General features: G+C 34.8%; 121 protein-coding genes and 1 riboswitch (1 of these 122 only partly in view). Of the genes, 105 read left to right on the forward strand and 16 right to left on the reverse strand.

Annotation, left to right across the window (positions count from 1 at the left end):
• From floA to recO, 8 genes are all read left to right on the forward strand, one after another.
• On the forward strand, positions 1-250 hold the final stretch of the coding sequence (gene floA, locus PYW36_RS05635) for a flotillin-like protein FloA (protein WP_037574047.1). Its footprint begins 749 nt before the window's first position; 250 of the gene's 999 nt are visible here — the last part of the coding sequence; its start codon lies off the left edge, out of view; its stop codon occupies positions 248-250.
• A gap of 12 nt (positions 251-262) precedes the next feature.
• Positions 263-880: a hypothetical protein gene (locus PYW36_RS05640; protein WP_037574045.1), complete on the forward strand. Its 618-nt coding sequence runs from the start codon at positions 263-265 to the stop codon at positions 878-880.
• Between the two features lie 346 nt (positions 881-1,226).
• Positions 1,227-2,174 (forward strand): PhoH family protein, encoded by a 948-nt coding sequence (locus PYW36_RS05645; protein ID WP_037574043.1) that lies wholly within the window; start codon positions 1,227-1,229, stop codon positions 2,172-2,174.
• Complete coding sequence (ybeY, locus tag PYW36_RS05650; RefSeq protein ID WP_037574040.1) at positions 2,174-2,638, forward strand: rRNA maturation RNase YbeY; 465 nt, start codon at positions 2,174-2,176, stop codon at positions 2,636-2,638. Before PYW36_RS05645 ends, ybeY begins: the two co-directional genes overlap by 1 nt.
• The gene (locus PYW36_RS05655) at positions 2,638-2,973 is read left to right on the forward strand and encodes a diacylglycerol kinase family protein (RefSeq protein WP_229717290.1); all 336 of its coding nucleotides are present in this window, start codon (positions 2,638-2,640) and stop codon (positions 2,971-2,973) included. The genes ybeY and PYW36_RS05655 overlap by 1 nt, the downstream gene beginning before the upstream one ends.
• Positions 2,974-2,987: 14 nt before the next feature.
• Positions 2,988-3,392 carry a cytidine deaminase gene (gene cdd, locus PYW36_RS05660; protein ID WP_037574034.1) on the forward strand — a complete coding sequence of 135 codons (405 nt, stop codon included), beginning with the start codon at positions 2,988-2,990 and terminating at the stop codon, positions 3,390-3,392.
• Position 3,393: 1 nt separating this feature from the next.
• Positions 3,394-4,290: a GTPase Era gene (gene era / locus PYW36_RS05665; protein WP_037574031.1), complete on the forward strand. Its 897-nt coding sequence runs from the start codon at positions 3,394-3,396 to the stop codon at positions 4,288-4,290.
• Between the two features lie 22 nt (positions 4,291-4,312).
• A complete protein-coding gene (recO, locus tag PYW36_RS05670) occupies positions 4,313-5,086 on the forward strand; it encodes a DNA repair protein RecO (protein ID WP_037574029.1) in 774 nt (257 codons plus the stop codon).
• A gap of 89 nt (positions 5,087-5,175) precedes the next feature.
• Here recO and PYW36_RS05675 read toward each other — a convergent pair whose 3' ends face one another.
• The gene (locus tag PYW36_RS05675) at positions 5,176-6,567 is read right to left on the reverse strand and encodes a glycine--tRNA ligase (RefSeq protein ID WP_037574027.1); all 1,392 of its coding nucleotides are present in this window, start codon (positions 6,565-6,567) and stop codon (positions 5,176-5,178) included.
• Between the two features lie 420 nt (positions 6,568-6,987).
• Here PYW36_RS05675 and ccpN point away from each other — a divergent pair, with 420 nt between their 5' ends.
• The 6 genes from ccpN to PYW36_RS05705 all read left to right on the forward strand — a co-directional run bounded on the left by ccpN (position 6,988) and on the right by PYW36_RS05705 (position 13,371).
• Positions 6,988-7,611, forward strand: coding sequence for a transcriptional regulator CcpN (ccpN, locus tag PYW36_RS05680; protein WP_103158618.1), 624 nt, complete (start codon positions 6,988-6,990; stop codon positions 7,609-7,611).
• A 15-nt stretch (positions 7,612-7,626) separates the two neighbouring features.
• Positions 7,627-8,451, forward strand: coding sequence for a pyruvate, water dikinase regulatory protein (locus PYW36_RS05685; protein ID WP_037574022.1), 825 nt, complete (start codon positions 7,627-7,629; stop codon positions 8,449-8,451).
• A 71-nt stretch (positions 8,452-8,522) separates the two neighbouring features.
• Positions 8,523-10,307, forward strand: a complete 1,785-nt coding sequence (dnaG, locus tag PYW36_RS05690; protein WP_037574019.1) for a DNA primase — start codon at positions 8,523-8,525, stop codon at positions 10,305-10,307.
• A 17-nt stretch (positions 10,308-10,324) separates the two neighbouring features.
• Positions 10,325-11,434, forward strand: coding sequence for an RNA polymerase sigma factor RpoD (gene rpoD / locus PYW36_RS05695; RefSeq protein ID WP_019165210.1), 1,110 nt, complete (start codon positions 10,325-10,327; stop codon positions 11,432-11,434).
• Positions 11,435-11,596: 162 nt separating this feature from the next.
• On the forward strand, positions 11,597-12,274 hold the full coding sequence (locus PYW36_RS05700) for a tRNA (adenine(22)-N(1))-methyltransferase (protein ID WP_037574016.1): 678 nt from the start codon (positions 11,597-11,599) through the stop codon (positions 12,272-12,274).
• A complete protein-coding gene (locus PYW36_RS05705; protein WP_037574012.1) occupies positions 12,271-13,371 on the forward strand; it encodes a Nif3-like dinuclear metal center hexameric protein in 1,101 nt (366 codons plus the stop codon). Before PYW36_RS05700 ends, PYW36_RS05705 begins: the two co-directional genes overlap by 4 nt.
• Positions 13,372-13,516: 145 nt before the next feature.
• Here the strand turns inward: PYW36_RS05705 and PYW36_RS05710 are convergent, their stop codons facing one another.
• Complete coding sequence (locus PYW36_RS05710; RefSeq protein WP_037574009.1) at positions 13,517-14,485, reverse strand: 4-hydroxy-3-methylbut-2-enyl diphosphate reductase; 969 nt, start codon at positions 14,483-14,485, stop codon at positions 13,517-13,519.
• A gap of 186 nt (positions 14,486-14,671) precedes the next feature.
• On the opposite strand from PYW36_RS05710, the gene PYW36_RS05715 reads away from it, so the two are divergent.
• From PYW36_RS05715 to PYW36_RS05735, 5 genes are all read left to right on the forward strand, one after another.
• Entirely contained in the window at positions 14,672-16,012 is a 1,341-nt protein-coding gene (locus tag PYW36_RS05715; RefSeq protein ID WP_037574006.1) for a DEAD/DEAH box helicase, read from the forward strand.
• Positions 16,013-16,025: 13 nt separating this feature from the next.
• Positions 16,026-16,916, forward strand: coding sequence for a deoxyribonuclease IV (locus tag PYW36_RS05720; protein ID WP_103158625.1), 891 nt, complete (start codon positions 16,026-16,028; stop codon positions 16,914-16,916).
• A 137-nt stretch (positions 16,917-17,053) separates the two neighbouring features.
• Entirely contained in the window at positions 17,054-17,824 is a 771-nt protein-coding gene (locus PYW36_RS05725) for a metal ABC transporter ATP-binding protein (protein WP_037574004.1), read from the forward strand.
• On the forward strand, positions 17,821-18,672 hold the full coding sequence (locus PYW36_RS05730) for a metal ABC transporter permease (RefSeq protein ID WP_037574001.1): 852 nt from the start codon (positions 17,821-17,823) through the stop codon (positions 18,670-18,672). The genes PYW36_RS05725 and PYW36_RS05730 overlap by 4 nt, the downstream gene beginning before the upstream one ends.
• Entirely contained in the window at positions 18,673-19,083 is a 411-nt protein-coding gene (locus tag PYW36_RS05735; protein WP_037573998.1) for a Fur family transcriptional regulator, read from the forward strand.
• A 32-nt stretch (positions 19,084-19,115) separates the two neighbouring features.
• On the opposite strand, the gene ispG is transcribed toward PYW36_RS05735, so the two are convergent.
• Positions 19,116-20,216, reverse strand: coding sequence for a flavodoxin-dependent (E)-4-hydroxy-3-methylbut-2-enyl-diphosphate synthase (gene ispG / locus PYW36_RS05740; RefSeq protein WP_037573940.1), 1,101 nt, complete (start codon positions 20,214-20,216; stop codon positions 19,116-19,118).
• Between the two features lie 328 nt (positions 20,217-20,544).
• Here ispG and PYW36_RS05745 point away from each other — a divergent pair, with 328 nt between their 5' ends.
• The 24 genes from PYW36_RS05745 to gcvPB all read left to right on the forward strand — a co-directional run bounded on the left by PYW36_RS05745 (position 20,545) and on the right by gcvPB (position 40,898).
• Positions 20,545-21,144: a superoxide dismutase gene (locus PYW36_RS05745; RefSeq protein WP_037573937.1), complete on the forward strand. Its 600-nt coding sequence runs from the start codon at positions 20,545-20,547 to the stop codon at positions 21,142-21,144.
• A gap of 225 nt (positions 21,145-21,369) precedes the next feature.
• Positions 21,370-23,406 carry a peptidoglycan D,D-transpeptidase FtsI family protein gene (locus PYW36_RS05750; protein WP_037573935.1) on the forward strand — a complete coding sequence of 679 codons (2,037 nt, stop codon included), beginning with the start codon at positions 21,370-21,372 and terminating at the stop codon, positions 23,404-23,406.
• 270 nt (positions 23,407-23,676) lie between these two features.
• A complete protein-coding gene (locus PYW36_RS05755) occupies positions 23,677-24,648 on the forward strand; it encodes a PstS family phosphate ABC transporter substrate-binding protein (RefSeq protein ID WP_103158617.1) in 972 nt (323 codons plus the stop codon).
• Positions 24,649-24,730: 82 nt separating this feature from the next.
• Positions 24,731-25,657 carry a phosphate ABC transporter permease subunit PstC gene (gene pstC / locus PYW36_RS05760; RefSeq protein WP_037573930.1) on the forward strand — a complete coding sequence of 309 codons (927 nt, stop codon included), beginning with the start codon at positions 24,731-24,733 and terminating at the stop codon, positions 25,655-25,657.
• Between the two features lies 1 nt (position 25,658).
• Positions 25,659-26,537 carry a phosphate ABC transporter permease PstA gene (gene pstA, locus PYW36_RS05765; protein ID WP_037573927.1) on the forward strand — a complete coding sequence of 293 codons (879 nt, stop codon included), beginning with the start codon at positions 25,659-25,661 and terminating at the stop codon, positions 26,535-26,537.
• Positions 26,538-26,570: 33 nt separating this feature from the next.
• On the forward strand, positions 26,571-27,443 hold the full coding sequence (pstB, locus tag PYW36_RS05770) for a phosphate ABC transporter ATP-binding protein PstB (protein ID WP_037573925.1): 873 nt from the start codon (positions 26,571-26,573) through the stop codon (positions 27,441-27,443).
• Positions 27,444-27,447: 4 nt separating this feature from the next.
• Complete coding sequence (gene phoU, locus PYW36_RS05775) at positions 27,448-28,095, forward strand: phosphate signaling complex protein PhoU (protein ID WP_037573922.1); 648 nt, start codon at positions 27,448-27,450, stop codon at positions 28,093-28,095.
• A gap of 55 nt (positions 28,096-28,150) precedes the next feature.
• Positions 28,151-28,315 (forward strand): 50S ribosomal protein L33, encoded by a 165-nt coding sequence (gene rpmG / locus PYW36_RS05780; protein ID WP_255201399.1) that lies wholly within the window; start codon positions 28,151-28,153, stop codon positions 28,313-28,315.
• Positions 28,316-28,510: 195 nt separating this feature from the next.
• Entirely contained in the window at positions 28,511-29,050 is a 540-nt protein-coding gene (locus PYW36_RS05785; protein ID WP_037573917.1) for a 5-formyltetrahydrofolate cyclo-ligase, read from the forward strand.
• Positions 29,051-29,067: 17 nt separating this feature from the next.
• The gene (locus PYW36_RS05790; RefSeq protein WP_037573914.1) at positions 29,068-30,507 is read left to right on the forward strand and encodes a rhomboid family intramembrane serine protease; all 1,440 of its coding nucleotides are present in this window, start codon (positions 29,068-29,070) and stop codon (positions 30,505-30,507) included.
• A gap of 1 nt (position 30,508) precedes the next feature.
• Positions 30,509-30,712, forward strand: coding sequence for a YqgQ family protein (locus tag PYW36_RS05795; RefSeq protein WP_037573910.1), 204 nt, complete (start codon positions 30,509-30,511; stop codon positions 30,710-30,712).
• Positions 30,709-31,695, forward strand: a complete 987-nt coding sequence (locus PYW36_RS05800; RefSeq protein ID WP_037573907.1) for an ROK family glucokinase — start codon at positions 30,709-30,711, stop codon at positions 31,693-31,695. Before PYW36_RS05795 ends, PYW36_RS05800 begins: the two co-directional genes overlap by 4 nt.
• Entirely contained in the window at positions 31,696-32,007 is a 312-nt protein-coding gene (locus PYW36_RS05805) for an MTH1187 family thiamine-binding protein (protein WP_037573905.1), read from the forward strand.
• Between the two features lie 13 nt (positions 32,008-32,020).
• Positions 32,021-32,644 (forward strand): MBL fold metallo-hydrolase, encoded by a 624-nt coding sequence (locus PYW36_RS05810; RefSeq protein WP_037573902.1) that lies wholly within the window; start codon positions 32,021-32,023, stop codon positions 32,642-32,644.
• 52 nt (positions 32,645-32,696) lie between these two features.
• Complete coding sequence (gene comGA, locus PYW36_RS05815; RefSeq protein ID WP_103158616.1) at positions 32,697-33,671, forward strand: competence type IV pilus ATPase ComGA; 975 nt, start codon at positions 32,697-32,699, stop codon at positions 33,669-33,671.
• A complete protein-coding gene (gene comGB / locus PYW36_RS05820) occupies positions 33,640-34,707 on the forward strand; it encodes a competence type IV pilus assembly protein ComGB (RefSeq protein WP_103158615.1) in 1,068 nt (355 codons plus the stop codon). The genes comGA and comGB overlap by 32 nt, the downstream gene beginning before the upstream one ends.
• Before the next feature lie 14 nt (positions 34,708-34,721).
• Positions 34,722-35,039 (forward strand): competence type IV pilus major pilin ComGC, encoded by a 318-nt coding sequence (gene comGC / locus PYW36_RS05825; RefSeq protein WP_037573894.1) that lies wholly within the window; start codon positions 34,722-34,724, stop codon positions 35,037-35,039.
• On the forward strand, positions 35,029-35,460 hold the full coding sequence (gene comGD / locus PYW36_RS05830) for a competence type IV pilus minor pilin ComGD (protein WP_051604961.1): 432 nt from the start codon (positions 35,029-35,031) through the stop codon (positions 35,458-35,460). Before comGC ends, comGD begins: the two co-directional genes overlap by 11 nt.
• A 104-nt stretch (positions 35,461-35,564) precedes the next feature.
• A complete protein-coding gene (locus PYW36_RS05835; RefSeq protein WP_133172104.1) occupies positions 35,565-35,747 on the forward strand; it encodes a hypothetical protein in 183 nt (60 codons plus the stop codon).
• A gap of 16 nt (positions 35,748-35,763) precedes the next feature.
• The gene (locus PYW36_RS05840) at positions 35,764-36,138 is read left to right on the forward strand and encodes a competence type IV pilus minor pilin ComGF (protein ID WP_107374195.1); all 375 of its coding nucleotides are present in this window, start codon (positions 35,764-35,766) and stop codon (positions 36,136-36,138) included.
• Positions 36,139-36,302: 164 nt separating this feature from the next.
• Entirely contained in the window at positions 36,303-36,827 is a 525-nt protein-coding gene (locus PYW36_RS05845) for a shikimate kinase (protein WP_103159095.1), read from the forward strand.
• Positions 36,814-36,907: riboswitch (glycine riboswitch) on the forward strand. It overlaps the preceding gene by 14 nt.
• Before the next feature lie 72 nt (positions 36,908-36,979).
• Positions 36,980-38,071: a glycine cleavage system aminomethyltransferase GcvT gene (gene gcvT / locus PYW36_RS05850; protein WP_103159094.1), complete on the forward strand. Its 1,092-nt coding sequence runs from the start codon at positions 36,980-36,982 to the stop codon at positions 38,069-38,071.
• A gap of 12 nt (positions 38,072-38,083) precedes the next feature.
• Positions 38,084-39,433, forward strand: a complete 1,350-nt coding sequence (gcvPA, locus tag PYW36_RS05855; protein ID WP_103159093.1) for an aminomethyl-transferring glycine dehydrogenase subunit GcvPA — start codon at positions 38,084-38,086, stop codon at positions 39,431-39,433.
• Positions 39,423-40,898, forward strand: a complete 1,476-nt coding sequence (gene gcvPB, locus PYW36_RS05860) for an aminomethyl-transferring glycine dehydrogenase subunit GcvPB (RefSeq protein WP_037573879.1) — start codon at positions 39,423-39,425, stop codon at positions 40,896-40,898. Before gcvPA ends, gcvPB begins: the two co-directional genes overlap by 11 nt.
• 156 nt (positions 40,899-41,054) lie before the next feature.
• Here gcvPB and PYW36_RS05865 read toward each other — a convergent pair whose 3' ends face one another.
• A complete protein-coding gene (locus tag PYW36_RS05865) occupies positions 41,055-41,441 on the reverse strand; it encodes a rhodanese-like domain-containing protein (protein ID WP_037573877.1) in 387 nt (128 codons plus the stop codon).
• Between the two features lie 147 nt (positions 41,442-41,588).
• On the opposite strand from PYW36_RS05865, the gene PYW36_RS05870 reads away from it, so the two are divergent.
• Positions 41,589-42,419 carry a lipoate--protein ligase family protein gene (locus PYW36_RS05870; protein WP_037573874.1) on the forward strand — a complete coding sequence of 277 codons (831 nt, stop codon included), beginning with the start codon at positions 41,589-41,591 and terminating at the stop codon, positions 42,417-42,419.
• A gap of 49 nt (positions 42,420-42,468) precedes the next feature.
• Here the strand turns inward: PYW36_RS05870 and PYW36_RS05875 are convergent, their stop codons facing one another.
• Entirely contained in the window at positions 42,469-42,693 is a 225-nt protein-coding gene (locus PYW36_RS05875) for an SA1362 family protein (protein WP_037573873.1), read from the reverse strand.
• Between the two features lie 11 nt (positions 42,694-42,704).
• The gene (locus tag PYW36_RS05880) at positions 42,705-43,307 is read right to left on the reverse strand and encodes a hypothetical protein (protein ID WP_037573870.1); all 603 of its coding nucleotides are present in this window, start codon (positions 43,305-43,307) and stop codon (positions 42,705-42,707) included.
• 91 nt (positions 43,308-43,398) lie between these two features.
• On the opposite strand from PYW36_RS05880, the gene PYW36_RS05885 reads away from it, so the two are divergent.
• The 20 genes from PYW36_RS05885 to PYW36_RS05980 all read left to right on the forward strand — a co-directional run bounded on the left by PYW36_RS05885 (position 43,399) and on the right by PYW36_RS05980 (position 62,797).
• Positions 43,399-44,460 carry a M24 family metallopeptidase gene (locus tag PYW36_RS05885; protein WP_103159092.1) on the forward strand — a complete coding sequence of 354 codons (1,062 nt, stop codon included), beginning with the start codon at positions 43,399-43,401 and terminating at the stop codon, positions 44,458-44,460.
• Positions 44,461-44,487: 27 nt separating this feature from the next.
• On the forward strand, positions 44,488-45,045 hold the full coding sequence (gene efp / locus PYW36_RS05890) for an elongation factor P (RefSeq protein ID WP_037573865.1): 558 nt from the start codon (positions 44,488-44,490) through the stop codon (positions 45,043-45,045).
• A 215-nt stretch (positions 45,046-45,260) separates the two neighbouring features.
• Positions 45,261-45,719: an acetyl-CoA carboxylase biotin carboxyl carrier protein gene (accB, locus tag PYW36_RS05895; protein ID WP_037573863.1), complete on the forward strand. Its 459-nt coding sequence runs from the start codon at positions 45,261-45,263 to the stop codon at positions 45,717-45,719.
• Between the two features lies 1 nt (position 45,720).
• On the forward strand, positions 45,721-47,076 hold the full coding sequence (accC, locus tag PYW36_RS05900; RefSeq protein WP_037573862.1) for an acetyl-CoA carboxylase biotin carboxylase subunit: 1,356 nt from the start codon (positions 45,721-45,723) through the stop codon (positions 47,074-47,076).
• 22 nt (positions 47,077-47,098) lie between these two features.
• Positions 47,099-47,473: an Asp23/Gls24 family envelope stress response protein gene (locus PYW36_RS05905; RefSeq protein WP_037573860.1), complete on the forward strand. Its 375-nt coding sequence runs from the start codon at positions 47,099-47,101 to the stop codon at positions 47,471-47,473.
• A gap of 21 nt (positions 47,474-47,494) precedes the next feature.
• Positions 47,495-47,887: a transcription antitermination factor NusB gene (nusB, locus tag PYW36_RS05910; RefSeq protein WP_037573858.1), complete on the forward strand. Its 393-nt coding sequence runs from the start codon at positions 47,495-47,497 to the stop codon at positions 47,885-47,887.
• An 8-nt stretch (positions 47,888-47,895) separates the two neighbouring features.
• Positions 47,896-49,242: an exodeoxyribonuclease VII large subunit gene (gene xseA / locus PYW36_RS05915; RefSeq protein WP_037573856.1), complete on the forward strand. Its 1,347-nt coding sequence runs from the start codon at positions 47,896-47,898 to the stop codon at positions 49,240-49,242.
• Entirely contained in the window at positions 49,226-49,450 is a 225-nt protein-coding gene (locus PYW36_RS05920; protein ID WP_037573854.1) for an exodeoxyribonuclease VII small subunit, read from the forward strand. Before xseA ends, PYW36_RS05920 begins: the two co-directional genes overlap by 17 nt.
• Complete coding sequence (locus tag PYW36_RS05925) at positions 49,428-50,312, forward strand: polyprenyl synthetase family protein (RefSeq protein WP_037573852.1); 885 nt, start codon at positions 49,428-49,430, stop codon at positions 50,310-50,312. Before PYW36_RS05920 ends, PYW36_RS05925 begins: the two co-directional genes overlap by 23 nt.
• 35 nt (positions 50,313-50,347) lie before the next feature.
• On the forward strand, positions 50,348-52,237 hold the full coding sequence (gene dxs / locus PYW36_RS05930; protein ID WP_037573851.1) for a 1-deoxy-D-xylulose-5-phosphate synthase: 1,890 nt from the start codon (positions 50,348-50,350) through the stop codon (positions 52,235-52,237).
• A gap of 201 nt (positions 52,238-52,438) precedes the next feature.
• Complete coding sequence (gene ahrC / locus PYW36_RS05935) at positions 52,439-52,891, forward strand: transcriptional regulator AhrC/ArgR (protein ID WP_037573850.1); 453 nt, start codon at positions 52,439-52,441, stop codon at positions 52,889-52,891.
• A gap of 12 nt (positions 52,892-52,903) precedes the next feature.
• Complete coding sequence (gene recN, locus PYW36_RS05940) at positions 52,904-54,577, forward strand: DNA repair protein RecN (protein ID WP_103159091.1); 1,674 nt, start codon at positions 52,904-52,906, stop codon at positions 54,575-54,577.
• A gap of 14 nt (positions 54,578-54,591) precedes the next feature.
• Complete coding sequence (locus tag PYW36_RS05945; RefSeq protein ID WP_422784794.1) at positions 54,592-55,488, forward strand: phosphate acyltransferase; 897 nt, start codon at positions 54,592-54,594, stop codon at positions 55,486-55,488.
• Between the two features lie 55 nt (positions 55,489-55,543).
• Entirely contained in the window at positions 55,544-56,602 is a 1,059-nt protein-coding gene (gene buk / locus PYW36_RS05950) for a butyrate kinase (protein WP_103159090.1), read from the forward strand.
• An 11-nt stretch (positions 56,603-56,613) separates the two neighbouring features.
• Positions 56,614-58,032 carry a dihydrolipoyl dehydrogenase gene (gene lpdA, locus PYW36_RS05955; RefSeq protein WP_103159089.1) on the forward strand — a complete coding sequence of 473 codons (1,419 nt, stop codon included), beginning with the start codon at positions 56,614-56,616 and terminating at the stop codon, positions 58,030-58,032.
• A gap of 22 nt (positions 58,033-58,054) precedes the next feature.
• Positions 58,055-59,053 (forward strand): thiamine pyrophosphate-dependent dehydrogenase E1 component subunit alpha, encoded by a 999-nt coding sequence (locus PYW36_RS05960; protein ID WP_037573846.1) that lies wholly within the window; start codon positions 58,055-58,057, stop codon positions 59,051-59,053.
• The gene (locus PYW36_RS05965) at positions 59,046-60,029 is read left to right on the forward strand and encodes an alpha-ketoacid dehydrogenase subunit beta (RefSeq protein WP_037573844.1); all 984 of its coding nucleotides are present in this window, start codon (positions 59,046-59,048) and stop codon (positions 60,027-60,029) included. Before PYW36_RS05960 ends, PYW36_RS05965 begins: the two co-directional genes overlap by 8 nt.
• 11 nt (positions 60,030-60,040) lie before the next feature.
• The gene (locus tag PYW36_RS05970; protein ID WP_103159088.1) at positions 60,041-61,306 is read left to right on the forward strand and encodes a dihydrolipoamide acetyltransferase family protein; all 1,266 of its coding nucleotides are present in this window, start codon (positions 60,041-60,043) and stop codon (positions 61,304-61,306) included.
• Positions 61,307-61,370: 64 nt separating this feature from the next.
• Positions 61,371-61,808 (forward strand): bacilliredoxin BrxB, encoded by a 438-nt coding sequence (brxB, locus tag PYW36_RS05975; protein ID WP_037573840.1) that lies wholly within the window; start codon positions 61,371-61,373, stop codon positions 61,806-61,808.
• 11 nt (positions 61,809-61,819) lie between these two features.
• Positions 61,820-62,797 carry an aromatic acid exporter family protein gene (locus PYW36_RS05980; protein ID WP_103159087.1) on the forward strand — a complete coding sequence of 326 codons (978 nt, stop codon included), beginning with the start codon at positions 61,820-61,822 and terminating at the stop codon, positions 62,795-62,797.
• Positions 62,798-62,848: 51 nt separating this feature from the next.
• On the opposite strand, the gene prli42 is transcribed toward PYW36_RS05980, so the two are convergent.
• Entirely contained in the window at positions 62,849-62,950 is a 102-nt protein-coding gene (gene prli42, locus PYW36_RS05985; protein WP_150130324.1) for a stressosome-associated protein Prli42, read from the reverse strand.
• A 177-nt stretch (positions 62,951-63,127) separates the two neighbouring features.
• Here prli42 and PYW36_RS05990 point away from each other — a divergent pair, with 177 nt between their 5' ends.
• Together PYW36_RS05990 and gndA are read left to right on the forward strand one after the other, a co-directional pair.
• Positions 63,128-64,240 (forward strand): tripeptidase T, encoded by a 1,113-nt coding sequence (locus tag PYW36_RS05990; protein ID WP_103159086.1) that lies wholly within the window; start codon positions 63,128-63,130, stop codon positions 64,238-64,240.
• 91 nt (positions 64,241-64,331) lie between these two features.
• Positions 64,332-65,735 (forward strand): NADP-dependent phosphogluconate dehydrogenase, encoded by a 1,404-nt coding sequence (gene gndA / locus PYW36_RS05995; RefSeq protein ID WP_037573834.1) that lies wholly within the window; start codon positions 64,332-64,334, stop codon positions 65,733-65,735.
• Between the two features lie 138 nt (positions 65,736-65,873).
• Here gndA and PYW36_RS06000 read toward each other — a convergent pair whose 3' ends face one another.
• Positions 65,874-66,731 carry an AraC family transcriptional regulator gene (locus tag PYW36_RS06000; RefSeq protein WP_037573832.1) on the reverse strand — a complete coding sequence of 286 codons (858 nt, stop codon included), beginning with the start codon at positions 66,729-66,731 and terminating at the stop codon, positions 65,874-65,876.
• Between the two features lie 103 nt (positions 66,732-66,834).
• On the reverse strand, positions 66,835-68,319 hold the full coding sequence (zwf, locus tag PYW36_RS06005; protein WP_037573831.1) for a glucose-6-phosphate dehydrogenase: 1,485 nt from the start codon (positions 68,317-68,319) through the stop codon (positions 66,835-66,837).
• A gap of 160 nt (positions 68,320-68,479) precedes the next feature.
• Between zwf and rnz the strand changes: the two genes are divergently transcribed.
• Positions 68,480-69,397, forward strand: coding sequence for a ribonuclease Z (gene rnz / locus PYW36_RS06010; protein WP_037573830.1), 918 nt, complete (start codon positions 68,480-68,482; stop codon positions 69,395-69,397).
• A gap of 88 nt (positions 69,398-69,485) precedes the next feature.
• Here rnz and proC read toward each other — a convergent pair whose 3' ends face one another.
• A complete protein-coding gene (proC, locus tag PYW36_RS06015) occupies positions 69,486-70,304 on the reverse strand; it encodes a pyrroline-5-carboxylate reductase (RefSeq protein WP_037573829.1) in 819 nt (272 codons plus the stop codon).
• Between the two features lie 328 nt (positions 70,305-70,632).
• On the reverse strand, positions 70,633-71,541 hold the full coding sequence (locus PYW36_RS06020) for an aldo/keto reductase (protein WP_103159479.1): 909 nt from the start codon (positions 71,539-71,541) through the stop codon (positions 70,633-70,635).
• 78 nt (positions 71,542-71,619) lie between these two features.
• Between PYW36_RS06020 and PYW36_RS06025 the strand changes: the two genes are divergently transcribed.
• The 3 genes from PYW36_RS06025 (at position 71,620) to xerD (ending at position 73,645) form a co-directional block, all read left to right on the forward strand.
• Entirely contained in the window at positions 71,620-72,162 is a 543-nt protein-coding gene (locus PYW36_RS06025; protein WP_103159478.1) for an NUDIX hydrolase, read from the forward strand.
• Positions 72,163-72,265: 103 nt separating this feature from the next.
• A complete protein-coding gene (fur, locus tag PYW36_RS06030; protein ID WP_103159477.1) occupies positions 72,266-72,718 on the forward strand; it encodes a ferric iron uptake transcriptional regulator in 453 nt (150 codons plus the stop codon).
• Between the two features lie 39 nt (positions 72,719-72,757).
• The gene (gene xerD / locus PYW36_RS06035; protein ID WP_103159476.1) at positions 72,758-73,645 is read left to right on the forward strand and encodes a site-specific tyrosine recombinase XerD; all 888 of its coding nucleotides are present in this window, start codon (positions 72,758-72,760) and stop codon (positions 73,643-73,645) included.
• A 21-nt stretch (positions 73,646-73,666) separates the two neighbouring features.
• On the opposite strand, the gene PYW36_RS06040 is transcribed toward xerD, so the two are convergent.
• Positions 73,667-74,179, reverse strand: a complete 513-nt coding sequence (locus tag PYW36_RS06040) for a DUF309 domain-containing protein (RefSeq protein ID WP_241955383.1) — start codon at positions 74,177-74,179, stop codon at positions 73,667-73,669.
• 86 nt (positions 74,180-74,265) lie between these two features.
• On the opposite strand from PYW36_RS06040, the gene PYW36_RS06045 reads away from it, so the two are divergent.
• From PYW36_RS06045 to PYW36_RS06070, 6 genes are all read left to right on the forward strand, one after another.
• The gene (locus PYW36_RS06045; protein WP_103159474.1) at positions 74,266-75,000 is read left to right on the forward strand and encodes a segregation and condensation protein A; all 735 of its coding nucleotides are present in this window, start codon (positions 74,266-74,268) and stop codon (positions 74,998-75,000) included.
• On the forward strand, positions 74,984-75,529 hold the full coding sequence (gene scpB, locus PYW36_RS06050; RefSeq protein ID WP_103159473.1) for an SMC-Scp complex subunit ScpB: 546 nt from the start codon (positions 74,984-74,986) through the stop codon (positions 75,527-75,529). The genes PYW36_RS06045 and scpB overlap by 17 nt, the downstream gene beginning before the upstream one ends.
• The gene (locus tag PYW36_RS06055) at positions 75,526-76,269 is read left to right on the forward strand and encodes a pseudouridine synthase (protein WP_037573811.1); all 744 of its coding nucleotides are present in this window, start codon (positions 75,526-75,528) and stop codon (positions 76,267-76,269) included. The genes scpB and PYW36_RS06055 overlap by 4 nt, the downstream gene beginning before the upstream one ends.
• Positions 76,270-76,440: 171 nt before the next feature.
• Positions 76,441-77,166 (forward strand): response regulator transcription factor, encoded by a 726-nt coding sequence (locus PYW36_RS06060; RefSeq protein WP_037573808.1) that lies wholly within the window; start codon positions 76,441-76,443, stop codon positions 77,164-77,166.
• Positions 77,150-78,883: an ATP-binding protein gene (locus tag PYW36_RS06065; protein ID WP_037573805.1), complete on the forward strand. Its 1,734-nt coding sequence runs from the start codon at positions 77,150-77,152 to the stop codon at positions 78,881-78,883. Before PYW36_RS06060 ends, PYW36_RS06065 begins: the two co-directional genes overlap by 17 nt.
• A gap of 327 nt (positions 78,884-79,210) precedes the next feature.
• A complete protein-coding gene (locus tag PYW36_RS06070) occupies positions 79,211-79,765 on the forward strand; it encodes an ECF transporter S component (protein WP_037573800.1) in 555 nt (184 codons plus the stop codon).
• Between the two features lie 73 nt (positions 79,766-79,838).
• On the opposite strand, the gene PYW36_RS06075 is transcribed toward PYW36_RS06070, so the two are convergent.
• The gene (locus PYW36_RS06075; RefSeq protein WP_037573797.1) at positions 79,839-80,087 is read right to left on the reverse strand and encodes a ferredoxin; all 249 of its coding nucleotides are present in this window, start codon (positions 80,085-80,087) and stop codon (positions 79,839-79,841) included.
• Positions 80,088-80,192: 105 nt separating this feature from the next.
• Here PYW36_RS06075 and PYW36_RS06080 point away from each other — a divergent pair, with 105 nt between their 5' ends.
• The 4 genes from PYW36_RS06080 (at position 80,193) to ypdA (ending at position 85,830) form a co-directional block, all read left to right on the forward strand.
• Positions 80,193-81,143, forward strand: coding sequence for a helix-turn-helix domain-containing protein (locus tag PYW36_RS06080; RefSeq protein ID WP_103159472.1), 951 nt, complete (start codon positions 80,193-80,195; stop codon positions 81,141-81,143).
• Positions 81,136-82,512 carry a RecQ family ATP-dependent DNA helicase gene (locus tag PYW36_RS06085; protein WP_103159471.1) on the forward strand — a complete coding sequence of 459 codons (1,377 nt, stop codon included), beginning with the start codon at positions 81,136-81,138 and terminating at the stop codon, positions 82,510-82,512. The genes PYW36_RS06080 and PYW36_RS06085 overlap by 8 nt, the downstream gene beginning before the upstream one ends.
• Before the next feature lie 181 nt (positions 82,513-82,693).
• A complete protein-coding gene (locus tag PYW36_RS06090) occupies positions 82,694-84,568 on the forward strand; it encodes a LysM peptidoglycan-binding domain-containing protein (protein WP_103159470.1) in 1,875 nt (624 codons plus the stop codon).
• A gap of 275 nt (positions 84,569-84,843) precedes the next feature.
• Positions 84,844-85,830 carry a bacillithiol disulfide reductase YpdA gene (gene ypdA / locus PYW36_RS06095; protein WP_103159469.1) on the forward strand — a complete coding sequence of 329 codons (987 nt, stop codon included), beginning with the start codon at positions 84,844-84,846 and terminating at the stop codon, positions 85,828-85,830.
• A gap of 174 nt (positions 85,831-86,004) precedes the next feature.
• Here the strand turns inward: ypdA and PYW36_RS06100 are convergent, their stop codons facing one another.
• Positions 86,005-86,973: an asparaginase gene (locus PYW36_RS06100; protein ID WP_103159468.1), complete on the reverse strand. Its 969-nt coding sequence runs from the start codon at positions 86,971-86,973 to the stop codon at positions 86,005-86,007.
• A gap of 72 nt (positions 86,974-87,045) precedes the next feature.
• Here PYW36_RS06100 and cmk point away from each other — a divergent pair, with 72 nt between their 5' ends.
• The 25 genes from cmk to PYW36_RS06225 all read left to right on the forward strand — a co-directional run bounded on the left by cmk (position 87,046) and on the right by PYW36_RS06225 (position 111,985).
• Positions 87,046-87,717, forward strand: coding sequence for a (d)CMP kinase (gene cmk, locus PYW36_RS06105; RefSeq protein WP_037573782.1), 672 nt, complete (start codon positions 87,046-87,048; stop codon positions 87,715-87,717).
• A 231-nt stretch (positions 87,718-87,948) separates the two neighbouring features.
• Positions 87,949-89,133 (forward strand): 30S ribosomal protein S1, encoded by a 1,185-nt coding sequence (rpsA, locus tag PYW36_RS06110; protein WP_037573779.1) that lies wholly within the window; start codon positions 87,949-87,951, stop codon positions 89,131-89,133.
• 308 nt (positions 89,134-89,441) lie between these two features.
• Positions 89,442-90,752 (forward strand): ribosome biogenesis GTPase Der, encoded by a 1,311-nt coding sequence (gene der / locus PYW36_RS06115; protein WP_037573775.1) that lies wholly within the window; start codon positions 89,442-89,444, stop codon positions 90,750-90,752.
• Positions 90,753-90,768: 16 nt separating this feature from the next.
• Positions 90,769-91,767 (forward strand): NAD(P)H-dependent glycerol-3-phosphate dehydrogenase, encoded by a 999-nt coding sequence (locus PYW36_RS06120; protein ID WP_037573772.1) that lies wholly within the window; start codon positions 90,769-90,771, stop codon positions 91,765-91,767.
• 287 nt (positions 91,768-92,054) lie between these two features.
• A complete protein-coding gene (locus tag PYW36_RS06125) occupies positions 92,055-92,327 on the forward strand; it encodes an HU family DNA-binding protein (protein WP_037564282.1) in 273 nt (90 codons plus the stop codon).
• A gap of 287 nt (positions 92,328-92,614) precedes the next feature.
• Positions 92,615-93,202, forward strand: a complete 588-nt coding sequence (locus PYW36_RS06130) for a heptaprenyl diphosphate synthase component 1 (protein ID WP_103159467.1) — start codon at positions 92,615-92,617, stop codon at positions 93,200-93,202.
• The gene (locus PYW36_RS06135; RefSeq protein ID WP_037573770.1) at positions 93,195-93,905 is read left to right on the forward strand and encodes a demethylmenaquinone methyltransferase; all 711 of its coding nucleotides are present in this window, start codon (positions 93,195-93,197) and stop codon (positions 93,903-93,905) included. The genes PYW36_RS06130 and PYW36_RS06135 overlap by 8 nt, the downstream gene beginning before the upstream one ends.
• Positions 93,906-93,920: 15 nt before the next feature.
• On the forward strand, positions 93,921-94,877 hold the full coding sequence (locus tag PYW36_RS06140; protein WP_103159466.1) for a polyprenyl synthetase family protein: 957 nt from the start codon (positions 93,921-93,923) through the stop codon (positions 94,875-94,877).
• Between the two features lie 81 nt (positions 94,878-94,958).
• The gene (gene ndk / locus PYW36_RS06145; protein ID WP_103159465.1) at positions 94,959-95,408 is read left to right on the forward strand and encodes a nucleoside-diphosphate kinase; all 450 of its coding nucleotides are present in this window, start codon (positions 94,959-94,961) and stop codon (positions 95,406-95,408) included.
• 217 nt (positions 95,409-95,625) lie between these two features.
• Positions 95,626-96,792: a chorismate synthase gene (aroC, locus tag PYW36_RS06150; protein ID WP_103159464.1), complete on the forward strand. Its 1,167-nt coding sequence runs from the start codon at positions 95,626-95,628 to the stop codon at positions 96,790-96,792.
• Between the two features lie 12 nt (positions 96,793-96,804).
• Positions 96,805-97,872, forward strand: a complete 1,068-nt coding sequence (gene aroB / locus PYW36_RS06155) for a 3-dehydroquinate synthase (RefSeq protein ID WP_107360472.1) — start codon at positions 96,805-96,807, stop codon at positions 97,870-97,872.
• Entirely contained in the window at positions 97,873-99,162 is a 1,290-nt protein-coding gene (aroA, locus tag PYW36_RS06160; protein ID WP_107360473.1) for a 3-phosphoshikimate 1-carboxyvinyltransferase, read from the forward strand. It abuts the gene before it with no gap.
• A 1-nt stretch (position 99,163) separates the two neighbouring features.
• A complete protein-coding gene (locus PYW36_RS06165) occupies positions 99,164-100,405 on the forward strand; it encodes a tetratricopeptide repeat protein (RefSeq protein WP_103159463.1) in 1,242 nt (413 codons plus the stop codon).
• A gap of 11 nt (positions 100,406-100,416) precedes the next feature.
• On the forward strand, positions 100,417-100,977 hold the full coding sequence (locus tag PYW36_RS06170; protein ID WP_103159462.1) for a YpiB family protein: 561 nt from the start codon (positions 100,417-100,419) through the stop codon (positions 100,975-100,977).
• A gap of 4 nt (positions 100,978-100,981) precedes the next feature.
• Positions 100,982-101,584 (forward strand): DUF1405 domain-containing protein, encoded by a 603-nt coding sequence (locus PYW36_RS06175; RefSeq protein WP_103159461.1) that lies wholly within the window; start codon positions 100,982-100,984, stop codon positions 101,582-101,584.
• Positions 101,585-101,620: 36 nt separating this feature from the next.
• Complete coding sequence (locus PYW36_RS06180) at positions 101,621-102,316, forward strand: zinc metallopeptidase (RefSeq protein ID WP_103159460.1); 696 nt, start codon at positions 101,621-101,623, stop codon at positions 102,314-102,316.
• Between the two features lie 145 nt (positions 102,317-102,461).
• Positions 102,462-102,782, forward strand: a complete 321-nt coding sequence (locus PYW36_RS06185; RefSeq protein WP_037573741.1) for a nucleotide pyrophosphohydrolase — start codon at positions 102,462-102,464, stop codon at positions 102,780-102,782.
• 16 nt (positions 102,783-102,798) lie between these two features.
• Positions 102,799-103,935 carry an N-acetyl-alpha-D-glucosaminyl L-malate synthase BshA gene (gene bshA / locus PYW36_RS06190; protein ID WP_103159459.1) on the forward strand — a complete coding sequence of 379 codons (1,137 nt, stop codon included), beginning with the start codon at positions 102,799-102,801 and terminating at the stop codon, positions 103,933-103,935.
• The gene (locus PYW36_RS06195) at positions 103,928-105,130 is read left to right on the forward strand and encodes a CCA tRNA nucleotidyltransferase (RefSeq protein ID WP_103159458.1); all 1,203 of its coding nucleotides are present in this window, start codon (positions 103,928-103,930) and stop codon (positions 105,128-105,130) included. Before bshA ends, PYW36_RS06195 begins: the two co-directional genes overlap by 8 nt.
• Positions 105,117-106,088, forward strand: coding sequence for a biotin--[acetyl-CoA-carboxylase] ligase (locus PYW36_RS06200; RefSeq protein WP_103159457.1), 972 nt, complete (start codon positions 105,117-105,119; stop codon positions 106,086-106,088). The genes PYW36_RS06195 and PYW36_RS06200 overlap by 14 nt, the downstream gene beginning before the upstream one ends.
• A gap of 19 nt (positions 106,089-106,107) precedes the next feature.
• Positions 106,108-108,792, forward strand: a complete 2,685-nt coding sequence (locus PYW36_RS06205; protein WP_037573728.1) for a helicase C-terminal domain-containing protein — start codon at positions 106,108-106,110, stop codon at positions 108,790-108,792.
• A gap of 94 nt (positions 108,793-108,886) precedes the next feature.
• Positions 108,887-110,179, forward strand: coding sequence for an asparagine--tRNA ligase (asnS, locus tag PYW36_RS06210; RefSeq protein WP_103159456.1), 1,293 nt, complete (start codon positions 108,887-108,889; stop codon positions 110,177-110,179).
• Positions 110,180-110,263: 84 nt separating this feature from the next.
• The gene (locus PYW36_RS06215; RefSeq protein ID WP_103159455.1) at positions 110,264-110,956 is read left to right on the forward strand and encodes a DnaD domain-containing protein; all 693 of its coding nucleotides are present in this window, start codon (positions 110,264-110,266) and stop codon (positions 110,954-110,956) included.
• Positions 110,946-111,620, forward strand: coding sequence for an endonuclease III (gene nth / locus PYW36_RS06220; protein WP_103159454.1), 675 nt, complete (start codon positions 110,946-110,948; stop codon positions 111,618-111,620). The genes PYW36_RS06215 and nth overlap by 11 nt, the downstream gene beginning before the upstream one ends.
• Positions 111,617-111,985: a YpoC family protein gene (locus tag PYW36_RS06225; protein WP_103159453.1), complete on the forward strand. Its 369-nt coding sequence runs from the start codon at positions 111,617-111,619 to the stop codon at positions 111,983-111,985. The genes nth and PYW36_RS06225 overlap by 4 nt, the downstream gene beginning before the upstream one ends.
• Before the next feature lie 115 nt (positions 111,986-112,100).
• Here PYW36_RS06225 and PYW36_RS06230 read toward each other — a convergent pair whose 3' ends face one another.
• Both PYW36_RS06230 and recU read right to left on the reverse strand, forming a co-directional pair.
• Positions 112,101-114,290: a transglycosylase domain-containing protein gene (locus PYW36_RS06230; protein WP_103159452.1), complete on the reverse strand. Its 2,190-nt coding sequence runs from the start codon at positions 114,288-114,290 to the stop codon at positions 112,101-112,103.
• Positions 114,287-114,913, reverse strand: a complete 627-nt coding sequence (recU, locus tag PYW36_RS06235) for a Holliday junction resolvase RecU (protein ID WP_103159451.1) — start codon at positions 114,911-114,913, stop codon at positions 114,287-114,289. The genes PYW36_RS06230 and recU overlap by 4 nt, the downstream gene beginning before the upstream one ends.
• Positions 114,914-115,343 lie beyond the last annotated feature (430 nt).

Consider the following 115,343-nt stretch of genomic DNA (forward strand, 5'->3'; position numbering starts at 1 on the left):
AAAAGCAGAAGAAAGACGTGCGATGGCTGTTGCTCAAGAACAAGAAATGAAAGCACGCGTTCAAGAAATGCATGCTAAAGTTGTTGAAGCAGAAGCGGAAGTTCCTCTTGCAATGGCAGAAGCATTACGTTCTGGAAATATCGGTGTCAAAGATTATTATAATTTAAAAAATATTGAAGCTGATACTGGCATGAGAGAAGCAATTAATAAGAGTTCACAAAACGCTAAAGAAAATCATAATGAACAGTAATGGGGTGAGGTTATGAGCATAGGATTGATTATTTTTATCATTAGCGTCATCGTAACAATCATTTCAGCGGTTAATGATAAAAGTCATGAAAAGCGCAAGCAAACGCCTCCACCACCTTCACAATCGAATCAATCCAAATCTTTTATGGAAAAAATTGAAAAAACTTTAAAAGAGATGGAAACTGAACTAGATAAAGAATTTGATGAAGTACCAAAAGCACCAAAAGAAAAAACAACACAGCCCAAACCTATCCAACATGATATCCCACGTTCCCCAACTGAAACACAACAAACACCAGAAGTTGCTCCAAGGCGCGCACAAAACTCGCGAAAAGATCAACAAGAGGTGCAAAAGGAATTATGGGAAACGTTACAGGGAGATATTACTTCATTAGACGAACAATTAAATCGAGAACGTCAAAAACAAATTAGTCATATTGAACGGCGAGCAAAAAGTATCATCGAAGATCAGTACCTTTCTCCAAGAGCAAAAAGAATCAAGCTAAAACAACTGTTAGCGAATTCAAGGAAGCGCCAACAAATGAAAGGTGATCTCACTTTTTCTGATAATGAAGTCGTTAATGGGATTATTTGGGCAGAGGTCATTGATAAACGGAAACAACTAAACTAACTCACTTTCAAATGAGATGAAGTAGGGGGAATAATGGTTGAATATAAGTTTTTTAGATAAACAATCTAACCCTCTATGTTATCTTAAAATAAAAAGGACTCAGATGATGAAAATTTGAGTCCTTTTCTTATGCTTAATTTAATTTGTAAATCGTAATATGTTTTATAAATGGAATTGCGTCTTCATTATTGCAACCTCATTTACATTCCTAAAGGTTCAGTTCAAATAGGTGCATTTAATTGTTTACTCCATGATATAATAAGAATAAACATGTTAGGTTAAGTATTGAATGCATTCAAACATGTTTGGTACATTAATCATACATTATCAGTAAAGGAGCAAGTATATGCCTGAAATGATTCAAATCGATGACATACATCAAGCTCAAGCGTTATTTGGAAATAATGATGAGTATATTCATTTAATAGAAGATGCTTTTGATGTTGTTATTCACGCAAGGGGTCAAGAAGTGGCTGTTCAAGGTCAACAATTAAACGAAGTCTCACAAGCAGAAGAAGTGCTAAAAAACTTATTAAAAGTAATTGAACAAGGGGCTTCAATTTCTGTCAAAGATGTACAAGCGGCTATAAAAATGGCTAAAAACGGAACGATTCAAAACCTTATTGATTTATACGAAGAGGAAATTGCACGAGATGCTCATGGGAAAATTATTCGTGCAAAAACCATGGGGCAAAGAATGTATATTCATGCTATTAAAAATCATGATCTCGTTTTCGGTATTGGCCCTGCAGGAACAGGGAAAACATTTCTAGCTGTTGTCTTCGCTGCAAAAGCTTTACGTGCAGGCCAAGTTAAGCGTATCGTTTTAACAAGACCTGCTGTTGAAGCGGGAGAATCATTAGGATTTTTACCCGGCGACTTAAAAGAGAAAGTTGACCCATACTTACGACCGCTTTATGATGGTTTGAATACTGTATTAGGTGCAGAGGCTACCGAAAGACTCATTGAAAAAGGCGTCATAGAGATTGCACCTTTAGCTTATATGAGGGGACGTACCCTTGAAGATGCATTTGTTATCCTTGATGAAGCTCAAAATACAACTCATGCACAAATGAAAATGTTTTTAACGCGCCTAGGATTCGGATCAAAAATGGTCGTCACTGGCGATAAAACACAAATTGACCTACCTAAAGGGATTAAAAGTGGTCTAATTGAAGCAGAAACAAGACTGCAATCTGTTAAAGGGTTAAGTATTCAATACTTAGATCAAGCAGATGTCGTTCGTCATCCATTAGTAGGCCGCATCATTTCAAGATATGAGGAGGAAGCTTGATGTTTACAATAGACTTTACAGATCATACTGGAGAAGTTCAAAACGAATGGTTTCAACATATTGAAGCACTTTTAACCTTTGCTAAAGAATTTGAACGAATTACAGATGATGCAGAATTATCAGTTTCATTTGTGAACAAAGAAGAAATCCAAGCGATTAATCGAGATTATCGTCAAAAAGATAAAGTGACGGATGTTATCTCCTTTGCTTTTGAGGAAGAGGAGCCTATTATTGAAGGCGTAGACATGCCACGCATACTAGGAGATATTATTATTTGTGCAGATGTCGCTGCAGAACAAGCTCAAGCCTATAACCATTCTTTTGAGAGAGAATTAGGCTTTTTAGCGCTTCATGGATTTTTACATTTACTCGGCTATGATCATATGACTGAAGCAGATGAAAAAGAAATGTTTCAACGACAAGATGATATTCTTAATAAATATGGGTTGACAAGAGATAAATGATAAAACGTTTTAAACCTGCCGTTGAGGGAGGTTTGACATTATTACGTAAAGACGCCAATTTTTTGATTCATATCGTCGCAGCAATTCTTGTCGTTATTTTAGGAGTTTATTTTGACGTATCAAAATTTGAATGGTTCTTTTTATTAATTGCTATTTTTAGTGTACTTATTACTGAGGCAATCAATACAGCAATCGAATATGCGGTGGATTTAACCACTGAAGATTATCACATTTGGGCAAAGTACGCCAAAGACATTGCTGCATTTAGTGTGTTACTCGCTTCAATATTTTCAATCATTATTGGTTTAATGATTTTTCTTCCAAGACTATTTTAAGGGCGTGATATTTTATGAGTTATACAGAACACCATTTCAACGAAGTAAGAAAAGCACAACAAAACGCGTATGCACCTTACAGTCAATTTAAAGTAGGGGCATATTTAAAAACAAAAGATGGACAAGCATTTTATGGCGCAAATGTGGAAAATGCGGCTTACCCATCGACAATCTGTGCTGAGCGTTCAGCACTTGTCTCTGCGATAGCACAAGGTTATCGTCCAGGAGACTTTGAATCTATCACTGTCACTGTTGATAGTCCAGAGGTTTCTTCACCTTGTGGTTCATGTCGACAAGTACTTAAAGAGTTGTGTGATGATGATATGCCCGTTTATATGACGAACCAGACAGGTAACATGAAAATGTTAACTGTTGCAGAATTATTACCATTAGGCTTTTCAGGAAAGGATTTAAAATAACATGAACGAATACAAGTCAGGATTTGTAACTATCATTGGTCGTCCAAATGTGGGTAAATCGACATTTGTTAACCGAGTTATCGGACATAAAATCGCTATAATGTCCGATAAAGCCCAGACTACACGTAATAAAATCCAAGGCGTGATGACAACAAATGATGCTCAAATCATATTTTTAGACACGCCAGGTATTCACAAACCTAAACATAAATTAGGCGATTATATGATGAAAGTTGCTAAAAACACACTGTCCGAAATTGATGCAGTCATGTTTATGGTCAATGTGAATGAAGATATCGGTCGTGGCGATGAATACATTATGGAAATGTTAAAAACAGTTAAAACACCAGTCTTCTTAGTTTTAAATAAGATAGATTTAGTGCATCCAGATGCTTTAATGCCAAAAATTGAAGCTTACCAAAATTATATGGATTTTACAGAGATTATTCCAATTTCTGCTCTCGAGGGTCTTAATATTGATCATTTTATCAGTGTTCTTAAAACTTATTTACCGGAAGGCCCTCAATATTATCCAGATGGTCAAATCTCTGATCACCCTGAACAGTTTGTTGTAAGTGAATTAATCCGTGAAAAAATTCTCGAAACAACGACTGAAGAAATACCACATTCTATTGGTGTTAATGTGGAAAGAATGATTCAAGAATCTGAAGATCGTGTCCGTGTAGAAGCCACTATTTACGTTGAAAGAGACTCGCAAAAAGGGATCGTGATTGGTAAAGGTGGAAAAAAACTTAAAACGATAGGACAAAGAGCGCGTAGAGATATTGAACATTTATTAGGCTCAAAAGTCTATTTAGATTTATGGGTAAAAGTACAAAAAGATTGGAGAAACAAATCTAGTTTTATTAAACAAATGGGATATGTTGAAGATGAATAATAGGAGTTAGGGTGGTGAAGGCATGCTCGTTAAACAAAAAGGCATCATTATTAAAGCAGTCGATTACGGAGAATCCGATCGTATCATCACGATTTTAAATGAGCATGGCGCCAAAATTCCAATCATGGTAAGGCGTGCCAAAAAAATTAAATCAGGATTTCAAGCCACAACTCAGCCGTTTGTAGAAGCACTGTTTATATTTAATAAATTTCGTGGGATGGGAACGTTAAACTCAATTGATGTAATTCATTTGAATTACAATATGAGAGTAGATATATTTACGAATAGTTATGCGAGTCTTTGTTTAGAAACGATTGAACGCTCAATGGAAAAAGATGAAGTCAATCAAGCAAATTATCATTTATTAACATTCGCAATTCAACGAATAAATAATGGTATATCACCGCAACTCATAGCGAACATTGTCATGTTAAAGTGTTTACCACGTTATGGGGTAACAATTGCACTTGACCATTGCGTGTTATCTCACTCAACTGAAGCCAAATATTTCTCAGCTTATAGTTTTAAATATAACGGTGTTCTCTCCGACCAAAAAAGACATCTAGATGAACACGCTTTACCCCTCTCAAATAAAACGATTTACATTACACATTTACTTCAAACGTTGCCTTTATCTAAAATTAATGAACTCCACGTTCATCAAAATATCATTGATGAAATGTCATCTTTTATACTCTTAATCTATAAAGAATATATAGGCATGTACTTTAAAAGCCAACGTCTCATTAACCAATTAAAAAGAACGCACATAGATGCTTCTTCCAACGACCATTAGTAAATTAAAATAGCCATCAAAATTTATTCTCAGATAAATTTTGATGGCTTCTAAATTATAGAAGGGTGCTATGTTTCAATTATCTCAATTTAGAATTTAACTTTTTCAGCTAAGAAGTCATTAAGTTCATTAATGGACATACGGACCTGTTCCATTGTGTCACGGTCACGTACAGTGACTTGATTATCTTCTAAAGAATCAAAATCAAATGTAATACAATATGGTGTACCAATTTCATCTTGACGGCGATAACGCTTACCAATCGATTGTGATTCGTCAAAGTCTACAACAAAGTCTTCGCTTAATTGTTCATACACTTTTAATGCTTCTTTTGATAATTTTTTACTCAAAGGTAATACCGCTGCTTTATATGGCGCTAAAGCTGGATGGAAATGTAATACTGTACGCGCATCCTTGCTTCCTTCAACACCTTCTTCTTCGTATGCATCACATAAGAATGCGAGTGTTACACGATCAGCACCTAATGATGGCTCAATACAGTATGGAATGTATTTTTCATTAGTTTCAGGATCGTGATATTTAAAGTCTTCACCTGAGTGTTCACTATGTTGTTTTAAGTCATAATCTGTACGACTTGCAATTCCCCATAGTTCTCCCCAACCAAATGGGAATTTATACTCAATATCCGTTGTTGCATTTGAATAGTGTGAAAGTTCGTCTTCGTCATGGTCACGTAAACGCGTATTATCTTTATTTAAACCTAAGTCCGTTAACCATTTTGCAGCATACTCTTTCCAATAAGATTGCCATTCAATTTCTGTACCTGGCTTACAGAAGAATTCTAGTTCCATTTGTTCGAACTCTCGTGTACGGAAAATAAAGTTACCTGGTGTAATCTCATTACGGAATGATTTACCGATTTGGCCGATACCAAAAGGTAACTTTTTACGCATAGAACGTTGAACATTTTTATAATTTACAAATATACCTTGTGCAGTTTCAGGACGTAAAAAGATTTCATTTGTTGAATCTTCAGTAACCCCTTGGAATGTTTTAAACATTAAATTAAATTGACGAATGTCTGTCCAATTTGCAGTGCCGCTCACCGGACAAGTAATACCTTCTTCATCAATAATGCGTTTCATTTCATCAAAACTAAGTCCGTCGGCAATAAAGTTTTCATCACCTTTTTCATTTAGCATGTAATCTTCAATAAGTTTATCGGCACGGTAACGAATCTTACTGTCTTTGTTATCAATCATAGGATCATTAAAGTTTCCTAAATGTCCAGAAGCTTCCCATGTTTTAGGGTTCATTAAAATAGCAGCATCTAAACCGACATTATATGGGGATTGGGTAATGAATTTTTTCCACCATGCTTTTTTAACATTGTTTTTCAACTCAACACCTAATGGGCCGTAATCCCAAGTATTAGCTAAGCCACCATAAATTTCACTACCAGGAAAAACAAAACCTCTATGTTTTGCGAGTTGAACAATTTGATCCATATTTTTTTCCATCATCAAACACTCCTTAAAAAATATAAAAAGCCCCAAGCCAAAGAAAATACTTTGCCTTGGGACGAATTAATATAGTTAATCCGCGGTTCCACCCAAATTAGTGTGTCCACTCACTTTTATTCAGATTAATCATTAAGCCATTTTAGTTGTTAAGCTTTCACTATCCTTAACTCGCTTTGATTTAATTTTAAAGTATAGTTAAAAGAATCGCAAGCAAAACATAATTGTCTAGTGGTAGATAAACCGTTATAATATTAAATGTATGTTTTTATGAAAGTCGTATTGATAACTTACTGATTTGTATACTTCATCAAATCAAAACGTTGCATATGAAAATAAATATGATGCTAGTATCTCAAAGGAGGCATTTCTGCTATTTAATTAGCATAACCAGAGGGTTTTAAATGAGCAGAGATCAATATAGAACTGAGTAAACGTCAACAACAAATTGTAGATATTGTAAAAAATTCTGGTCCTATTACAGGTGAAAAAATAGCCGATCAGCTCAATTTAACTCGAGCGACTTTAAGACCTGATTTAGCAATTTTAACCATGGCAGGTTATTTAGAAGCGAGACCGAGGGTAGGATATTTTTATTCAGGAAAATCCAGCTCTCAACTACTTACTGAACAACTTAAACATTATATCGTAAAAGATTATCAGTCTCATCCTGTCATTTTAAAAAGCGATGTCACTGTATATGATGCAATTTGTGCCATTTTTATAGAAGATGTGGGAACATTATTTATTGTAAACGAAGAAAATGATTTAGTAGGAGTGTGCTCAAGAAAAGATTTGTTACGGGCTTCGATGGCAGGTCAAGACATTCATAATATGCCTGTACAAATCATTATGACGAGAATGCCTAATATCGTCTTATTAGAAGAAAATGATCTTTTATTGTATGCCGCCCGACAAATGATTTCTAAAGAAATTGATTCCATTCCAATAGTTAGATCTAAAGGAGATGGCAAATATGCTGTGACAGGTCGTATTTCAAAAACAACTATTACAAAATTGTTTGTGTCTTTATTTGATCAATAGGAGGTTCAACGACTTATGACGAAAGTGAAAATTATCATTGCTTCAGACTCCGTAGGTGAAACAGCGGAACTTGTCGCAAAAGCCTGTATATCCCAGTTTAAAAACGTGGAAAGTAAGGCAGATGTTATTCGATACCCATATATTGAAACCAAACAAAACATTGATGAAATTATCCAATTGGCTAAAGAAAACAATGCTATGATTATTTATACATTGGTTCGTCCAGATATAAGAGATTATATGGCGACGCTAATCATTGAAAATAGTTTGAAATCTGTTGATATCATGGGCCCAATTATGAGCATGATGGAAGAAACGTTTCAACAACAACCGATTAACGAACCAGGTATCGTTCACAAATTAGATGAAGATTATTTTAAAAAGATTGAAGCAATGGAATTTGCGGTGAAATATGACGATGGCAAAGATCCAAAAGGCTTACCTAAGGCAGATATTGTACTTATAGGTGTTTCCAGAACATCAAAAACGCCTATTTCACAATATTTAGCGCATAAACGATATAAAGTTATGAATGTACCTATCGTCCCAGAAGTGAATCCACCGGAAATGTTGTTTGAAATCGATCCTAAAAAGTGTATCGCCTTAAAAATTACAGCTGAAAAATTAAATGCGATTCGTAAAGAACGCTTAAAACAGTTAGGTCTTTCAGATTCCGCACGTTATGCTACAGATACAAGAATTGAGGAAGAATTAGAATACTTTAATAAAATTGTAGAAAAAATCGGGTGTCCTGTACTAGATGTTTCCAATAAAGCTATTGAAGAAACAGCAAACAATATTATTCAAATTATTGAGCATAATAATTTCTTTTCAAACTAAATTAGAATATAATTAAAAGACTGCCATAAACTGAATTATCGCTATTCATAAAACGATTAAGGTGATATATTTTGAGAATTCCACAATCTACCATTGATCAAATTAAAGAAAATACAGATATATTAGATGTCGTGAGTGAATACGTCAAACTTGAAAAAAGAGGGCGCAATTATATTGGGTTGTGTCCTTTTCATGATGAAAAAACACCATCTTTTACAGTCTCAGAGGACAAGCAAATTTGTCATTGTTTTGGTTGCAAAAAGGGCGGTAATATTTTTCAATTTATCCAAGAAATTGAAAACGTGTCTTTTACTGATGCAGTAAAACAGCTAGGTGACCGAATTAACATTAAAGTCGATGTAGGAGATGAAACGTCCCACCAACAAGTGGCGTCTGATGATTTACAAATGATTCAAATGCATGAAGCACTTGTGGATTATTATCATTATATTCTTACGAAAACTGTAGAAGGTGAAAAAGCACTAAATTATTTATATGAACGCGGCTTCACTGACGACATGATTAAAGAAAGAAAGATTGGCTTATCTCCAGATTCATCTCATTTCGCGACTGATTTGTTCGAAAAAAAAGGTTTTGAGTTACATCTCGCTTATGAAGCAGGCATATTATCTAGAAATGAAACAAATTTTACGTATTATGATCGTTTTAGAGATCGTATCATGTTTCCATTAGCCAATGCGCAAGGGCGAATAGTGGGGTATTCAGGACGTACGTATAAAAATCAAGAACCTAAGTACTTAAATAGTCCTGAATCGCCCATTTTCCAAAAACGTAAACTTCTTTATAATTTGGATCGCGCGCGTAAAGCGATTCGTTCAAATGATGAAATGATTCTATTAGAAGGTTTTATGGATGTCATTAAAGCGAGTGACGCAGGTTTACTAAACGTTGTGGCAAGTATGGGGACGCAACTATCAGATGAACATATACATTTTATAAAAAAATTGTGTAATCATGTCACACTTCTATTTGATGGAGATAACGCCGGTACGCTAGCGACTTTGAAAACAGGTCAAGCATTATTAGAACAAAAAATTGATGTATTCGTCGTTCAATTACCTAAAAATATGGATCCAGATGAATATATCGTAAAACATGGCAAACAATCCTTCTTAGATTTTGTAAATACAGAAAAGAAAGCATTTGTACTATACAAACTACTACTCAATCAAGAACAAATAGAAAGCAATGATTTGGCTTATGAGAAGTATTACAAGTCATTTATTACAGATGCTAGTTTAATACAATCGCAAATTATTAAACAAAAAGTGATTCAAGATGCATCGGGATTGTTTAAAATTTCTTCAGATAGTCTAAATAATGAAGTAGAAAAGGTTTTGCCTAAATCTTCTCAATCTTCATCATTTGTGCAACCCACCCAAAAACAATCCGTTCGTTTAAATAAAAATGCGGTTGCTGAAAGAGCCGTTTTAAAACATTTCATAAATGATAAAGATGTTTTTTTAAGTTTTTATAAAAATATTGAAGAAACTGACTTTACAAATGAGTATTTTAAACGTATATTTAATGTTTTACGAGACTTTTATTCAAGTCATGAACAATTTGAAATAAGTGAGTGTATTACCTATATTAATCAGAATGACATTAAAGAAGCGTTGATATATTTAGTAGATTATCCGCTTAACCATGAACCATATGAGAATGAAATGAATGATTATATACGTGTAATGACCGAACATAGACACTCAGACTCTCTTGAATCACTTCATGAGAAATTACGAGAAGCAACACGTAATAAAGATTTAGAATCTCAGAAATATTATTTAGAGATGATAGTGAATAAAAACAGAAATAGATTGAAGCGTCAAGATTAATATCGGGAGGCCTTTGTATGTCAGATAATCAGGTAAAAGTAATCAAAAAAGAGACCATCGATCCGACTTTAACGTTAGAAGATGTTAAAAAACAACTTATTGAAAAAGGGAAAAAAGAAGGTCACCTTAGTCATGAAGAAGTTGCAGACAAATTGCAAAACTTCGATATGGATTCAGATCAAATGGATGAATTTTTCGATATGATTAACGATAACGATATTCAACTTGTCAACGAAAAAGACAGTTCTGACACAGATGATAAATTGAATCCTAATGATTTAAGTGCGCCTCCAGGTGTAAAAATAAATGACCCTGTACGTATGTATTTGAAAGAAATTGGGCGTGTAGATTTATTAAGTGCACAAGAAGAAATTGAACTTGCCAAAAGAATTGAACAAGGGGATGAAGTGGCAAAAGCCCGTCTAGCTGAAGCGAATTTACGTCTGGTTGTAAGTATTGCGAAACGTTATGTTGGCCGAGGTATGCTTTTCCTTGACCTTATTCAAGAAGGGAATATGGGTCTTATTAAAGCAGTTGAAAAGTTCGATTTTAGTAAAGGATTCAAATTCTCTACGTATGCGACATGGTGGATTAGACAAGCCATTACACGAGCCATTGCAGACCAAGCGCGTACAATTCGAATTCCCGTACACATGGTTGAAACAATTAATAAATTAATTCGTGTACAACGTCAACTATTACAAGACTTAGGTCGTGACCCTGCACCTGAAGAAATTGGTGAAGAAATGGACTTACCACCAGAAAAAGTACGTGAAATTCTTAAAATCGCACAAGAACCTGTTTCTCTTGAAACACCGATTGGTGAAGAGGATGATAGTCATTTAGGTGACTTTATTGAGGACCAAGAAGCTCAGAGTCCTTCTGACCACGCGGCTTATGAGTTATTAAAAGAACAACTGGAGGACGTATTAGATACCTTAACTGATAGAGAAGAGAACGTTTTACGTCTTCGTTTCGGATTAGATGATGGTAGAACACGTACACTTGAAGAAGTAGGTAAAGTGTTTGGCGTGACGCGTGAACGTATCCGCCAAATCGAAGCAAAAGCATTACGTAAACTAAGACACCCAAGTAGAAGCAAACGTCTAAAAGACTTCATGGATTAAAACAAGAAGTGAACTATAAGGCATTAACATCAATTTTAAATGAGTGATGACGTCGTAAGTACTAATTGAATAGGATATAATAAGGGAGGATTCAGCATATCAAATATGTAACTATACTTGATGGCTGTTTTACTCTCTTTATTTTTTTAAAGGAGCAATGTAATGATACCAATCAATCGTCGTTTATTAAAAGTAAGTGAATACATAAAAGGAAAAAAGTTAGCCGATATTGGTTCTGACCATGCATACTTACCCATTTATGCAATTCAAAGTGGTCAAGTTGAGGAAGCTATTGCTGGAGAAGTCATTAAAGGACCTTTTACTGCAACTCAAAAAAGTGTCGCAGAGCATGGTCTGTCTTCAAAAATAAATGTACGACTTGGCGACGGTTTAACGATTTTGAATCATGATGATCACGTGGATACAGTCACTATTTGTGGGATGGGGGGACCATTAATTACACGTATTTTGAAAAATGGTTTTCAACATATTCCAAATTATCCAAGATTAATTCTACAATCAAACATTCAATCTGAACCCATCCGCCGCTTTTTACAAGACCATAACTATAAAATCGTAACAGAAACACTAATTAAAGAACGTGCGCATATATACGAAATTATTGTCGCTGAAAAAGGCACAATGAATTTATCTGAAAAGGATTTTAAATTTGGGCCATTTCTTCATACACTTATTAATGAATTATTTATCGAAAAATGGGAAAGAGAATTAGAAGCATTAGATGAAATCAAACAACATTTAAATCCTGAAAAACATCAAATTCGATTTAATGAAATTACACAACAACAATTGTTGATTAAAGAGGTGTTAAATCAATGAATGTAAAAACGTTATTGTCTCTTCTTGACGAAAAAGTCCCATTCCAGTCTGCTGAAAACTGGGATAATGTTGGACTCTTAATCGGAAATCCTGATAACGAGGTTTCTGGCATAATTACAACATTGGACTGTACTTACGAAGTTGTCCTGGAAGCGATGGATAAAGGGTGCAATACAATTATTGCGCATCATCCATTAATTTTTAAAGGGATGAAGCGAATCGTTGATGATAAAGGCTACGGATCTATTTTATATAAGCTCATCCAAAATAACATCAATTTGATAGCACTCCACACAAATCTTGACGTTCACCCTAAAGGTGTAAATGCAATGTTAGCAGAGCGTATCGGTATTGATGCGCCTAATATATTAGAACAAAATCAAACAACATATTACAAAGTCCAAGTGTTTATTCCCGAAACACATGCCACATCATTTAAAGATGCTATGAGTCGTGCAGGTCTTGCCAAAGAGGGCAATTACGAATATGCCTTTTTTAGTTCAAAAGGAACAGGCCAATTTAAACCTGTGGGCGAAGCAAAACCAACAATTGGTTCATTAGAAGAAGTAGAAAATGTTACAGAAGTAAAAATAGAATTCATGATAGAATCGTTTCAAAAAGAAAAAGCGCGCGCGCTAATTCATGAAGCGCATCCTTATGAAACACCCGTTTATGATTTTATACCGTTAACTAAAAATTTAAATCAAGGGCTTGGTATGATAGGCAAACTTGAAAAATCGTATTCAGTAGAGTCTTTTATTAATCATTTAAAAACAACATTAAATATGCCAAGTATTCGATTCATCGGCGATTCTGAAACAGAAATTAATACGGTAGCTATTATTGGTGGAGCCGGAATCGGATATGAACAACTCGCTTTTGAAAAGGGTGCTGATGTTTTTATTACAGGTGATATTAAGCATCATGAAGCATTAGACGCCAAAATTGCAGGTGTCAATTTAATTGATATTAATCATTATAGCGAACACGTCATGAAAGAAGGATTAGTAGACTTGTTATCCGAATGGTTAAGAGCCGACAAAAGTTTTAAAATCATTCCATCTGAAACACATACAGATCCATTCCTTTATTATTAATTTCATCAAATTTCTTATACGATTCACTATTATATTAACCTTTCCATGTATCTTATTTTGAATCTTACAATATTTACTCTACATTTATAAAAATCAATCTCGTGTAGCGATAAAAAAAACACGCCTTAACAAAAGGGCGTGTTTTTTACTCCATAATTTTAACAGGTTTGGCTTGCTTAATTTTAGGTAAGATTTTTTCAACAGGGACATGCGACTGAACTTGATGTGTTTCTGGATTTCCAGGATCATAATTTTTTAAGAAGTTAATTACTTCTTTTACAATAGGTGTTGGCGTAGAAGCACCCGCAGTGACAGCGACAGTTTCAACTCCATCTAGCCATTCAAGCTGTAATTGTGATAAATCGGCAATTCTATAGGAATTAGTGTGCGCAATATCTTTTGACACTTGTGCCAGTCTATTGGAATTATTACTTTTCGGGTCTCCAACAACGATGAGTAAATCAGCACTGCCAGCTTGATTAGCCACCGCTTCTTGACGAACTTGTGTTGCTTGGCAAATTTCTTTATGTTGCTCAATATGTGGATATTTTTCTTGCAACTCTTCCATTAAATGCATCACATCCCATTGGGACATTGTGGTTTGGTTCGTAACAATCAGTGGATATTGTTCAAGTGATTCAGGCAAGGCTGCCACATCATCTTTTGTTTCAACCAAATGGACAACGTCAGGGGCAACTCCAACAGCGCCCTCCGGTTCAGGATGTCCTTTTTTCCCAATATATATCACATGATAGCCTTCTGATTTCTTTTCTCTGATTAATGCATGTGTATTTTCCACATCTGGGCATGTTGCATCAATACATGTTAATCCTTTTTCTTTTGCGCGACGTTTCACTTCAGGGGAAACACCATGTGCTGTAAAAATAACAGTCCCTTGATCAATTTGATTTAATATTTCTAAGCGGTTTGGACCATCTAATGTGATTATACCGTCTGATTCGAATGCATCTGTCACATGTTTATTATGGACAATCATTCCTAAAATATATATGGGTCTTGGTAAATTCGGATCTAAAGAGGCATTACGTGCAATCACCATTGCATCGACGACACCATAACAATAACCTCTCGGGGTAATTTTTATAATTTCCATAATATAACGGACCCTCCTTCAATGGTATATTATAACAACTTCATGACCTGAAGGAAACTAAACAAGTAGGGGAGTTCAAACAAAATCTAATCAAAATTTCTCAATTTTTCAGTTTTGACAGCACTAGTTTTCAATCACGTGAAATTCCTATATAATATAGAGACGATATATTAAGGAGGGCCATTCATGCCTAAGCATCCATTTGGTCATTTTAATTTTGACCTGAGTTTAATTTCAGCCATTGATGAATTAAACTTTAAACAACCGACAGACGTACAACAACGTGTTATTCCTAAATTATTAAAACGCGTCAATTTAATTGGTCAATCACAAACTGGAACAGGTAAATCTCACTCTTTTTTACTACCTATATTCCAATTATTAGATACTCAAATTACAGAACCTCAAGCAGTTATTCTCGCACCAACTAGAGAATTAGCAACTCAACTTTACCATGCAGCACTGCAACTTGCCTCTCATAAACAAGGTGTGAAGGTGAGTCTTTTCATTGGAGGCACAGACTTCGAAAAAGACAAACAAAAAACGACGCAACAACCTCAAGTTGTTATTGGTACCCCTACACGTATTAACGATTTATCTAAAATAGGGGCTTTACATGTACATCTCGCACAACAACTTGTCATAGACGAAGCGGATTTAATGATTGATTTAGGTTTAATACAAGAAGTTGATCAAATTGCTTCTCGATTAGATTCTGAAGCTAAAATGGCTGTATTTAGTGCAACCATTCCAAAATCATTACATCCTTTCTTAAATAAATATTTAGAGAACCCGGAGTTTGTCGAAGTAAAAGCAGAGCAGAAAAACAAAAAAAACATTACATTTTATTTAATTCCAACGCGAGGTACGAACAAATTAGAAAAGACGATTGAACTTATCGACACAATTAATCCTTATCTAGGTATTATTTTCTGTAATAGCCGTGAAAATGCGAATGATTTAGCAGAGAATTTGAATCAAAAAGGGATTCAAGTCGGTATGATTCATGGGGGCTTATCACCTCGTGAACGTAAACAACAAATGAAACGCATCCGTAATTTAGACTTTCAATATGTTATCGCCAGTGATTTAGCGTCACGTGGTATTGATATTGAAGGGGTGAGTCATGTCATTAACTACGATGTGCCATTAGATATAGATTTCTTTACACACCGCGTTGGCCGTACAGGTAGAGGGAATTATAAGGGTATTGCTATTACCTTATATAAGCCTGATGAAGAATATCTCATTCAACAAATAGAACAAAAAGGGTATCACTTTGAAAATGTTGACATCAAAAACGGTGAATTACGTCCAATTAAAGCGCACAATACGAGAAAATTACGTCAAAAACAAGATGACCACATTACCCAACAAGTAAAGAATAAAATAAAACGAAATAACAAGAAAAAAGTTAAACCTGGCTACAAAAAGAAATTTAAACAAGAAGTTGAAAACTTAAAAAGACAAGAAAAACGTCAGCATAGTAGACGTAAAAAACGTCTTGATCGAAAAAATAAAAAATAAAGGTTGGATTCACATGTTAATAGGCTCACATGTTTCAATGAGTGGTAAAAAAATGTTGTTAGCCTCTGCAGAAGAGGCACATCAATACGGCGCATCTACTTTTATGATTTATACAGGGGCGCCTCAAAATACGCGAAGAAAAGCTATTGAAGATTTAAATATCGAAGCTGGTCACGCTGCTATGAAAGAATATGGACTTTCAAATATTGTCGTTCACGCACCTTATATCATCAACATAGCAAATACAAATAAACCTGAAGTCTTTGAATTAGGTGTTAATTTTTTACAAAATGAAATCGAACGTACAGAAGCAATTGGTGCGAAGGATATCGTTCTTCACCCTGGTAGCCATGTTGGCGCAGGAGCTGATGTAGGCATTAAACGCATTATTGAAGGCCTCAATGAAGTTTTAACAAATAATAATGATGTGCGTATTGCACTTGAAACAATGGCAGGTAAAGGATCTGAAATAGGGCGAACATTTGAAGAAATCGCTCAAATTATCGACGGTGTCACACATAATGAACGACTTTCTATTTGTTTAGATACTTGCCATATTCATGATGCTGGATATGATGTCGTCAACGACTTCGATGGGGTTCTCAATGAATTTGACAAAATCATTGGTGTAGATCGTATTAAAGTTGTTCATGTTAATGACAGTAAAAACCCACGTGAAGCACATAAAGACCGTCATGAAAATATAGGTTTTGGCCATATCGGTTTCGATGCTTTAAACTATGTGGTTCATCATCCTCAATTTGAAAATATACCTAAAATTTTAGAAACTCCTTATGTTGGCGAAGATAAGAAAAATAAAAAGCCACCTTACAAATTTGAAATTGAAGCTTTTAGAAATGAAAAATTCGATCCAGAAATGAAAAACAAAATTGTTTCTTTATAGGACAAGATATCACCGTACAAGCAATGACGCTTGTATGGTGTTTTTTGTTACAAAGATCGCTATTCTATTATTTTTCGTAAACATTACTATTTACATTACTTTCATTAAGAGGTATTATATGATGTTGAGGTGAGAAGATGAATCAACCAATTTTTGAGTTAAAAGATATTGATTTTTATTATGACCATAAAAAGGTACTCGAAAATATCAACATTAAAATTAATAAAGGTGAGTTTTTAGCTATTGTTGGTCCTAATGGGGCAGGGAAATCTACATTATTAAAGTTGATTTTAGGTCTTTTACCCATTCAAAGTGGTGAAATTTATATCGATGGTTTAACTTATCATAAAAAATTAACAACAGACAAAATTAGTTATGTTTCTCAAAAAGCTTCCTCAGTCACTGCTGGATTTCCGGCTACGGTTAAGGAAGTTATTTTAAGTGGATTAACTCGAAAAAAACGTCTATTCAAGTGGTTTAATTCATCTGACAATATTAAAGTAGATCAAGTTTTACAACGATTAAATATTAAGGACTTAAAACATAAAAATGTTTCGGAATTATCTGGAGGACAACAACAACGCGTACTTATTGCAAGGGCACTCGTTTCTGATCCCTCCGTTTTAATACTAGATGAGCCGACAAATGGAATTGATGCAAAGCATGTTGGTGAGTTTTATGAAACATTGGAAAATTTAAAAAGAGAAGGGGTCACGATTATACTCGTCACGCATGATATAGGTGTGGTGGCAGATACGGCAACCGAAGTCGCATGCTTAAATAAACATCTTCATTTTCATGGGAGTATCTATGAATTTAAATCCTTAGATGAAGTACAAATTTCAAAAATTTATGGTCATCCTATAAAGTTCGTTGACCATCAACATGATAGGGTGTGCTGTAAATGATAGATGCAATTTTGAATTTTGAATTTATAAGATATAGTTTTATTAGTGGTCTTCTCATAGGACTGATTGCACCGCTTATAGGAACTTTTATAGTTGTGAGGAGACTCTCACTTATTGCTGACGCATTAAGTCATGTGACGTTAAGTGGGATTTCATTTGGTATGTTTATAGTCAGTGCCTCATCAGCCTTTGCTTTTGTGAATCCGATATGGACAGGTATCCTTTTTGCTATCGTAGGTGCATTACTTATTGAAAAATTAAGAACTTCGTATAGTAATTATCAAGAAATTGCAATACCTATTTTGATGAGTTCTGGTATAGGATTAAGTGCCATTTTTATCTCTTTAGCAGATGGCTTTAACCAAGAATTAGTAGGGTTACTATTTGGTTCAATCAGCGCAGTTTCATTTAGTGATTTAGTGACTATTACGATTATTTCCATACTTGTCCTTGCTTTTATTTTACTGTTTTACAAAGAATTATTTATACTTTCGTTTGATGCTGAATACAGTAAAGTGATAGGCATTCCAAAATGGATTTCATTTTTATTTATTATCATTGTTGCACTAGTGATTTCTGCATCTATGAGGGTTATTGGGGTTTTACTAGTGAGTGCATTAATTACACTCCCTGTAGCCATTGCAATGCGTTGGTCAAAAGGCTTTAAACAATTTATTATTATGAGTATTGTCATTGGTGAATTTTCTGTTATTGCAGGACTTATTACAGCATTTTATTTAGATATATCTCCAGGCGGAGTTATTGTCGTGATATTAATTCTTTTATTGGGATTAACATTTCTTTTGCAAAAAGTAACTAAAGGGGCAGTTAAAAGGAGTGAATATTAATTGAAGACACAAGAAGCGATTCATATTCTTAAAGAACAAGGACATAAATATACGGACAAACGTAAAGACATGATTAACATTTTTATTCAGGAAGATAAATATATTAATGCTAAACATGTTCAACAATTGATGAATGAAAATTATCCAGGTATTTCATTCGATACGATATATAGAAATCTCCACTTATTCAAAACACTCGGTATTATTGAGAGTACAGAATTGGACGGTGAAATGAAGTTTCGAATCGCTTGTACATCACATCATCATCACCATTTTATTTGTACTTCCTGTGGAGATACTAAAGTTATCGATTATTGTCCAATGACTGAAGTTAAAAAAGCATTGCCTGATGTAGAGATTGAAATGCATAAACTTGAAGTATACGGCGTTTGTGAAAAGTGTAAAGCATAATAAAAAAGCTACCCTTTATGGTAGCTTTTTTATTATGACGTTGCTTCTTCTTTATTTTTTTCCCACTCAGCTGCAAGTTTATCTATTTCCATTTTTAGTTCATCAACCATGGATTCTTCAGGAACTTTACGGACTGTTTTTCCTTTCATAAATAGCAAACCTTCACCACGTGCACCTGCAATACCAATATCAGCTTCACGTGCTTCACCAGGTCCATTTACTGCACAACCTAATACCGCAACTTTTAACGGTACTTTTAATTTTTCAATATAATCCTCTACCTCATTTGCAATAGAAATCAGGTCAATTTCAATACGTCCACATGTTGGACAAGCAATTAACGTTGCAGCATTACTTGCTAAACCGAACGATTTTAAAAGAGCTTTCGCCACTTTTACTTCTTCTACTGGATCAGCAGATAATGAGATACGGCAAGTATTTCCTATACCTAATGCAAGAATTGCACCTAAACCTGCTGATGATTTAACAGTTCCATTGAATAAAGTACCACTTTCTGTGATTCCTAGATGTAATGGATAGTCAAACGCTTTAGCCGCTTTTGTGTATGCCTCAATGGCTAAATTGACATCACTTGCTTTCATAGAAACGATAATATCGTGAAAATCTAAGTCCTCAAGTATTTTAATATGATGTAATGCACTTTCCACCATGCCGTCAGCAGTAGGGTAGCCATACTTTTTCAAAATATGTTTTTCTAATGATCCCGCATTCACACCAATACGAATAGGGATACCTTTAGCTTTACATGCTTCTACTACAGCTTCTACTTTTTCACGACGACCTATGTTACCTGGATTAATACGAATTTTATCAGCACCATTTTCAATTGCAATGAGTGCAAGTTTATAGTTAAAGTGTATATCAACAACTAACGGAATATTTATCTGTGCTTTTATATCTTTAATTGCATGTGCGTCTTCTTCGTTAGGACATGCCACACGTACAATTTGGCAACCCGCTTCCTCTAAACGTTTAATTTCAGCCACTGTTGCCTCAACATCATGTGTTTTCGTTGTCGTCATACTTTGGATTACAACTTCATCAGATCCACCGATAGTTAAGTTGCCCACTTTTACAGGTCGTGTATTTTTACGATGTGTAATTTCAGACATGAATAGAAACTCCTTTAAATTCTAAATTTAATTGAAAACGCACGTTCCATCATGTGTTTCAATGTTAAATCTATTATACAATACCAAGTTACGGTTATTCAAAACAATCACACTACATTTAAAACAATTATTGAGAAAAGCTTCCTATATCTTATAAAAATGGCACATTGCTTTATTTATCGATAAAAAATTTTATGTTTAAGCATAACAGAAAAGGCAATAAAATAAATTAGATACAACTTTAAGAAGTTATTAAGCATATTCATTGTAGTTAAGCGAGCGAAGTTGCTACAATAATGTTGAACATATTTTAGGAGGATGATTATTTATGGCTTTTGAATTACCAAAATTACCTTATGCATATGATGCATTAGAACCTCATATTGATAAAGAAACGATGGAAATCCATCATAGTAAACACCATAACACATACGTGACTAAGTTAAACGATGCAGTTAAAGGTACTGATTTAGAGAACAAATCAATCGAAGAAATTATTGCTAACTTAAATAGCGTACCAGAAGATAAACAAACTCCTGTACGTAATAATGGTGGCGGTCACTTAAACCACTCTTTATTCTGGCAATTACTTTCACCACAATCAGAAGAAAAAGGTGAAGTCGTAGATAAAATTAAAGAGCAATGGGGCTCTTTAGATGATTTCAAAAAAGAATTTGCAGACAAAGCAGCAGCTCGTTTTGGTTCTGGTTGGGCATGGCTCGTTGTAAATAATGGTCAATTAGAAATCGTTACTACACCAAACCAAGACAACCCAATTTCTGAAGGTAAAACTCCTATCTTAGGATTAGACGTTTGGGAACATGCTTATTATCTTAAATATCAAAACAAACGTCCAGACTACATTAGCGCTTTCTGGAATGTAGTCAATTGGGAAAAAGTTGACGAATTATATAACGCAGCAAAATAATAAACTTACTGTTGTTTTAGGCTAAAGACACTATGTCTTTAGCCTTTTTTGCGTCATGAATAAATAATACTATAAGAGATAACGATTTTATTTTAAATACTTTGACTTAGAGAGAGGTCAATATTGTTTAGCGATTTTCTACGAACAAATGACATAAAACATTAGCAATCAAAGCCATTTTCATATATCATTTTTAATAGAATGATGGAATAGAGGTCGGTTGAGTTGCTTAAACGATTAAAAGAAAAAACAAACGATGAAAAAATGCGGCAGACGATGAATCTTCGTATTAACTTCATCTTTATTGTCATTGTACTAGCTTTTGTATTAATAGTCTTAAGATTAGGTTATTTGCAAATCGCGCAGGGTGCTCATTTTAATCAAATGATTCGAGAAAGTGACAATGTCACAGTCAATGAATCAGCACCAAGAGGAAGAATTTTAGATAGAAATGGAAATGTTATTGTAGATAATGCTTCAAAAAAAGCGATTACATACACACGTGGTAAAAATACAAGTCAAAAAGAAATTTTAACTACCGCAAAAAAACTTTCAAATATTATAACGATGGACACAGATTCAATTACAACTCGTGATAAAAAAGACTTTTGGATTCAAAAATACCCTGAAAAAGTGAAACAACTTATGAAAAAGGAACAGGCTTTAGTCGAAAATGGAGATATCTCACAAGAACAATTTGATCAATCCTTACGAGACAAAATCAGTGATAAAGATATCAATCAACTCACTAAAAAAGATTTACAAGTATTAGCAATTTACCGCGAAATGTCTCAAGGTACTACTTTAAGTCCAAGGACAATTAAAAAAGAGGGCGTCACAGATGAAGAATATGCGGCTGTTTCTCAACAACTTTCAGATATGCCGGGTATCAATACGAGCATGGACTGGGATCGAAAATACCCTTATGGTAGTACATTGAAGGGCGTTTTAGGTCAAGTTTCTACATCTGAAGAAGGGCTTCCAAAAGAGTTAACTGATGATTATTTATCTAAAGGTTATTCCCGTAATGACCGTGTTGGAAAATCTTATCTCGAACAACAATATGAGAGTGTACTACGTGGTGAAAAGAAAGAAATTCAATATACCACTGATAAATCTGGTGAAATCATAGATTCAAAAGTTATCAATGAAGGTTCTCGCGGTGATGATCTTGTACTTACAATTGATATTGAATTGCAACAAAAAGCAGAATCTTATTTAGAAAAACAAATTGCAAAATTGCGTTCAGAAGGTGCGAAAGATATGGACAGCGCAATGATGGTTGTTCAAGATCCTAAATCTGGTGATATTCTTGCAATGGTAGGTAAAAAAATTAATAAAAATGGTAACTTAACAGATTTCGATATTGGTAATTTCACTACACAATATGCAGTTGGATCTTCAGTCAAAGGCGGAACGCTCTTAGCGGGTTATCAAAATAAAGCCATTCAAGTTGGCCAAGAAATGATAGATGAACCCTTGCATTTCCAAGATGGAGGTACAAAACGTTCATATTTTAATAAGGATGGTCAAGTTCGTATTAATGATAGTGAGGCCTTGATGCATTCATCCAACGTTTATATGTTTAAAACTGCACTCAAAATGGCGGGTTTAGATTATTCTAATAATATGCCTTTGCCGAGTGATGTAAGTGTGCCTGGCCAAAAATTACGTAAAGGACTGAACCAAGTCGGTTTAGGCGTAAAAACAGGTATTGATTTACCAAATGAAGTCACTGGACAAATCGAACCTTTAAAAGATAATCCTGGTAATTATTTAGACCTAGCAATTGGTCAATATGACACGTACTCACCCTTACAACTTGCACAATATGTCTCAACAATTGCAAATGACGGGGTAAGAATTCAACCTCATATCGCTAAAGAAATTCGACAAGCGACACGTGATGATCAACTCGGACCGGTTAAGAAAAGTATTCAGGGACGCGTGCTCAATCATGTGAATAATACACCAGAAGAAATCAAGGAAGTTCAAAAAGGATTTGATATGGCCTTTAATAAAGAAAAAGGCACAGGATATGCAAGTTTTAGTAATACTAAAGTTCGCTCTGCAGGTAAAACTGGAACGGCAGAAGTTTTCCAAGATGGTGAACCGAGAGTTAATTCCACGTATGTAGGTTATGCGCCAGCTGACGATCCGAAGTTATCATTTTCAATCGTCTATACAAATCAACCTGTACCTGAACCTTGGCTAAATGGCGGGGATTTAGGTAGAGATGTGATTAATTACTTCTTTAGTTAAAGCATTACCATTGGTTGAAACCTAATTTCAATGGAACAATATGAACAATTATATTCAAATAATCGCTATTTTATAAAAATGGCACATTAACTAAGAGAGTGGCAGAAATTATCATATTTCCGCCGCTCTTTTTATATTTTCTGTGTACTTCTCCACAATTTCTTAATATTAACACAAAATTTACAATCACTTTATCGATAGTTAACAATTAGTTTGTATGCTAAGTATGTAATCAAAAGTAGTGATTTCAATTACTAGGAGGATGTTTCAATGAAGAAATGGCAAGTACTTGGTACTACAGTTGTTAGTGCATCATTATTATTAGGTGCATGTGGTGGCGCTAGTCAACAAAATAGTGATAACGGTGGCGACAAAAAAAGTGAAAACTCAAATGTAGAAGGAACTGTAAAAGGGAATGGTTCTTCAACCGTTGCACCAATAATTGAAAAATTAAATGAGGAATTTTCTAAAAATCATAGTAAAGCAACAGTAGAAAACGTAACTTCTGGTACAGGGGACGGGTTCAAACAATTTATTGCAGGTAAAACAGATTTCTCAAATGCCTCTCGTCCAATCAAAGATGAAGAAAAACAACAACTTGAAAGTAAAAACATTAAATATACTGAATTTGAAATCGCTAAAGATGGATTAACAATTGCCGTTAATAAAGACAATGACTTTGTCAAAGAACTTACACTTGATGATTTAAAGAAAATCTACTCTGGTCAAGCTAAAAATTGGTCTGATATCAATCCTAAATATCCTAAAAAACCAATTAAAGCTTTCTCACCTGACCAATCACACGGAACTTATGATTTCTTTAGTGAAGAAGTTATGAACAAACAAGACATCAAAGCTGAGAAAAACCAAAATACTGATGTTATTGTAAAATCAGTTCAAGATAACAAAGAAGGTATTGGATTCTTTGCTTACAACTTCTACAAAGAAAACCAAAATAACTTAAAAGCAGTTAAGATTAAAGGTGAAGATGGCAAAGCTATCGAGCCTGATCACAAAACAATTCAAGATGGTTCATACGCTTTAAGTCGTCCATTATTCATCTATGCAAACAACCAAAAACTTAAAGATAACAAAGCTTTCGCTGAATTTATGAAATTTACTTTAGAAGATAAAGGTAAAGCAGCAGAAGCTAAAGGTGTTGATTATGTCGCACTTCCTGAAAAAGATTATAAAGATCAACTTTCAAAATTAGAAAAATTAACTGGTAAAAGTGAGAAGTAATTAGGCAACAATTGAGTATTAAAGGGAATCAAAAGGGACTTGAATTTCTAAGTCCCTTTTTTAAGTAAAGGAGCAAACATGTATGAAATCACAGCATAACGTTCGTGAAATGATCCATAACAAAAGTAAAGTGGGATCGTCAAAAAGTGATAAAATTATGCCGATTATTTTAGCGACTATTGCCGCTATTTCCATTTTGACAACTATTGGTATTGTCATTACCTTGTTAACTGAAACTATTACGTTTTTCACAAGAGTGCCCATGTCAAAGTTCTTTTTAGAAACAGACTGGAATCCATTTAGTGCAAATCCAAAATATGGAATTTGGGCTTTAATTTTAGGTACTTTAAAAATTACACTTATCGCTACAATATTTGCAGTACCTGTTGGGTTAGGTGCAGCCATCTACTTAAGTGAATATGCATCTAAACGTACAAAAAAAATCATTAAACCGATATTAGAGGTATTAGCTGGTATCCCAACTATTGTTTATGGTTTCTTTGCCTTAACATTAGTTACACCTATTTTAAGAGCTATTTTTCCAAGTATTTCTAGTTTTAACGCTATTAGTCCTGGATTAGTCGTTGGCGTCATGATTATTCCAATGATTGCTAGTATGAGTGAAGATGCCATGTCTTCCGTTCCAAATAAAATACGTGAAGGAGCTTTAGGTTTAGGTTCAACCAAACTTGAAATGATTACAAAAGTAATTATACCAGCAGCTACTTCAGGTATTATGGCTTCTATTGTACTCGCAATTTCACGTGCGATAGGTGAGACAATGATTGTATCTTTAGCTGCAGGTTCTAGCCCGACGTTTGATTTAAATTTAACGCATTCTATTCAAACAATGACAGCTTATATCGTACAAGTTTCTCAAGGTGATGCGACAAACGGATCTGACCTTTATTACAGTATTTATGCGGTTGGATTCACATTATTCATTTTCACCTTAATTATGAACTTTATTTCACAATGGATTACGAAGCGTTTCAGAGAGGAGTATTAAAATGAGTTTAATAGATCAATCTGCTGTAGAGAAAAAGCTCTCTGGTCGTATGTCGAAAAACAAAATTTTCAAAGCTTTATTCTTCGCATGTACATTAATTGGATTAATCATTTTAGCGATTCTCATTATAGATATTTTAAGAAAAGGGCTTCCTGTAATGTCAGCTGACTTTTTCACAAATTTCTCTAGTTCATCAGCAAGTACAGCAGGTGTTAAAGGGGCATTAATTGGTACACTGTGGCTAATGATGACGTTGATTCCTATAGCCTTAGTCCTTGGTGTCGGTAGTGCGATTTACTTAGAAGAGTATGCTAAGGATAACGCTTTTACTAAATTCGTAAAAATAAACATTTCGAATTTAGCTTCTGTTCCTTCGATAGTATATGGTTTACTAGGCGCTACAATATTTGTGGCCTTACTAAAATTAGGAAACTCTGTTATTGCAGCTGCACTAACGCTTGCCTTATTAATTCTGCCGGTCATTATCGTAGCTAGCCAAGAGGCCATCCGTGCTGTTCCAAATTCCGTTAAAGAAGCTTCTTACGGTCTAGGCGCTAACAAGTGGCAAACCATCAAAAATGTTGTTTTACCGGCGGCGATACCTGGTATAGTAACAGGTGTTATTTTAGCAATTTCACGTGCAATTGGTGAAACTGCACCGCTTGTTGCTATTGGTATTCCAACGATATTATTACGTACGCCAAACAGTATCTTAGATTCATTTCAAACTTTACCATTACAAATTTATGATTGGGCACGTAAACCTGGATTAGATTTCCAAGCCTTGTCATCAGCAGCGATTATAGTATTGCTTATTATTTTGTTGATTTTGAATACTATAGCTGTAATCATTAGAAATAAATTTTCAAAGAAATATTAATCTATAACGTATAGATTGAAAAGAGGGTTTTCTATGAATAACATAAAAGAACTTGAAAAACATACAGAAAAAGTAAACGATAGTCATGAGAAACAACCGTTTATTGCAAAAGATCAAACCGAAAAACATGAGACATTAAGTGATCGTGAAAGACGTGTCGTATATTCTACACAAAATTTAGACTTATGGTACGGCGAACAACATTCTCTTAAAAATGTTAACCTTGATATTTTAGAAAAAAATGTCACTGCAATCATTGGGCCATCGGGTTCTGGGAAGTCCACATATGTAAAAGCTTTAAATCGTATGGTGGAACTTGTGCCAACAGTAAAAACTTCAGGAAAAATCTTATATCGCGATCAAAATATTTTTGATAAAAGTTATCCTGTAGAAAAATTACGTACAAATGTCGGTATGGTTTTCCAACAACCGAATCCATTTCCTAAATCCATTTACGATAATATTACTTATGGTCCACGCATTCACGGAATTAAAGATAAAAAAATATTAGATGAAATTGTTGAAAAATCTTTGCGCGGAGCTGCGATTTGGGATGAATTAAAAGACCGTTTAGACCAAAACGCCTATGGTTTATCAGGCGGTCAACAACAACGCGTATGTATCGCACGTTGTTTAGCAATTGAACCAGATGTTATTTTGATGGATGAACCTACTTCAGCGCTTGACCCTATTTCTACATTACGTGTAGAGGAATTAGTACAAGACCTTAAAAAGGATTATTCTATCATTATTGTGACGCACAACATGCAACAAGCTGCGCGTGTTTCAGATAAAACTGCATTTTTCTTAAATGGCTATGTAAATGAATACGATGATACTGATAAAATCTTTTCAAACCCTTCAGATAAACAAACTGAAGATTATATTTCAGGAAGATTTGGATAAGCCTATGGTCATTAGAAAACGCTATGAAGGACAGTTAAACGAGTTATTTAAAGATATTCGCACACTGGGTCTTCGCACTTATTCAATGATAGATCAATCTATTCGTGTTCTAACAGATAGCCAAGTCACACATGCAAGAAAAATCATAAAAAATGATACTGAAATTAATAAACTTGAATATGATGTTAATGAAAAAGTAGTCATGTTGATTACGAAACAACAGCCAATGGCGAAAGATTTACGTTTAATGATGTCAGCGTTAAAAATTGCTTCAGAGTTTGAAAGAATGGGTGACAACGCCGCAAATATTGCCAAAATCCGTACACGTGTTAAATTTTCAGACAAGTATCTCGTTATGAGATTAGAAGCCATGGGCCGACTAGCCTTATTGATGCTTAAAGATTTGAATGATGCGGCAAAAGATGATGATTTAGATTTAGTGAAAGAAATTATCGAACGAGATAAGGATATCGATGATTTGTACAAACAAATTGTCAACTCATCATACTTAATCGATAACGATCCCTTTGTGGCAGGACAAGCACATTTAGTCGCTAGATATTTAGAACGTATTGGTGACCATATTGTTAACATCGCCGAACATATTTATTATTTTATTACTGGTGAACGTTACGAATCATATGACAATTAACTCTTCCCATTTAAGTTCGAAGATGGTATGATAATAAAGTCGTATTTTAAGAAAGATGAGGAGGGTTTATATGCGTGTCAACGTAACTCTTGCTTGTACAGAATGTGGAGATCGTAACTACATTTCAACTAAAAACAAACGAACAAATCCAGAACGTATTGAAATGAAAAAATTCTGTGCTCGCGAAAACAAACATACATTACATCGTGAAACTAAATAATTTATTCTTGGGCTAGAACACCTTGTGTTCTAGCTATTTTTTTAAGTGTTTTGTACTATATTTGAAGGCTACAAAATACTGTTGTTTTAAAAATGTCTCGTGACTTCATCCTCCTCATATTTTTTAACTGTCTTTTCATGACATTGTAAATAGGGCACGCTATAATATACATATATACTAGAGGAGGGACAAAATATGAGTAAAAAAGAAATGCGAAAATCAACGCTTGCTTTGATGCGAGGACTTAATAAAAACGTTAAATCAAAAGCAGATTCCTTTTTGTTTCAGCAACTCATTGAACATGACAAATTTAAAAATGCTCAAAATATTGGGGTTGTTTTATCTATGCCTCATGAGGTTGAAACAGATTCGATAATTAAATACGCCCTTGAGCAAAATAAATCAGTTTTTGTACCTTCTACGAATTATGATGCGCATATTATGCAGTTTCAACAACTTGAAAAACTTGACCAAGTGGAACTAGATGAAAAATCTATTCGATACGTTAATGCAGATACATTAATTCATAATGAATTAGATTTAGTCATTGTACCTGGAGTTGTATTCAATCATGCTGGTTATCGTATTGGTTACGGTGGCGGTTATTTCGATCAGTTTCTTTCTAAATATCAGCCTTCAACGATAAGTTTAATATATGATATCCAATTATCCGATCAATTACCTGTAGAACCCCATGACTATCCGGTACAAGAATTAATCATTGCAAAAACATAGCACAACGGAGGCCGTATATGTTAGAAGAAAAATATCAGTGGAAAGCTGCCTATCTATGGATAAAATATTTACATTATCAATGTGTTCATTATGATAAAGAGAAAAACGAAGTGTGGTTAGCACATCACAAAAGAGGTCACATTGTCATTTTTAAATATGATGATTTTACGACTCAAGAATTAAAGTTTACTTATGAAAGACTAAAAGAACATCAGCATGACATCGATCATTTTTTAACGTTTAAAGTCCGAAAATATGATGTCTATTTACTAAATGAAAAGGAAATGGATATCAGCGCTTTTCACACGCACCATCCTGTAAAAATACAATTTCATCAAATAAAATCCAAAAAGGAATTGTTACAACTTAATAAACATCCTTTGTTAAATAGAGAATTGCGTTCTAAGGATACAAAACCACTCACATATTTTAAACAGCGCACACTGAATCAAAATCCAATTGAACATGCCATGTACCGGTTCGCACCTATGACTTATAGTTTAATTGCGATAAATGTCCTTATTTGGCTATGTATATTATTATTTGTCCCACATAAAACTGATTTAGAAATCATCAGTTTAGGTGCGCTTTCACATTTTAATTTTGTACATGGCGAAATTTATAGATTAATTACTTCTCTATTTTTACATTTGAATTTTGAGCATTTACTGTTTAACATGCTTTCGCTTTTTATTTTTGGTAAACTTGTTGAATCCTTTATTGGCCACTGGCGAACACTCGTCGTTTATCTTTTTGCCGGCGTAATGGGAAACCTCTTTTCACTTGCGTTTATCAATTCAAGTTTCTCTTTAGGGGCGAGTGGCGCAATATTTGGTCTATTAGGCGCACTAATCGCTATGATGCTCATAAGTCAAAAATTCACACAAAAAATGATGTTACAGATAATAGTTGCTGCGATTATAATGGCGGTTATTACGCTATTTATGCGCAACGTAAATATTATTGCTCATCTTACTGGTCTCTTTGCCGGAGGTTTCATCGTTTACATAGGATATTACTACAAAACATATAAAAAGGGGTTTAAAATTCTTTTAATCATCTTAGGTATCCTAGTTGTTGGCCTGTTAATTCGTATTTTTTTAATCGATGATATTAACATTTATAATAAAATAGTACAGAACGAAATGAATAATGGTGAATTATCAGAAGCGAAACATATGATTCGTGAAACAATGGATAAAGGCTATGCTGACGATGAAACTTATTACCTTTCAGGATTAGTTATAGCGGCTAAAGATTCAAAAGCAGAAGCGATGGCTGAATGGGAAAGAGGATTACGAATATTCCCAAAATCTGTCCCTCTGAATTACCAAATGGCCATAGCTAACCGTTCACTCGGCGATAATAAAAGTGCCAAAAAATTTGTCAAACAAGCTTTAAATAGTAATCCTCAAAATAAAAACGCTATCAATTTAAAAAAAGAACTGGATGATTAACATGCAGACCAATCTCAAAACATTTTATGATGTTTTACAATTATTAAAACAATTCGGCTTCATTATTTACTTTGACAATGAAGATGATATGCTAGAAATGATAGAGCAAGAGATCAGAACGCTTTATAAACATGAACTAATCAATAACGAAACGTTCATACAATCAAAATTGTTAATTAATCAAAGAAGGATGAAACGCGGATGAAAAAAGATTTAATTTTAGCTGCCGATGTTGGTGGCACAACTTGTAAACTTGGTATCTTTAATGATCAACTCGAACGTATAGCAAAATGGTCAATAGAGACAGATATATCAGATCCGAGCGGACGAGTTCTTCTTGAACAAATTTATACGGCTTTCGTAAAAAAATGTAAAGACATGCACTTGGATATGAGCCGAGTGATTGGTTTAGGGATTGGTATCCCGGGCCCAGTTGAATTTGAAACAGGAATTATCCATGGTGCAGTAAATTTAAATTGGCCAAGTAAAGTCAATGTTAAGGCAATACTTTCTGAATTTGTAGGTTTTCCCGTCTATGTCGATAATGATGCAAATGTTGCAGCGCTAGGTGAAAAACACAATGGGGCAGGTAATCAAGCCGATGATGTGGTTGCCATAACTTTGGGTACAGGTTTAGGTGGGGGCATCATCTCAAATGGAGAAATTGTCCACGGTCACAATGGTTCTGGTGCTGAACTAGGACACATACGTGTCGACCATGATCAACGTTTTCAGTGTAATTGTGGCAAATCTGGCTGTATTGAAACTGTCGCCTCTGCAACAGGTGTCGTTAATTTAGTTAACTTTTATTATCCTAAATTAACTTTTAAATCCTCTATATTACCTTTAATTAAAGAAAATAGAGTCACAGCTAAAGCTGTATTCGATGCAGCTAAGGCCGGTGATCAGTTCTGTATATTTATTACTGAACGTGTCGCCCAGCATATTGCTTATTTAGCAAGTATTATAAGTGTGACAACAAACCCAAGGTATATTATTTTAGGTGGGGGCATGTCAGAAGCGGGTGACATTTTAATTGAAAATATCAAAACAGAATATCGACACCTTACTTTCACACCCGCCCAAGAAAATACAGAAATCGTAAGAGCGAAACTTGGAAACGATGCCGGTATTACAGGAGCTGCCGGATTAATTAAAACTTATGTTATTGAAAAGGAGCGTATTTAATTGGCTATTGTTGATGTTGTAGTAATACCTGTAGGTACAAATGGACCTAGTGTAAGTAAATACATTGCGGAAATTCAAGTTGAACTTGAAAAATTCAAACAACAGGGAAAAATCGATTATCAACTTACACCGATGAACACCTTAATAGAAGGGGATTTAGAAGATTTACTAGAGGTTGTTAAAACGATACACGAACTTCCATTTAATAAAGGATTAGATCGTGTATGTACAAATATTCGTATTGATGATCGAAGAGACAAAAAGCGGAAAATGAATGACAAATTAAAATCTGTTCAAAAACATTTATCATAAAGGGGAATGTAAGATGGAGATCTCATATTTACCATTAGGTTTTGTGAGTACTAATACTTATTTTGTTACGAATGATTCGTCACTTCTTTTAATTGACCCAGCAGGCGAATCTCATAAAATCATTAATAAAATTAAAGAACTAAATAAGCCCTTAGTTGCTATTTTACTTACTCATGCACATTTTGATCATATTGCCGCATTAGATGATATATTAGCGGAATATGATGTTCCAGTCTATATGCACGAAAATGAAATTGATTTTCTTCAAAACCCTGAAAAAAATGGGTCAGCAAAATTCAAAGAAATGGGACTTCCAATTATTACAAGTAAAGCATCACCAAAAACAATATCTGAAGGCAAAATAGCTTTACATGGTTTTGATATAGATGTTTTATTTACACCTGGTCATTCACCTGGTAGTCTCTCGTATGTCTTTAAGGATTTTGCTGTTGTAGGGGATACATTATTTAATAATGGTATTGGACGTACAGATTTATATCAAGGTGACTATGAAACTTTAGTCGACTCTATTAAAGAAAAACTTTTCGAACTAGACGAAACAATGCCTATTTATCCAGGCCATGGTGCAAGCACGACAATTGAAAATGAATATTTTAATCCATATTTAAATGGTTAAAAAGAAATTCCCACACCTCTTACGTGTATATCAATGTAAGGGGTGATTTTTTATGCAGTTATTATTAGACCATGTATTACAGTATGCCATAACCCATGACGCTTCAGATGTCCACTTTATTCCAACCGCTTCCCAAGTTGATGTAAAATTGAGAATAAAAGATAACTTAAAGACATTTGACACTCTGAATCTAGAGACATACCAAAGAATTTTAACTTTACTCAAGTTCAAATCAGGTTTAGATGTTTCTTCACGCCATAGAGCTCAAAGTGGGCGATACATCTATGAGTACCAAGAACTGTATTATTTGCGTGTTTCTACATTACCACTAAACTTGGGCACTGAAAGTTGTGTAATAAGAATAACGCCGCAAATATTTCAGACAGACAAACTTCAAACCACTAACGACATTCGTAAAATAATGGAGAAAAAACAAGGACTCATCTTATTTAGTGGCCCAACAGGAGCTGGTAAAAGTACACTCATGTATCAAATGGTCGTTTATGCTAAAGAAATATTAAATTTAAATATTATTACTATAGAAGACCCTGTAGAGCAGCTCGTTAATGGCATTACTCAAATTTCTGTAAATGAAAAAGCAGACATCACATATGGTAGTTCTCTTAAAGCTATTTTACGTTGTGATCCTGATGTTATATTAATCGGGGAGATACGAGACAAACAAATTGCCAAAGAAGTGACGCAAGCAAGTTTAAGTGGACATCTCGTCTTGCCAACGATTCATGCGAATGATTGTCAAGGTGTCTTATTAAGACTCATTGAAATGGGCATTACCAAACAAGATTTAATACAATCATTAAATATGATCGTTAATCAAAGACTAATCACAACTAAAAACAACGATAGAAGATTAGTCTATGAAACCATGACAAGTTTAGACATTCAATACTTTCTAAACCACAATTTTACATTGCCAGATTCATTTAAAAGTTTAAGTGAAAAACTTTATGACTTACAAAAGGAAGGGGAGATTGATGAACAAACTTTACGAAAGTATAAAAAATAAATATCAAATGTACTTACTAAAAAAACAGCATTTAACTCTAATGATTCGCTTGCACGCATTATTATCTCATGGATTTACCCTTGTAGAAGCCATGACTTTTCTATTCAAACAATTAAATGTAAAAGATAAAACACTTGTAAATAGCTTCACACTAATGCTTAAGAATGGAAGTACATGCTATGAACTTCTGAAATTCTTAAAATTTCCTAACACTATCCTCATGCAGCTGTATTTTGCAGAAAGGTACAGTACCCTTCCAAGTACGTTAAAACAATGTCACATTTTCTACAAGCAAAATCAAAAATTAGTTTCCCAATTTTATAAAAGTATTCAGTATCCTTTATTGTTATTACTCATTTTTATCTTTTTAATTATTATTTTAAATCATACTGTGATGCCTGAATTTCAATCGATGTACCAGTCTATGGACATCAAAGAAAATCCGTTGCAACATATGCTACAACGTTTTATTGCCTATTTTCCATATATTTTCCTCATAACTTTAATTATTTGCCTTTTGTTTTATTACTTATTTAAGAAATGGTTAAACCGACAATCCATGTCTCGGCAAATCAAAATTTTATCTCATTTGCCCATATTGAAAAGCTATTATCGTCTTTACATCACTTACCAAATCACTAACCAATTTGCTTTATTTTTTAAAAATGGAATATCACTTAACGATATCGTTCACATTTATATGAAACAAAAAGAAAGCCTTTTTTTACAATACCTTGGAGTCACACTACGAGATGAACTTAATGAAGGGAAACAGTTTACTGATATTATGCGTCAATTCTCATGTTTTGAACCTAGATTTATCGATTATATCGAGCAAGGTGAGAAAAGGGACAAATTGGATATTGAATTAATAATATATTCTCAATTTTTACTTGATCATATTCAAGAATATATTAGAAAGCATATTAGCTTTATCCAACCCATTATGTTTGTTTTAATTGGATGTCTTATTCTTTCAGTTTATTTAGTAATGATGTTACCGATTTTTGAAATGATTCAAACAATTGAAAAGTAAAAGGAGAAATTATGATGAAATTATTTAAAAAGTTAAAAGAAAACAAGGGGTTTACGTTAATTGAAATGCTTTTAGTTTTGTTAATTATAAGTGTACTTTTAATACTAATTATTCCTAATATTGCTAAACAATCAGAACATATTCAAAAAACAGGTTGTTCAGCACAACTTAAATTAGTCGAAAGTCAAATTGAAGCATATACTTTGAAATTTAATCGAAAACCTTCAACAATCGACGAACTTGTTCAAGAAGGTTATATCAAAGAAAATCAAAAATCATGCAAAAATGGAGACACCATCATATTACGTGGCGGAGAAGCCGTTGTTTCATAAAGAAGGATTTACTTTAATAGAATTTTTATTGGTTCTTACGATTATTTCTTTAACTTTGTTTTTAACTGTTACAAATCAGCAATCCCTCATTCCTACATTTGATTTAGAAACACAAGTAGCTAAGCTCACAAGTGAAATTGATTACTATCAGTCTCTAGCTATTAAACACAAACAACCCGTATTACTTGTATTTCGTCCGTACCATAATGACATTAAAATACAAATAGGAAATGAAAAACCTTTTTATGATTCATTGTCACCACTCATTTTATTAAATTCATCGAACCTTGATTACATTCAATTTAATACTCATGGACACATTACAAAGTTTGGAACTTTAAAGTTCTTATATCACCAGCAGAAGTTTAAACTCATTTTCCACATTGAACAAGGGAGGTATCGTGTATCTTTAGAAAACTAAACAATGGATATATTTACCTTGAATCACTTTTTAGTTTAATGATTATTACAATTATTTGTTTTTCATTTATTCCATTGATACATCAATTAGAAAGTACTTATATCTTGACCAAACAAGAGCTTGAATTAAAAAGAACACTTTTTAATGTTATTAAGGTTAACATTCCTAAAGAAAGGCAACAATTTTCAAAATATGAAGTTTATTCAACAAAGCAGCAACTCTGTATTCAAGATAAAGAAAACAATCAAAAATATTGTCGCTCAAAAAAAGGGATTCACACTCATTGAAACTACAATAGGTTTCATGATTCAATCTATACTTATTGCTATCATTCCTATTTTATTTTACGTATTAATACAATTTAAATCGCTTGTTATTTACGATGATACTTATACATTTGAATTAATGGTCAAAGAATTAAGTGATTCTATTGGTAAAGCACAATTATCTCAAATAAAAGTTGAACATCATAAAATTACATTGCCATTACAACACGAAACCATCACATACGCTTATGATAATCAAAAATTAATAAAAACAGTGAATGGTAAAGGTAATATTACTGTTTTACATCAAGTGTCTGAAGCCAAATTCAAAAAAGTATATAAACATCATCTCCTCATGAATATTAAATATAAAGTTGGTAAGGAGTGGAGATCTCATGAAGTTCTCTTCTAAACAAGGTTTTACATTGCCACTCGTATTTGCCATTTTTAGTATATACTTACTGTTTACTTCTTTTTATTTGTCGGTATATAGTCTAAAATTAAAATCATTGGATGCATTAAATTACGTATATGACAATGCAATGAATAAAATTTTAGAGGAAAGGAAAACCACAAATGATGAATAACCGTCACCCCATTCTTCTAATCGGATTTATGGGCTCAGGGAAAACAACTATTGGACAGATGCTCGCACGTGATCTTCAATTAGATTTCGTTGACTTAGATGCAGTGATAGTTCAACACGAACAAAAAACTATCCCTCAAATATTTGAAACATTTGGAGAAGAGGGTTTTCGTAAACGTGAATATAATCAATTAAAAAAACAACTAACCTCAGCCAAAATCATTGCCACTGGTGGAGGAATTGTAGAATTTAAAAAGAGTTTTCAATTGCTAAAAAGTAAAGAAATCACAATAATATGGCTAGATGCGCCATTCCAAACTCTATATAATCGCGTACATAATGATAGTAATCGACCAAATGCTCACGCCAAATCATTTTCGAGTTTAAAAAACTTGTATTTAAGTCGTATTTCAAGATATAATGAAATCGCATTCATCAAGGTGAATACTGATAAATCATTAAGTATTGTTCTTGATGAAATTAAAAAGGCACTATTTGCGAATGATCAATATTAGAGAGAATGGTTAAATCCATCGCCGAAGGAGCAAGTAATTTAAATTATGAATCTCTCAGGCAAAAGGATAATATTGTGACGCATTCCTGAAGGTATCGCAACAGGGAAGTATCAATACTTCCCTGTTTTTCATTATTAAGAGGAGGATGTTACATGGTGGAAAATTTAAAACAAACACCATTATATCAACATTACGTTGATGCAGGTGCGAAAATTGTAGAATTTGGTGGTTGGGCTATGCCAGTCCAATTCACAAGTATCAAAGAAGAACATAATGCTGTCCGTACTAAAGCAGGCTTATTTGATGTAAGTCATATGGGGGAAATTTTAGTAGAGGGTGCACAAGCAGATGACTTAGTTCAATACGTTTTAACGAACGATACAACTTTGCTTACTACTGAAAACGCACATTATACGACACTTTGTAATGAAAAAGGTGGCGTTATCGATGACCTAGTTACTTACAAATTAGATGATAAAAGATATTTACTTGTTGTGAACGCAGCAAATACTGAGAAAGACTTTAATTGGATTCAAAAACAGTCAAATGATTTTGATGTGACAGTTAAAAATGTATCAGAGGAATATGGTCAACTTGCTATACAAGGTCCTAATGCCCGTGACATTATTCAAAAGCACGTTTCAGAAGATGTAAGTCAAATGAAAATGTTTGAATTCAAACAGAACGTTGAACTATTTGGTAAAAATGTCATTCTTTCTCAATCTGGTTATACAGGTGAAGATGGTTTTGAAATATATTGTAACTCAGAGGACACAACAACAATTTGGGACGAATTATTAAAAGAAGACGTAACTCCATGTGGATTAGGTGCACGTGATACATTGCGACTTGAAGCTGGTTTACCATTACATGGCCAAGATTTAACTGAAGAAATCACGCCATATGAAGGTGGTATTGCGTTTGCCGTTAAACCACTTATTGATGCTGACTTTATTGGTAAATCCGTATTAAAAGAGCAAAAAGAAAATGGAGCGCCTCGCCGTACTGTAGGTCTAAAAATGATTGATAAAGGTATTCCTCGTACAGGTTATACAATTTTAAATACAGAAGGCAAAGAAATTGGCGTTGTAACTTCTGGTACACAATCACCATCCACAGGTAATTCTATCGGTTTAGGTATTATTGACCGTAATGAGTTTGAAATGGGCAAAGAAGTTGTCATTCAAGTGCGTAAACGTCAAGTTAAAGCACAGATCGTTAAGAAAAATCAAATTAAAAAATAAGGGGTGGACAAATTGAGTCATCGTTATATTCCATTAACAGAGAAAGACCAAAAAGAAATGCTAGACACTATTGGTGTTAGCTCAATCGCTGAACTTTTTGGAGACGTTCCTGAAAATGTTTACTTAGATAGAGATTTAAACATTGCAGATGCAGAGGCTGAAACGCAACTATTAAAAAGATTAAATAGAGTAGCTAGCAAAAATATAACAAAAGAAACACATGCGAGTTTCCTTGGGGCTGGGGTTTATGACCACTATACGCCATCAGTTGTGGACGCAATGATTTCTCGTTCTGAGTTCTACACTGCATACACACCTTACCAACCTGAAATTTCACAAGGTGAATTACAAGCGATTTTCGAATTCCAAACAATGATTTGTGAACTAACAGGAATGGATGTTGCGAACTCATCTATGTATGATGGTATTACAAGTTTCGCAGAAGCATGTATCCTCGCATGGGACAAAACTAAAAAAAGAAAACTTGTTGTTTCTAAAGGAATGCACTATCAAGCCCTTCAAGTACTTCACACTTATTCACAAAGTCGTGAGCAATACGAAGTTGTAGAAGTTGATTTAGATGGTACAATTACTGATCTTGCTAAATTGGAAGAAGTCATTGATGATGATACTGCAGCAGTTGCAGTTCAATATCCAAACTTCTATGGATCTATTGAAGACTTAGAAAAAATCAAATCTTTCATTGAAGGTACAAAAGCCTTATTTATTGTCTATGCAAATCCTTTAGCACTTGGATTATTAACACCTCCTGGTGAATTTGGTGCTGATATTGTAGTTGGTGATACTCAAGTATTTGGTATTCCATCACAATTTGGTGGACCACACTGTGGTTACTTTGCAACAACTAAAAAGTTAATGCGTAAAATTCCAGGTCGTTTAGTAGGTCAAACTCAAGATGATCACGGAAATAGAGGATTTGTATTAACATTACAAGCACGCGAACAACACATTCGTCGTGAAACTGCGACATCAAATATTTGTTCAAACCAAGCACTTAATGCATTGGCATCATCTATTGCAATGTCTGCCTTAGGTAAACAAGGACTCCAAGATATCGCAATCCAAAACATCGAAAACGCCAACTATGCTAAAGAACAATTTAAATCTAATGGTTTTGAAGTTTTAGAGGGAACTTCTTATAATGAGTTCGTTGTCAAATTTGACTCTTCAATCGAAGAAATCAATAAGAAATTATTAGATGAAGGTTTTATTGGTGGCTTTGATTTAGGTGCTGTAGATGACCAATTCAAAAATCATATGTTAGTTGCAGTTACAGAACTTCGTACTAAAGACGAAATTGATACATTCGTGAAGAAAGCAGGTGAGCTTAATGGTAAGTAAATCAAGTCCATTAATTTTTGAACGCTCTAAAGAAGGTAGATTTGCATATTCATTACCACCAAAAGAAATTGACAACGGGGTCGCAGAAAAAATATTAGATGATAAATTTATTCGTAAAAGCAAAGCTGAATTCCCAGAAGTGGCAGAACTTGACTTAGTACGTCACTACACTGAACTTTCTAATAAAAACTTCGGTGTCGATACTGGTTTTTATCCTTTAGGTTCTTGTACAATGAAATACAATCCTAAAGTCAACGAAAAAGTAGCTAGAATCGGTGGTTTTGCTGAAGCTCATCCATTACAAGATGTTGATCAAATTCAAGGTTCATTAGAAATCATTTATAGTTTACAAGAAGAATTAAAAGAAATTACAGGTATGGATGAAATTACGCTTCAACCTGCTGCAGGGGCACATGGTGAATGGACAGCACTTATGGTATTTAAAGCTTATCACCTTAAAAATGGTGATACGCAACGTGATGAAGTTATCGTACCTGACTCAGCACATGGTACGAACCCAGCTTCTGCTCACTTTGCTGGCTTCAAATCGGTAACGGTTAAATCTAATGAAAAAGGCGAAGTAGATATCGATCACCTTAAAGAATTAGTAGGTGATAAAACTGCAGCCATCATGTTAACAAACCCTAATACTTTAGGTATTTTCGAAACTAACATTATGGAAATTCGTGATATTGTACACGAAGCTGGCGGTCTTTTATACTATGATGGCGCAAACTTAAATGCGATTATGGATAAAGTACGTCCTGGAGATATGGGATTTGATGCGGTTCATTTAAATCTTCATAAAACATTCACAGGTCCACATGGCGGTGGCGGTCCTGGTTCAGGTCCAATCGGTGTGAAAAAAGAATTACGTCAATTCTTACCGAAACCTCTTGTTGTGAAAGATGGAGACCGTTTTGTTTATGATAATGATATCGAGTATTCTATCGGACGTGTTAAACCGTTCTATGGTAACTTTGGTATTTATCTTCGTGCTTACACTTATATCCGTACAATGGGATATAAAGGTCTTAAAGAAGTGTCAGAAGCGGCAGTACTTAATGCCAACTACATTAAAGCACGCTTAAAAGACACATTTGTCATTCCATTTGATCAATACTGTAAACATGAATTTGTACTTAGTGGAACGAAACAGAAAAAACTTGGTGTCCGTACTTTAGATATGGCTAAACGTCTTCTTGATTTTGGTGTTCACCCACCAACAGTCTACTTCCCATTAAATGTTGAGGAAGGTATGATGATTGAACCAACAGAAACAGAATCTAAAGAAACTCTAGATTATTTCTGCGATGCGTTATTGCAAATTGCTAAAGAAGCGGAAGAAGACCCTGATAAAGTTTTAGAAGCACCACACACAACAATTATTGATCGTCTCGATGAAACAACTGCTGCACGTAAACCAATCCTTAAATTTGAAGGACTCAAAGCAGAAAAAGAATAGTGATATATGTATTAAAAATGCCTAGGCTCCTTTGCCTAGGCATTTTTATGTATAAGACCACAAAAAAGGGATGGATGCCAATCATCCAATCCCCATAAAAGTACGTCTATTTAGATGCTATAAAGGTTTTAGTAAAAGTTTGTTTCAAGGAACCTCTTATTTTTTAGATTTAATCTTTCCTGTCCACTTTTTATAGCCGCCTTTAAGCATATATAACTCTTTATATCCTTTTTTCTTCAACGTACGTGCGGCTCTATAGCTGGCTATCCCATTCGCATCGATTAAATAAATTGGCTGGTCTTTACGTAACCCTTGATATCTTTGTCGAAACATCGTCATTGGAATATTACGTGCGCCATTGATATGGCCATAATCATAATCTGCTTTTTCTCTTAAATCAATCACTTGCGCTTTACGTAGCCCTTGCTGGAAATCTTCTTGATTAAGTTCTGTCACTGCTTTTTTGTTTAAGAAAAAGTTTAGAAGCATCCATGCAATGACAGCTACAAGAACAATTATAGCGATTATCATAACGTTGCTCATCTTGCATCCTCCCTAAATTACCGATATTATTATTATAAAGGTGATATGCAAATTTATCAAAATTTTTTAACGATAAATCAATTACTTTTAAACAGATTCAATTTTAAGGATCTCTTTAAATTTTTAGACAATGAGGGAGTTTTTCACATGACTGAAACATGGCATTTTATTAATACAGGGAAACGTGATCCATATTATAATATGGCTTTTGATGAGGCATTATTAAATTTCGTTTCACGAGGTGAAATAGATCCGGTCATCCGCTTCTATACATGGAATCCACCAACGTTATCCATAGGATATTTTCAACGTCTTGAAAAAGAAATCGACATTGCCAAAGTAGAAGAAAAGGGGTACGGCTTAGTTCGTAGACAAACCGGGGGGCGTGGTGTCCTTCATGACAAAGAACTCACTTATAGTGTTATTGTCCCAGAATCACATCCAGCTATGCCTAAGACGGTTACTGAGGCTTATAGAATCATATCTACCGGTTTACTAGAAGGGTTCAAACTTCTAGGCTTCGATGCTTATTTTTCAGTACCACGTTCAAAGGAAGAGCGTGAAAAATTGAAACAACCGAGAAGCTCTGTTTGTTTTGATGCACCAAGTTGGTATGAGTTGGTCGTCGAAGGTAAGAAAATTGCTGGAAGTGCTCAGACTCGCCAAAAAGGTGTCATCCTACAACATGGCTCTATTCTACAAGATGTTGATATCGATGATTTATTTGATATGTTTATCTTTAAAAATACGCGACTAAAAGATAAAATGAAAGAGGCTTTTGTAGATAAAGCGATTGCCATTAATGACCTTTCTGATAAAAAAGTAAGTTTAGAAGAAATGGAGCATGCCTTTTATGAGGGTTTTAAAAAAGGGTTAGATATTGAATTTAAACCTTTAGAACTTTCAGAGGCACAATTACAAGAAGTGGAAGAACTATGTGAAAAATATCGTTCTAAAGAATTTTTATATCGTAAATAAACAAAAAAGCACTGTTTGTCTCAATCAAAGAGATACAGTGCCTTTTTTATTAACGTCGACGTCGTATTTTATTTTTCCATACGGCTTTTTTATATTTTCGTTGATCCGGTGTTAAAAAGAAAAAGAAATAAATCAAAAAAATAATCCCTAAAAATATAATTACCACTATAAGGGTGTTCACCAAACTAAACAAAACAGCGTCTAAGTTAAATAATAGCCCTATAATAGCAACAGCTATAATAATCCCAAAAAATATATTCTGTAATGCTTTCATGATTTTCTCCTTTACTGATTCTCAGTTGAATTTACGTTGACTTCCAAATTAACGAGTTCCTGTCTTCCTTTATTAATTTGTTTAAGATCTTTTTTATCGTATCCTTTTTTAATGTCATTGAAAGATGACTTAATTTGTTGTTGTAGTTTTTGGACCTCCTTGTCTTGTTTTTTAATTTCACTGTTCTTTTTGATTTCTGAGGAATCTATGTTGTCTTTATAGGTCGAAACAGCTTCTTCATGGTCACTGATAATAGCATCCAATTGGTCATTTACATCATTATTTTTCTTGTTTTTGAGTACTTCTTTATCAATCTTTTGATATTCATTAATCAAGTGAGTGAGTTCATTATAATAATCAGAGGAAACTTTTAAATAATCAGACATGGTTTGATTATTTTTCGCTTGCCTTTTATTTTGATTATCTTTATCCAATGCTTCCAATTGTTTTTGCTTTTGCGCATTTTCATTCTTAATTTCTTGGTTTTCTAGTTTGAGATCATGATTTTTATCGCTTAATTTAGTACTTTTTTCTTCTAAAGGCAATAAATTTTGACTCCCACAGGCTGTTAATAAAATTGAAGATACGAGAAATAGACTTGCTACCTTTTTCATAACTGACTCCTAATCCAAAGTTTTTCACTATACAAGTATTTATTTTACGGTATCATAGAAGTAATCACAAATAAATAAGGGGGCAAATTTTATGAATATAAGACTCAAAAAAGTCAAAGCATTGTTAGAAAAAAAACAACTTGATGGTATTGTGATTTTAACAGACTTCAATCGTCGATACCTTTCAGGGTTTACTGGCTCTAGTGGTGGATTGTTAATCACTAAAGATAAAAATATTCTTTTGACAGATTTTAGATATATAGAACAAGCAACAAAACAAGCACCTGATTTTCAAATTATTCAACATACAAAACCTTTATTAGATGAGATGGTTGAGCAATTTAAAACATCTCATTTGTCAAACATTGGTTTTGAGAGTCATCTCGTTTCTTATGATACATTTTTAAATTTAAATAGAGGGCGCCATGACCTTATTACTTTAGGAGACGAAATCGAAAAAATTCGCATGGTCAAAGACGATAACGAAATTCAATCCATTGATAAAGCCGCAAAAATTGTTGATGATGCATACCACTACATATTAAAAATTGTCGAACCAGGCATGACTGAAAAAGAGGTTAAGGCCCATTTAGAAAGTAAAATGTTACACTTAGGCTCTGAAAAAACATCATTTGATACGATTGTTGCTTCAGGCTATCGGGGCGCATTACCACATGGGGTTGCCACTGATAAAGTTATTGAAAAAGGCGATATGGTCACTTTAGACTTTGGCGCTTATTATGATGGTTATGCTTCTGATATCACGCGCACATTTGCTGTAGGTGAGCCAAGTGCTAAAATGAAAGAAATTTATGAAATTGTGTTAAAAAGTCAAGAAACAGCTGTAGCTCAAATTCGCCCTGGCATGACAGGTAAAGAAATAGATTCTATTGCTAGAAAAATAATAGAGGACGCTGGATATGGTTCAAATTTCGGTCATTCTCTAGGTCATGGCGTAGGGCTCAATGTACATGAAATGCCAAACCTATCTCAAAAATCACATCAAGTACTGGAGCCTAACCATGTTGTCACAATTGAACCGGGGATTTACGTGCAAGGTGTAGGCGGAGTCAGAATAGAAGATGACATTTTAATTACTGAAAATGGAGGACGACGCTTTACTAATTCAACAAAAGACCTTATTATTTTATAAGAGAGTGATACTTGAGGAGGAAAATGCATGATTTCTGTAAATGATTTCAAAACAGGTTTAACAATTTCAGTTGATAACGGGATTTGGAAAGTAATTGAATTTCAACACGTTAAACCAGGAAAAGGATCTGCATTCGTAAGATCTAAATTACGTAATTTACGTACGGGTGCTATCCAAGAAAAAACTTTTCGTGCAGGTGAAAAGGTAGAACCTGCTATGATTGAAAATCGTCGTATGCAATATTTATATGCTGACGGGGACAACCATGTATTTATGGATAATGAATCTTTTGAGCAAACTGAATTAACAACAGCTTATTTAGAACATGAATTAAAATTCCTTAAAGCAAATATGGATGTTCAAATTCAAACATACGAAGGTGAAACAATTGGAGTAGAACTCCCAAAAACTGTTGAACTTCAAGTGACTGAAACAGAACCTGGTATTAAAGGTGATACAGCAACTGGTGCTACTAAATCAGCGACAGTTGAAACTGGTTACACACTAAATGTGCCGTTATTCGTAAACGAAGGTGATACGTTAGTGATTAACACTACTGACGGTAGTTATGTATCACGTGCATAATTTTCTCATTAATAAGAGCGTTTTTATCTTTATTCAATGTAGAATAATTAAGCATTAATAAGTTAGTTGTAATAAAATAATCAATTTGGGGTTGGACATGAATGGATGTGCCAACCCCGTTTTACTGTATCATCCACTGGTATTTGCTTGAATTGGTCCATTTCCTCAAGTAAAATAGTATGATAGAAATAATTCAATCATAAGGGAGAAACATTATGAATTTTAAAGAGATTAAAGAGTTAATTGAAATTTTAAGTGACTCTAATTTAACTGAAATTAATATTGAAGATAAAGGGACAGTTGTTAATCTGAAAAAAGAAAAAGAATTGGTGACACAACAAGTTACAGCAGTTGCACCGACAAACATTGCACCTGCTAGCGCTGAACCTCAAGTGGTACAATCTGATGTTTCGAATAATGAAGTAAAACAAGATGATAATTTACAAACAATTACAGCTCCTATGGTAGGGACTTTTTATAAATCTCCTTCACCAGAAGAAAATCCATATGTACAAGTTGGAGACCAAGTTTCTGCAAATACAACAGTATGTATTTTAGAAGCAATGAAACTTTTCAATGAAATTCAAGCAGAAGTTTCAGGTGAAATCGTTGAAATTCTTGTAGAAGATGGACAAATGGTTGAGTATGGCCAAGCATTGTTTAAGGTGAAATAATATGAAAAAAATACTTATTGCGAACCGTGGCGAGATTGCAGTGCGCATTATTCGTGCATGCCATGAATTAGGAATTCAAACAGTGGCAATATATTCAGAAGGCGATAAAGATGCTTTACATACTCAACTAGCCGATGAAGCTTACTGTGTGGGGCCTAAGCAATCAAAAGATTCATATTTAAACATTCCAAATATATTATCTATTGCCACTTCTACAGGTTGTGATGGCATACATCCGGGTTACGGATTTTTAGCAGAAAATGGGGACTTCGCTGAATTATGTGAAGCTGTACAATTAAAATTTATTGGTCCTAGTTATAATTCCATTCAAAAAATGGGGATTAAAGATATTGCTAAAGAAGAAATGAAACGTGCAAATGTACCTGTTGTTCCAGGCAGTGAAGGACTTGTTGAGAGTATTGAGCAAGCCATCGAAACAGCTAACACTATTGGCTATCCAGTCATTATAAAAGCAACTGCCGGGGGCGGTGGTAAAGGGATACGAATCGCGCGAAATGAAGATGAGCTCGTTAATGGATATAAAATGACACAACAAGAGGCTGAAACAGCGTTTGGTAACGGGGGACTTTACTTAGAAAAATTCATTGAAAATTTTCGCCATATTGAAATTCAAATCATGGGAGATGAACATGGTAATGTCATTCACCTAGGTGAACGTGATTGTACGATACAGCGCCGAATGCAAAAGCTTGTCGAAGAAGCGCCTTCACCTATTCTCTCAGAAAAGATGCGCCAGGAAATGGGCGAAGCAGCTGTTCGGGCAGCAAAAGCTGTTGAGTATTATAATGCAGGAACAATTGAATTCATTTATGACCTAGATGAGGATAAATTTTATTTCATGGAAATGAATACTCGAATTCAAGTTGAGCATCCAGTCACAGAAATGGTGACGGGGGTAGATTTAGTTAAATTACAAATCAAAGTAGCTATGGGAGAAAAGCTCCCCTATACTCAAGAAGATATTCAAATCAATGGTCATGCGATAGAATTTAGGATAAACGCTGAGAATCCTTATAAAAACTTTATGCCATCTCCTGGAAAAATCACTCAATATTTAACACCTGGCGGATACGGTGTACGTATAGAATCAGCTTGTTACAATAATTACATGATTCCTCCTTACTATGATTCTATGGTAGCAAAATTGATTGTTCACCAACCTTCAAGGGATGAAGCTATAATGACAGGATTACGTGCGTTGAATGAATTTGTAGTCATGGGCATTGATACAACCATTCCATTCCATATACGTTTGTTAGGTCACCCAGTATTTAGAGAAGGATTTTTTAGTACCAAATTTTTAGAGATTTACGATATTATGAACGAAGAAGGATAATTTAATATGGAGGCGAAGCAATATGGCTAAATCTGTTGGAAATTTCAATCCAAATCTTGGAACAGTCGAAATTGTACCTGAAGTCATTTCAGTAATTGCCAGTATCGCTGTTTCAGAAGTTGAAGGCGTACAAGGTGTTTTTACTGACATGAGAAACCAAACTTTGGAAAGATTAGGTGTAAAAAATTTAAGTAAAGGCGTTAAAGTTGAAATCATCGATAATGAAATCTATCTTAACGTGTATTGTGCACTAAAGTATGGTTCAAAAATTTCTGCAACAGCGTTAAGAATTCAAGAAGCCATCCATAGCGCAATAAAAAATATGACTGCGTTAACCCCAAAACAAATCAATGTGCATATTACACATTTAGAAATGAACGAAAATGGGCAACATTAATGATGAAACGGAGAAGATGTAATGAGTAGAAAACAAGCTAGAAGTCAAGCGTTCCAAACCTTATTCCAATTGGAAACTAAAAATTCAGAGTTAACAATTGACGAGGCGATTCATTTTATTAAAGATGAAGATCCTAATCTTGATTTTGACTTTATTTACTGGCTCGTTTCTGGGGTGAAAGATCATGAATCTGTAATTGACGAAACGATTGCACCTCATTTAAAAGGTTGGTCAATTCCTCGTCTATTAAAAACAGATCGAATTATTTTGAGAATGGCAACATTTGAGATGTTACACAGCGACACACCTAAAAAAGTGATTATGAACGAAGCGATAGAATTAGCCAAACAATTTAGCGACGATGATCATTATCGATTTATCAATGGCGTATTAAGTAATTTAAATAAAGATTGAGTGATACTATGACTACTTATTTAACTGTCTCTGCATTAACAAAGTATATAAAATATAAATTCGATAAGGATCCACACTTACAAGCAGTGCTTATCAAAGGGGAACTTTCAAACTTTAAAAAGCATAGTAGTGGTCACCTTTATTTTGCTATTAAAGATGAAAATAGCTTGATAAATGCCATGATGTTTAAAGCTCAAGCCCAACATCTTGATTTTGATCCAAAAGAAGGGGACCAAGTTTTAGTGGAAGCGCGTGTGTCTGTCTATGAACGAAGAGGCACTTATCAAATTTATGTTAACACTATGCAATTAGACGGTATCGGCAATCTCTATCAAAAATATGAACAATTAAAAAGTAAATTATCAAAAGAGGGGTATTTTAATGAGGAACATAAAAAAGCAATTCCTAAATACCCTTCAAGAATTGCTATTCTGACTGCGCAAACCGGTGCTGCCATTCGAGATATCCAAAATACACTAACTTCCAGATATCCACTTGCTGAACAAATTAAAATTAGTACGCTCGTCCAAGGTGAAGCCGCAAAGGCGGATATCATTGAAAAGCTCAAATATGCTGATAGTTTAAATGTAGATACCATCATCCTTGGTCGTGGTGGAGGTTCTATTGAAGATTTATGGAATTTTAACGAAGAAGAGGTCGTCAAAGCCATATATCAATGTCAGACTCCTGTCATCTCGGCTGTAGGACATGAAACTGATACAACGTTAAGTGATTACGTCGCTGACATTCGTGCTGCAACCCCAACTCAAGCCGCTATGATTGCGACACCAGATCAAAATGACTTACTTCAAATGATTCAACAAAGTCGTGTCTTCATGACCCGCTTTATTAAACAGTATCTTAAACATGCACGGCAATATATGAATCAATATACGTCTTATTATAAATTTAAACAACCTACACTTTTATACGACCAACACATTCAAAAACGAGATGATTTAGATCGTATTCTACATGAAACGATGAAACAAAAATTGTTAAGTGAACAACAACGATTAACAATATTACAACAAAACTTTCATCTTAAACATTTTCATCAAAATATAATAAGACAACAAGAGCACCAACATCAATTAGCCTCCCAACTTATAAAGTTAACAAGTTCAACTTTAAGAAATAAAGAACAACAATTGATTCAAAAAATTGAAAGCTTAAACAATCTGAGTCCAACGCAAACCATGTTACGCGGATACTCCATAGTAAAAAAGGATAATGAAATTGTTTCTAGCCCAAAAGCTCTTAAAAACGGGGATGATATTGAAATTATGATGAAAGATGGACATGTAGAAGCAACTATTACGAAGGTAAGGTGTAAAAATGGCGACAGAAAATAAAAATTTTGAAGAAATGATGAAAGAACTCGAAACAATTGTTAATAAACTAGATAATGATAGTATCTCTTTAGAAGAAAGCATGGAATTATATCAAAAAGGGATGGCATTATCAAAGTCTTGTGAAAAGACATTAAAAGAAGCTGAAGAAAAAGTAGCAAAATTAATGGAAAATGAGGCGGTTTCTAATGATGAATCCGAAGTTGAATAAAATTTTAACTGATTTCAACGTAGCACTTAATAATAGTGTGACATCTTCTCCACTACAAACAAAATTAGAAGAAAGTATGCGCTATTCTCTAGAAGCTGGTGGCAAACGTATACGTCCGTTATTATTGCTATCCACGTTAGACATGTTATCTGAGAAGAGCTACCAAAGTGGTATGACTACAGCCATTGCACTAGAAATGATTCATACGTATTCATTGATTCATGATGATTTACCAGTCATGGATAATGACGACTATAGACGTGGAAAACCGACGAACCATAAAAAATATGGGGAGTGGTTGGCTATTTTAGCGGGAGATGCTTTACTCACTAAAGCCTTCGAACTTATTTCTAAACCTCAATCTTTGCCACCACATATACAAATAGAAATCATTCATTTACTATCTACGGCTAGCGGGCATTTAGGAATGGTAGGCGGTCAAACATTAGATATGCAAAGCGAGGGAGAAAAACTACAACTCCATCAATTAGAGACCATTCATAGCCACAAAACAGGGGCTTTAATTCATTTTGCAATTGAAAGTGCAACAATCATCTCCGAAGCACCTTCACATGTCAAAAATTTACTTTCAAACTTTGCAGAACAATTGGGTATCATTTTTCAAATTAAAGATGATTTGCTAGATGTCAATGGTGATCAAGAAAAATTGGGTAAACCTGTAGGAAGTGATATTCTTAATGATAAAAGTACTTACGTTTCATTGCTAGGTGAGGCAGGTGCAGAGAAACAACTCTCGTCACATGTATCTAAGGCAACTGAAATTTTAAATACTTTATCAAAAGATTATGATACTACAAATTTAAACGAACTATTAAAATTATTTTATCAGCGTCAAAAATAAATACGTTGATGATACAATGATTTAGGGTGATAAAAATGGATGTACGTGAAATTAAAGATCCCTCATTTTTAAAAAATTTGAGTGTGAAAGAATTAGAAGCTTTAAGTGAAGATATACGGCAATTCCTAATACAAACATGCTCAAAAACAGGGGGGCACATTGGTGCTAACCTTGGCGTCGTTGAGCTAACCATTGCACTTCACAAGCATTATAATAGCCCACAAGATAAAATTCTTTGGGATGTAGGACATCAAAGTTATATACATAAAATTTTAACTGGTAGAGGACATCAATTCGACACTTTACGTCAATATAAAGGACTCTGTGGTTTTCCGAAACTCAGAGAGTCAGAACACGATGTGTGGGAAGCGGGACATAGTTCCACTTCGCTTTCTGCTGCCATGGGTATGGCAAAAGCGCGTGATATCATGAATCAAAATCACCATGTGATACCTGTTATAGGAGATGGCGCGCTTACAGGTGGTATGGCATTGGAAGCACTTAACAATATCGGTCATGACCGCACAAATATGACTATTATCTTAAACGATAATGAAATGAGTATCGCACCAAATGTTGGCGCGATGCATAATATGTTAGGTCGTATTCGGATGAATCAAGGTTATAACAAGCTCAAACTTGATGCTGAAACAGTATTAAGTCGTCTACCCGGAGGAAGCAGAATCCGTGAATCTGCTGATCGTATAAAAGATAGTTTAAAATATCTTGTTGTAGACGGTGCCTTTTTTGAAGAACTTGGTATTCGATACATTGGACCAGTAGATGGTCACAATTACGAAGAACTTGAAAATGCCCTTCAAACTGCAGATTCTATCAATAAACCTGTGCTCATACATGTGGTGACCAAAAAAGGAAAAGGTTATCAACCTGCTGAAAATGATAAAATCGGGACATGGCATGGATTAGGACCTTACAAATTAGAAACCGGCGAACAAATTAAAGGCCAACCAACGGGTCCTTCTTGGAGTCAATTTATGAGTGATGAAATTCTATCTTATGCTAAACAAGATAAGCGTGTTGTCGCAATTACACCCGCGATGCCTGTCGGTTCTAAACTTACAAAATTCCAATCTGAGCTTCCGGAGCAATTTTTTGATGTTGGGATTGCTGAACAACATGCAGTAACGATGGCTGCTGGATTAGCAGTAGAAGGATTCAGACCTTATGTTGCTATCTATTCAACATTTTTACAACGGGCGTATGATCAAGTCCTTCACGATGTGGATCGTCAAAAACTTAACGTTATATTTGGCATTGACCGTTCAGGATTAGTGGGGGCTGACGGTGAAACGCATCAAGGGGTATTTGATGTGGGATTTTTAACTCAATTTCCTAATATGACGGTAACTATGCCTAAAGATGAAAATGAGGCACGCGATTTAGTTTACACTGCAATGCAACATTCACAAGGTCCCTTTGCTATCCGCTACCCAAGAGGTAACGGTTATGGTGTCCCTTTAAATAAGAAAAAAAGCTTAATTGAATTAGGGACTTGGGAACAGTTATCCACTGGCCAAGATGTCACTTTGATTAGTTACGGACCTACTGTTCATACAATTATTGAAGCTGCTGAATTGTTAACGAAAGAGGATATCTCTGCAACCGTTCTGAATGCGCGCTTCATTAAACCTATGGATATCAAAAAATTACATGAAGTGGGTCGTTCAAATCAACCCGTGCTTATAGCTGAAGAAGGAATGCTCAATGGCGGGTTAGGTAGTCAAATTGCAACATTTTTCATGGAACATGGCTATACGAATTTAATAAAGCGTATTGGTATTGAAGATGAATACATTGAACATGGAAATGTTGATCAAATTTTAGAAGATTTGAATTTAACCGCAAAACCTATCGCGCAAGAAGCAAAAAAGTTGGTCGACCGTAAAAAATCTAATTCACAATAAAAAAATATCTTCCCTTCAAAGTAAAAAAACAAGTTACTTTGAAGGGTTTTTTACTTTATTTGTATCATTTATAGTGAATTGGCAACATTTTTATACAATAAATGAATAGGTTATTGCTCTTTAGGAAATAGGTCCTAACTAGGTTATTAAATGATTGTATGGTAAAATCAATGTATAAATATTCGTTACGAGGTGTCTATTATGCCTAAAAAATCTGTTAGACATATAAAAATCAGAGAAATTATTTCTAATGAACAAATTGAAACACAAGATGAATTAGTCAAGCGCTTAAATGATTATGAAATGAATGTCACACAAGCCACAGTTTCTAGGGATATTAAAGAGCTTCAACTCATAAAAGTACCCGCGCCAACAGGTCAATATGTGTACAGTTTACCTAATGATCGACGCTATCATCCATTAGAAAAATTAGGCCGTTATCTCATGGATTCTTTTGTGAAAATTGATGGCACAGATAATTTGTTAGTCTTAAAAACCTTACCAGGAAACGCCCAATCTATTGGAGCTATCTTAGATCAAATCGACTGGGATGAAGTTCTTGGAACGATTTGTGGCGATGATACGTGTCTGATTATTTGCCGTACATCACAGGACGCTGATGAAATTAAAACACGTATTTTTAATATGTTATAAGGAAGCGATGCTATGTTACAAAGTCTATCCATTAAACAATTTGCAATTATTGACGAACTTGAAATTCAATTTGGTGAAGGTTTAACCGTTTTAAGTGGTGAAACAGGAGCTGGTAAATCTATCATCATCGATGCAATAGGTCAATTAATTGGGATGCGTGCTTCATCAGATTTTGTAAGACACGGAGAAAAAAAGGCGATAATTGAAGGCATTTTTGATATCGACCATGCAAAAGAAGCCCATATTGTTTTAGAACAAATTGGAATTGATTTATCCGAAGACTTTCTCATTGTCAAACGCGAAATTTTCAATTCTGGAAAAAGTATGTGCCGTATCAATAACACAACAGTCACGCTCCAGGACTTAAGAAAAGTGATGCAACAATTGCTTGACATTCACGGTCAACATGAAACACAATCCTTATTAAAGCAAAAATATCATATAGAGTTATTAGACCGTTATGCAGAAGGTCGCTATCAACAAGCACTTGATAACTACGAAAATACTTATTCACAACATAAAGAAAAAGTAAAAGAACTTGAAGAATTAGAATCAGCCGATCAAGCTCTGTTACAGCGTTTAGACTTAATGAAATTTCAGCATGATGAGCTTAAAGAAGCGCACCTACAAGAAGGAGAAATAGAGCAACTTGAAATCGATATTAAACGAATTCAGAACTCTGAAAATTTGAGTCATGCACTAAATGCGGCCTATGCTACTTTAACTGACGAACATGCGATTACCGATCGACTATATGAATTAAATAGCCAATTACAAATTATTGATCAAATTTTGCCCGAAACTTACCAAAAATTAAAAGAAGATGTAGATCAGTTTTATTACACATTAGAAGATGCAAAACATCAAATCTATGATGAAATAAATCAAACAGATTTTGATGAACAATATTTGAACGAATTAGAATCAAGAATGAATCTTCTTAATAATTTAAAACGTAAATATGGAAAAGATATTCCGGAGCTTATTAAATATACAGACAAAATTGAAGACGAAATCAATAAAATAGAGAACTATGAAGAAAGCACATCCCAATTAAGAAGTGAAATTAGTGACCTCAAACAACAACTTCAAAAAGATGGCGAAGTCTTATCTAAAGAACGGCGTATTGTTGCGCGCACATTGCGTGACCACATTGTAGAAGAAATTCAAAACCTACAAATGAAAGACGCAAACTTAGAAATCGCTTTTACCCGCTATGATGCACCACAACAAGATGGTTTAGAACGGGTTGAATTTTTAATTAGCCCAAATAAAGGAGAACCACTCAAAAGTTTAAATAAAATTGCGAGTGGAGGGGAACTTTCACGAATTATGTTAGCTTTAAAAAGTATTTTCGTAAATGCCCGAGGTCAAACTGCTATTTTATTTGATGAAGTCGATTCCGGCGTTTCAGGTCAAGCGGCACAAAAAATGGCTGAAAAAATGAAACAAATCGCGTCCGTTATACAAGTCATCTGTATTTCGCATTTACCTCAAGTTGCATCAATGAGCGATCATCACTTGTATATTTCAAAACATGAAAAAGATGATCGTACGACAACACAAGTTCAAGAACTCAGTGGAGAGGAACGCGTTCAAGAGGTGGCACGGATGATCTCAGGAGCGACAGTTACAAAATTGACTTTACAAAATGCCAAGGAAATGATTGAACAAAATCAACATTAAAGAGGTGTAGCCAGTTGGATTTTAACTTGTTATTTCAACATAAACAGAACTTCACAGGACATATTGCGATGATTAATGCCATTAACGAATCGTCAATTCAAGTTATACGAGAGATATTAACTCAAACCAATGCATCATTTTCACTTTATAATCATCAAGATGTTTCCGAACTGATTCGCTCCTATGAAATGCCTGCCGCACTGTTAGAACGCATTCATATTCATACGTTTGATAGTGTGCATGAGGCAATTGCGCAATGTTTGCAAGACTTGGATAATCAGCGTATAGACATACTGATGAAAGGTTTGATTTCAACTGCGGAATTATTATCAGCGGTTTTAAAACATTTAAACCAAACTATGAAAATTCCTTTTTTCATGAATCACCTTGCGTGTTGTGAGATACCTGACTATCATAAACTGTTATTTATATCAGATGTTGCCTTAAATGTGCAACCTACAGTAGAAGAACATCAAAAAATAATAAAGAACATTAAGCACTTTGCCACACAACTAGGTTACCAAAAATTAAAGGTCGCCATGTTGTCTTCAGTGGAGACAGCTAGTTCCAAAATCCCATCTTCAACTCAAGCAGTGGAACTTAAACAAATATTCTCTAGGGAAAATGATGAGATTCAAGTGGAAGGTCCATTAGCATTTGACAACGCAATTAACAAACAAAGTGCAATATTAAAAGGTATTGATTCACCAGTAGCTGGAGATGCCGATGCCTTAATCGTCCCACAAATTGATGTAGGCAATGTATTATATAAATCACTCACATATTTTGGTCGTGCACGAGTGGCAAGCTTGATTATTGGGGCACCTTATCCAATCATTTTGACTTCACGCGCAGACTCTTTCTCAAATAAAGTCAATTCAGTTTTGCTCGCTTTAAAAGCTTTATCATAATGTAAGGTTCGAATCTCAAACATCTTTGAAAATAACTTTAGAAAGAGAGGATTTTATGAGCCGCATACTTGTTTTTAATTTAGGAAGTACGTCAAGTAAACTTGCCCTTTACGAAGACGATACCGAAGTTGTGGGTACGAATATCGTTCATGATTCTGAAATAACAATTTTAAATATAATGGATCAAAAAAAACCTAGACGTGAAGCTATGATGCAATGGTTATCACAAAATGAAATATCCATGTCAACCATTGATGCTATAGCATGTAGGGGTGGTTTACTCAAACCTATCCCCGGTGGAACATACAAAGTTAATGAGGAAATATACAAAGATTTAAAGACATTTAAATATGGCGTCCATGCCTCAAATTTAAGTGCAGTCCTTGGTTATGAAATAGGCGAACAGTTTCACCTTCCTGTCTTTATTTCAGATCCTGTCGTCGTTGATGAACTCATTCCTGAAGTTAGATTCACAGGTTTTCCTGAAATTCAAAGAAAAAGTATCTTTCATGCACTCAACCAAAAAGCGGTTGCTAAAAAATACGCAGAAGAAATACACAAAAACTATGAACAATTAAATTTAATTGTGATACATATGGGTGGGGGTGTCAGCGTCGCGGCCCATAAAAATGGAAAAGTCATTGATGTGAATGAAGCACTTTATGGAGAAGGCCCTATGGCTTTAAATCGTTCGGGAACTCTACCGAATGATGCGCTCATCGATTATCAAAAAAACTATCAATTGAGCAATAACGAGATGAAAAAACGTTTTGCTTCAAATTCAGGATTACAAATGTATACTGGATCGACAGATTTTAAATGGATAATGGCAAATTATGAGGCCAATCCTAAAATAAAATTAATCATAGATACGTTTGCCATTCAAATTGCAAAGACAATTGGTGAGCGGGCCACTTTATTACAAGGAAATGTAGACCAAATCATCTTTACTGGTGGTATGAGCTATAGTAATACGTTTATTCAATTGTTAAGACCCTACATAGAGTGGATTGCCTCAATCAGTGTTTATCCAGGAGAATTTGAAATGCAAGCCCTCGCTGAAAATGCGCAGCATGCTTTAAATGGTATCATTCCTATAAATAGGTATAGTTAGGAGAATCATAAATGACAAAAGAAAAATATGATCTAGTTGTATTAGGCGGAGGTATCGCTGGCTATTCTGCCGCCATCCGAGCGAGTCAACTCGGAAAAACAGTAGCACTTGTGGAAGAAGAAAAACTAGGAGGCACTTGCTTACACCGTGGATGTATCCCTACAAAATCATTTTTAAAATCTGCAGAAATATATCATTATATACAACAAGCTAGTCAATACGGTATTGAAGTAAATGAACCTACTTTCCATTTTGAATCTATACTTAAGCGGAAAGATAAAATCGTTCATCAAATGCATCAAGGCGTTGAGCATTTAATAATGCAAAATAAAATTGATGTATTTAATGGTAAAGGCTGCTTATTAGGGGCATCTATCTTTTCCCCTCAAAGCGGCACAGTATCTGTAGAATACGCATCGGGAGAATCAGAGTTATTGCCAAATGATTATGTTCTTATTGCTACAGGGTCACACCCTATAGAACTTCCTATGTTACCCTTTGATCATCATACGGTTTTAAATAGTGATGATATGATGAAACTCACAAACTCACCTGAAAGTATACTGATTATCGGAGGGGGTGTTATTGGGTTAGAGTTTGCACATCTCTTAAACGTTCTGGGCGTAAAAGTCACTATAGTAGAAGCTTCTGAGCGCATACTGATACATGAAAGTGAACAGGTGAGCCGTTTGATGAAGCAAAACTTAACAAAAGAAGGCATTACCATTTTAGAAAATACTGCAATCACAGAAGAAATGATACAACGTTCAAATGATAGCATTACATTTAATCTCGATGAGCCTTTAACTGTCGATAAAGTCTTAGTCGCTGTTGGCCGTGAAGCGAATACAGATCATATTGGTTTAAATAATATGAAAGTTGAATTATCAAACCGTAAAACAATTCAAACAAACGAATTTATGCAAACGGCTGATGCTCATATTTATGCTGCTGGAGACGTTATTGGGCAATTGCAATTAGCGCATGTAGGGGCTAAAGAAGGGATTATTGCAGTTGAACATATGTTTAACGCACAACCTTTAGCGATAGATTATCACCAAATGCCACGGTGTATTTATACACAACCAGAAGTGGCTTCAATTGGAATGACAGCGAAAGATGCAAAAGCGAAAGGAATTGAAACATCTGTGGTAAAAGCTCCGTTTAAAGCGAATGGTAAAGCGTTAATTGAATCTTTGGATCAACCCCAAGGTTTTGCAGAACTTGTATTTGAGAAAACCTCAAATACATTTTTAGGTGCTTCTCTCGTTGGACCACATGTCACTGAACTTATCAATGAACTCAGCTTATTAAAATTTATGGATGGGTCTGCCATAGAACTCGGAAGTACGGTTCATGCGCATCCGTCAATATCAGAACTTTTAATGGAATTGGGATTAAAATCAGAAAATCAATCCATTCATATTTAGGAACCTTGAGGAGGAGAAGGCAATGAAAGATTATAGAGAAGCCCATCTCACAGTCGAAGATTTAAAAAATATTTATGTAGCCATGGATTTAGGCCGCAAATTAGATGAACGCATGTGGTTATTAAACCGTGCTGGAAAAATTCCGTTTGTGATTAGTTGTCAAGGCCAAGAAGCCACACAAATAGGTGCAGCATATGCGTTACAAAAAGGGGATATTAGTGCACCATATTACAGGGACCTCGCATTCGTGACTTATTTAGGAATGACGCCTTTAGAGACAATGTACTCAGCTTTTGGAAAACGTGATGATATCAGTTCAGGTGGGAAACAAATGCCGTCTCATTTCAGTAAAAAAGAAGTAGGTATAATGTCTCAAGGTTCATCAGTAGCCACGCAAATTTTGCATGCGGTAGGAGCAGCATTATCGCTTAAAATGGATCGTAAATCAAATATCGCATTTGTTACACTTGGGGAAGGAAGTTCGAATCAAGGAGATTTTCATGAAGGTCTTAATTTCGCGGGAGTTCATGATTTACCTTTCATTTGTCTGATTGAAAATAATAAATACGCTATCTCAGTCTCGAAAGAGTTACAATATGGTGCTGAATACTTGTCAGACCGAGCGAAAGGGTATGGTATGTTTGGTGAGACAGTAGATGGTAACGACCCTATAGCTGTATATCAAGCGGTGAAAAAAGCACGTGAACGTGGGGTGAATGGTGAAGGAAGCACATTAATAGAAGCCATGTGTACGAGATTAACTGCACATTCATCAGATGACGATGATCGTTATCGCACAAATGAAGAAAAAACAGAAGATAAAAGCAACGACTGTAACGCTCAATTTAAAAAATATTTAATTGAGGAAGTTAAAATAGATACCGCTTGGTTTGAAGAAATAGAGAAAGAAAATAAACAACATGTACATGAAGCCACTAAACAAGCTGAAGCATCACCTTATCCTGATCCTTCAGAAACGTATACTCATGTTTATGATCAGGAGGGTGAAAAAAATGCCTAAATTAACTTATTTAGAAGCGATTAAAAATGCACTGGATTTAGCGCTTGAAAAAGATGATCAAACCTTTATTTTAGGTGAAGATGTCGGGAAAAAAGGTGGCGTTTTTGGTGTCACAGCTGGCCTACAACAAAAGTATGGCTTGTACCGTGTTTTAGATACGCCTTTAGCAGAATCAAATATCGTAGGTTCAGCGATTGGTGCGGCAATGATGGGAAAAAGACCTATAGCAGAAATTCAGTTTGCCGAATATATTTTGCCGGCGACAAACCAAATTATGAGTGAAGCTGCAAAAATGCGCTATCGTTCAAACAACGATTGGCAAGTTCCCCTTACTATTCGTGCGCCTTTTGGTGGTGGGATTCATGGTGCATTGTATCATTCTCAGAGTATTGAAAGTGTTTTTGCTTCAACACCTGGATTGACTGTCGTTATCCCATCTACGCCATATGATGCAAAGGGATTATTGCTTGCGTCTATTCAATCTAATGATCCAGTGCTTTTCTTTGAACATAAAAAAGCCTACCGTTTATTAAAAGAAGACGTGCCAGAAGAGTATTATACAGTTCCGTTATATAAAGCCGACGTCAAACGTGAAGGAAATGACATTACTGTTTTCACTTATGGTTTAGCAGTGAATTATTCACTTCAGGCTGCAGATTTATTGGCTGAGGAAGGGTTTGATGTTGAGGTTGTAGATTTAAGAACCGTCTATCCATTAGATAAAGAAACAATCATTGAACGTGCGAAAAAAACAGGGAAGTGTTTATTAATCACTGAGGATAATAAAGAGGGTAGTATCATGTCAGAAGTAGCCGCCATCATTGCAGAACATTGTTTGTTTGATTTGGATGCGCCTATTATGAGATTAGCTGGCCCTGATGTGCCTGCCATGCCATTTGCACCACCTCTTGAAGATGAGTTTATGATAAATCCTGAAAAAATTAAAAATAAAATGCGTGAACTCGCAACATTTTAAGGAGGCCTACTATGGAAATTAAAATGCCGAAATTAGGTGAAAGCGTTCATGAAGGGACGATTGAGCAATGGCTAGTTCAAGTCGGAGATACTGTTGAAGAGTACGATCCATTATGTGAAGTGATTACAGATAAAGTGACAGCCGAAGTCCCTTCCTCTTTTTCAGGTAAAATTACTAAAATCCATGTTGAAACGGGTGAAACGATTTCAATAGGTACAGTAATATGCGAAATGGAGGTAGAAGAAGGTGCTTCGCCTACATTAGACACTGATGACAATGAGAAATCCAATAATGAAAATGCTTCTACAAAAAATGGACAGCATTCACTTAACACCCACACAACTGAAGGGTCTAAAAATAACGGACGCTATTCACCCGTGGTATTTAAAATTGCGTCCCAACATCAAATTAATTTAGAAGAAGTTCCGGGAACAGGTTTTGAAGGGCGTGTGACAAAAAAAGATATTGAAGCTTTTATTCAATCAGGGAAAGAACACTTACAGGCCTCAAGTCATCAAAATTCAGAATCAGTTGCCCCGTTAAAAGCCATTGATAATGAAGTTTCATCTTCAAATGAATTAACTTCCATGATTCCAGTCAAAGGCGTAAGACAGCAAATTGCGCAAAAAATGGTTCAAAGCGTTCATGAAATTCCGCATGCCTGGATGAAAATTGAAGTTGATGCGACTGAACTTGTAAAAACACGACAACACTATAAAGATCAATTTAAAGCTAAAGAAGGATATAATCTTACATTTTTTGCGTTTTTTGTAAAAGCCGTTGCAGAAACGTTGCATGAATTTCCAATGTTAAACAGTTCTTGGAAAAATAACGAAATACATGTACATAAAGATATTAACTTATCTATAGCTGTCGCTGCGGAGGACAAACTATTTGTCCCTGTAATTAAAAATGCCGACGAAAAATCAATAAAAGGTATTGCAAAAGAAATCGCAACACTTGCTAAAAAAGCACGTCAAAATCAATTAACCAATGCGGATATGCAAGGGGGGACATTTACTGTTAATAATACAGGTAGTTTTGGCTCTGTAAGCTCTATGGGCATTATTAATCACCCTCAAGCTGCTATTTTACAAGTTGAATCCATCGTGAAGCGACCAGTTGTAATTGATGATATGATCGCTATTCGTCATATGGTAAATCTATGCTTATCCATCGACCATCGAATTCTTGATGGTTTACAAGCAGGACAATTTTTAAACAAAGTAAAATCACGTATTGAACGCTATACGATTGATAGTACACAAATTTATTAATATCGATATATTGAATTGATGTAAAGCCTCTAGTAAAATAAAACTATCTTAGGAGGTTGGTCAAATGGATTTAAACTTTGATTTATATATGAATGATGTTGTGAAGCAAGCACGTAAAGATATGGATATTGCTGGTTATGAACAACTCACTACTGAAGAAGAAGTAAATAGTGTATTTTCAAAAGAAGGAACAACACTTGTGATGATTAATTCCGTTTGTGGTTGTGCTGGAGGAATTGCACGTCCAGCTGCAGCACATGCGCTTCATTACGATGTACTTCCAGATCGACTTGTAACTGTATTTGCTGGTCAAGATAAAGAAGCTACTCAACGCGCTCGTGATTACTTTGAAGGTTACGCACCTTCAAGCCCTTCGTTTGCACTCATGAAAGATGGTAAAATCACAGAAATGATTGAACGTCATCAAATCGAAGGACACGATACAATGGATGTCATCAATCAATTACAACGTTTATTTGACAAATATTGTGAAGAAAAGTAAGGAGCCGTTAAATGTTACGTTTAAATCCCTATAGAATAGGATTTAGAACGATTAAAACTGCGGTCGGTATGGCACTAGGCGTCATTGTTGCTAAACTCTTAGGTTTAGATAATTATGCCTCTAGTGCCATTTTAGTTGTATTATGTATTAAAGATACGAAAATACATTCTGTTAATGCTATTGTTTCGCGTTTTGTTTCTTGTTTAATTGCCATTGCCTTTGGTGCACTCATTTTTCCGATTTTAGGACAACACGCACTCGTCTTAGGTTTAATCGTTTTATTATTTATTCCACTTACCGTTGTTATTAATATGCAAGAGGGTGTGGTCACAAGTATAGTCATCCTACTACACTTTTTCAATGCCACACATATTAATCTATCCCTAGTCATCAATGAGATATTACTCATTATTGTTGGCTTGTCCATTGCTTTTTTAATGAATGCAATAATGCCAAGCTTAGATAGAGATTTACAAAAATATAAGTATGATATTGAATCACAAATAAAATCTATTTTTTATCAATTTAGTCATGCTTGCGATACTCATGATAATAAGTTAGAAATATCTTTTCATCCACTTAATCAGTCTATTCAAAAAGCAAAATCAATCGCATTTAGAGATGTCAAAAATCATTTTGTTCGTAATGAAAATAGCTATTATCATTACTTCGATATGCGAGAGGATCAAGTTGAAATTTTAAAACGCATTAATCATCATATTCATCATATCGATGCAGATGATCCTATCTCCAGTCGAGTAGCAGAAGTTTTTAGAGAAATGGCTGAAAACGTTAATGAAAACAATTACACAGCACAGCGATTATATTTGGTATACCAAGTTCGACTAGAAATTGATCAAGAACCTTTACCAACAACTCATGAAGCGCTTCATACACGTTCAAGTATGATTCAAATACTATATGATACCGAAGAATATTTAACCATTAAGTCAAAATTCGGAAATTTAAAAATGCATCATGAAGTATAAAATTATAAACCCCTTCACGTTTGATTCAATCACGTGAAGGGGTTTATTAAACTACATACTTAAAATAGGTGCTATACCTGTGAGTATCAATGAAACGATGATAGCAACAAGCATCACAATAACTAAGATTTTTCTTACCTTTTGGTTTAACACAATTGACGCCTCCAACTCATAAAATGACTCATTGTATTTATATACAGTTAAAGCAAATTATAACATTGTGTTTCATGCACCACAACTTTATTTTTACAAGATAATCACAACTTTAGCATTTGAAATGTTTTATAAATACCTTAAAATATAATTATACGAATTTGGGAAGGTGAGAACATGATTAATCAAGAACGATTAGTACAAACATTTATTGAACTCGTGAAAATCGATTCTGAAACCGGTCACGAAGAAAAAATTCAACCTATTTTAAAAGATAAATTTTTATCTTTAGGTTTAGAGGTTAAAGAAGACAATGCTAAAGCACTCACAAACTTTGGTGCTAACAATCTAATTTGTACTTTAAAAGCGAATGAGGATGGACACGATAAAATATATTTCACCTCTCATATGGATACCGTTGAACCAGGTCAAAATATTCAACCTATTATTAAAGATGACGGTTATATATACTCTGATGGTACCACTGTACTAGGTGCAGATGATAAAGCAGGCTTAGCCGTGATTTTAGAAGTTTTGACACTTATAAAAGAAAATAATCTCCCACATGGTCAACTTCAATTTGTAATCACAGTAGGTGAAGAATCCGGGCTTGTGGGGGCCAAAGCATTAGACGCTTCACTTTTAGATGCCGACTACGGATTTGCTATTGATGCTTCTGTTCCTGTAGGCGACATTACAATTGGCGCGCCTTACCAAATGAAAATGCATGCGCAAATTAAAGGTAAAAAAGCACATGCGAGCACACCTGAAGAAGGGATAAGCGCAATTAATATTGCTGCAAAGGCCATTAGCCAAATGAAATTAGGTCAAATTGATGAAGAAACTACCGCCAATATAGGTTCTTTTAATGGAGGAGGCCCAACAAACGTCGTGGTTGACCTCGTCAATATTTGGGCTGAGGCTCGCTCCCATGATAAAGCAAAAATAGAGGCTCAAACCCGTCATATGAAAGAGACTTTTATTCAAACTGCCGAACAATTTCAATCTCATGCAGAGGTTACATCAGAGATTGCCTATCCTGGATTTAAAATTGATGAGCGTGAAAAAGTTTACCAAATCGCACAATCTGCATCACTTTCACTCGGATTTAATGCTAATACAACTATAGGTGGTGGCGGATCTGATGGCAACATTATCAATGGGCTAGGAATCCCAACTATAATTTTAGGTGTCGGTTATGAATTTATTCATACAACTGATGAACGAATTTCACAAAAATCTTTAATCGATTTAACGAAATACCTATTAAAAATTATTGAAAGCGCTTAATGAAATCCCTCAAGTGTTTATACTTGTAGAATGTGGTACAATGAGTGCGTAATTGATATTAAGAGAGTTTAGATTAAGAGAGGTAATTATAATGACACAACAAATTGGTGTAGTAGGACTTGCGGTAATGGGTAAAAACCTAGCATGGAATATTGAATCTCGTGGCTATACAGTTTCAGTATTTAACCGCTCATCCGAAAAAACAGACATCATGGTCGCAGAATCAGAAGGTAAAAATATTGTTCCAACATATTCTTTAGAAGAGTTCGTAAATTCTTTAGAAAAACCACGTAAAATTTTACTTATGGTTAAAGCAGGCGCAGCGACTGACAAAACTATTGAAAGTCTTTTACCATTACTTGATAATGACGATATCTTAATTGATGGTGGTAATACAAATTATTTAGATACAATGCGTCGTAATCAAGCATTAGCTCAAAGCGGTATTAATTTCATTGGTACTGGAGTTTCAGGTGGGGAAGTAGGCGCATTAACAGGCCCTTCTATGATGCCAGGTGGACAGCGTGAAGCCTACGATAAAGTTTCACATATTTTTGAGGCCATTGCTGCTAAAGCTGACGATGGAACGCCTTGTGTAACATATATTGGTCCAAATGGAGCAGGTCATTACGTTAAGATGGTTCATAATGGTATTGAATATGCGGATATGCAATTAATTGCTGAAAGTTATTTCATGATGAAACAACTTCTAGGTATGTCCCATGAAGAAATTTCTGAAACGTTTAAATCATGGAATACGGGAGAGCTTGAAAGTTATCTCATCGAAATTACTGGGGAAATCTTCACGAAATTAGATGAATCAGGAGAACCACTTGTCGAAAAAATCATGGATAAAGCAGGACAAAAAGGGACTGGTAAATGGACTTCTATCAACGCATTAGAATTAGGCGCACCATTAACGATTATTACCGAATCCGTATTTGCTCGCTTTATTTCTTCAATTAAAGATCAACGTGTCAATGCCTCTAAACATTTAACAGGTCCCTCTGCTACATTTAAAGGGGACAAAGACGCATTTTTAGAACAAATTCGTCGTGCGTTATATATGAGTAAAATCTGCTCATATGCACAAGGTTTTGATCAAATGAAAGCAGCAAGTGATGAAAATGATTGGAATTTACAATTAGGCGAATTAGCAATGATTTGGAGAGCAGGTTGTATTATTCGTGCACAATTCCTCCAAAAAATTAAAGATGCCTATGATAAAAACAACAAACTTGAAAATTTATTATTAGACGATTACTTTAAAGAGATTGTCAATGAATACCAACATGCATTACGTGAAGTTGTCGCGACTGGCGTACAAAATGGCATTGCGGTACCAGGATTCGCAGCAAGCATTAACTATTTTGATAGTTATCGTACTGCTGATTTACCAGCGAACTTAATTCAAGCTCAACGTGACTATTTTGGGGCACACACGTATGAGCGTAAAGATAAATCAGGCGTTTTCCATACACAATGGACTGAATAATCCTCATAAAATTAAATGCACTTCGTCAATATCCATTGGTGAAGTGCATTTTAAAAATCACGGTCAGTGATAGAGTGATCAACCGTTAGAAGTATAGAACCCAAAAAACCAAGGTGGCTTTTAAAGCAACCTTGGTTTTTAAATGTTTTCTTGTTCAAAAGGGATAGCGAGTTGGATTTTAGTTAATGCATCGTCAAAAGAAAAGTTGAATGGATAAATTTCTAGATATAACGTATTTTTTTCGTAAGGAATTGAAAATTGTAACGTTGTCTCAATATAATGCCACGCTTCAGAAACGACATAGTCGAGCTCACCCTGTAGATTAAATAGCGCATATTGCTTTCGGTCTAAATAACGATACTCTAAATGGGAGGGCATGCGCTCACTCGGGACGCCAACAAAAATTTCCATGCCCTGTTCGAGAGGACATCTCACTACGAATAACTCGTGTGGACTACAATCGTTGTACTTTATCATTTCTTCTATACGGCCATCCGATTTTAAATCATCTAAAAAGTCAGGCACAATAAATGGGTTTTCAAGTGCATTAGAAGAAATGAATCGTGAATATCCCACCATGGCAAAATCTCCAACATCTTCAAGTCGATAAGCAGGGGCTTCTTTTGTCGTTGTTGTCAACTTTAAATATATTTGCGATTGCATATTCAATTGTTCAGATTTGGTTTTAACTTGTAAGGGTGAAACCCCGTGATAGTCACTAAAATCATGTGCAAACGCATTAACATCATCATAGTGATAGCGCTTAGCAATATCAATTAATCTAGTATTACCCTGTTTTAATTCGCGTGCTGCTAATGTTAAACGTCGAGCAGTATAATAAGCGTGAGGGGATAGTCCAACAATCATTAAAAATGTTTGTGATAAGTGATAAGGTGACATTTCAACGTAATCACTTAACTCTTGTAGATCATATGTATCGTATAAATGATCCTCAATATAAACAATCGCTTGCTGTATTTGTTTGATAACGTCCAAAATGGTCACTCCTAAATTGCATTAACGAAAAGCATTTCTTAATCATATATTATAAATCAAAAAGAGCCAAGTATCATCAAAAAAATACTTGGCTCGTTATATATTATTGGATATCGTCCCACCATTTGAAACCATCTCTACTTAATAGTAAGTCACTCTCTAATGGTCCATTGGTACCTGCTTTATAGTTAGGGAATTCTGGTTCAAATTTTGACCATGCTTCAGAAATAGAATCCACAAATTTCCATGTTGATTTTAATTCTTCCCAATGTGTAAAGTTCGTCGCATCACCATTCAATGCATCATATAATAAGTTTTCATAAGCATCCACTGTGTTCATCTTATCTTGAGCACTCATTGCATATGACAGTTGAACAGGTTCAGTTTCAATTCCTTGTACATATTTTTTTCCATTTAAATGTATAGATACACCTTCATTAGGTTGGATATTTATCACAAGTAAATTAGAATCTAAATGTTTATCTCTTTCATAGTACAGATTCATTGGGACTTCCTTAAATTCGACGACAACTTGAATAGATTTACGTTTCATACGTTTTCCTGTACGAATATAAAATGGAATACCCGCCCATCTAAAGTTATCAATCATGACCTTTCCAGAAACAAATGTAGGCGTAACTGAATCTGAAGCCACTTTATCTTCATCACGATAAGCTTTAACTTTTTGACCTTCAATTTCGCCAGTATCATATTGCCCACGTACAAATTGATGTCTTACTTCTTCTGTAGGTAGGATACGTAAAGATTTTAATACTTTCACTTTTTCAGAGCGTATATCATCACTGTGTAAACTAATTGGAGGTTCCATGGCGAGTAGAGCAACCATCTGTAACATATGGTTTTGTACCATATCTTTTAAGGCACCACTGGATTCATAATAACCCCCGCGATCTTCAACCCCTAAAATTTCAGAGGAGGTTACTTGAATATTAGAAATATATTTATTATTCCATAAAGGTTCGAACATGGCATTACTAAAACGTAACACCTCAATATTTTGAACCATGTCTTTACCTAAATAGTGATCGATACGGAAAATTTCTTCTTCTTTAAATGAACGACGGATTTGTTGATTTAACTCTTCGGCTGATTTTAAGTCACTACCAAAAGGCTTTTCAATCACGAGACGTTTAAATCCTTTTGTATGTGTAAGGCCTGAAGATTTTAGATAATCTGTCACTGTTCCAAAAAATTGAGGTGCCATGGCAAGATAAAATAAACGGTTACCCTCAAGTGAAAACTCTTGATCTAAAGATTCACTCAATTGCAGTAAATCTGCATAACTTGCTTCATCGTTGACATCGTGTGGTTGATAAAAAATGTGTTGCATAAATTTATCTAAATGTTTCGTATCTTGGACGTGGGCTTGAATCGAAGCTTTTACTTGTGCTCTAAAATCATCATTCGTCAACTGACGACGTCCGATACCAATAACTGCGATACGATCGTCTAAGTTGTCTTGTTGGAATAAATGAAATAGGGAAGGGAATAATTTTCGGTGACTTAAATCGCCCGTTGCCCCAAAGATGGTAATCAATGCTGGAATTTGCTTTTTAGATTTATTCAAGATTCAAAACCTCAATTCTTATTTTATATCATATTTGTTATTATAAAACATTCCTCTCATTTAGGTCATACAATCTGCATTTTTAATATAGATATTGTCATAAATTCTGTCCCGCTTAGCGACATTTTTATGATACTATAACGCTAAGGAGGCTCACGCCATGGAAATCACGTTTTTTGGAACTAGTGCTGGATTGCCGACAAAAGAACGTCATACGCAATCCATTGCTTTATCACTCGAACCCTATGCCAAAGATATTTGGTTGTTCGATGTCGGTGAGGCTACTCAACATCAAATTCTACATCATTCAATAAAACTAGGTAAAGTTAGTCATATTTTCATCACACATATGCATGGGGATCATGTGCTTGGGTTACCAGGTGTTTTATCTAGTCGATCTTTTCAAGGTGGAGAATCTAAAGCACTTACCGTCGTTGGACCCGTCGGTATAAAAGCTTTTATCGAGAACACAATGACTTTAACACATTCACATTTAAATTATCCTTTACATATTATTGAACTTAATCAACAAATTGATTTATCATTTAATCAATTTCAAGTAAAAGCGATGCCATTGAATCACGGCATTCCTTGCTTCGGTTATCGAATCGAAGCACCAAGTACACCTGGAAAACTAGATGTCGCTCAACTTCAATCAATAGGCATCCCACCTGGACCAATTTATCAACAAATTAAAACTCAAGATACTTTTGAATTTAACGGTCAAATATTTGATGCATCGCCATTTAAAGGGCCTGAAAAACAAGGACCCATTGTTGGTATTTTTGGTGATACTAAACCATGTGACAATCAACTTAAAATTGCTCATAATGCCGATGTCATTGTACATGAATCTACATATATAGAAGGAGATAAGTCGCGTGCAAATAGTTACCATCATAGTCATATCGATGACGTGCTAACTTTGTTAGAACAAGCGCATGTGAAGCATGGTCTTCTTACACATTTAAGTAATCGATATACACTTGAAGACATTCGAAAAATTGAAGAACAACTTAAAGAACAAACATCTTTATCGTTCCAGTTTGTTAAAGATTACGATGCTTACACTTTTTAAAGGTTAAGAGAGTGTCATAACTGCAATGCATTATACACATAGAAAATACATTGCAATTATGACACTCTTTTAAAATATTTCTCGACGATTAGTCATTATCTTCTTGCATTGAAAGCTCGACACTTCGATTCACTGCCGCATTTAAACAGTCTTCAAAAATACCTTCTATGTCATAATCCGATAATTTATTCAAACCTGCTTGAGTGGTACCACCTTTAGACGTAATATTCTTACGAAGTTGCTCTAAACTCAAATCTGAACGCTCAATCATTTTTCCAGTACCAATAATAAGTTCACGAATAGATTCTTCCACTTCTGATTTTTCCAAACCCAACTTAGTTCCTGCGTTCACATACTTTTCAAATACATGATATAAAAATGCAGGACCGCTTCCAGTAATTGCAGTGACTTGATGTAAATGGTCTTCTTTAACTTCAATTGCAGAACCAAATGCATTTATCAGTGACAACACTTCATCTTTAGAACGTGGACCAAAATTACGTGAAAAACTAACACCTGTCACTGAATGACCTACTTGTGCATTTGTGTTCGGCATAATACGTGCAATGGGATTGTCCGGATTCAGCTTCTCTCTTAAATAGCTGATAGGTAATCCCGCCATAATAGAGATAAATTTATTTTTATCATCAATATGATTTTGAATTCTTTCCGCTAATTGGTCAAAATCATGCGGTTTTGAACCAAGAAAAACATAATCCGCATCTTTCAATAAAACTTCATCATCGTAGCTATATTGCACGCCCAATTCACGGTGATAATCTTCTAACATTTGTTGATTGGAACGATTGGTGAGATAAATGTTTTCTGCTGGAATAATTTTTGAACTGATTATCCCCTTAAAAATCGCATTAGCCATGTTTCCAGCGCCATAAAAAACAATTTTCATCTGCATTTCACTTCCTATATCAATAGTCTAAGTTTATATTAACACAAAAAATGTTGCCTACACGTAAAAATAGAGTAAGCAACGAAAAGTTTCGTCATCAAGAATATAAAAATTTGCGTCATTACGATTTACTAATTAAACACATTGTCTATTATTTTTCTGATAACCAAATATAGTTTAATTATAGATAAAATGATGGACTACGTTTAGTTTATGAATCATTGCAGAATATTATTCAATAAGTAGAAAGCCATCAAAATTTACACTCAGATAAATTTTGATGGCAAACTTTTTTAACAATAAAAACTCATTCATATCCCCATCTTTTTTAGATGGTATGTTGTTGGTATTCAAGATTTTTCACCAGTTGTCGTGCTTCTTCTAGTGTTTTTGTAGAAATAGGGGTAGCCATTTGTTGAACATTTTCTTTAATTTGTTCAGGCGAACTTGCTCCAGTAATAACGGCTCCTAATACATCAAATGATTTCAGATAGTTGAATGATAAAGCAGCAAGTTGGGGTTCAAGTTCATAGAGTGCCTGAATGGTTTCTTTAAGTTCTTCATATGTGTATTCGAAAATGCCCTCATTAAATTTATGATGAAGTGCTTCTTGATAATTTTGAGTAAGTAACCCTTTGAAAACAGGACCTCGCGCTAAAACTTTAACTTGTTTTTCACTGATTTCTTTTAGAAGGGCCTCAGGACGATTATCAATTAAACTAAATTGCGACATAATTGTTTCAATTTGACTGTGCTCCAAATAATATCGAATGACATTTGGACGAATTGACGAAATACCGTAAGCTTTGACTAGTCCTTCTTGTTTAAGTTCATCAAACGCACTGATTGTTTCCTCAAGCGGATCATCAATCGTTCCTCCATGCAACATATACAAATCTAAATACTCTAAATTTAATCGCTTTAAAGAATGCTTAATATTCTCTTTTATATATTTTTTTGAAGGATCCCAAAACGTTTCGCCGTTGTCCTTTAAATGATTACCTACTTTCGTTCCGATGATGATATCCTCACGATTTTGATAAGGTTTTAAAGCCTTTCCAACAATTTCTTCGTTGACACCTTTATCATATATATCAGCAGTGTCAAAATAGGTGATGCCAGACTCTAAAGCTGTTTCAATTATCGATTGTGCTTTCTGAAAGTCTGTACCTAGGCTCATACAACCAAGACCTATCTCAGATAATTCAAGCCCGCTTTTTAAAGTATTCTTTTGCATAGGACCACACCTTTCGTTAAAATTTAATCATATTCATCATAGCAAAACCACGGGATAATTGAAAAGGAGAGGTCTATTATGAAATTTGAGGAAAAAACATTATCTAAAGAAACAATATATAAAGGTAAAGTCATTGATGTTGAAAAACACTTCGTTGAATTACCAGACCAACAAACCTCTTATCGAGAGATTGTAAAGCACAATGGGGCAGTTGCGATTTGCGCAGTCACACCTGAAAATAACGTATTGTTAGTGAAACAATATCGTAAAGCTATGGAAAAAGAACTGTTAGAAATCCCAGCAGGAAAGCTGGAACCTGGTGAAGACAGAGAGAGTGCGGCAAAGCGTGAGTTAGAAGAAGAAACAGGCTATATTGCAGATTCATTAACACTTATAGGTGAGGTCTATGGTTCTCCTGGCTTTTGTAATGAATTGATTTCTATTTATTTCGCTGATAACTTAAAAAAAGGCAATATGAAACTAGATGAAGATGAGTTTGTTGAGAATATCAATTACACAATGGAAGATATTGAAAAAGCTGTAAACGCTCGATCTATTAGTGATGCAAAAACACTTATCGCTTTCCAGTATCTATTATCAAATTATAATCATTCTAAATAAACAGCTTTTTGGGTTGCTTTTTTTCTCAATTACTGGTAATTTAATACAAGTAATTCATGTACTTAATAATGATTTTAAATTTCAGTAGAGGGGTGAAGCTTCCGTGGAAGATCGTTTAAATCGCGTGAAGCAACAATTACAACAATCTTCATACAAACTTACACCACAAAGAGAAGCAACAGTAAGAGTTTTAATCGAAAATGAAGCAGACCATTTAAGTGCTGAAGACGTCTATTTAAAAGTAAAAGAAAAAGCACCTGAAATTGGTCTTGCAACCGTTTACCGTACACTTGAGCTTTTAGCCGATTTAAAAGTCGTTGATAAAGTCAGTTTCGGCGATGGTGTGGCTCGCTTTGACTTGCGTAAAGAAGGGTCTGAACATTTTCATCATCATTTAGTTTGTATGGAATGTGGACGTGTGGATGAAATTGACGAAGATTTATTACCGCAAGTCGAAGAACGTGTTGAAAAGGAATTTAACTTTAAAATATTAGATCATCGGCTTACTTTTCATGGCATTTGTGAAACGTGTCAGAAAAAAGGAAAAACGAAATAAATCACTTGAAACTAAGCGATGATAAGTAGGTGATTTTTTATGCAAGACGTTGTTGATGAATATTTAAGATTTATTCAAATTGAAAAAGGATTATCAGAAAATACTATTGCGGCTTATCGTAGAGATTTAAATCATTATCTAAATTATTTAGCGGCTCAAAAAATATCAAATCTTGACTTTATTGATCGCCAAATCGTTCAGCAATGGTTTGGTGTTTTGCATGATGAAGGGCGTTCTACGAAATCCATCGCACGATTTACATCTACCATTCGTAGCTTTCATCAGTTTGCTTTGCGAGAAAAGTATGCTGCAAAAGATCCAACAGTTTTAATCGAAACACCAAAGTATGAACGTAAATTACCCGATGTATTATCCATTGATGAAATCGATCTTTTGTTAACGACACCTGAAACTTCTAAAAATAATGGTTATCGTGATAGAACAATGCTAGAGTTGCTATACGCTACTGGTATTCGCGTATCAGAGCTTATAAATATTGAAGTAGAAGACGTCAATCTTTTAATGGGTTTTGTTAAGGTATTTGGTAAAGGTAATAAGGAGCGTATCATTCCGCTAGGAGAAACAGTGATTGAGCTTTTAAAAACATATATAGAGAACGTAAGGCCTCAACTTTTAAAAAAGCAAGTTACACATACTTTATTTTTAAATATGCAAGGAAAACCGTTGACGCGGCAAGGCATCTGGAAAATTATAAAACAAACTGGGGCGAAAGCAGGTATTCAAAAACGACTGACTCCCCATACATTACGACATTCCTTTGCAACGCATTTACTAGAAAATGGTGCTGATTTACGTGCTGTTCAAGAAATGCTCGGGCATTCCGATATTTCGACAACACAATTGTATACACACGTGTCTAAAACTCAAATTAGAAAGATGTATCAACAGTATCATCCACGTGCATAAAACGTTAACTTAATTTATAAGCTAACGTTTTTTATTTTTTTGCGCTAATTGTCTTGCATGAACGACCTCAGTGCGATCACGTAATTTATGATGGTTGAGTATGAGGGGAGTTGTAACAACGGTTGTAGTTGGATTGTAGTTTGGCTCATATTTTAAAATAGCCTCTGTCATCTCTTTTGTGAGGGGTAACATCAAAGGTGCAAAAGGGCGTTTTTGAGCTGTGTTTTCTACCATGCGAGCGATTAATTGTTGCAATTGATCTTGGTGAACCCCTAGTTGCCTAAATGTTTCTGCGCGATGTTGTTGTATTAAATGCAAGGCTTTTTGAAACGAACGATACGCACCATTAAAGTTTTCTCTACGGTAATGATAACATCCTGTCGCAATTAGAATTAAGGCTACAATAGGGTCCTTTTTACTATATTTTTTTTGTGACTTCCACACTTCTTCTAAAATATCATGACATAGAAAATAATGCTGTTGCTGATGAAATTGTACATAAAAATCGACGAATTGCTTTTGCAATTGTTTCACCTCAAAATTTATTGTTACATGTAAACATGCTATAATACTTTAGGATACAATGCATCCAACTTGCAATAGAAATGAGGCAAAAATTCATGTACGAGGTGAAATTAGACGCCTTTAATGGCCCTTTGGATTTGCTATTACATTTAATTAAAGAATTCGAGATTGATATTTATGATATTCCAATGAAGGCGCTCACAGAACAATATATGCAATATATTCATGCGATGAATAAACTTGAAATTAATTTGGCAAGCGAGTATTTAGTCGTCGCTTCAGAACTTTTAATGATTAAAAGTCGTATGTTACTGCCAGATAAAAATCAATCAGATTTTGAGGAAGAGGATCCTCGTGATGAATTAGTTGAAAAATTGATTGAGTATCAAAACTTTAAAGCCTATGCCGTCTTACTCAATGAAAAAAAAGAGAAACGCGCACACTTTTATACGAAAACGCCTACAGATTTGTCTCATTATGAAAAATCTGAAAAAATGTCTGATAACACAACTATTGATTTAACGGAATTAATCGTTGCTTATCAAAAAATGAAAACACGTGTGGCATTAAAGAAGCCGAAACAAGTTCAAATCAAAAAAGAGACTTATACCATTCAACAATCGACTCAGCATATTTATTCAAAGTTACAACATCGATCTTCAATTACATTTTTCGATTTATTTAATTTTAATGAAACAATTGAACATGTAGTCACACATTTTCTTGCATTGCTCGAAATGGCTAAAACTGGCATGATTCAAATCCAACAGACTAAAGCCTTTCACAACTTCGATATTACGAAAGGGGTTAATTATGACATCCAACCTTAATGCTATCATGACAGCCATTTTATACACTGTAGGAGAAGAAGGTATTGAGAGAAATCAACTCAAAGACATTTTAAATGTGGATGAAGATACGTTTAGTACACTATTAGAAACGTTTCAAATCGATGGCTTATTATTACAACAATTCGGCAACACATTGGTTTTAACCACCACAGAAGATGTAGAATCCTATATTGAGACATTGATTGTCCATAAAGGTGCAACCAAATTATCACAAGCTGCGATGGAAGTCCTTGCAATCATTGCTTATAACCAACCTATGACACGTAGTGATATAGAAATGATTCGGGGAATAAATTCAGATGGCCCCGTAAAAACATTGATTGCAAAGGGCTTAGTTGAACCGAAACAGCAAGCGGACACAAGAGGTCAACACCTTTACACTACAGATTTATTTTTAAATGTCTTTGGATTGACATCATTGGAAGATTTGCCGACGACAGATGAAGATGAAGAAGAAATCGAAAGCTTCTTTAGCGAACTTGTAAACCAGAAAGGGGCAGCAGAATGACACAACAATTTGAACGATTACAAAAAAGAATTGCAAATAGTGGCTATACTTCTAGAAGAAAGGCAGAAACCTTAATTACTGAAGGTAAAGTTTCAGTCAATGGAAAAGTTGTCACAGAATTAGGCACAAAAGTAGGACCCTCAGATCAAGTGAGCGTGGAGGGGATACCTTTAGAACTTGAAGATAAATTATACATTTTATTTTATAAACCCGCACAGGTCATTACGAGTGTTTCTGACGACCGGGGCAGAACTGTTGTCACTGATTATTTTGATGATTTAGAAACGCGTATTTATCCAGTCGGTCGTCTTGATTATGACACTTCAGGATTATTACTTTTAACTAATGATGGTGAATTTACTAATTTAATGACCCATCCAAGATACAAAATCCCAAAAACATATATTGCCAAAATTGAGGGGTATATTTTACGAGAACAGGTGAAAGCACTTGAACATGGGATTGAACTTGAAGATGGCATGACTCACCCGGCGAAAGTAAAAGTTAAAAAACAAGATAAAACAAAAAACACTTCATTAATTGAAATCACAATAACTGAAGGTAGAAACAGACAAGTACGTCGAATGTTTGAACATTTTGGCTTTAAAGTGACTAAACTTTCGCGTGTATCATTCGGACCTTTAGATTTAAAGGGTCTAGGTGCTGGTGAAGGGCGTGTGTTATCCCCACATGAAGTGAAAACTTTACGTCAACTCGCGACTCAAGGAGCTACAAAATAAAGTTTAGCGTTTAGAACATCACTTATAGTTACTCACTCCTAATCAGGAGTTTTATGGAACTGATGAGAAAGTAAGTCCTTCAGTTATAATGTATAAATTATCTATTAAACATTCGTTATGCTATACTAGGCATATCAATGAATTGTCACTAAGTGTGGGAGGTATTACACAATGACTAACGAAATTTTAGTCGTGGACGATGAAGAACGTATCAGAAAGTTATTAAAAATATATCTTGAAAGAGAAGGCTATGGTGTAATTGAAGCTACAGATGGAGAAGAAGCACTCCATTTAGCTCAAACTCATGATTACGCCTGCATTTTATTAGATTTAATGTTACCTAAACTTGATGGTATTGAAGTCGCCACAACGTTACGTGAATCTAAAGAAACACCTATCATTATGTTAACTGCAAAAGGTGAAGAAAATAACCGTGTCGAAGGCTTTGAGTCTGGGGCAGACGATTATATCGTCAAACCTTTTTCACCACGTGAAGTAGTTCTCAGAGTTAAAGCGCTACTACGTCGTACACAAGCACACATCACTGAACATAATGAACCACATGCACGTGATGTCATTTCTTTTAAACATTTAGTTATCGATAATGATGCACATAAAGTTTTAGCAGATGATACTCCAGTAAACTTAACGCCAAAAGAATATGAACTTTTAATTTATCTTGCTAAAACACCAAATAAAGTTTTTGACCGTGAGCAACTTTTAAAAGAAGTTTGGCACTATGAGTTTTATGGTGATTTAAGAACTGTTGATACACATGTTAAACGATTGCGTGAAAAGTTAAATCGTGTGTCTAGTGATGCTGCACAAATGATTCAAACCGTATGGGGCGTTGGTTACAAATTCGAATTAAACGAGCAAAATGAAACGCCTGAATAGCGTCGTAATAAAACTGTGGTTAACTATTTTATTAATAGTAACGACAGTTTTAATTTTATTAAGTGCAGCCCTCATCACCTTTATGCAATATTACTTCACGCAACAAACGGAACAAACCCTTTTTGAAAACGCTAAAAGTATTAATCATGTTTTAGATGAAAGTAACGATCGACAAAGCGCTATACGTCTTAGTGATGCAATGCTCGAAAAAAACAAAGGGATGATTATTGTTCCTGATTTTGTAAATCATGGTCATCAAAATTCTATTAAAGAAAAAATGCTTGAAGAAATTAAAGAAAATAAAGCTTTTGATAAAGTATTACAAAGTCAAAAATCAGAACTACAACATATCACGGTCAATGTTAATGGTATCGATCGTACCTTTGTACTGCTCGGATATCCATCAAAAGCATACAAAGGTCAGCCATCAGCCGTTTTTATTTATCAAGATTTAAAAAGTATTGAAGATACGAATAATGTGATTACAATCATTATTTTAATCACAGCCCTCATTTTTCTTGGCATTACAACTGTATTTGCATTCTTTCTCTCTACTAGAATTACCAACCCATTACGTCAACTTAAAACGCAAGCGAGTGAAGTAGCAAGAGGAAATTATGCCAAACGCGTTCCTGTCCAAACCCGTGATGAAATTGGTGCATTGGCCATGACATTTAACAAAATGAGTCGTAGTATTCAATCACATATTAATGCTATAACAACATCTAAAAATATTCGTGACACTTTAATAGATGCAATGGTTGAAGGGGTTATTGGGATAAATCATCGTCGTGAAACGATTTTATCTAATCAACTAGCGACAAAATTATTAAATGAGATGTCAGAAACACTTCAACACAAGTACGATGCCCAAGTCAATCAAACATTTCAAACGAAGCGAACAGAATATGAAGAATACGAAATAAATAAACGTTATTACGTCATTATTATGAGCTATATTGAACGCATTCAACCTACTGGTGAGAGTGGCCTTGTAGTTGTTATGCGGGATATGACAAATGAACATCATATGGATCAAGTGAAAAAAGACTTTATTGCCAGTGTCTCTCATGAGTTACGAACACCGATTTCATTATTACAAGGTTACACAGAATCTATTGTAGATGGTGTAGTGACTGAACCGAGTGAAATCAAGGAGTTTCTCAATATTGTATTGGACGAATCTAAACGTCTGTCTCGTCTAGTAAATGAATTGTTAAACGTCGCGAGAATGGATGCTGAAGGTATTACCGTTTATAAAGAAGAACAACCCATGATGGAATTAGTTAACAAAATGTCAGCAAAATATAAACAAGAACTTTCAGAGCTCGGTTTATCACTTAAAATTGAAGATAAAATGATAATGGAAAAGTTCTGGCATTATGATTTCGATAGAATGGAACAAGTGTTAACCAATCTTGTAGATAATGCAGCGCGACATACAAAACCAGGTGATGTCATTACAATTTCGGCTTATGAATCGGAAACAGAAGATATTCTTACAGTTTCTGACACTGGTGTAGGCATCGCTCCAGAACATTTAGAAAATGTGTTTGACCGTTTTTATAAAGTGGACGCCTCAAGAAAACGTGGAAAACAGGGGACTGGGTTAGGCCTCTTTATTACACGTATGATTGTCGATGCACATGGGGGGCATATTTCAGTAGACAGTACGGTTAATGTTGGAACCAAATTCACTATTAAATTGCCCAAATAGATGTAAAACGACTATACAAAAACACATAGATAAATAGTGAGATACACCTTCTTTGATTCACGTACGACATCATTTTTCGCGTATTTCTCTAGATTAATATGGCCCTCTTTTGATAATCTTGGTAAATACTTTCTAAACAATTTCTATTGTCACAAATGAAAAAGTATTATAATCTAACTCATATACAATTCGTCTAGTAAATAGGGTTCATTTTCAAAATGATTGATATTAAGGGATAGATGTAAAATATTTCACACAAATAATAGTTATTTTATCAAATCATACAATTCTACCTCCATATTAGATGAATAGACAAGGAGGTCTATTATGAAGCAACGTCAAACACGCCGAATTATTTTGGTTGGGATGTTAAGTGGTATCGCATTTGTATTAATGTTCCTAAAATTTCCTTTACCATTTTTACCACCATATTTAACGGTGGATTTTAGTGATGTGCCAGCACTCATCGCTACATTTAGCTTTGGTCCTATTGCTGGCATTATGGTTGAGTTAATTAAAAATATACTCAATTTCTTTTTTAATATGAGTGATCCAGTGGGGCCAATCGCTAACTTTTTAGCAGGAAGTAGTTTTTTATTAACCAGTTACTTTTTCTATCGGAAGCGTAGAACACAAACTGCTTTAATCGTTGGTTTAGCGGTGGCAACAATTGTGATGACGCTTGTGTTAAGTATCTTGAATTATTTCATATTATTGCCTCTTTATGGCATGATTATGAACCTTTCAGATGTAGTCAATAATTTAAAAGTTATCGTGACAGCAGGGATTATTCCATTTAATCTTATTAAAGGGGTGCTCATTGCTATCATCTTTTTACTTTTATTCCCAAGAATTAAAAATGCACTGCATTTAAAATCATAGCAAAAAACACTCGGTATGTTATTGAACATCACCGAGTGTTTTTACATCTATTTATTGAACATCTTGTATATCTTTATTCAAATTTAAGTGCATCGCCATCAAAAGATTCTTCTTCTACTTTAATAGAATCAGTAGGGCAGCCTTCAAATGCATCTTCAAGATCCTCATATAGTTCTTCTGGTACTGCTTTCGTCCCTTGGTTGTCGTCAAGAATGACGTATGCGATACCTTCATCATCGTAATCATAAATGTCAGGCGCTGCTGCACCACACGCTCCACATGCGATACACGTATCCATATCAACGATTGTGTATTTAGCCAATTTTTTCGCCTCCCTTTTCAAAGTACCACATTCACATTATAATTTTATTTTAGATGGGTGTAAAATAATTTTCAATATTTTCGTCTAAAGAATGAGGTTATCTCAATGAAAACATTAATTCAATTCGCTTATCATCAAGCCTCTCCTTATAAAACAGAAAAAAGCATATATAATATTATCACAGGTAAAAAATCTCATCAAACCTTTTTTGATGCGGTATCACTAAATCTATTTACGTTATTTGGCATACAAAAAAATTTGAGTTGGGAAACATTTTTAACTTACATTACGCATGAGCCAAATGATTTACGCATACCCACAAATAATCAAGCGACTTTTCAGACACTCAACCAAACTTTTGAGAACATACAGCTATTAATACAAACCCTTTCACATTTGAAACATCAATCGACTTCATTTATGCCGGTTTCTTCTCAAATTGACACACATTTAAAAGTTAAACAAGTGTACCATCAAATCAAACATCAACATCTTGAAGAAAATGTATATCGTGAAATCCATCACCTTTTTAAAAAATTAAATCAGCAACAGCCTCAATCTGTCATTCATTATTTTTTAACCGGTTATGAGGAAGGGATGTATACAGCACATCAAGTCGCACTCATCGAAAAAGTACATCCTGAAGCGCTCACAGTTTTAATTTATAAAGATTTGTATTATTTACATTCGCTACTTGGAGAGACAGAGGAGTTTCCCATTTTAACTCAATGTCGAACCACTTTAAAAGTATCTCAAGCTGTCTATCGTACATTTTTACTTATCAAAGAAGGTCACTCGATTGAATCAATATCACAAAAGAATCGTATTTCTGTGAATACAGTCTACGATCACATCATCGACTTATTTATTAATGACTATCTTGAAGATTATCGGTTACTTATTAACGAAACTCAACAAATTCAAAGCTTTGCAAAATATTATGAGCGATTTCCTAAACAACGTTTAAAATTTTATAAAAATGAATTTGATATGTTTACTTATTTTGAAATTAAACTCATCATCATCTGTATCACAAAAGGAGTATTACATGCTTAAAAAAGCACTAAAAGAAAAATTTGGATTTGACACTTTTAAAAAAGGACAAGAAGAAATTATCACGAGCATTTTGCAAGGAAATCATACTTTAGGCGTTCTACCCACAGGAAGTGGAAAAAGTTTATGCTATCAACTTCCCACTTATATCTTCAAAAAACCAACATTAGTAATTTCTCCATTGATTTCTTTGATGGATGATCAAGTAATGCAAATGAAAATGCATGGAGAGCATCAAGTGGTTGCCATTCATTCAGGCATGGAGGACCACGAAAAACGTTATGCTTACGCACATTTACATACAGCGCGCTTTATTTTTGTCAGTCCAGAATTCATTCTGCAACCCCATCACTTTAAACGTTTTAAAAATATTCCCCTAGGGCTCATTGTTTTAGATGAAGCCCATTGTTTATCTGAATGGGGATTTGATTTTAGACCTCATTATGCCTTGATTGGTAAAATCACAAGCTTTTTCAAACAAGCAAAAATTTTAGCATTAACTGCCACAGCGACTCCGCAGCTTCATAAAGATATAGAATTGGCGACAAACCAAACCTTTAAAGTTTTTCAAACAACAGTGAATCGACCAAATATCTCTTTAAATGTTAAATTTTTTGATAGCTATGAAGAAAAGGTGGATTGGCTTTTGCGATTTATTGACGATAGTGGTCCGACGATTATCTACGTGTCCTCTAAAAAAGTAGGCTTGTCACTAGCAGAAGTCATTTATGAAAAGGGACATTTAACAGGTCTATATCACGGTGATTTAACTTATCAAGAGCGACAAACTGTTCAACAACAATTTTTAAATGATGATATTAAAATTATCGTGGCTACGAGTGCATTTGGGATGGGGATCAATAAACCTAACATTCGCTCAATCGTACATTTTCATGCACCATATAGTCCTTCCAATTACATTCAAGAGATTGGGAGAGCAGGGCGAGATGGTCAAAAAAGTCAGGCGATTTTACTTTATCACCCAGAAGATCAATTTTTAATGGAAAATTTAATGCTAAGCCATACAATTGAAGTGAGGGATATTACACTCTATGAACAATCTCAACTTATTGATGATGTTAAAATCGATATTTTAAATACATTAAGCCAACGCTATTCAGTTAAGTCACTTAAACAAATTTTCTTAAAACAAACTGAGTTGAAACAAAGAGCCTATCGTTATATGATGCACTTTATTATGACGAAGCAATGTAGACGTGAAGTCATATTACGCTATTTTGTTACAGCATCCACACAAGCGGATCATTGCTGTGATAACTGTAATAATATCGAATCTATTAGTGAAAAAAATAGTAAAAAAGTAAAACGTCGACTAAACTATGTTGAAAAGTTAGAAAATTTATTAGAATAACTGAAAATCGCTTTACATAGGAATTTTGGTATCGCTATAATTAAAGATATCAATGCGATGAATAGGGCATAGAACACTGTATATATTTAAAATTAGCAAAATCTTCCTGTTTATGTAAAAAAAATGTTTTAAATAGAGCCAGATAAGCTATATATATACAGTAATAGAAAGGGTGAACATAGTGTCAAAAGATAATTTTAAAGACGATTTCGAACGCAATCGCCAAGAAATCAAACCAGATCATACAAACGAATTCAATGATCAAAGCGAAAATGAAGAAACTTCATTTGATATTAGAGATGAACAACAACATTTCCCTCCAAGAAACGCATCACGTCGTCACCGTAAACGTGATTTAAATTCAGATGATTATCAAGCTCAAGAGCACGTTCAAGAAAATTCACACAATAGCCATTCTGAAAAACGTCCGGGTCTTTTAGGTGGATTTGTTAATAAACAACAAGACACTTCTCATCGCGAGGATTCTGCGGAACCAGCACGTACAAACGACCAAGGTGAAAAAATTAGAGATTATGCTAAAGAGCATCCTCATGAAATTCAAAATCAACCTAAAGAAAATCACTCCAACAACCGTGAACTTAAATCAGAACAACAAAGAGACCAACGCCGTGACATTCACAATCCTGAAAAAGGAAAGGATGTACATCGTTCAAATATCAACAATGTAAGCAGAGAAGATAGAGCTAAACAAGAACCTCATGGCCAATTCAAAAAATCTTCAGAAAAAGATGTAAACCATACGCGTAGCAATAACAATAGTTATTCTCAAGAGCAACAACATAAAAAAGTTGGACCAATTGCGGGCGGTAATCAAATCAATCATCGTGAAAACGAAACACATCCTCATACGAACGAACCCAATGCGTCTCAACGCCTTGACCATGAATCTAAAAAGATTGATCAAAATCATCGCCAACAACCTGGAAACACGCGACCTGATCAACGTCATACTAAATTCAATAAAAAAGCCGCAGCTGGAGCGGCTGGGGCAGCTGGGGTGGCAGGTGCAGTTGCAAAACATGAACACGATAAAAAGCAACGTGAACCATTAAGCGACAAGAACGAGAAGCAAAATCACGCGCCTCAACAAAATGATAAGATCCCTAACAATAATAAAACCACTTCAGGCGCCGTGGGAGCTGCAGAAACGCGTGGTGAATCTCAACACCAACGACCTCAACAACCAAATGATAGAAAGCGTCCTACGCATGAAGATGAACGTCATTCACGAAATAAAAAAGCTGCCATGGGCGCTGGAGCTATTGGTGCTGCGGGTGCAGGAGCCGCGGGCGCTCATGCTGCAAAACAACATAATGAAAAAAATCAACAAGAAAAAAATCAACAACCTCGTAAAACGAATCGAAATGCAGCAACAGGAGCTGGTGCTGGTGCTGCTGGGGCGAGTGCAAGTACGCAAACTGCGCATACACCTCCAAATAACAAAAGAAAAAAAGGTGGCTGTCTAAAAAGATTATTGCCACTTTTAGCCGCCTTATTGCTCTTAGGGGCTTTAGCAATTTTCGGTGGAATGTATTTATTCAATCAAAATAATGATGAAAATCATAATAATAAAGATAACCAAACTGAAGTTGCTAAAAATGATAATGCGTCTAAAGATAAAGCCGAAAACGATAAAGCAAACAAAGATAAAGAAAAATCTACTGAAGAAACAACTGAAGAAACAAATTCAAATGAAACACCGGGGGCATCTAGCGAATCTTCTTCAGAACAAAGCAATCAAGACACTACACAAAGTGACTTAAACCAACAACAAAACCAAACACAACAAGACCCTAATTCGCAAGCTCAAACAAATTCAAATCAACAGACCCCATCAAATACAAACCAACAAAATCAAAATAGCGCATCAAATAATAACGCACAATCTCATACTGTAACAGGTAATGAAAACTTATATCGAATTGCAATACGTTATTATGGTAGTGGTTCTCCTGAAAATGTTGAGAAAATTAGAAGAGCTAATGGCATTTCAGGTAACAATATTAATAATGGTCAACAATTAATTATTCCATAAGGAACTGTTTTAAGAAAAGAGGAGTAGACAAACATATGTCACTCCTCTTTTTACATATAATTGATTTCTGTAGAGTTAATAGAAAATAGTATGTCACAAAACTGTACGCCTAAGTACTAATATTAACTGTTTAATCATAAACATTTCCATTTAGTTCTCATTATGAAATTGCTATAATAATTCATGGATGAAAACGAATGAAGTTATCAACAAATGAATAAAAGAAATAGGTTCGTTATTTCTTAAAAATGATAACTTGAGAGAGGATGCAAAATATGATTAAAGTCGAAAGTATTATCATAGGTGGCGGACCGTGTGGGTTAAGTGCAGCTATTGAACAAAAGAAAAAAGGGATTGAAACATTAATCATTGAAAAAGGGAACGTTGTGAATGCTCTTTACCATTATCCTACACATCAAACGTTCTTTTCTTCAAGTGACAAATTAAGTATTGGCGATGTCCCTTTTATTGTCGAAGATTTAAAACCACGTAGAAATCAAGCACTTGTTTATTATCGTGAAGTAGTGAAACATCACCAACTTCGAATAAATGCTTTTGAAGAAGTGCTTACTGTGCGTCAAATTGAAGACCACTTTACAATTACAACAACTAAAGACGTTTACCAATGCCGTTTCTTAACGGTTGCAACAGGGTATTATGGCCAACATAATACATTAGAAGTGGACGGAGCAACTTTACCTAAAGTGATGCACTATTTTAAAGAAGCTCATCCCTATTTCGATCAAGATATCGTGATTATTGGAGGCAAAAATTCAGCAGTAGACGCTGCAATTGAATTAGAAAAAGCCGGCGCTCGAGTCACTGTAATTTACCGTGGTGACAATTATTCTCCATCTATTAAACCATGGATCTTGCCTAATTTTGATTCGTTAGTTAGAAGAGGGAATGTAAAAATGCATTTTAATAGTAACGTTACAAAAATCACTGAAGATACTGTAACATTTGAAACAAAAGGTATCGAAACAACGATACAAAATGATTACGTCTTTGCAATGATTGGCTATCATCCTGATTATGAATTTTTGGAATCCATTGGTATTCACACGCACACAAACGAATTTGGAACAGCACCGGTTTATAATAAAGATACTTACGAAACAAATGTTCCTAATTGCTATATTGCAGGTGTCATTGCTGCTGGTAATGATGCTAATACAATTTTTATTGAAAATGGCAAGTATCATGCTAATTATATCGCACATGATATTTTATCTAAAAAGCAAGCCCCGTTAGAATCATAAAATAATAGGACAATGACAGAAACGATTTGCATTTCGTTGTCATCATCCTATATCTAAACAGAACAAAAACCGCTTATAAATTTGAGGAAACCGGATTGCTATGATTTTTATTAAGACGTGTCTATTGAAACTTATTTTATTGTGGGTTGGACTTATAAAGTCTTTCCCACTTTTTTAATAGTTAAAATAAGTTTTGATATGTGCTTTATTAAACTTGTTACTCAAAGCGACCAATAATTTTAATCTCGCTTTTTGTCCATTAAGTCCATTTGAAAAAATGACGCCTTTTTCACTAAGTTGGTGTCCGCCACCTTCGTAAGCATAAACGGCACTCACGATGCCATTAAACGAACGAGAAACAAGCACAATAGGAATATTTTGTGCTAAACAAGCCTCAAGTCCCTCCATTGCAGTAGAGGGAAGATTTCCTTGGCCTAAGGCTTCTATGACGATACCATCTACTCCTGTATTAGCATAATACGTGAGCATTTCACTGCCTAATCCCATATGTGCTTTTATAAGTGGTACATTTAAAGAAACATTTATATTAGGAAAAACAGTTTGGCGGTAGGGTCTATGGTGAAATAGAACACCTGATTTTGTAATCACTCCTAAGGGTCCGTGATTAGGACTTTGAAATGTATTTGTATTAGAGGTATGTGTTTTTGTCACATTGCGTGCGGTATGAATTTCATCGTTAAAAACAACCATTACACCCTTATGCTGTGAATCGTCATGAATAGCGACGCGAATTGCTGAAATAAAATTATATAGACCATCCGAACCTATTTCATTTGAAGAGCGCATTGCCCCGGTGAGAATGATAGGTTTCGAGGTTTCGACGGTTAAATCTAACAAATATGCAGTTTCTTCTAATGTATCTGTCCCATGCGTAATCACATATCCATCATAATTAGAATTTTGTTCTTCATGTTCAAGAATAGATATCAATTCTTTAACATGTGACAATGTAATGTGAGGCGAAGGGACATTAAATGGCATGACCTCTTCAATGTGGGCGTATTTTTTTATTAAACTTTGATGTTGTGCTATTGGGTTTTCATCATTTGTTAAAACACGATTAGATTCATCTTCTGACATACTAATAGTGCCACCAGTATGTATGACTAATAATGATTTCATATGTTTCCTCCTCGATAAAACGTACGATATTATGATAAAATATTATTAACTAAACAACAAGGAAGGTATTCAATGACAGCTATAAATATTGCATTAGATGGCCCTGCAGCAGCTGGTAAAAGCACGATTGCAAAACGTGTTGCTGCAAAATTAGGAATGATATATGTCGATACAGGTGCCATGTATCGCGCCATTACCTATCATTACTTAAATCACCAATCAACTTTCACTAATTTTAGTGACATGATGGCAAATATTCAAATCGAATTAAAATATGACGATCAAAAAGGTCAACGCGTTTTTCTTCAAAATGAAGATGTGACTGATTATTTGAGGGAGAATGATGTCACTCAAAATGTTTCATATGTTTCTTCCCAAGAAGAAGTGCGTCAATTTTTAGTCAAATCACAGCAACGTTTAGCCATTAAAAAAGGTATCGTTATGGATGGTCGAGATATCGGAACGACAGTATTACCTAATGCGGAATTAAAAATTTACATGGTCGCATCAGTAGAGGAGCGTGCAATGCGTCGTTTAAAAGATAATGAACTGAGAGGCATCGAATCTACTTACGATCAACTTGTCAAAGATATTGCTGAACGAGATGCATATGATATGAACCGTGACATTTCTCCTTTGAGAAAAGCAGATGACGCTATCGAAATTGACACAACAGGGCTTTCCATCGAAGAAGTTACTGAACAAATCATTTCACTCGCTAACAAAGCCATTAGCCAAGCATAACTGAAAAGTGCGCTATGATTTAACGATTTCGTTAATATTGCACAGAAAAAAATTTTATGATTCATTAATGTTGAAAAAATTGTAAAAAACACCGTTCAAATTCCTCATTAAAACAAAATTTACTCTATTTGTAATGATAAAACGCTTATTTCTAACAAATCTAAATTTCTTGACAATTTTACACTTTTGTAAGATGTTAGTATTATGTAGTAGTATAAGGAGGCATTCATGATGACTGAAGAATTCAATGAATCAATGATTAATGACATTAAAGAAGGCGACAAAATTACTGGAGAAGTACAACAAATTGAAGACAAGCATGTCGTAGTACATGTAAATGGTGGTAAATACAATGGTATTATTCCGATTAGCCAATTGTCTACACACCACATTGAAAATGCAGATGAAGTTGTAAAAGTCGGAGATGAAATTGGAGCTTATGTAACTAAAATTGAAATCGATGAAGAAAATGAATCAGGTAGTTACATTCTCTCAAAAAGACAATTAGAAGAAGAGAAATCTTATGAATTTCTTCAAGAAAAATTAGATAACAACGAAACAATCGAAGCTAAAGTGACTGAAGTTGTAAAAGGTGGCTTAGTTGTTGACGTAGGACAAAGAGGTTTCATTCCGGCATCGCTCATTTCTACTGATTTCATTGAAGATTTCTCAGATTATGAAGGAAAAGTGCTTGAACTTAAAGTTGAAGAACTTGATCCATCAAATCATCGTGTCATCTTAAGCCGTAAAGCTGTAGAAGCAGAAGAAAACGTAAAGAAAAAAGAAGAACTGTTAAAATCTATTAAAGCTGGCGACGTAATCGAAGGTAAAGTTGCACGTTTAACTAATTTTGGTGCATTTATTGATCTTGGTGGCGTAGATGGTTTAGTACACGTATCTGAGTTATCTCATGAACATGTAAAATCACCTGAAGAAGTAGTATCTATTGGTGAAACGGTTAAAGTAAAAGTACGTTCTGTCGAACAAGACTCTGAACGCATCTCACTTTCTATTAAAGATACGTTACCAAGTCCTTTTGAAACGATTCAAGAGAAATACAACGAAGGCGATATCGTTGATGGTAAGGTAATGAGATTGGCAAGCTTTGGTGCATTTGTTGAGATCGATAAAGGGTTACAAGGCTTAGTTCATATCTCTGAAATTAGTCATAAACATATTGGCACACCAAACGAAGTGTTAGAACCTGGTCAAGAAGTTAAAGTGAAAATTTTAGGCATTAACCCTGATGAAGAACGTATTTCACTATCAATTAAAGCAGCTTTACCAGAAGAAGAAAAAAATGAAGCTTCAGAAGAAACGACACAACAATATACACATCAAAACGATGATGAAAATGAAAATAACCCAACACTTGGGGATGTTTTCGGAGATAAATTAAAAGACTTAAATTTATAGTTTTAAAATGAAGGTAGCGGGATATATGCATATCTCGCTCCTTTTTTATTGTCTATAAAGTTTACTGGCATGATATAATTGTATGTAAATTATATTACATACGCACATTTTCTTATAATACCGAAAGTTCAAACAACCGAACGCTAAGTGACTTTTCCATATAAACGTCACTTTCATAATCAATGCGTTCATTCCTATTTAAAGTGAAATACCTTATTCTTAGAAGATGACTTTCTTTTATTCTATCTTTTGAAAAGTAGGACCATGTGCTAAAATAATGAAGATAATTAAAGAGAGGAAGAACACTCATGACGAAACCTGTTGTAGCAATTGTAGGGAGACCTAATGTCGGGAAATCAACAATTTTTAATCGTATCGTTGGTGAACGTGTCTCTATTGTTGAAGACACTCCAGGCGTTACACGTGATAGAATTTATTCTAGTGGCGATTGGCTGACACATGAATTTAATATTATCGACACGGGGGGCATTGAAATCGGTGATGCGCCATTTCAAACGCAAATTAGAGCGCAAGCTGAATTAGCCATTGAAGAAGCGGACGTTATTATTTTTATGGTAAACGTTCGTGAAGGATTAACACAAAGTGATGAAATGGTTGCCCAAATTTTATATAAATCTAAAAAACCTGTCGTTCTCGCAGTTAATAAGGTAGATAACCCAGAAATGAGAAACGATATATACGATTTTTATGCGCTAGGATTTGGTGAACCTTATCCTTTATCGGGTTCCCATGGCTTAGGACTAGGGGATTTGCTTGACGCTGTTGCCAGTCATTTTAAAGACATAGTCGATGACGATTATGATGATGATACGATTCGTTTATCTCTCATTGGTCGCCCAAATGTTGGAAAATCAAGCTTGGTTAATGCCATTTTAGGTGAAGAACGGGTCATTGTTTCCAATGTTGCAGGTACCACTCGTGATGCTATTGATACAGAATATACTTTTGATGACCAAAAATATGTACTTATAGATACAGCGGGTATGCGTAAGAAAGGGAAAGTATACGAATCCACAGAAAAGTATTCTGTTTTACGCGCTCTCAAAGCAATTGAACGTTCAAATGTTGTACTCGTTGTTATTGATGCTGAAACGGGGATTATTGAACAAGATAAGCGTGTGGCGGGATACGCTCACGAAGAAGGAAAAGCCATTGTCATTGTAGTCAACAAATGGGATACAGTTGAAAAAGATAGCAAAACAATGAAAAAGTTTATGGACGATATTCGTCAGAACTTCCAGTTTTTGGACTATGCTCAAATCGCATTTGTTTCTGCGAAAGAAAGTGCACGTTTACAAACCTTATTCCCATTAATTAATGAAGCCAGTGAAAACCATAAAAAACGTGTACAAAGTTCTACATTAAATGAAGTCATAACTGATGCAATATCTATGAATCCAACACCAACTGATAAAGGGCGTCGCCTAAATGTGTTCTATGCAACACAAGTTGCCATTGAACCACCAACATTTGTTGTTTTTGTCAATGATGTAGAACTATTGCACTTTTCTTATAAACGTTATTTAGAAAACCAAATACGTCACGCCTTTGGTTTTGAGGGGACACCTGTTCATATTATCGCGCGTAAAAGAAATTAAACTCGGAGGGATTAAAATGACCAATATAACTGTATTCGGTACGGGAAGCTTTGGTAGCGCACTTGCCAATGTTCTTGCTGAAAATGGTCACCATGTTTTAATGTGGGGGAAAAATGAGACAACCATCTCTGAAATTAATACACAACATACAAATAAGAATTATTTAAAAGAAGCGAAGTTAGATCAAACGATTCAAGCAACGACTGATTTAGATCGTGCGATTCAACATTCAGATATTTTTATCATCGCATTACCTACGAAAGCAATTCGAGAAGTGATGGGACGTGTCAATGCAAAATTAAATTCGAAAAAAACATTGATACATGTCACTAAAGGAATAGAAAACGAAACCTTCAAACGGGTTTCTGAAATGCTTGAAGATAGCATTTCTCCTGAATTTAATGCTGGAATAGGTGTTTTATCAGGTCCGAGTCACGCTGAGGAAGTTGTTGTTAAGCAACCAACGACAGTTGCAGCAGCATCTAACAATTCAGAAATACGCCAATTAATACAAGACCTTTTTATGACAGACTACCTTCGTGTTTATACTAACGACGACCTTGTAGGCGTAGAATTAGGGGGCGCATTGAAAAACATCATTGCCATTGCAAGTGGTGTCGTTTCAGGAATGGGCTATGGTGATAATGCTAAAGCCGCATTAATGACACGAGGCCTTGCAGAAATCACACGCTTAGGTGTCCAACTTGGTGCTGACCCTTTAACATTCCAAGGTTTAGGCGGTATCGGTGATTTAATCGTGACTTGTACTTCAACGCATTCAAGAAATTTCTCATTAGGCTATAAACTAGGACAGGGTCAAAAACTAGATGAAATTTTAAACGAAATGAATATGGTGGCTGAAGGCGTTTATACGACACAATCCGTTCATAATTTGGCAAAACAACAAGGTGTAGAAATGCCAATTACAGAAGCGCTTTATAGAGTCTTATTTGAGGATCAACCCGTCGAAGAAGAATTAAAAATCTTGATGGGTCGAAATAAAAAGTCAGAATAAGTCACGAATATGACATTTTCTTTCTAATTTATGGGTTTATTGCTCCTTTCTTAAGGGTACTATAAAAACGCGTAACAAAGCGCAACATGTCTTCAAAGACAATTTTAATGACTTTCACATGCAAATAATCGTGTTATTTGTTAAATTCGAGCTATAATTTAACAAAATCGCATTAAATCAGCGTTTTTCTTGTATAAATCGTTGCAGTACCGCTATTGCTTGTGTTAAAGTCATACCATAATGATAATTGAATTATCATTACATAAACCTTTAGGAGGTGAATTGACATGAACAAAACAGACTTAATCAACGCTGTAGCTGAGCAAGCTGACTTAACTAAAAAGGAAGCTGGTCAAGCTGTTGATGCCGTTTTCGAATCAATTCAAAAATCACTAGCAAAAGGTGACAAAGTACAATTAATCGGTTTCGGTAACTTTGAGGTACGTGAACGTGCTGCACGTAAAGGACGTAACCCTCAAACAGGTAAAGAAATTGATATCCCTGCAAGCAAAGTTCCAGCTTTCAAAGCAGGTAAAGCTTTAAAAGATGCAGTGAAATAATTCAATTATTTACTTAGAAAGCCCTGTAATTAGGGCTTTTTTTATTTTTTTATAATCCTCTTTATACTAAATCTAAAATATTCTGCAATTCAGTTTTCTCATGCTTCATATTTCAATGAAATTTCTTATCACCACATTATCAAATGTACGCTATAAGCTACATTACTTTTGAAACGTTATCATTTTGCATATACTTATAAATATCGTGAAGATTTCAAAACAATTCAGATTTAATTTTCAAACCGATAATGTTAAGATAGTAAGTGATTAAAAATTGAGGTGTGACCATGAGTAAAACCTTTGAACTATTAGAAAAACAGATGAATAAAACATTAATTCATATACATAAACCAAAAAATGTCTTTGTTAATCGTGCATTAAGCGAAATTTTAGATTCATTAGAAATACCTACATTATCAAAAGTTGCTGTGCTCTCTATTAATACTGCGATGAATCATCTCGATCGAATCAGCTTTTACCGGTTTGAACGAGATGCCATTTTAATAGGAGATTTGTATAGCGCGCATTATTACTACCTTATTTCACAAATACAATCCACCACTTTTCAAAAGCATATGAGTGAGGCAATTATCAAAATTAATGCACAGAAGTCATACCTTCAAAATGAACATCAATCTCTATCACAACATCAACTTTTAGAAACTGTGTTAGCGGTTGAATTTGGTTTAATCGATACACTATTGAATATATATCAATTAAATACACTAAAAGAAGAGAATCATCAACGTATTATTGCACATTTAGCCGTTGATCAATTGACATATCTTAACTTTTTAAATGAAACCCAAATTAATCAATTGATTGATGTGATACACTCAAAATACAAATATACTGGAGTCGGTTTTAATGAATAATCAAGCAGATAAACAAAAAGTACATGAGGTCTTTCAAAATATTTCAGGCAAGTATGATAAATTGAATAATATCATTAGCTTTGAGCAACATAAAGTATGGCGTAAAAAAGTCATGAAAGAAATGAATGTACGTCCAGGATCTCAAGCATTAGATGTCTGTTGTGGGACGGCTGACTGGACAATCGCATTAAGTAAAGCAGTAGGTCCTAATGGTGAAGTCACGGGAATAGATTTTAGTGAAAATATGTTAAAAGTAGGAGAAACTAAAACAGAAAACATGTCTAATATACGCCTCATTCAAGGTGATGCTATGGATCTCCCATTTGAAGATGACAGTTTTGATTATGTAACAATTGGCTTCGGACTTCGTAATATTCCAGATTATACGAAAGCTCTTGCAGAAATGTATCGTGTACTTAAGCCCGGTGGAACAGCTGTTTGTTTAGAAACTAGTCAACCCACGGCTCCTATTTTTAAGCAAGGTTATCAACTTTACTTTAAATTTATAATGCCGTTATTCGGAAAGATTTTCGCAAAATCAAAACAAGAATACGAATGGCTTCAACAATCGGCGTTTGATTTCCCAGATAGCGAAACATTGAAAGGGTTATTTGAATCAGTATCATTTGAAAATGTAAAAGTACGTCGCTTTACAGGTGGTGTGGCGGCGATGCATTTAGCTCATAAACCTAAAACAAAATAATTAAAGGTGAGGACCATGTCGAAAATTTATATGAATCGAGAACTAAAATATATAGAAAAAAACTTAGCGCATCAGATGCAATGCGAAGATATGACGTTGCAAAAAGCAGCAGAACATTTATTATCATCCGGTGGCAAACGTGTACGTCCTCTATTCGTAATTCTCAGTAGTTATTTGAGTAATCAGCACGCCACAGAAGATACTTATCGCGTAGCCGTTGCATTAGAATTGATTCATATGGCGACATTGGTTCATGATGATGTAATCGACTTTAGTGATAAACGCCGGGGCAAAACGACAATTGAAAAAGAGTGGAATCAATCTACAGCCATTTTAACGGGAAATTTTTTACTTGCACGTGCTTTAGAACATTTGTCTCCGATAGAAAACCCTCATATTCATCAAACATTATCAAAAGCTATCGTAGAAGTGTGTCGCGGAGAATTATTTCAATTTCAAGACCAGTTTCGTGCAAACCAATCAATTACAAATTACTTGCGTCGCATTAAACGTAAAACGGCATTGCTCATTCAATTAGCAACTGAAGTAGGAGCGATGAGTGGTGGGGCTAATGCTCAAACGGTAAAAACAATGAGAAACATTGGCTATAATATTGGTATGAGTTTTCAAATCATTGATGACATTCTAGACTTTACGAGTTCCGAGAAAAAATTGGGTAAACCTGTCGGAAGTGATTTGAGAAATGGACATATGACGTTGCCAACATTGCTCGAAATGAAACGAGATTCTCAGTTGAAAGCACGCATTGAATCATTAAACGCAAATGCGCCTCAAGATGCTTTTGAATTATGTGTGGAACAAATTCGAAACTCAGAATCGATTAAGATTTCTCAACAAATTAGTGAGCGCTATTTGCAAAAAGCGAATGATTTATTAGCAACATTACCCGACAATGATGCAAAACCTGTGTTTAAAAAATTGATTTCTAAGCTTAAAAATCGTATGTCATAATATATAAAACGATTGAAAGCGCTTTATTTACATGGTAGGATATTCTTGTAATCTATACATAAACACAGGGGGATCCTCACAATGGAAAAAACATTCGTAATGATTAAACCAGATGCTGTACAAAGAAAATTAATCGGTGAAATTGTTCAACGTCTTGAACAAAAAGGGTTAAAATTAGTTGGTGCTAAATTAATGACTGTGCCTCAAGAGTTAGCGGAAGAACATTATGGTGAACATAAAAGCAAACCTTTTTATTCTAAGTTAATTTCATTTATTACTTCTGCACCTGTATTTGCAATGGTCGTAGAAGGGGAAGATGCGGTGGCTGTTTCCCGTCATATTATTGGCTCTACAAATCCTTCAGAAGCTACACCAGGCTCTATCCGTGGGGATTTAGGTCTAACAGTCGGACGCAATGTTGTACACGGTTCTGACTCAGTCGAATCAGCAGAAAGAGAAATCAACTTATGGTTTAAGCCAGAAGAAATCAGTAATTACCAATCACCAGATGAAGTTTGGTTATACGAATAGAAAAAACGAGATAAAAGAGTTGAAACAATATGCCGTTTCAGCTCTTTTATCTATCAAAACACTTTAGTTATTAAAAGCGTTAAACTTTTTCTTATTTTTCTGTTAATTTAAACGATATTTTGTGCTATGATAAACAACATATTTAATTTAAATCTTTGATGACACAATACGCTATGTTAGTCTAAAAATAATGAATTAATAAAAGGAGTTGCCCGTTATGAGATTTTTAACTGCCGGCGAATCACATGGCCCTCAATTAACAGTGATTATTGAAGGATTGCCTGCAAATATGAAAATAGATATCGATCAAATCAATAAAGAAATGTTCAAACGTCAAGGGGGTTATGGTCGGGGTCGACGTATGCAAATTGAAAAAGATACCGTAGAAATTGTTTCTGGTGTTCGACACGGATATACATTAGGTAGCCCTGTAACAGTGATTGTTAAAAATGATGATTTTAAACATTGGCAGAAGATTATGGGAGCTGAACCTATAACTGAAGAAGAACAAGAAAATATGAAGCGTGTCATTACAAAGCCACGGCCTGGTCATGCGGACTTAGTGGGCGGTATGAAATATAATCATCAAGACCTTCGCAATGTCTTAGAGCGTTCTTCTGCACGTGAAACTGCAGCGCGAGTTGCTGTTGGTGCAATTTGTAAAAGTCTTCTCGCACAATTAGGTATCGAACTCTTTAGCCGTGTCGTAGAAATTGGTGGCATTAAAGATGAAGGTGAATACGACATTGATACGATTAAAAAGTCCGAAGATGCCAATGATGTTCGCGTGGTGGATGAAAGTATTGCACAGGCCATCCGCGATAAAATAGATCAAGCTAAAAAAGACGGCGACTCTATCGGCGGAGTTGTTCAGGTCATTGTGAATCACATGCCTGTCGGTGTGGGAAGTTATGTCCACTATGATCGTAAATTAGATGGACGCATCGCCCAAAGCGTTGTCGGCATAAATGCTTTTAAGGGTGTCAGCTTTGGTGTAGGCTTTCAAGCGGGAGCTTTACTTGGTTCACAAGTTCAAGACCCAATTATGTATGATGAAACAAGAGGATACTACCGTGCAAGCAACCATTTAGGAGGTTTAGAAGGGGGCATGTCGAATGGAATGCCTATCGTTGTAAATGGAGTAATGAAACCAATTCCAACTTTATACAAACCACTTGCTTCTGTGGATATCAAAACAAAAGAACCTTTTAAAGCGACGATTGAGCGTTCAGATAGTTGCGCAGTGCCAGCGGCGAGTATTGTTTGTGAACATGCCGTTGCTTTCGAAATTGCCAAAGCGCTCTTAGAAGAATTCGAATCTAATGATATTGAGACATTGAAAAACCAGGTAGACACGCGTCGCTTACGAAACATCACTTATTAAAAGGAGATTTCTATGCAATTACACACACGTTATCCTCACGATAACTATCCTATAATAGTAGAAAATGGGGCCATTCAACATCTCAATGACTTCTTGTCAGATTATGAGCATATATTCATTCTTATAGATGAACACGTTGCCAAATGTTGGCCAGATGTGCAACATCAAATCAAACCGAAACATACTTTAATCACAATCCCCTCTGGTGAGCAAGTGAAATATATACAATATTATGAGCAATATATGGGGCAAATTCTATCATTCAAACCTACACGACAAACATGTCTTGTTGCTATTGGTGGGGGAGCTACGGGAGATTTTGTTGGATTTTTAGCCGCCACGTTATTACGTGGGGTTGACTTTATTCAAGTTCCTACTACACTATTAGCTCATGATTCTAGCATTGGCGGAAAAGTAGGTATTAATTCGCCTCAAGGTAAAAATTTAATAGGCGCTTTTTACAGACCTAAAGCGGTTATTTATGACTTAGATTTTTTAACTACTTTACCTCAAACAGAGATTTTAAGTGGCTACGCAGAAGTTTATAAACACGCACTTCTCAATTCTAAAAAAGCTGTCAATCAGCTTGAACAGATGTATCCTAACGTGCAAACATTGCTCAAGTTAAAAAATATAGAGACCGTCATTGTCGATGGCATAGAAACTAAATTAAATATTGTACTCGCAGACGAGAAGGAACAAGGACAACGCAAATTTTTAAATTTAGGTCATACTTTTGGCCACGCGATTGAATACCAACATCACTTAGCGCACGGTCATTCTGTGATGTTAGGTATTTTATTTCAATATTTTGTTTCTAATTTAATCTTAAAAACGCAATATTCAACAACATCATTTTATCAGTATTTAAAAGAACTCCATTATCCGCTATCCATCATTGATGACTTTAATTTTGAACAGCTCTATGAATACATGTTGTCAGATAAAAAAAATGATGCGACAGGCGTACAAATGGTACTATTAAAAGATTTTGGACAACCCACTGTGCAACATATTCCAAAATCCATTTTAAAACAATCATTTAATCAAATGGTTGCATTACATCAAGAGGTGATATAAATGGAAACTATTTCATCCAACGGACCCCTTAAAGGGAAAATAACAATCCCGGGTGATAAATCTATGACGCATCGTGCCATCATGTTGGCCTCACTTGCTCAAGGAAAGTCTATCATTACAGGTCCTCTTTTAGGAGAGGATTGTATGAGAACAGCCAACATTTTTCAAACTTTAGGCGTTCAAATGACATTTTCAGAAAATCAAATTGAAATCAACTCACCAGGATACGAACATTTCACAACTCCACATCAAGTCCTTTATACGGGTAATTCAGGTACCACAACTCGGCTTATGGCTGGTTTATTAGGAGGACTTGGGATTGAAAGTGTTTTAGCTGGAGATGCGTCAATAGGTAAAAGGCCCATGAAGCGCATTATTGATCCGCTTCAAAAAATGGGTGTACAGATACGAGGTATAGAGAATAACTATACGCCCCTCACTATAAGTAGAGGAAATGTTAGAGGAATACACTATAAAATGCCTGTTGCTAGCGCTCAAGTAAAAAGTGCTTTATTATTTGCGGGTTTATTTGCACCTGATTCAACCACAATTGAAGAGATTGATATTTCTAGGAATCATACAGAAACAATGTTTCAACATTTTGGCATTCCTATTGGAACTTCTAACCAAACAATAACTTTACCAGGAAAAAGTATCCAACACTTGTCACCTAATAATTTTGATGTTCCTGGTGATATTTCTTCTGCTGCCTTCTTTATTGTTGCAGCACTTATTACACCTGGCAGTGATATTTATATTCATCACGTTGGAATGAATGAAACGAGAGATGGCATTATAGAAATCGTTAAAAAAATGGGCGGACATTTAGAAATTCTGAATTTAACCGATACCCCTGAACCTACTGCAACATTACATGTAAGATATACTGAACATTTAAAGCCGATTGAAATAAGTGGTCAACTCATTCCACGTTGTATTGATGAACTTCCTGTCATTGCTTTACTCTGTACACAAGCAACAGGTTCAAGTATCATTAAAGATGCTGAAGAATTAAAGGTAAAAGAAACAAACCGCATTGATACTACAGTTAATGAATTGAATCGTCTTGGGTTTCAACTTGAACCTACAGCGGATGGGATGATTATTCATCCTTCTCAACTTACCACCCCCCAAGTTGTAGATAGCCATACAGATCATCGTATAGGCATGATGTTGGCGATTGCCTCGTTATTAACGAAGGAAGACATTCAAATTCAACGTTTTGATAGCGTAAATGTTTCTTTCCCAGGATTCTTACCAATCTTAAAACAATTAGAGAATGAGGGATAATATGCAAGATATCTATAAACTTATAGATGATATCAACTTACAAAAATTAGATGACCTCGATTCACGAGTTCAAGAAGCACTACAATCTGATGATGACGAAGGGTTGTTTGCGCTTGGCGAAACTTTATACCAATATGGTTTAACACCTCAAGGGCTTGAGGTGTTTCGCACGTTATACCACAAGTATCCAAATGAAGGCGAAGTTCTCATTTACTTTATAGAAGGGCTTGTGACTGAAAACCATATTGATGAAGCTTTAGAATATTTAAATGAAGTGCCAGAAACCCCAGAAAAATTGATGCTTGAAGCAGATTTATATCAACAAATTAACATGCTTGAAGTGGCAATCGATAAATTAGAAGCAGCTCTTGAAATTCAACCTAATGACCCCATCATTCATTTTGCGCTTGCTGAATTGTTATATTTTGATGGTCAATACTTACGTGCTTCTCGTGAATACGATACTGTGTTAGAGAGCGGAGAGTATGAAGTCAATGGTATTAATCTATTTTCACGTCTTGCCGATAGTAGCCTTCAAAGTGGAAATTATCAAGATGCTTTAAAATGGTATGATGAAATAAACGAGCAGGAATTGGTTCCTGAAGATTATTTAAAAAAGGCTGTTGCTTACGAAAAAAATGATCGTACACAAGAAGCCATAAAAATAACAAAAACACTCTTAAATAAGGATCCTGACTTTATACAAGCCTACTACTATTTGCAACAGCTTTACGAAAATGAAAAAATGTTCGCAGACGCAATAGAAATTGGTGATGAAGGTTTACGTTTAAATCAATATTATAAAGAATTAATGTTCAGTACCGGGGCGCTTAAAATTGAACACGGAGACCAAAATGAAGCTGTTTCATTGTTAAAACAAGCGCTCGAAGTCGACCCAAGCTATCAAGAACCTTTACTCATGTTAGCAGATTTATATCGTCATGAAGAAGACTATGAAGCCCTAATTGAGTTGGTACAATTTGTGAATGAGGAAGATATGGATCCCGTATTCATTTGGCAACTGGCATATGCCTTAGGACAAGAAGAGCGTGATAAAGAAGCACAGCATTTTTATGATATTGCCTATACATCTCTAAAAGACAATGTAGACTTCTTAAAAGATTATTATGAATATCTCATTGAAATTAGCCAAATAGCGCATGCTAAAACAATTTTGGACCTCTTGATTCAAAAAGAACCCAATCAAGAGAAATGGCAAGATGAATACGATAGATTAAACTAAGGGGACCAGCAATGTTTGAGGTACCTATAAATAAAGATAAACAACATTTTATGGACTATCTGTTATTTCAATATCAATTTAAATCACGTATTACTGTTTGGATTTTAAACTACCTCAAAGCAAATGACTCCCATGTCAAATTCGTAAAATTTGTTGATGAAATTAATCCACAACATACGACACTTGAAATATCAGTAGAAAATAGTCAACAAGATGCAATACGTCTCACTTTTAATCAAAATATATACATTAATACGAATAAAATTTTTACATTAATTGTTGAAGACATTGATCAACTTGACATCAAAATCCATTTTTCACATCCCGATTATCGTGATACGCGACTTGATTTTATCATTTTGCATCAATTATTCAGTCATCACGTGGATGAATCTTATATTTATGACTTAAAACGCATCCATTTAAACTCAACCACATACCAACATTTAATGCATTTATTGGAATCTCAAATCGATTTAAGTCTACGTGTTAAAAATCCTGATGCATTTAAATGGTACACGCATTTGCTTAGCGTTCTAAAATTGCGCCGTTATAAATTCTATGAGGAGTGAAAGCATGAATTGGTCAACAATACATCAAACTATCATATACAACCGATTTATTTTATGGCTTTTGCTCCTATGTAACTTACTTGGAACAATTTATGGATATATTTGGTATTTACCACAGTTAATGAGATCTGAATGGTATTTTTGGATTTTTATTCCAGACAGCCCAACCGCTTCATTATTTTTGACTATTAGCATCTTTTTAATGCTGTTTAACAAAAGAAATGCGATTATCGATACACTTGCTTTTGTTACTTTGATCAAATACGGGGTTTGGGCTGTAATTATGAATATATTTATGTTTATTCATGACGACACAGTTTATATTACGGGAATCATGCTGATTTTTTCACATGCCGTTATGTCTATACAAGCTATTTTATTTTTACCTCGTTTGACCGTTACAACACTCAGTCTAACAATCACTTTAATATGGATTTTTCATAATGATGTGATTGATTATGTGTTTCACCAATATCCTGTATACGGGTCGCTCATTCATTATGAATCCATAATTGGCTATATTGCTTTTTGGCTTAGCGCGATTCCTTTTATTGTTATTTTATATATCTTTCGGATACGAGAGGATAAAAAGTTTGACCATTATTAATCAACCACTTACAATATAATTAAAGGAGTGAGCATAATGTCTTTTATGTCTTTAATCATTTATTTTGTAATACTTATGATCCTCCCAATGTATGCGCAACACAAAGTAAAATCTAACTATGAAAAATACTCTCAAGTTAGATCAACGAGTGGCAAGACGGGACGAGAAGTTGCTTTAGAAATTTTACATGCAAATGGCATTTACGACGTTGATGTAAAAGAAGGGGAAGGCTTTTTAACAGATCATTACGATCCTAGTAAAAAGGTCGTTGTATTATCACCTTCAAATTATAATCGTCCTAGTGTAGCAGGTACAGCGATTGCTGCTCACGAAGTCGGACATGCGATTCAGCATTACGAAGGTTATTTCTTCTTACGTTTCCGTTCTGCATTAGTTCCTGTAGCGAATTTAGGTAGCTCTTTATCCTACTTATTAATCACAGCAGGCTTTATTCTTACAATGTTGCATATCGCATTTGGTTCAACTTTATTATGGATTGGTATTTTCTTTATGGCATTTGCAGTGCTATTCTCAATTGTCACATTGCCAGTCGAATTTGATGCAAGTAAGCGTGCCATGAGACAAATCCAACATTTGAATATTGTTGATGAAAAAGAATATAAACATGCAGGACGCGTACTACGTGCTGCAGCAATGACGTACGTTGCAGCTACTGCCGTTGCGGTTGCTGAATTAGTACGATTAATTCTCATTGCACGTTCTGAAGAATAGTCATAAGCATTCAACACCCGTTCTTATCCCATGATAAGAGGGGTGTTTTTGTTTGGCTAAAATTCTTTCTAAAGTGGGTTGATACATTGCCGATATATAGCTCAATCATGTAAGATAAAGAATAAGATACGAAAGGGTGAGTTTTATGGAAAAATCTATGCAAATGATGCAACAAGAAGTAGATAACTATATTTCACAATTTAAAGCCGGCTATTTCTCACCTCTTGCAAATTTAGCACGTCTTACAGAAGAGGTAGGAGAACTTGCTAGAGAAATCAACCATTATCACGGTGAAAAACAAAAAAAATCTACAGAAGAACCTAACACAATTGAAGCTGAACTTGGTGACAATTTATTTGTCTTACTTTGTTTAGCCAATTCATTAAATATAGATATGACCGAAAGTTTTAATCAAACGATGGAAAAATTTAATCACCGAGATCAACATCGCTTTGAACGTAAATAAAAAGGAGTGATCGGTTGTGAAAATAGGAATCACATGTTATCCCTCAGTAGGTGGTTCAGGAATTATTGCCACAGAATTAGGGATACTTATGGCTGAGCGTGGACATGAAGTACATTTTATTACTTCAAATATGCCATTTCGTTTAAAAAAGCCTGTTCCAAATATCACATTTCATCAAGTCGATATTAATCAGTATGCCGTGTTTCAATATCCGCCATACGATATTTCTTTAAGTACAAAAATTGCAAATGTAATTAATGAATACGACTTAGATGTATTACATATGCATTATGCAATTCCACATGCAATTTGTGGTATTCTGGCACGTCAAATGTCTGGAAAAAATATAAAAATTATGACCACGCTACATGGAACAGATATTACGGTATTAGGTTATGACCACGCGTTACAAAATGCAATAAAATTTGGCATTGAAAAAAGTGATATCGTCACAAGTGTAAGTCAGTCACTTAAAGAGGAAACTTACGAAATTATACAACCTGAAAAGGAAATCATTCCTATCTATAATTTTGTAAAGGAAAAAGATTTTCCTCAAGGACGTCAGCCAAAATTACGTACGAGTTATGGCATTGCAGAGGATGAAAAAGTGGTTATTCATGTTTCTAATTTTAGAAGAGTAAAACGTATTGATACAGTGATTGACACCTTTCATCTTATACGTCAAAAGATGAAAGCAAAGTTATTACTTATAGGGGATGGGCCTGAGTTGTTAGACATGCGACAACGTGTAAAGTCTCTTCAATTAAGTGAGGATGTCTTATTTCTAGGTAAGCAAGATTGCATGAGTAACTTTTATCAAATTTCAGATTTACTTTTGCTCATGAGCGAGAAAGAAAGTTTTGGACTTACATTGCTAGAAGCGATGCACACAGGCGTTCTACCTATTGGCACTCGGGCAGGAGGAATCCAAGAAGTCATTAAACATGAAGAAACTGGATTTCTTGTAGATATTGGAGATGCTGAGACTGCTGCCCAATATGCGGTATCTATACTTCAAAATCCAACAAAATACCAACAAATGCAGACAAAAATGTTACTAGACATCCAAGAAAGATTTAATTCTAAAAAGATTGCAGATCAATATGAATATTACTATCAACAAATGTTAGGAGACTCAAAGGTTCATGTCTAAAGCAGCTTTTAATGCGGCCATCCCATTGATGAAACATATTCAACAACATGGTTTTGAAGCCTATTTTGTAGGTGGAGCCGTACGTGATTTTTATCTCAATCGTACGATAAATGATGTCGATATCGCTACCAGTGCGACACCTGATGAAATAGAGACTATATTTGAACATACTATTCCGGTAGGTAAAGCCCACGGAACTATTAATGTCGTATGGAAAAAAAACAATTATGAAGTTACTACTTTTCGAACGGAAGGTCGTTATGAAGATCATCGGCGTCCAACCGACGTTCAATTTGTACGCTCATTATATGAAGATGTCGCACGTCGAGATTTTACTATTAATGCTATGGCAATGGATACAAACTTTAAATTGTATGATTATTTTGATGGCTGTAATGATTTAAACCATCACTGTATACGTACAGTAGGCAATCCACAAGCACGTTTCACTGAAGATGCCTTACGTATTATAAGAGGTCTTCGTTTTCAATCTCAGTTGAATTTTGATATAGAAGAAAAAACCTACGTAGCAATGTCTGCATGTGTAGAAGATATTCATTATTTATCAATCGAACGAATTATGACTGAGCTCGAAAAGTTATTATTGGGACGGGGCATTGAGAAAGCATTTAAAGCAATGGTTGATTTAAAAATCATGGCCCACATTCCTTATTTAAAAATGTTTAATTGGCAGCATATACATTTAAATATAGCGCTCTCTTTATCGCAATTTTTAGCCTTTTTACATTTATTTGAAGGCCAAAAAGAGGGTATTAAACGTTTAAAATTGAGTAATCAAACTTTAAAAGAAGCTGAACACTTGGCAAGTGCAATCCTGCGTCTCCAACAAATTCAGTCTAAAGAAGAATTACAAATATGGGTTTACGATTACGGTGAAAATATAGCTTCGGAAATCTTTTATTTAAAACCACTATTAGAGGCGCATGAGATTCAAATCGCGAATCCTTTAATATTCAATCCAAAAATCATTCAAGAGATTTATCAACAGCTATCCATTCATAATAGAAAAGAAGTAAATATGAATGGTAAAGTTTTAATGGAGGTCCTCGATCAACCTAGTGGTCCTTGGATTAAACATGCATTAAGAGAAATTGAATGTGCCATCGTGTTGAAAAAAGTAAAAAATAGTCGAACAGATATTGTGGAATGGGTGAAGCAAAATGTCAAAGTATAGAGATCAAATTTTAAAATTAATTGCAGATGCGCGTCCGAACTATATTTCCGGACAAGCAATTGCAGAACAACTACATATTTCACGGATGACTGTAAAAAAAGTGATAGATCAATTGAAATCCGAGTCTATCTCAATAGATTCAGTTCATAATAAAGGTCATCGTTTAAATGAGTTTCCTCAACAATGGCATGCAAGTATTATTCACTCAATGATAGAATATCCTACGCTTTTTGAATCCGTCTATACATATGACAGTGTGGGATCCACGCAATTAGAAGCAAAGCATCTACTGGTTGATCATGATGAAGCGATGCTTATTATCAGTGATGAACAAACTGAGGGAAGAGGGCGTTTTAAAAGACCTTGGCAATCTTCAAAAGGTAAAGGGTTGTGGATGTCCCTTGTCCTACGTCCTGATATCTCTTATGCAATGCTCACGACATTTAATTTATTTATTTCACTGGCCATCCGTGATGCTATTCAAGAGTATGTTGAGCAAGATGTAAAAATCAAATGGCCTAATGACATTTACATCGGTGAGAAAAAAATTTGTGGGTTTTTAACTGAAATGGTTGCTAACGCAGATCGTATAGAAGCCGTCATTTGTGGGATTGGAATTAATATCAATCAAGACGAGACCGATTGGAATCCAGAGGTGAGAAAAATCGCGACTAGCATTTCACTTCAAAACAGCCAATCAATAAATCGATACGCTTTTTTAAAGACTTTAATGTCTCATATACAACAACGATATAGCCAATTTTTATCAAAACCATTTACATCTATTAAACAAGAATATATTGCCGCTTCAAACATTTGGAACCGTAGATTACGGTTTACTGAAGGAACACGTCAGTTTTATGGAAAAGTCATCGAAATTGATGATTTGGGATTTTTGCATGTGGTCGATGAATCAGGTACGATTCATCGTTTAATGAGTGCGGATATAGATTTATAGATAGAAAGGAGGGAACAATATGTCTCGATATGCCGTTGTTGACCTTGAAACAACGGGGAATCAGGTTGACTACGATGAAATTATTCAAATTGGCATTTCATTTGTCGAAAACAATCAAATTGTAGATCAATATCATTCAATGGTTAAAACTGATTTAGAAATCCCTACTTTTATACAAGCATTGACTTCTATTGAAAAAGATATGTTGGCTCAAGCCCCTTATTTCAACTCAATCGCTCAAGAAATTTATAACAAATTGCAAAATTGTATTTTCGTCGCACATAACGTGAATTTTGATTTAAATTTTCTTCAACACGCATTTAAACGTTGTCATATTCACTATGCGCCAGCACAAACGATTGACACACTTGAATTATTTAAAATTGCCTTTCCTATGGAGAAAAGTTATCAATTAGGTGAGTTGGCAGACGCTTTGGGAATTTCACTTGGACAAGCACATCGAGCAGATGAAGATGCACGTGCAACAGCTTTACTCATGATCAAAGCCTTTAAACGTTTTGAAAAACTACCTATTGAAACTATTAAACAACTCTATTTTTTGAGCAAGCATCTAAAATATCAATTAGATTATTATTTCTTTGAATTAGTCCGTACTGCTCCAAAACAGACCGAACAAAATTTATATACTCAATTCTGTCATATTTACTATAAACCTATTCCTGATTTAAAGGAGACACATTTTCATTTTGAAGGAAATATTAAAGACCTCTATCAAACCATTGTAAATCATGCAGGGTACCAATATCGAGAAACTCAACTTTATATGGCTGAAACCATTTTTAATCAAATAATGCATAATGAGAAAACTTTAATTGAGGCAGATACTGGAAGTGGTAAATCACTTGCCTATCTCATCGCTGCATTGATGTTTCATATTGAAACAGGAGAACATGTTATGATTTCCACGAATACGAAACTACTTCAAAATCAGTTACTGACTCATGACATTCCTGTCATCAATCGTGCTTTAGATACACAGATTCATGCGCGCATGATTAAAAGCAAACAAGATTATATTTCGTTAGGTCTTGTACGACAAATCATCGATGAAAAAACATCTAACTATGAAGTTAATTTATTAAAAATGCAATTGCTCATCTGGTTACTTCATACGGAAACAGGTGATATTCAGGAACTTAATTTACGTGGTGCCCAAAAAATGTATTTTCATCAGAAGGTTGAAACTTATGTTCCTTATAAAAATGATGTTCATTACTATCACTATATCAAACAAAATGCACGCCGTATTCAAATTGGAGTGACGAATCATGCACACTTAATGTATTCTTCACCTGATGACACCATCTATCAACTTTTTAATCACTGTATTATTGATGAAGCACATCGCCTGCCTGATTATGCTTTTGAAAAATCAATAAAAGAAGTCGACTATGCGGATATCAAGTATCAACTTGGTTTAATTGGCAAATCTGAAAAGGAAAAATTATTACGCCAATTATACTTCTTAGAAAACACGCGTAAAGCTCAGAAATTAGATATACCTCCGATTGATATATTTAGTATAAAACAAGATGTTGATCAGATTCATGCTGACAATGAATATCTCTTCGATGTGTTATTTGAACAATCACACCAATCAAAGATTTACGAAGATGAAAGCACAAAAACATTTTATGTTTATGAAATTGAGTCACAACACATTAAACAACCTTTAAATCGACTCATTCATCAAATCAATCAAACACTTGAAAACTTTAATAACATGAAGCACATAACAGTTAAAACGATACGTAAACACTTATTATATGTACGTGATTTAATGAAACGTTTTGAAAGCGCCCTTAATCAAGATGAACCATTTTATATTTCATTGAAAAATACTCATCAAAAGTCAACACTTAAAATTCATATTAAAGAAAATAAAATTAAGACGACGTTAACTGAAAAAGTACTTAAGAAATTTGATTCAGTTACATTTGTATCGGGTACGTTGACTTTTAATGGTTCGTTTGACACTTATAAAAAGTGGTTCAATGACGAAAATTTTAAATCGTTCATCATGAAATCATCCAACTCCCAATATTCAAAAGGTCATTTATTTATTCCGACTGATATTGAGCGATACGATTATCAATCTCATGACGATTACGTACAGTCTATCGTTTCTTATATCATTGACTATGCAAATGTCGTGCAAGGGAAGTGCCTTGTTTTATTTACGAGTTATAAAATGTTAAACGAGGTCATGGCTTATTTACAAGACTTGGAATCGCTTGAAGATTATGTCATATTATCACAACAACCTAGCCAAAATGTTAAAATTGTGCAGCAGTTCAATCATTTTGACAAAGCTATCCTGCTTGGAACATCTATGTTTTTTGAAGGATTTGATTATCAAGCGACAGGTATCAAATGTGTCATGATTACTAAATTGCCTTTTATGAGTCAATATCATGCAAAACCTGTGCTACTTAAAGATGAGTTTGACAATATTTTTAAAGATTACATTTTGCCTGAAGCTGTGTCACGATTTAAGCAAGGATTAGGACGACTGTTGCGTAATGAAAATGATGAAGGTATCGTTGTTTCATTTGACAATCGACTGATTCATCAACATTATAGACATTTCTTTAATGATGCAATTGAACCATTTCAACGTTATGAAGGGAATATCAAGCAATTTGATGCATTATTAAATAAATTGAATTCAAAAAAAGACTAAATTTAACAACTTCCTTACAAATCTTATGAATGTAGAAGTCCAAGCTAAGTTTTGATAAAATAATAAAGAGTAAAAATGTTATAGGAGACTGGTTATGAAAACAACGATTAAAGAAGCTAAAAATTTTATAGGTCAAGAAGTGACAATTGGAGCGTGGCTCGCTAATAAACGCTCTAGTGGTAAAATCGCTTTCTTACAATTGCGTGATGGAACAGGTTTCATGCAAGGTGTTGTCGTTAAAGCAGCAGTAGATGAAGAAACGTTCCAACTTGCTAAATCATTAACGCAAGAAACGTCCCTCTACATTACAGGTGAAATTACTGAGGATCAACGTTCGGATTTAGGTTATGAGATGCAAGTTAAATCGATCGAAACGATACATGAAGCACACGATTATCCCATTACTCCTAAAAACCATGGCACAGAATTTTTAATGGACCATCGCCATTTATGGTTGCGTTCAAAAAAACAGCATGCCGTAATGAAAATTCGTAACGAAATTATTCGTGCAACTTATGAATTTTTTAATAACAATGGTTTTACAAAGATTGATCCTCCGATATTAACGGCGAGTGCACCTGAAGGGACAAGTGAACTATTCCATACTAAATATTTCGATGAAGATGCATTTTTATCACAAAGTGGACAACTTTATATGGAAGCTGCGGCAATGGCATATGGTAAAGTATTCTCATTTGGTCCTACTTTCCGTGCAGAAAAATCTAAAACACGTCGTCATTTAATTGAGTTTTGGATGATTGAACCTGAAATGGCTTTTACGACACATGAAGAAAGTTTACAAGTTCAAGAACAATATGTTTCTTATGTTGTGCAATCTGTACTAAAAAATTGCGTTATTGAACTTAAAACATTAGAACGTGACACTTCAAAATTAGAAAAAGTCAACGCACCATTCCCAAGAATTTCCTATGATGATGCCATCGACTTTTTACACAAAGAAGGATTTGATGATATTGAATGGGGCGATGATTTTGGAGCCCCTCATGAAACAGCGATTGCAAATCATTATGATCTCCCTGTATTTATTGTCAACTATCCAACAAAAATCAAACCGTTCTACATGCAACCTAATCCTGAAAATGAAGATACAGTCTTATGTGCGGATTTAATAGCACCTGAAGGCTACGGTGAAATTATTGGTGGGTCAGAACGTATTAATGATTTGAATTTATTAGAACAACGTATTGATGAACATCAGTTAGATACTGAAAGTTATCAATATTATCTTGATCTACGAAAATATGGTTCTGTACCACACAGTGGTTTCGGACTTGGATTGGAGCGAACAGTCGCATGGATTTCTGGCGTAGAACATGTTCGTGAAACATCACCATTCCCACGTTTATTAAACCGTTTATATCCTTAGAAATTGATTGACTTTTAGACCAAGTCTCATTCCATTCAAATTGAGCTTGGTCTTTTTATATCAACATTGAAAGAAGGTGACGAAATGAATGCAAGAGAGCTTCAAATCCGCCCAGTTGTCATTCGATATGAATTGTTAAATCACTATCATTCGCTTGGATTAAATGAGGCAGATTTGATAATTTTGATTAAGATTTTGCATGCTTATGAAATATCTAACTTACAACCTTCAATAGATATATTAAAACAGGGGACAACCATGCAAGAGACTGAAGTCACGATGATTATTCAAAAATTAATTCGACTCGATTTATTATCAATGACAGTGGAAAAAAATGCAGAAGGTAAGTTTTCCGAATTCATCAATTTAGATGGCTTTTTTCATCAATTCGCACAATTGCTCAATAAAGAAGAGCAACAACAAGAAAAAGCGCATGAAGCCTTTCAGTTTAAAACACTTTTCTCAAAAGTTGAATCTGCTTTTGGACGTGCATTGTCACCACTTGAAATTGAGACGTTAACACAATGGTTAGATGTTGACCAATATCCAATTGATCTAATCGAGACAGCTGTTGATGAAGCATTGAGTCATAACAAACTAAGTCTCAAATATATCGATCGTATATTGCTAAATTGGCAAAAAAATCATGTTTCAACAGTTGCAGATACGAAACCGATACGGGCAAAATTTAAAAAACAATCTCAACAGGGACCTAAAAAAATAGAAAATTTCCCTAAGTTTGATTGGTTAAATGGGGAGTCGCCAAATGGTAAGTAAGAAAAAAGCTTTAGAAATGATTGATACTATTGATAAAATGTTTCCTGATGCCGAATGTGAACTAAATCATAAAAATCCATTCGAATTAACTATTGCGGTCTTATTGTCTGCCCAATGCACAGACAATGCAGTGAATAGAGTTACAAAAAATTTATTTGAAAAATATCATACACCTGAAGATTATCTTCAAGTTGACCACAATGAGTTAGAAAATGATATTCGAAGCATCGGCTTATATCGCAACAAAGCCAAAAATATTCAGAAGTTATCGCAATCACTGATTGATAAATTTGACGGTGAAGTGCCACATACACATGCTGAGCTAGAAAGCTTGGCGGGTGTGGGTCGCAAAACAGCTAATGTCGTGATGAGTGTCGGTTTTGGTGAACCAGCACTAGCAGTCGATACACATGTTGAGCGTGTATCAAAACGTTTAGGAATATGCCGTTGGAATGATAGTGTAAGTGAAGTTGAACGTAGATTAACCTCAATTATTCCAAAAGATCGCTGGACTAAAAGTCACCACCAACTTATTTTCTTTGGACGTTATCATTGTCAAGCACGCAAACCTAAATGTGGAGAGTGTCCGCTTTTTGATGATTGTCGTGAAGGTCAAAAAAGATACAAAGCTATTTTAAGAGCGACAAGAGGTCTGTCATCATGAGCAATCCTAAGCAATTTGAGGTTCTCGAAGAACAATTAGACGCATTGGCAAAGAAACGACAAGTCGGTAAAGCCCCCTCATTTGATTTACTCGATCAATATTATGAATTGCTTATAGATTATTTTACATCCATCAATGATATCGATGCTATCAAACAAATAGAAAATCAACCTTTAAAAATTCATCCGATAAACATTGAAGATCGATTATCTTATATACAACAAAGAAAACATCATTATATGGGCTATCAACAAATGAAGACACTCAAACAAGAGCTTATCAAAATGCACGCTGCTTATCGTGTGCGTTTTCAAATGAAAAACGACACAAATAATACTACTTCAGAGACTTCGAATTTGGAGTAGCTATTAATAACAATTAAAGCAATTACACTGCCTCTCTAGGTACGTGAATTTTATCTGTTAATGTTCATATAAAAAAAACACCCTGACGCAATTTTGCGTCAGGGTGTTTTTTTGATTAGAAGCCGAAGAAGTTTCTAATGAAACCAGTTGGGCCGGCTGTATTTGTTTGTTGCGAAGCGCTATTATTTGTTGTGCCACTTGAGCTTGTTGTACCGCCACCAGCATTAGTACCGCCACTACTTTCAGTGAAGTTACTAGTTGTATTGTTATCTGGCGAATTTGCGACATATAAGCTCTTGTCGCTTCCACCAACAGAATCAGGACGTTGGAAATCTTCATTGTATCCTGGTGGGTGGATGCTTGACATGACCTCTCTAAATAACTCTTGAGGAAATTTTTGCTCACTGCTACCGACAAATGAGTTTGTACCATAAGGTTTTACTTGGTTAAAGCCCATCCAAACTGACATTGTATATTTCGGTGAGTAACCTGCAATCCAAACATCTTTGGCAGCTGAGTCAGGTAAGTTATATTGTTGGTAAATTTCTGAACCATAAGTACCTGTACCTGTTTTAGCTGCAACATTAAATCCTGGATTATTACCATAAGCCGATCCATAAGGTTTAAATGTTCCTTTAAGAATATCTGTAATCATATAAGCTGTGTAATCTTGCATTGCTTTGTGACTTGTATGATCAAATTCAATTGTATTACCGTTGCCTTCTTCTACACGCTTAATAGCATGTGCTTTATTATATTCTCCACCATTTGCAAACGATGCATAGGCCGATGCAAGCTGAGTAGGGGAGAATTCTGAAGAAGAGCCACCTAGTACTTCAGAAGGTCCAATATTTGTATTTTCGTATTCAAGACCAACTTTTTTAGCAAAATCAGTCGGTGCATCACTACCTGCTTGTTCTTTAACTTGTTGCCAAGTTTTTAGGGCAGGAATGTTGAAACTTTGACGCAGTGCATCATACATTGCGACTGTACCATGACTCTTTTGGTCATAGTTTCTAAATGTACCACCATCAACATTGTAAGCTGCTTCATCTTGTAATGCATGATTCGTTGCCCATTGAAGATTTTCAATCGCTGGCGCATAAGCTAAGAATGGTTTTAATGTTGAACCTGTTGGATGTAAATCCGTTGCTTGGTTACGTTCAACGACATCTTCATAATTTCTACCACCAGAAATTGCTGCTAGGCCACCCGTTTTACTATCTACAATTGTTGCACCTACTTGTTGGTCTTCATTTTTATAAAACCCACCATTATTGACACGATCTTGTAGCGTATCTTGGGCGTTTTTATCCATGTTCGTGTAAATCTTAATACCGCTATTTAAGAGGTCTGAAAGATTTTCATTTTTAAACTCTGGATTTGCCATCAATTCTTGTTTTACGAAGTTAACATACGAATCATATTGTTTTGTTGAATCATCAGGTTTTACTTCACGTTCACTCGCTGAACGTTGAACTAAGTTTTCGGTAATCGGTGTATTTTGAGCTTCTTCTTTTTGTTTTTCCGTTATACGGTTATGATAAGCCATCAAGTATAATACCGTATCTTTACGTTGCTCAGCTTGTTCAGGATGATCATAAATGTTATAAGTGTTTGGAACTTGAGGTAATCCCGCAAGATAAGCAGACTCTGCTAGATTCAAGTCTTTAATATCTTTATTAAAGTAGTACTTAGCTGCTGCTTTAATCCCATATACGCCATCTGAATAATAAATTTTATTCAAGTACATTTGGAATATTTCATCTTTTGAATATTCTTGTTCTAAGCGATAGGATAAATAAGCTTCTTGCGCTTTACGCTCGATAGATTTTTGATCGGTTAGGAACGTACGTTTAACAACTTGTTGTGTTAACGTGGATGCCCCTTGCGCACCAAATCCACCAGTGAAGTTTTTCAAAACAGCCCCAAATAAACGTTTATAATCTAGCGCACCGTGATCATAAAAACGATTGTCCTCAGTCGCCAAAACGGCATCTTTCATTTGTTGAGGTACATCTTTTAAATCCACATGTTCACGCCGTGCACCATTATCAAGCTTTTTCACTAATTGTCCGTCTTTATCGTAAATTTCAGCAGGAGCAGGATCTTGAAGTTTTGCTTCGTTAAAAGCAGGTGCTTTCCATGCATAATAGGCAAATAGCAAAATGCCAAGTAAACCTAAGATTACTCCAGCAAGTACGATAAAACTTAGCACTTTAATAATCGTACGCTTGATGTTCTTATTCTTTTTTTGACCGGACTTCTGAGATGAACTGTTAGAAGTCCTTTTCTTTTCCGTCATACGCGGTCCTCACTTTCATCTAATATCAACTTATCAACGGCATCGAGGTAATTTAATCTAGGTTGATATTGATAAGGAATATAGTAACTATTTTCTTGAATTTCATCAACCGAAATTGATTTTTTTCCACCTTGTTGACATCTATTCCAGAATGGCAAAAAGTGTTTAAATGGTAATAGGTATACCTCATCTAACATTTTAAAACGAATAATAAAAAAAACAATAGCACCTTGCAATAAAACTTGTTCCATATGTTTGACTTGATGTGCGTGTATGTTTTGTAAAGGAAATGAGGTTTTGTTTTTCGTTTCTTTCGCTTCAAAATCGATATACAACCCATTGTAGATACCATTATAATCGGTTGTCGAAGGCGTTCTGAAATAAGCCTCTTTAATCACAGCCTGACTTCGTTTCGGATAATCAACATGAACTACTTGTATAGGCGTCGGTTTCTTATGAATGACCGCCCGCTGATTTCTTAAATAAAATTGATTGCTGCGTTCGATGTCATTTTCTAATGACATCCCACGACCGCCGTAGTCAATATTACTATGTTTTTGATTGTAATTAATTCCGCCCTTAGTCTGATTTGGCTTAAAAGGCTTACCGTTAGGATAATTCATCACGACACCTAAATTCTAAAAAATTTACTAGGTTTATAAATAAACCTTATTCCTTTTGGATGCTATTTGAAGTGGACACTTTATCGCTTTATCAATAAACCTCTGACTTCGCTTAGAATTGGACGTTAAAATCAATTCATTTTTAAAATAATTAGGTTTATGATACTCAAGTAAGTAGAGAAGCATATGTCACACTTAGGAAAATAGACAAAGGGTTTTATGAAACTTAGAACAAGTTTCATAAACTGCTATTATTGTATCATAAATGCTATTAATGCGTTACCCATATTGAATGTTGAAAAATGGATAAAAACATTGAAAAGCGTATACTGCTACGCATTCATCATAGAGGAGGAAACCTTATCTTTGTGATGATAAAAAAATGAGTACTTTTTCTAATACAACTGATAAAATATTGGGTGAATTTAGT

Origin of the sequence: Staphylococcus chromogenes, from assembly GCF_029024625.1 — a bacterium.
GTDB classification, from domain to species: Bacteria; Bacillota; Bacilli; order Staphylococcales; family Staphylococcaceae; genus Staphylococcus; species Staphylococcus chromogenes.

Coding starts and splice junctions, on each gene's coding strand:
- PYW36_RS05755 (WP_103158617.1), top strand. CDS start 23,677: ATGAAGAAATGGCAAGTACTTGGTACTACAGTTGTTAGTGCATCATTA.
- PYW36_RS06180 (WP_103159460.1), top strand. CDS start 101,621: ATGTCTTTTATGTCTTTAATCATTTATTTTGTAATACTTATGATCCTC.
- PYW36_RS05920 (WP_037573854.1), top strand. CDS start 49,226: ATGGCGACAGAAAATAAAAATTTTGAAGAAATGATGAAAGAACTCGAA.
- ndk (WP_103159465.1), top strand. CDS start 94,959: ATGGAAAAAACATTCGTAATGATTAAACCAGATGCTGTACAAAGAAAA.
- gcvT (WP_103159094.1), top strand. CDS start 36,980: ATGGTGGAAAATTTAAAACAAACACCATTATATCAACATTACGTTGAT.
- recO (WP_037574029.1), top strand. CDS start 4,313: ATGCTCGTTAAACAAAAAGGCATCATTATTAAAGCAGTCGATTACGGA.
- phoU (WP_037573922.1), top strand. CDS start 27,448: ATGGTCATTAGAAAACGCTATGAAGGACAGTTAAACGAGTTATTTAAA.
- PYW36_RS05970 (WP_103159088.1), top strand. CDS start 60,041: ATGGAAATTAAAATGCCGAAATTAGGTGAAAGCGTTCATGAAGGGACG.
- ypdA (WP_103159469.1), top strand. CDS start 84,844: ATGATTAAAGTCGAAAGTATTATCATAGGTGGCGGACCGTGTGGGTTA.
- PYW36_RS05730 (WP_037574001.1), top strand. CDS start 17,821: ATGATAGATGCAATTTTGAATTTTGAATTTATAAGATATAGTTTTATT.
- comGB (WP_103158615.1), top strand. CDS start 33,640: ATGAACAAACTTTACGAAAGTATAAAAAATAAATATCAAATGTACTTA.
- rnz (WP_037573830.1), top strand. CDS start 68,480: ATGGAAATCACGTTTTTTGGAACTAGTGCTGGATTGCCGACAAAAGAA.
- PYW36_RS05705 (WP_037574012.1), top strand. CDS start 12,271: ATGAATGTAAAAACGTTATTGTCTCTTCTTGACGAAAAAGTCCCATTC.
- pstA (WP_037573927.1), top strand. CDS start 25,659: ATGAGTTTAATAGATCAATCTGCTGTAGAGAAAAAGCTCTCTGGTCGT.
- scpB (WP_103159473.1), top strand. CDS start 74,984: ATGACATCCAACCTTAATGCTATCATGACAGCCATTTTATACACTGTA.
- PYW36_RS06045 (WP_103159474.1), top strand. CDS start 74,266: ATGTACGAGGTGAAATTAGACGCCTTTAATGGCCCTTTGGATTTGCTA.
- rpoD (WP_019165210.1), top strand. CDS start 10,325: ATGTCAGATAATCAGGTAAAAGTAATCAAAAAAGAGACCATCGATCCG.
- PYW36_RS05810 (WP_037573902.1), top strand. CDS start 32,021: ATGGAGATCTCATATTTACCATTAGGTTTTGTGAGTACTAATACTTAT.
- PYW36_RS06085 (WP_103159471.1), top strand. CDS start 81,136: ATGCTTAAAAAAGCACTAAAAGAAAAATTTGGATTTGACACTTTTAAA.
- cmk (WP_037573782.1), top strand. CDS start 87,046: ATGACAGCTATAAATATTGCATTAGATGGCCCTGCAGCAGCTGGTAAA.
- PYW36_RS05645 (WP_037574043.1), top strand. CDS start 1,227: ATGCCTGAAATGATTCAAATCGATGACATACATCAAGCTCAAGCGTTA.
- PYW36_RS05880 (WP_037573870.1), bottom strand. CDS start 43,307: ATGAAAAAGGTAGCAAGTCTATTTCTCGTATCTTCAATTTTATTAACA.
- PYW36_RS06130 (WP_103159467.1), top strand. CDS start 92,615: ATGAGTAAAACCTTTGAACTATTAGAAAAACAGATGAATAAAACATTA.
- PYW36_RS06195 (WP_103159458.1), top strand. CDS start 103,928: ATGTCTAAAGCAGCTTTTAATGCGGCCATCCCATTGATGAAACATATT.
- PYW36_RS05865 (WP_037573877.1), bottom strand. CDS start 41,441: ATGAGCAACGTTATGATAATCGCTATAATTGTTCTTGTAGCTGTCATT.
- cdd (WP_037574034.1), top strand. CDS start 2,988: ATGAGTTATACAGAACACCATTTCAACGAAGTAAGAAAAGCACAACAA.
- nusB (WP_037573858.1), top strand. CDS start 47,495: ATGAGTAGAAAACAAGCTAGAAGTCAAGCGTTCCAAACCTTATTCCAA.
- gndA (WP_037573834.1), top strand. CDS start 64,332: ATGACACAACAAATTGGTGTAGTAGGACTTGCGGTAATGGGTAAAAAC.
- PYW36_RS05710 (WP_037574009.1), bottom strand. CDS start 14,485: ATGGAAATTATAAAAATTACCCCGAGAGGTTATTGTTATGGTGTCGTC.
- PYW36_RS05960 (WP_037573846.1), top strand. CDS start 58,055: ATGAAAGATTATAGAGAAGCCCATCTCACAGTCGAAGATTTAAAAAAT.
- recU (WP_103159451.1), bottom strand. CDS start 114,913: ATGAATTATCCTAACGGTAAGCCTTTTAAGCCAAATCAGACTAAGGGC.
- PYW36_RS06055 (WP_037573811.1), top strand. CDS start 75,526: ATGACACAACAATTTGAACGATTACAAAAAAGAATTGCAAATAGTGGC.
- PYW36_RS06215 (WP_103159455.1), top strand. CDS start 110,264: ATGAATGCAAGAGAGCTTCAAATCCGCCCAGTTGTCATTCGATATGAA.
- PYW36_RS05640 (WP_037574045.1), top strand. CDS start 263: ATGAGCATAGGATTGATTATTTTTATCATTAGCGTCATCGTAACAATC.
- PYW36_RS06135 (WP_037573770.1), top strand. CDS start 93,195: ATGAATAATCAAGCAGATAAACAAAAAGTACATGAGGTCTTTCAAAAT.
- era (WP_037574031.1), top strand. CDS start 3,394: ATGAACGAATACAAGTCAGGATTTGTAACTATCATTGGTCGTCCAAAT.
- PYW36_RS06205 (WP_037573728.1), top strand. CDS start 106,108: ATGTCTCGATATGCCGTTGTTGACCTTGAAACAACGGGGAATCAGGTT.
- PYW36_RS06080 (WP_103159472.1), top strand. CDS start 80,193: ATGAAAACATTAATTCAATTCGCTTATCATCAAGCCTCTCCTTATAAA.
- PYW36_RS05870 (WP_037573874.1), top strand. CDS start 41,589: ATGACTGAAACATGGCATTTTATTAATACAGGGAAACGTGATCCATAT.
- PYW36_RS05845 (WP_103159095.1), top strand. CDS start 36,303: ATGATGAATAACCGTCACCCCATTCTTCTAATCGGATTTATGGGCTCA.
- PYW36_RS05800 (WP_037573907.1), top strand. CDS start 30,709: ATGAAAAAAGATTTAATTTTAGCTGCCGATGTTGGTGGCACAACTTGT.
- PYW36_RS05980 (WP_103159087.1), top strand. CDS start 61,820: ATGTTACGTTTAAATCCCTATAGAATAGGATTTAGAACGATTAAAACT.
- accC (WP_037573862.1), top strand. CDS start 45,721: ATGAAAAAAATACTTATTGCGAACCGTGGCGAGATTGCAGTGCGCATT.
- PYW36_RS06120 (WP_037573772.1), top strand. CDS start 90,769: ATGACCAATATAACTGTATTCGGTACGGGAAGCTTTGGTAGCGCACTT.
- xerD (WP_103159476.1), top strand. CDS start 72,758: ATGCAAGACGTTGTTGATGAATATTTAAGATTTATTCAAATTGAAAAA.
- rpsA (WP_037573779.1), top strand. CDS start 87,949: ATGACTGAAGAATTCAATGAATCAATGATTAATGACATTAAAGAAGGC.
- PYW36_RS06185 (WP_037573741.1), top strand. CDS start 102,462: ATGGAAAAATCTATGCAAATGATGCAACAAGAAGTAGATAACTATATT.
- aroC (WP_103159464.1), top strand. CDS start 95,626: ATGAGATTTTTAACTGCCGGCGAATCACATGGCCCTCAATTAACAGTG.
- buk (WP_103159090.1), top strand. CDS start 55,544: ATGAGCCGCATACTTGTTTTTAATTTAGGAAGTACGTCAAGTAAACTT.
- PYW36_RS05875 (WP_037573873.1), bottom strand. CDS start 42,693: ATGAAAGCATTACAGAATATATTTTTTGGGATTATTATAGCTGTTGCT.
- comGA (WP_103158616.1), top strand. CDS start 32,697: ATGCAGTTATTATTAGACCATGTATTACAGTATGCCATAACCCATGAC.
- xseA (WP_037573856.1), top strand. CDS start 47,896: ATGACTACTTATTTAACTGTCTCTGCATTAACAAAGTATATAAAATAT.
- aroB (WP_107360472.1), top strand. CDS start 96,805: ATGCAATTACACACACGTTATCCTCACGATAACTATCCTATAATAGTA.
- pstB (WP_037573925.1), top strand. CDS start 26,571: ATGAATAACATAAAAGAACTTGAAAAACATACAGAAAAAGTAAACGAT.
- PYW36_RS06140 (WP_103159466.1), top strand. CDS start 93,921: ATGTCGAAAATTTATATGAATCGAGAACTAAAATATATAGAAAAAAAC.
- PYW36_RS05990 (WP_103159086.1), top strand. CDS start 63,128: ATGATTAATCAAGAACGATTAGTACAAACATTTATTGAACTCGTGAAA.
- PYW36_RS05725 (WP_037574004.1), top strand. CDS start 17,054: ATGAATCAACCAATTTTTGAGTTAAAAGATATTGATTTTTATTATGAC.
- nth (WP_103159454.1), top strand. CDS start 110,946: ATGGTAAGTAAGAAAAAAGCTTTAGAAATGATTGATACTATTGATAAA.
- PYW36_RS06170 (WP_103159462.1), top strand. CDS start 100,417: ATGTTTGAGGTACCTATAAATAAAGATAAACAACATTTTATGGACTAT.
- rpmG (WP_255201399.1), top strand. CDS start 28,151: ATGAGGAGGGTTTATATGCGTGTCAACGTAACTCTTGCTTGTACAGAA.
- aroA (WP_107360473.1), top strand. CDS start 97,873: ATGGAAACTATTTCATCCAACGGACCCCTTAAAGGGAAAATAACAATC.
- comGC (WP_037573894.1), top strand. CDS start 34,722: ATGAAATTATTTAAAAAGTTAAAAGAAAACAAGGGGTTTACGTTAATT.
- PYW36_RS06165 (WP_103159463.1), top strand. CDS start 99,164: ATGCAAGATATCTATAAACTTATAGATGATATCAACTTACAAAAATTA.
- ahrC (WP_037573850.1), top strand. CDS start 52,439: ATGCCTAAAAAATCTGTTAGACATATAAAAATCAGAGAAATTATTTCT.
- PYW36_RS06125 (WP_037564282.1), top strand. CDS start 92,055: ATGAACAAAACAGACTTAATCAACGCTGTAGCTGAGCAAGCTGACTTA.
- PYW36_RS06020 (WP_103159479.1), bottom strand. CDS start 71,541: ATGCAAAAGAATACTTTAAAAAGCGGGCTTGAATTATCTGAGATAGGT.
- PYW36_RS05840 (WP_107374195.1), top strand. CDS start 35,764: ATGATTCAATCTATACTTATTGCTATCATTCCTATTTTATTTTACGTA.
- PYW36_RS05700 (WP_037574016.1), top strand. CDS start 11,597: ATGATACCAATCAATCGTCGTTTATTAAAAGTAAGTGAATACATAAAA.
- PYW36_RS05715 (WP_037574006.1), top strand. CDS start 14,672: ATGCCTAAGCATCCATTTGGTCATTTTAATTTTGACCTGAGTTTAATT.
- PYW36_RS05675 (WP_037574027.1), bottom strand. CDS start 6,567: ATGGAAAAAAATATGGATCAAATTGTTCAACTCGCAAAACATAGAGGT.
- PYW36_RS05795 (WP_037573910.1), top strand. CDS start 30,509: ATGCAGACCAATCTCAAAACATTTTATGATGTTTTACAATTATTAAAA.
- asnS (WP_103159456.1), top strand. CDS start 108,887: ATGAAAACAACGATTAAAGAAGCTAAAAATTTTATAGGTCAAGAAGTG.
- PYW36_RS06200 (WP_103159457.1), top strand. CDS start 105,117: ATGTCAAAGTATAGAGATCAAATTTTAAAATTAATTGCAGATGCGCGT.
- proC (WP_037573829.1), bottom strand. CDS start 70,304: ATGAAAATTGTTTTTTATGGCGCTGGAAACATGGCTAATGCGATTTTT.
- PYW36_RS05965 (WP_037573844.1), top strand. CDS start 59,046: ATGCCTAAATTAACTTATTTAGAAGCGATTAAAAATGCACTGGATTTA.
- brxB (WP_037573840.1), top strand. CDS start 61,371: ATGGATTTAAACTTTGATTTATATATGAATGATGTTGTGAAGCAAGCA.
- PYW36_RS05685 (WP_037574022.1), top strand. CDS start 7,627: ATGACGAAAGTGAAAATTATCATTGCTTCAGACTCCGTAGGTGAAACA.
- PYW36_RS06100 (WP_103159468.1), bottom strand. CDS start 86,973: ATGAAATCATTATTAGTCATACATACTGGTGGCACTATTAGTATGTCA.
- der (WP_037573775.1), top strand. CDS start 89,442: ATGACGAAACCTGTTGTAGCAATTGTAGGGAGACCTAATGTCGGGAAA.
- efp (WP_037573865.1), top strand. CDS start 44,488: ATGATTTCTGTAAATGATTTCAAAACAGGTTTAACAATTTCAGTTGAT.
- recN (WP_103159091.1), top strand. CDS start 52,904: ATGTTACAAAGTCTATCCATTAAACAATTTGCAATTATTGACGAACTT.
- ybeY (WP_037574040.1), top strand. CDS start 2,174: ATGTTTACAATAGACTTTACAGATCATACTGGAGAAGTTCAAAACGAA.
- PYW36_RS06230 (WP_103159452.1), bottom strand. CDS start 114,290: ATGACGGAAAAGAAAAGGACTTCTAACAGTTCATCTCAGAAGTCCGGT.
- PYW36_RS05905 (WP_037573860.1), top strand. CDS start 47,099: ATGGCTAAATCTGTTGGAAATTTCAATCCAAATCTTGGAACAGTCGAA.
- PYW36_RS05885 (WP_103159092.1), top strand. CDS start 43,399: ATGAATATAAGACTCAAAAAAGTCAAAGCATTGTTAGAAAAAAAACAA.
- PYW36_RS06025 (WP_103159478.1), top strand. CDS start 71,620: ATGAAATTTGAGGAAAAAACATTATCTAAAGAAACAATATATAAAGGT.
- PYW36_RS05785 (WP_037573917.1), top strand. CDS start 28,511: ATGAGTAAAAAAGAAATGCGAAAATCAACGCTTGCTTTGATGCGAGGA.
- gcvPB (WP_037573879.1), top strand. CDS start 39,423: ATGGTAAGTAAATCAAGTCCATTAATTTTTGAACGCTCTAAAGAAGGT.
- PYW36_RS06225 (WP_103159453.1), top strand. CDS start 111,617: ATGAGCAATCCTAAGCAATTTGAGGTTCTCGAAGAACAATTAGACGCA.
- lpdA (WP_103159089.1), top strand. CDS start 56,614: ATGACAAAAGAAAAATATGATCTAGTTGTATTAGGCGGAGGTATCGCT.
- PYW36_RS05745 (WP_037573937.1), top strand. CDS start 20,545: ATGGCTTTTGAATTACCAAAATTACCTTATGCATATGATGCATTAGAA.
- PYW36_RS05925 (WP_037573852.1), top strand. CDS start 49,428: ATGATGAATCCGAAGTTGAATAAAATTTTAACTGATTTCAACGTAGCA.
- PYW36_RS05790 (WP_037573914.1), top strand. CDS start 29,068: ATGTTAGAAGAAAAATATCAGTGGAAAGCTGCCTATCTATGGATAAAA.
- PYW36_RS06060 (WP_037573808.1), top strand. CDS start 76,441: ATGACTAACGAAATTTTAGTCGTGGACGATGAAGAACGTATCAGAAAG.
- dxs (WP_037573851.1), top strand. CDS start 50,348: ATGGATGTACGTGAAATTAAAGATCCCTCATTTTTAAAAAATTTGAGT.
- pstC (WP_037573930.1), top strand. CDS start 24,731: ATGAAATCACAGCATAACGTTCGTGAAATGATCCATAACAAAAGTAAA.
- PYW36_RS06065 (WP_037573805.1), top strand. CDS start 77,150: ATGAAACGCCTGAATAGCGTCGTAATAAAACTGTGGTTAACTATTTTA.
- ispG (WP_037573940.1), bottom strand. CDS start 20,216: ATGTCTGAAATTACACATCGTAAAAATACACGACCTGTAAAAGTGGGC.
- PYW36_RS05720 (WP_103158625.1), top strand. CDS start 16,026: ATGTTAATAGGCTCACATGTTTCAATGAGTGGTAAAAAAATGTTGTTA.
- PYW36_RS06175 (WP_103159461.1), top strand. CDS start 100,982: ATGAATTGGTCAACAATACATCAAACTATCATATACAACCGATTTATT.
- accB (WP_037573863.1), top strand. CDS start 45,261: ATGAATTTTAAAGAGATTAAAGAGTTAATTGAAATTTTAAGTGACTCT.
- PYW36_RS06070 (WP_037573800.1), top strand. CDS start 79,211: ATGAAGCAACGTCAAACACGCCGAATTATTTTGGTTGGGATGTTAAGT.